This is a genomic window from Psychrobacter nivimaris, from assembly GCF_043419765.1.
Classification (GTDB): domain Bacteria; phylum Pseudomonadota; class Gammaproteobacteria; order Pseudomonadales; family Moraxellaceae; genus Psychrobacter.
Map to the genome: position 1 here is coordinate 1 of NZ_JBHOFX010000001.1, position 115,343 is coordinate 115,343.

74 protein-coding genes, 1 tRNA gene and 2 pseudogenes (1 of these 77 running past the window's edge) are annotated in these 115,343 nt (G+C 43.3%); 32 read left to right on the forward strand and 45 right to left on the reverse strand.

Translation table 11 applies throughout. The features are described 5' to 3' along the window. Positions 1 to 9 precede the first annotated feature (9 nt). The 7 genes from ACHEVO_RS00005 to ACHEVO_RS00035 all read left to right on the forward strand — a co-directional run bounded on the left by ACHEVO_RS00005 (position 10) and on the right by ACHEVO_RS00035 (position 10,979). Entirely contained in the window at positions 10 to 177 is a 168-nt protein-coding gene (locus ACHEVO_RS00005; protein WP_394123897.1) for a TRAP transporter large permease subunit, read from the forward strand. A 164-nt stretch (positions 178 to 341) separates the two neighbouring features. Next, on the forward strand, positions 342 to 1,796 hold the full coding sequence (locus ACHEVO_RS00010; protein WP_394123431.1) for an aldehyde dehydrogenase family protein: 1,455 nt from the start codon (positions 342 to 344) through the stop codon (positions 1,794 to 1,796). 163 nt (positions 1,797 to 1,959) lie between these two features. Beyond that, the gene (locus ACHEVO_RS00015) at positions 1,960 to 3,006 is read left to right on the forward strand and encodes a TRAP transporter substrate-binding protein (RefSeq protein WP_394123898.1); all 1,047 of its coding nucleotides are present in this window, start codon (positions 1,960 to 1,962) and stop codon (positions 3,004 to 3,006) included. A gap of 123 nt (positions 3,007 to 3,129) precedes the next feature. Next, positions 3,130 to 4,737, forward strand: coding sequence for a benzoylformate decarboxylase (gene mdlC, locus ACHEVO_RS00020; protein ID WP_394123432.1), 1,608 nt, complete (start codon positions 3,130 to 3,132; stop codon positions 4,735 to 4,737). 429 nt (positions 4,738 to 5,166) lie between these two features. Beyond that, entirely contained in the window at positions 5,167 to 7,509 is a 2,343-nt protein-coding gene (tynA, locus tag ACHEVO_RS00025) for a primary-amine oxidase (protein ID WP_394123433.1), read from the forward strand. 164 nt (positions 7,510 to 7,673) lie between these two features. Next, complete coding sequence (locus tag ACHEVO_RS00030) at positions 7,674 to 9,098, forward strand: aldehyde dehydrogenase family protein (protein ID WP_394123434.1); 1,425 nt, start codon at positions 7,674 to 7,676, stop codon at positions 9,096 to 9,098. Positions 9,099 to 9,320: 222 nt separating this feature from the next. Continuing rightward, a complete protein-coding gene (locus ACHEVO_RS00035; protein ID WP_394123435.1) occupies positions 9,321 to 10,979 on the forward strand; it encodes a GMC family oxidoreductase in 1,659 nt (552 codons plus the stop codon). Positions 10,980 to 11,468: 489 nt separating this feature from the next. Here ACHEVO_RS00035 and ACHEVO_RS00040 read toward each other — a convergent pair whose 3' ends face one another. From ACHEVO_RS00040 to ACHEVO_RS00055, 4 genes are all read right to left on the reverse strand, one after another. Beyond that, positions 11,469 to 12,290, reverse strand: coding sequence for an alpha/beta fold hydrolase (locus ACHEVO_RS00040; protein WP_298810055.1), 822 nt, complete (start codon positions 12,288 to 12,290; stop codon positions 11,469 to 11,471). A 508-nt stretch (positions 12,291 to 12,798) separates the two neighbouring features. Further along, positions 12,799 to 12,874 (reverse strand) — tRNA-Arg (locus ACHEVO_RS00045). A 73-nt stretch (positions 12,875 to 12,947) separates the two neighbouring features. Beyond that, a complete protein-coding gene (locus tag ACHEVO_RS00050) occupies positions 12,948 to 13,757 on the reverse strand; it encodes a hypothetical protein (protein ID WP_394123436.1) in 810 nt (269 codons plus the stop codon). Positions 13,758 to 13,823: 66 nt separating this feature from the next. After that, entirely contained in the window at positions 13,824 to 14,351 is a 528-nt protein-coding gene (locus ACHEVO_RS00055; protein ID WP_394123437.1) for a hypothetical protein, read from the reverse strand. Between the two features lie 440 nt (positions 14,352 to 14,791). Between ACHEVO_RS00055 and ACHEVO_RS00060 the strand changes: the two genes are divergently transcribed. The 3 genes from ACHEVO_RS00060 (at position 14,792) to recD (ending at position 26,207) form a co-directional block, all read left to right on the forward strand. After that, positions 14,792 to 19,312, forward strand: a complete 4,521-nt coding sequence (locus ACHEVO_RS00060) for an exodeoxyribonuclease V subunit gamma (protein ID WP_394123438.1) — start codon at positions 14,792 to 14,794, stop codon at positions 19,310 to 19,312. Positions 19,313 to 19,377: 65 nt separating this feature from the next. Continuing rightward, positions 19,378 to 23,922: a UvrD-helicase domain-containing protein gene (locus ACHEVO_RS00065; RefSeq protein ID WP_394123439.1), complete on the forward strand. Its 4,545-nt coding sequence runs from the start codon at positions 19,378 to 19,380 to the stop codon at positions 23,920 to 23,922. Positions 23,923 to 23,996: 74 nt separating this feature from the next. Further along, complete coding sequence (gene recD, locus ACHEVO_RS00070) at positions 23,997 to 26,207, forward strand: exodeoxyribonuclease V subunit alpha (RefSeq protein WP_394123440.1); 2,211 nt, start codon at positions 23,997 to 23,999, stop codon at positions 26,205 to 26,207. A gap of 105 nt (positions 26,208 to 26,312) precedes the next feature. Here the strand turns inward: recD and ACHEVO_RS00075 are convergent, their stop codons facing one another. Together ACHEVO_RS00075 and ACHEVO_RS00080 are read right to left on the reverse strand one after the other, a co-directional pair. Then, a complete protein-coding gene (locus ACHEVO_RS00075) occupies positions 26,313 to 26,876 on the reverse strand; it encodes a hypoxanthine-guanine phosphoribosyltransferase (protein WP_057760160.1) in 564 nt (187 codons plus the stop codon). 102 nt (positions 26,877 to 26,978) lie between these two features. Then, positions 26,979 to 27,647 carry a hypothetical protein gene (locus ACHEVO_RS00080; RefSeq protein ID WP_238069025.1) on the reverse strand — a complete coding sequence of 223 codons (669 nt, stop codon included), beginning with the start codon at positions 27,645 to 27,647 and terminating at the stop codon, positions 26,979 to 26,981. 302 nt (positions 27,648 to 27,949) lie between these two features. Here ACHEVO_RS00080 and ACHEVO_RS00085 point away from each other — a divergent pair, with 302 nt between their 5' ends. The 4 genes and pseudogenes from ACHEVO_RS00085 (at position 27,950) to ACHEVO_RS00100 (ending at position 32,121) form a co-directional block, all read left to right on the forward strand. Continuing rightward, complete coding sequence (locus tag ACHEVO_RS00085) at positions 27,950 to 29,632, forward strand: carbon starvation CstA family protein (protein ID WP_191113583.1); 1,683 nt, start codon at positions 27,950 to 27,952, stop codon at positions 29,630 to 29,632. Between the two features lie 115 nt (positions 29,633 to 29,747). Next, entirely contained in the window at positions 29,748 to 30,059 is a 312-nt protein-coding gene (locus tag ACHEVO_RS00090; protein ID WP_201568976.1) for a cory-CC-star protein, read from the forward strand. 73 nt (positions 30,060 to 30,132) lie between these two features. Beyond that, entirely contained in the window at positions 30,133 to 31,152 is a 1,020-nt protein-coding gene (locus ACHEVO_RS00095; protein ID WP_394123441.1) for an ArsA family ATPase, read from the forward strand. Between the two features lie 19 nt (positions 31,153 to 31,171). Then, a pseudogene (locus ACHEVO_RS00100) lies at positions 31,172 to 32,121 on the forward strand (DUF4917 family protein). Between the two features lie 66 nt (positions 32,122 to 32,187). On the opposite strand, the gene ACHEVO_RS00105 reads toward ACHEVO_RS00100, so the two are convergent. The 3 genes from ACHEVO_RS00105 to ACHEVO_RS00115 all read right to left on the reverse strand — a co-directional run bounded on the left by ACHEVO_RS00105 (position 32,188) and on the right by ACHEVO_RS00115 (position 36,700). Next, positions 32,188 to 33,660, reverse strand: coding sequence for a DUF3482 domain-containing protein (locus tag ACHEVO_RS00105; RefSeq protein ID WP_394123899.1), 1,473 nt, complete (start codon positions 33,658 to 33,660; stop codon positions 32,188 to 32,190). A 441-nt stretch (positions 33,661 to 34,101) separates the two neighbouring features. Beyond that, a complete protein-coding gene (locus tag ACHEVO_RS00110) occupies positions 34,102 to 35,085 on the reverse strand; it encodes a sterol desaturase family protein (RefSeq protein ID WP_394123442.1) in 984 nt (327 codons plus the stop codon). A gap of 214 nt (positions 35,086 to 35,299) precedes the next feature. Next, the gene (locus ACHEVO_RS00115; protein WP_394123443.1) at positions 35,300 to 36,700 is read right to left on the reverse strand and encodes a DUF2868 domain-containing protein; all 1,401 of its coding nucleotides are present in this window, start codon (positions 36,698 to 36,700) and stop codon (positions 35,300 to 35,302) included. Between the two features lie 220 nt (positions 36,701 to 36,920). Here ACHEVO_RS00115 and ACHEVO_RS00120 point away from each other — a divergent pair, with 220 nt between their 5' ends. Next, entirely contained in the window at positions 36,921 to 37,712 is a 792-nt protein-coding gene (locus tag ACHEVO_RS00120; RefSeq protein ID WP_394123444.1) for an SDR family oxidoreductase, read from the forward strand. A gap of 38 nt (positions 37,713 to 37,750) precedes the next feature. On the opposite strand, the gene ACHEVO_RS00125 is transcribed toward ACHEVO_RS00120, so the two are convergent. From ACHEVO_RS00125 to ACHEVO_RS00180, 12 genes and pseudogenes are all read right to left on the reverse strand, one after another. After that, on the reverse strand, positions 37,751 to 39,277 hold the full coding sequence (locus ACHEVO_RS00125) for a bifunctional 2-methylcitrate dehydratase/aconitate hydratase (RefSeq protein ID WP_394123445.1): 1,527 nt from the start codon (positions 39,275 to 39,277) through the stop codon (positions 37,751 to 37,753). Between the two features lie 154 nt (positions 39,278 to 39,431). Next, the gene (locus tag ACHEVO_RS00130; protein WP_394123446.1) at positions 39,432 to 40,058 is read right to left on the reverse strand and encodes a GNAT family N-acetyltransferase; all 627 of its coding nucleotides are present in this window, start codon (positions 40,056 to 40,058) and stop codon (positions 39,432 to 39,434) included. Positions 40,059 to 40,129: 71 nt separating this feature from the next. Further along, positions 40,130 to 41,983: an ABC transporter ATP-binding protein gene (locus ACHEVO_RS00135; protein WP_394123447.1), complete on the reverse strand. Its 1,854-nt coding sequence runs from the start codon at positions 41,981 to 41,983 to the stop codon at positions 40,130 to 40,132. A 38-nt stretch (positions 41,984 to 42,021) separates the two neighbouring features. Next, complete coding sequence (gene prpF, locus ACHEVO_RS00140) at positions 42,022 to 43,275, reverse strand: 2-methylaconitate cis-trans isomerase PrpF (RefSeq protein WP_394123448.1); 1,254 nt, start codon at positions 43,273 to 43,275, stop codon at positions 42,022 to 42,024. An 80-nt stretch (positions 43,276 to 43,355) separates the two neighbouring features. Beyond that, positions 43,356 to 43,616 carry a Txe/YoeB family addiction module toxin gene (locus ACHEVO_RS00145; protein WP_037025847.1) on the reverse strand — a complete coding sequence of 87 codons (261 nt, stop codon included), beginning with the start codon at positions 43,614 to 43,616 and terminating at the stop codon, positions 43,356 to 43,358. Between the two features lie 107 nt (positions 43,617 to 43,723). Beyond that, positions 43,724 to 43,984 (reverse strand): annotated as a pseudogene (locus ACHEVO_RS00150) (type II toxin-antitoxin system Phd/YefM family antitoxin); the annotation flags it as partial. A gap of 228 nt (positions 43,985 to 44,212) precedes the next feature. Further along, on the reverse strand, positions 44,213 to 46,846 hold the full coding sequence (acnD, locus tag ACHEVO_RS00155) for a Fe/S-dependent 2-methylisocitrate dehydratase AcnD (protein ID WP_394123900.1): 2,634 nt from the start codon (positions 46,844 to 46,846) through the stop codon (positions 44,213 to 44,215). 293 nt (positions 46,847 to 47,139) lie between these two features. Then, the gene (gene prpC / locus ACHEVO_RS00160; protein ID WP_102090708.1) at positions 47,140 to 48,267 is read right to left on the reverse strand and encodes a bifunctional 2-methylcitrate synthase/citrate synthase; all 1,128 of its coding nucleotides are present in this window, start codon (positions 48,265 to 48,267) and stop codon (positions 47,140 to 47,142) included. A gap of 92 nt (positions 48,268 to 48,359) precedes the next feature. Further along, positions 48,360 to 49,016: a DUF2059 domain-containing protein gene (locus tag ACHEVO_RS00165; RefSeq protein WP_394123449.1), complete on the reverse strand. Its 657-nt coding sequence runs from the start codon at positions 49,014 to 49,016 to the stop codon at positions 48,360 to 48,362. Positions 49,017 to 49,116: 100 nt separating this feature from the next. Continuing rightward, positions 49,117 to 50,010, reverse strand: a complete 894-nt coding sequence (prpB, locus tag ACHEVO_RS00170) for a methylisocitrate lyase (protein ID WP_114700000.1) — start codon at positions 50,008 to 50,010, stop codon at positions 49,117 to 49,119. Between the two features lie 373 nt (positions 50,011 to 50,383). Then, a complete protein-coding gene (locus tag ACHEVO_RS00175; RefSeq protein ID WP_394123450.1) occupies positions 50,384 to 51,670 on the reverse strand; it encodes an NRAMP family divalent metal transporter in 1,287 nt (428 codons plus the stop codon). Positions 51,671 to 51,954: 284 nt separating this feature from the next. Then, entirely contained in the window at positions 51,955 to 52,986 is a 1,032-nt protein-coding gene (locus tag ACHEVO_RS00180; protein ID WP_296206942.1) for a LysR family transcriptional regulator, read from the reverse strand. 241 nt (positions 52,987 to 53,227) lie between these two features. Between ACHEVO_RS00180 and ACHEVO_RS00185 the strand changes: the two genes are divergently transcribed. Next, positions 53,228 to 54,178: a hypothetical protein gene (locus ACHEVO_RS00185; RefSeq protein WP_394123451.1), complete on the forward strand. Its 951-nt coding sequence runs from the start codon at positions 53,228 to 53,230 to the stop codon at positions 54,176 to 54,178. Between the two features lie 94 nt (positions 54,179 to 54,272). Further along, positions 54,273 to 54,716: a hypothetical protein gene (locus ACHEVO_RS00190; protein WP_394123452.1), complete on the forward strand. Its 444-nt coding sequence runs from the start codon at positions 54,273 to 54,275 to the stop codon at positions 54,714 to 54,716. A 107-nt stretch (positions 54,717 to 54,823) separates the two neighbouring features. Here ACHEVO_RS00190 and ACHEVO_RS00195 read toward each other — a convergent pair whose 3' ends face one another. After that, entirely contained in the window at positions 54,824 to 55,735 is a 912-nt protein-coding gene (locus ACHEVO_RS00195; protein WP_394123453.1) for a LysR family transcriptional regulator, read from the reverse strand. Positions 55,736 to 55,892: 157 nt separating this feature from the next. Between ACHEVO_RS00195 and ACHEVO_RS00200 the strand changes: the two genes are divergently transcribed. Next, a complete protein-coding gene (locus ACHEVO_RS00200) occupies positions 55,893 to 57,083 on the forward strand; it encodes an MFS transporter (protein WP_394123454.1) in 1,191 nt (396 codons plus the stop codon). Positions 57,084 to 57,137: 54 nt separating this feature from the next. After that, positions 57,138 to 58,277 (forward strand): MFS transporter, encoded by a 1,140-nt coding sequence (locus tag ACHEVO_RS00205; protein ID WP_394123455.1) that lies wholly within the window; start codon positions 57,138 to 57,140, stop codon positions 58,275 to 58,277. Positions 58,278 to 58,407: 130 nt separating this feature from the next. On the opposite strand, the gene ACHEVO_RS00210 is transcribed toward ACHEVO_RS00205, so the two are convergent. From ACHEVO_RS00210 to ACHEVO_RS00240, 7 genes are all read right to left on the reverse strand, one after another. Then, entirely contained in the window at positions 58,408 to 59,574 is a 1,167-nt protein-coding gene (locus ACHEVO_RS00210; RefSeq protein ID WP_394123456.1) for a TauD/TfdA family dioxygenase, read from the reverse strand. A 257-nt stretch (positions 59,575 to 59,831) separates the two neighbouring features. Next, positions 59,832 to 62,612 (reverse strand): phosphoenolpyruvate carboxylase, encoded by a 2,781-nt coding sequence (gene ppc, locus ACHEVO_RS00215; RefSeq protein WP_394123457.1) that lies wholly within the window; start codon positions 62,610 to 62,612, stop codon positions 59,832 to 59,834. 161 nt (positions 62,613 to 62,773) lie between these two features. Next, positions 62,774 to 64,231, reverse strand: coding sequence for an alanine/glycine:cation symporter family protein (locus tag ACHEVO_RS00220; protein WP_394123458.1), 1,458 nt, complete (start codon positions 64,229 to 64,231; stop codon positions 62,774 to 62,776). A 67-nt stretch (positions 64,232 to 64,298) separates the two neighbouring features. After that, positions 64,299 to 65,786, reverse strand: a complete 1,488-nt coding sequence (locus ACHEVO_RS00225; RefSeq protein WP_394123459.1) for an aldehyde dehydrogenase — start codon at positions 65,784 to 65,786, stop codon at positions 64,299 to 64,301. A gap of 52 nt (positions 65,787 to 65,838) precedes the next feature. Beyond that, positions 65,839 to 66,702 (reverse strand): 4-hydroxy-tetrahydrodipicolinate synthase, encoded by an 864-nt coding sequence (gene dapA, locus ACHEVO_RS00230; protein ID WP_394123460.1) that lies wholly within the window; start codon positions 66,700 to 66,702, stop codon positions 65,839 to 65,841. A gap of 100 nt (positions 66,703 to 66,802) precedes the next feature. Then, positions 66,803 to 68,065 carry an NAD(P)/FAD-dependent oxidoreductase gene (locus tag ACHEVO_RS00235; protein WP_394123461.1) on the reverse strand — a complete coding sequence of 421 codons (1,263 nt, stop codon included), beginning with the start codon at positions 68,063 to 68,065 and terminating at the stop codon, positions 66,803 to 66,805. Positions 68,066 to 68,134: 69 nt separating this feature from the next. Continuing rightward, positions 68,135 to 69,124, reverse strand: a complete 990-nt coding sequence (locus tag ACHEVO_RS00240; protein WP_394123462.1) for a proline racemase family protein — start codon at positions 69,122 to 69,124, stop codon at positions 68,135 to 68,137. Between the two features lie 234 nt (positions 69,125 to 69,358). Between ACHEVO_RS00240 and ACHEVO_RS00245 the strand changes: the two genes are divergently transcribed. Next, positions 69,359 to 70,156, forward strand: a complete 798-nt coding sequence (locus ACHEVO_RS00245; RefSeq protein WP_394123463.1) for a helix-turn-helix domain-containing protein — start codon at positions 69,359 to 69,361, stop codon at positions 70,154 to 70,156. A gap of 42 nt (positions 70,157 to 70,198) precedes the next feature. On the opposite strand, the gene ACHEVO_RS00250 is transcribed toward ACHEVO_RS00245, so the two are convergent. Then, positions 70,199 to 71,464 (reverse strand): tyrosine-type recombinase/integrase, encoded by a 1,266-nt coding sequence (locus ACHEVO_RS00250; protein ID WP_394123464.1) that lies wholly within the window; start codon positions 71,462 to 71,464, stop codon positions 70,199 to 70,201. A gap of 1,318 nt (positions 71,465 to 72,782) precedes the next feature. Further along, positions 72,783 to 73,274 carry a hypothetical protein gene (locus ACHEVO_RS00255; RefSeq protein ID WP_394123465.1) on the reverse strand — a complete coding sequence of 164 codons (492 nt, stop codon included), beginning with the start codon at positions 73,272 to 73,274 and terminating at the stop codon, positions 72,783 to 72,785. A gap of 202 nt (positions 73,275 to 73,476) precedes the next feature. Between ACHEVO_RS00255 and ACHEVO_RS00260 the strand changes: the two genes are divergently transcribed. Beyond that, positions 73,477 to 74,145: a hypothetical protein gene (locus ACHEVO_RS00260; RefSeq protein ID WP_394123466.1), complete on the forward strand. Its 669-nt coding sequence runs from the start codon at positions 73,477 to 73,479 to the stop codon at positions 74,143 to 74,145. A gap of 136 nt (positions 74,146 to 74,281) precedes the next feature. Here the strand turns inward: ACHEVO_RS00260 and rhuM are convergent, their stop codons facing one another. From rhuM to ACHEVO_RS00280, 4 genes are all read right to left on the reverse strand, one after another. After that, positions 74,282 to 74,641: a RhuM family protein gene (rhuM, locus tag ACHEVO_RS00265; RefSeq protein ID WP_394123467.1), complete on the reverse strand. Its 360-nt coding sequence runs from the start codon at positions 74,639 to 74,641 to the stop codon at positions 74,282 to 74,284. A 185-nt stretch (positions 74,642 to 74,826) separates the two neighbouring features. Then, positions 74,827 to 75,570 carry a M90 family metallopeptidase gene (locus tag ACHEVO_RS00270; protein ID WP_394123468.1) on the reverse strand — a complete coding sequence of 248 codons (744 nt, stop codon included), beginning with the start codon at positions 75,568 to 75,570 and terminating at the stop codon, positions 74,827 to 74,829. A gap of 174 nt (positions 75,571 to 75,744) precedes the next feature. Continuing rightward, positions 75,745 to 77,799 carry an autotransporter domain-containing protein gene (locus ACHEVO_RS00275; protein ID WP_394123469.1) on the reverse strand — a complete coding sequence of 685 codons (2,055 nt, stop codon included), beginning with the start codon at positions 77,797 to 77,799 and terminating at the stop codon, positions 75,745 to 75,747. 224 nt (positions 77,800 to 78,023) lie between these two features. After that, entirely contained in the window at positions 78,024 to 78,608 is a 585-nt protein-coding gene (locus ACHEVO_RS00280) for a TetR/AcrR family transcriptional regulator (RefSeq protein ID WP_394123470.1), read from the reverse strand. Between the two features lie 119 nt (positions 78,609 to 78,727). Between ACHEVO_RS00280 and ACHEVO_RS00285 the strand changes: the two genes are divergently transcribed. After that, positions 78,728 to 80,167, forward strand: coding sequence for an NAD(P)-binding protein (locus ACHEVO_RS00285; protein WP_394123471.1), 1,440 nt, complete (start codon positions 78,728 to 78,730; stop codon positions 80,165 to 80,167). Positions 80,168 to 80,205: 38 nt separating this feature from the next. Further along, positions 80,206 to 81,306, forward strand: coding sequence for a DUF2855 family protein (locus ACHEVO_RS00290; protein WP_394123472.1), 1,101 nt, complete (start codon positions 80,206 to 80,208; stop codon positions 81,304 to 81,306). Between the two features lie 172 nt (positions 81,307 to 81,478). Here ACHEVO_RS00290 and ACHEVO_RS00295 read toward each other — a convergent pair whose 3' ends face one another. Next, positions 81,479 to 82,117, reverse strand: coding sequence for a GDSL-type esterase/lipase family protein (locus tag ACHEVO_RS00295; protein ID WP_394123473.1), 639 nt, complete (start codon positions 82,115 to 82,117; stop codon positions 81,479 to 81,481). A 221-nt stretch (positions 82,118 to 82,338) separates the two neighbouring features. On the opposite strand from ACHEVO_RS00295, the gene ACHEVO_RS00300 reads away from it, so the two are divergent. The 7 genes from ACHEVO_RS00300 to ACHEVO_RS00330 all read left to right on the forward strand — a co-directional run bounded on the left by ACHEVO_RS00300 (position 82,339) and on the right by ACHEVO_RS00330 (position 101,826). Further along, positions 82,339 to 84,690 carry a circularly permuted type 2 ATP-grasp protein gene (locus ACHEVO_RS00300; protein ID WP_449301487.1) on the forward strand — a complete coding sequence of 784 codons (2,352 nt, stop codon included), beginning with the start codon at positions 82,339 to 82,341 and terminating at the stop codon, positions 84,688 to 84,690. A gap of 86 nt (positions 84,691 to 84,776) precedes the next feature. Then, positions 84,777 to 85,562: a transglutaminase family protein gene (locus ACHEVO_RS00305; protein WP_101205892.1), complete on the forward strand. Its 786-nt coding sequence runs from the start codon at positions 84,777 to 84,779 to the stop codon at positions 85,560 to 85,562. A 42-nt stretch (positions 85,563 to 85,604) separates the two neighbouring features. Continuing rightward, positions 85,605 to 86,345 carry a peptidase gene (locus tag ACHEVO_RS00310; protein ID WP_057760236.1) on the forward strand — a complete coding sequence of 247 codons (741 nt, stop codon included), beginning with the start codon at positions 85,605 to 85,607 and terminating at the stop codon, positions 86,343 to 86,345. A gap of 608 nt (positions 86,346 to 86,953) precedes the next feature. Beyond that, on the forward strand, positions 86,954 to 90,355 hold the full coding sequence (locus tag ACHEVO_RS00315; RefSeq protein WP_394123474.1) for a BRCT domain-containing protein: 3,402 nt from the start codon (positions 86,954 to 86,956) through the stop codon (positions 90,353 to 90,355). Between the two features lie 69 nt (positions 90,356 to 90,424). After that, on the forward strand, positions 90,425 to 98,122 hold the full coding sequence (locus ACHEVO_RS00320) for a HEAT repeat domain-containing protein (protein WP_394123475.1): 7,698 nt from the start codon (positions 90,425 to 90,427) through the stop codon (positions 98,120 to 98,122). After that, on the forward strand, positions 98,119 to 100,383 hold the full coding sequence (locus tag ACHEVO_RS00325) for a hypothetical protein (RefSeq protein ID WP_394123476.1): 2,265 nt from the start codon (positions 98,119 to 98,121) through the stop codon (positions 100,381 to 100,383). The genes ACHEVO_RS00320 and ACHEVO_RS00325 overlap by 4 nt, the downstream gene beginning before the upstream one ends. 3 nt (positions 100,384 to 100,386) lie before the next feature. Further along, complete coding sequence (locus ACHEVO_RS00330; RefSeq protein ID WP_394123477.1) at positions 100,387 to 101,826, forward strand: reverse transcriptase family protein; 1,440 nt, start codon at positions 100,387 to 100,389, stop codon at positions 101,824 to 101,826. A gap of 112 nt (positions 101,827 to 101,938) precedes the next feature. Here ACHEVO_RS00330 and uvrA read toward each other — a convergent pair whose 3' ends face one another. The 5 genes from uvrA to yghU form a co-directional block, all read right to left on the reverse strand. Beyond that, complete coding sequence (gene uvrA, locus ACHEVO_RS00335) at positions 101,939 to 104,506, reverse strand: excinuclease ABC subunit UvrA (RefSeq protein WP_394123478.1); 2,568 nt, start codon at positions 104,504 to 104,506, stop codon at positions 101,939 to 101,941. Between the two features lie 251 nt (positions 104,507 to 104,757). After that, positions 104,758 to 106,002 carry a DUF819 family protein gene (locus ACHEVO_RS00340; protein WP_394123479.1) on the reverse strand — a complete coding sequence of 415 codons (1,245 nt, stop codon included), beginning with the start codon at positions 106,000 to 106,002 and terminating at the stop codon, positions 104,758 to 104,760. A gap of 277 nt (positions 106,003 to 106,279) precedes the next feature. Further along, positions 106,280 to 107,950, reverse strand: a complete 1,671-nt coding sequence (locus ACHEVO_RS00345) for a DEAD/DEAH box helicase (RefSeq protein WP_394123480.1) — start codon at positions 107,948 to 107,950, stop codon at positions 106,280 to 106,282. A 582-nt stretch (positions 107,951 to 108,532) separates the two neighbouring features. Continuing rightward, positions 108,533 to 109,825 (reverse strand): DUF1176 domain-containing protein, encoded by a 1,293-nt coding sequence (locus tag ACHEVO_RS00350; RefSeq protein ID WP_394123481.1) that lies wholly within the window; start codon positions 109,823 to 109,825, stop codon positions 108,533 to 108,535. A gap of 263 nt (positions 109,826 to 110,088) precedes the next feature. Then, positions 110,089 to 110,910, reverse strand: a complete 822-nt coding sequence (gene yghU / locus ACHEVO_RS00355) for a glutathione-dependent disulfide-bond oxidoreductase (RefSeq protein ID WP_298809662.1) — start codon at positions 110,908 to 110,910, stop codon at positions 110,089 to 110,091. 342 nt (positions 110,911 to 111,252) lie between these two features. On the opposite strand from yghU, the gene ACHEVO_RS00360 reads away from it, so the two are divergent. Continuing rightward, positions 111,253 to 112,629, forward strand: a complete 1,377-nt coding sequence (locus ACHEVO_RS00360; protein ID WP_394123482.1) for a DHA2 family efflux MFS transporter permease subunit — start codon at positions 111,253 to 111,255, stop codon at positions 112,627 to 112,629. A 175-nt stretch (positions 112,630 to 112,804) separates the two neighbouring features. Here ACHEVO_RS00360 and bfr (ACHEVO_RS00365) read toward each other — a convergent pair whose 3' ends face one another. The 3 genes from bfr (ACHEVO_RS00365) to ACHEVO_RS00375 form a co-directional block, all read right to left on the reverse strand. Continuing rightward, a complete protein-coding gene (gene bfr / locus ACHEVO_RS00365; protein WP_057760255.1) occupies positions 112,805 to 113,284 on the reverse strand; it encodes a bacterioferritin in 480 nt (159 codons plus the stop codon). A gap of 68 nt (positions 113,285 to 113,352) precedes the next feature. Then, positions 113,353 to 113,841 (reverse strand): bacterioferritin, encoded by a 489-nt coding sequence (gene bfr / locus ACHEVO_RS00370; RefSeq protein ID WP_057760257.1) that lies wholly within the window; start codon positions 113,839 to 113,841, stop codon positions 113,353 to 113,355. A gap of 359 nt (positions 113,842 to 114,200) precedes the next feature. Further along, entirely contained in the window at positions 114,201 to 114,392 is a 192-nt protein-coding gene (locus ACHEVO_RS00375) for a (2Fe-2S)-binding protein (protein ID WP_101205900.1), read from the reverse strand. A gap of 388 nt (positions 114,393 to 114,780) precedes the next feature. Between ACHEVO_RS00375 and ACHEVO_RS00380 the strand changes: the two genes are divergently transcribed. Then, a complete protein-coding gene (locus ACHEVO_RS00380) occupies positions 114,781 to 115,110 on the forward strand; it encodes an ArsR/SmtB family transcription factor (protein WP_394123483.1) in 330 nt (109 codons plus the stop codon). Positions 115,111 to 115,269: 159 nt separating this feature from the next. Here the strand turns inward: ACHEVO_RS00380 and ACHEVO_RS00385 are convergent, their stop codons facing one another. After that, positions 115,270 to 115,343, reverse strand: partial view of a sulfate/molybdate ABC transporter ATP-binding protein gene (locus ACHEVO_RS00385; RefSeq protein WP_082624600.1) — the final stretch only. The gene runs 649 nt beyond the window's last position; only the last 74 of its 723 coding nucleotides appear in the window; its start codon lies off the right edge, out of view; the stop codon is at positions 115,270 to 115,272.

Consider the following 115,343-nt stretch of genomic DNA (forward strand, 5'->3'; position numbering starts at 1 on the left):
GAGCTTGGTTTGATTACGCCGCCGATGGGGATGAATATCTTTGTGATTAAGGCGATGGCACCGCACATTAAGCTGAGCGATATGTTCCGAGGGGTGGCACCATTCATTGTCTCTGATGTGATTCGCTTGGTTATCTTGGTGATGTTCCCTGCCATCTCGCTTGTGCTGCTCGGGTAGTGTTTGTCAGACAGTTAATAACACGCTCTATTACAAGTCTCATCGTTGAAGTGCACCGTATTATTCATGATGTCGCGTATTGATATACGCAACATCATGTAAAAGAATCTTCGTAAGAAAATAGTAGTACCCCTTAGATAAATAGTTTTTAACAAGGAATTGATATGTCTAACTACACAAATTTACATCATAATTACATAGCAGGCGAATGGCGTGATGGTACATCGAGTCATGAAATCGTAACAAGTAATCCGTTCACTGGTGAAGATATCGCCACGTTTAAAGCTGCCAGCCTAGATGATATTAACAAGTCTTATGAGGCACTAGAGCAAGCACAACAGGACTGGTGTCATACCAACCCTTATGCTGTAAGCCAGATTGTTGAGCAAGCGGCAAAAGTAATGAGTAACCGTCGAGACGAGTTGGTTGACTTGCTGGTGCGTGAGTCTGGTTCTACCGTGATGAAGGCCAATATTGAGATTGATGCCTGTATTGGGGTTATTAAAGTGGCCGCCGAGTACCCGTTTTTATTAGAAACTACGGTTGCACGCTCAGCCATTCCCAATAAGTTAAATCACATTATTCGTAAACCAGTAGGTGTGGTAACGGTTATTGGCCCCTTTAATTTTCCAATGTTTTTAGCCATGCGATCAGTAGTCACGGCCTTGGCAAGTGGCAACACCGTATTATTAAAGCCTGCCTCTACCACACCCATTACTGGCGGTATCTTGCTGGCCAAAATCTTCGAAGAGGCAGGTTTGCCCCCAGGTGTGTTGACAGTGGTTGTGCCAAAAACCTCTGAGATTGGCGATGCGCTATATACACATCCGATTCCTCGTGTGATTTCGTTCACTGGATCTACTGAGGTTGGTCAGCGCATAGGAGAGATGACGGGCCGCGAAATTAAGCGTTCTATTTTAGAGCTTGGTGGTAATAATGCCTTTGTAGTGCTTGACGATGCCGATATTGATTATGCAGCACGTTCTGCAGTCTTTGGTCGTTTCTTACACAGTGGTCAGATTTGTATGTCAGTGAACCGTATCATTGTTCATGAGTCTATCTTTGATGCGTTTGCCGAAAAGTTTGTCGAATATACAAAAGGACTGAACGTTGGTGACCCATCAAGACCTGATGTGTTGGTGGGGCCTTTGATTGATGAGCGCGAAGCTGTGCGGGTAGAGCAGGCCGTACAAAAAGCCGTGCAAGAAGGTGCTGAGATACTTCTTGAAGGTAAGCGTGACGGTGCGCTCGTTTATCCATATGTCCTAAAGGGCAGTAATGACGTTTATTCTGCACGTACAGAAATGTTTGGCCCTGTAGTGACCTTGATTTCACACAAAGGCGATGCTGATGCTTTACGCTTAGCAAACGATACCGATGCTGGATTGAGCGGTGCTGTGCATTCTGCAGATATCTCCCGAGCACAAAGGTTTGCGGCAGGATGGCGCACAGGCATGGTTCATATTAATGATCAAAGTGTCAATGATGAGCCGCGCGTTGCCTTTGGTGGTGAAAAAGCATCAGGGGTGGGCCGCTTCGGTCGTCACATTACCTTCGATGAGTTCACGACTTATCAATGGGTATCGGTACAAACTGAACAGCGTCCATATCCTGTTTAGTGATTTTTAATAATTGACTATCAATAAGTGATTTTGAACTTAAGAATGTAGGCATTAAGGTTCTTATTACCAATCATTCAGGCATATGAGAGCGGCATAGATTGGAAGCTATGCCTATTTATCTATCACAATAATTGTCTACCATCAAAAAAAGGAATTCATGATGAGTAAAACCTTTTCAATCAGCTTAGTGTTGGCGGCTCTAGTGGGTATGACGGCTTGTTCACAATCAGATGACAGCATCACTCAAAGTGCTCAAGAAGTCACCACTCTGCGCTTCTCACATTTTTGGCCAGCCACCTCGACCACAAACACAGAAATATTTGAATACTGGGCAAAAAAAGTAGAGGCAGAATCTAAAGGGAAAATTAAAATTGAGATATTTCCTTCTGCAACACTCAGTAAACCAAACGCAACCTATGATGCAGTTGCCAATGGTGTGGTTGATATGGGTTCTACGCTCCAAGGCTATACCAATGGCCGCTTTCCGTTGACTCAAATTACTGAGTTACCAGGGCTGTCAAACTCGGCAACACAACTAAACTGTATGCTCCATAATCTATATGACGATGGTGTGATTGCAAGTGAGTATGAAGACACTCATGTGTTGTTCATGATGGGTACCGGCCCTGGTGGTTTTCACACGGTTGACAAGCCGATTCGCACACCAGATGACTTAACCGGGATGCGTATTCGAGGTCCTTCAGCAATAACGGGCAATATCATTGACGCAGCAGGTGGTACGCCAGTGGGGTTGCCAGTGACTGATCTTTATACCTCTTTGCAGCGCGGTGTATTGGACGGTATAAGCTTGCCTTGGGATGCTATGGGTTCCTTTAAGTTGACAGAGATAACCAACACTCATACCAATATCCCTTTTTATAGCTCGCCGATTGTTGTGACCATGAATAAAGATAAATATGAAAGCTTGCCAGACGATCTTAAAAAAGTCATCGATAATAATTCGGGTGCAGCGATGGCTAAAATAGCGGGCAAGGTGTTCGATGAAGATGATGCAAGGTATATGGCTGAAGCCAAAGCTAAGGGTGATTCAATCATAGATATTCCCAATCCACTAGAAAACCCTGAATGGAAAAATCCTTTAGAAGCGGGCACACAAAAATATTTAACAGATCTTGCCAAGCTGGGTTTGGACGCTCAAACAGCTTATCAAAAAACTATAAAAGCCAGTGCCGCTTGTCAGTCTTAATAGCTAGGTCACTTGCTCCGATAGTAGGGACTGTAAAGCAGTCCAATATTACACAGACCTTAGTATTAACAATTTTGACAATCAACGCTTAGCAATAAGCAATTAGTGACAAGGATGTCCTTTATGTCTTCTATACAGCATACAGATACTGTACAACAAGTGACGTTTCGTTTGATGCGTGAACTTAATATGACGACAGTGTTTGGTAACCCCGGCTCTACTGAGCTTAATTTTTTGAATAACTTTCCTGAAGATTTTGAATATATATTGGCCTTACAAGAGTCATCTGTTGTGGCGATGGCCGACGGCTATGCTCAAGCATCTGGCAATGCCGCTTTTGTCAATCTGCACTCAGCAGTAGGGGTTGGCCATGCCTTAGGAAACATATTCACAGCATATCGAAATCACACACCGTTGGTCATAACGGCAGGCCAGCAATCTCGTAGCATCTTACCTTTTGCACCTTATCTTGGTGCAGATCACGCTGCCGACTTTCCAAAACCGTATGTTAAATGGAGCATCGAGCCTGCGCGTCCTGAGGATGTGCCATTGGCAATCGCTCAAGCGTATCATATTGCGATGCAGCATCCACGTGGTCCAACCTTTGTATCGATACCTTCTGATGATTGGGATAAAACGACCTGTATGCCTCACTACTCAAAAGTGATTGAGGGTACGATACCAACGCCCGCAGCCATTGATCAGCTGTTAGAAGTACTCAAAAATAGTCAAAATTTAGCCATAGTTGTTGGTGCAGATGTCGATAGGCAGGATGCATTTAATACTGCTGTTAAACTGGCTGAGCGGCTACAGGCACACGTTTGGGCAGCACCGTATTCGAGTCGAGCTAGTTTTCCAGAAGACCACACTCAGTTTGCAGGGTTTTTGCCTGCGCTTCCTGAGCAGCTGTCAAAAAAACTGTCTGGGTATGATGTAGTTCTGGTGATTGGCGCCCCTGTGTTTACGTTACACATTGCAGGAGATGTGACGATATTTGATTCAGCAGTCAAAATATATCAAATTACCGATGATCCAAAATATGCGGCATTTGCCTCTGCAACCACCACTTTATTTGGTTCAATCAACCACAGTATTAGTGCCATGTTGGATAAAATCCTTCCTCTATCTGACTCTCAGAGTGACAAATTTGTCACGCCGCTGCGTCCTGCTGCACCCAAGGTAACTGGAGCGACCCCTATTCCAGTGGAGTATGCCATTGATCTGCTGTCGCATGCACGACCATCTGACTCTATTATCGTCGAAGAAGCGCCTTCTCACCGGTCTGTCATTCAACGTTTTTTGCCCATTACACAAGCGCAGGGCTTTTTTACGATGTCTAGTGGTGGTCTTGGCTATGCGTTACCGGCATCAGTAGGAGTCGCGTTATCCACTAATAAACGGGTTGTGTGCTTAATTGGTGATGGATCTTCTATGTATTCTATTCAGGCTGTTTGGACGGCCGCGCAGTTGAATTTGCCTGTGACATTTATTGTGCTAAACAATTTTGGATATGGTGCCATGCATTCATTCGGTAAAATTATGAAGAGTCAGTCTGTACCAGGGCTTGACTTGCCCAATATTGACTTTGTGCAAGTGGCCAATAGTATGGGTTGTGAAGGTGCTCGTATTAAAGAGCACGAAAACCTACCCGAAGCAATTCATAAAGCGGTCAATGCATCGGGCTGTTATCTGTTAGAAGTCATTGTTGACCCAAATACAGGTGATATTTAGCGCCCCATTCTCAGATATGATCACCTATTGTTATATGTGGGCATATCTGAGTATCTATCAGTATTTTATGGGTATGGAAATTCTAATTTAGTTTGGCATTATCAAATATATTAGCGTTGCTATTATGGACAATAAAATCCCCCAAATCACTGATATACTACAACTTTATAGTGAACTATTGTTTAACTATGTAAATACTGTTACAGTATTATTTGAAAATTCTAATGAACTAAAGTTTTGTTTATAACGATTGTGTTCAGCATTATGAAGAGGGTTATTAACAGCCGTCTGTCAACGAGTAGAAAACCTACAATCATCGGTTAATAATACTGATGACAGAAACGTTAAATATAATATTAGCTATCAATATTTAGCGGCTATTACAAAAAATAAAGCCTATATCCATCCACAATAACAAGGAAGTTATCCATGAGACATTTTCGCTCACTCTCAAGCCACCAACAGAAAGTCAACGCTACAATCAGTAAAAACCCTCGCCAGCATACCTCATTGTCATCTACTCTAACAGCATTGGTCGCCAGCTTGGCTTTTATTTATAGTGGACAGGCACTGGCACATGGCGGAGAGGTACATATGGTGCCGATTGAGGCAGCTATGACCACAGCAGGGGCAGAGGTCAGCTACGACAGCTACGCTGATATGTATACCGTCACCAAAAACTCTACACGTGTACAAATCAAACCCAATAGCGCAACTGCCATGGTGAATGGAAAGCCTTTAAAGATCACTAACCCACTGGTCATGAAAGATGGACAAGCTTTGGTGCCTGACACCTTGGCCAATGAAATACTCCAATCCAATTTGGATCAAACATTCAAAATAGAGCAAAGCCCGCATCCCTTGAATGTATTGAGTAGTGACGAGATTAACGAAGTCACAGCCATTATTCGTAAAGCCAAACCTGAACAAAAAAACTCACGGTTTGCTGATATTCGTCTAAAGCAACCCGACAAAGATGCCGTGTGGCGTAACGTGATTGATAGAAAACCTTATACAAGCGACCGCGTGGCAACGTTTACCATCTTAAAAGGCAATACGGTCATTGAAGGGGAAGTCGATTTAAGCAAAAACACGCTGACAAGCTGGAAAGTTTTAGAGAACACTTTTGGCATGGTACTGGTCGATGACTTTATGGCCATACAAGACATCATTCAAACTAGCCCAGAGTATAAAGCCGCACTGAAAAAACATGGGGTAGACGATGTGACCAAAGTGGTGGGCACACCGTTGACCGTTGGGTATTTTGGGGGAGAAGATGGTCTGTTAGACAAGCAACAGAGGATTCTAAAAATTGTCTCTTACCTAGATGTCGGCGATGGTAACTATTGGGCACATCCGATCGAAAATTTAGTAGCCGTGGTCGATTTAGATAAGAGCAAGATTATTAAAATCGAAGAAGGTGGTGTTATTCCTGTACCGATGACCCCGCGCCCAATTGATGGTCGCGATAAAAAGGTTGTGACCAATAAACCATTGAACATTATTGAACCAGAAGGAAAAAACTATACCATCACTGGTCGAAACGTTGAGTGGAACAATTGGAAGTTCCATATCGGTCTAGACAGTCGTACAGGTTTACAGCTCAGTACCGTTACTTTTAAAGACAAAGGTGTAGACCGTAAAATCATGTATCAAGGCAATTTAGGTGGCATGGTAGTCCCTTATGGTGACCCTGATATGGGTTGGTATTTTAAATCTTATCTAGATTCTGGCGAATATGGTATGGGCACCTTAACTTCCCCACTAGAAAGAAATGTTGATGCACCAGAAAATGCGGTGCTCCTTGATGCGGTGCTTGCAGATTACGAAGGTAATCCTTATACCATTCCGAATGCTATTGCCGTGTTTGAACGTTATGCAGGCCCTGAGTTTAAACACCAAGAAATGGGACAAAAAAATGTCAGTACTGAGCGTCGTGAGCTAGTTGTACGCTGGATCAGCACCATCGGCAACTATGACTATATTTTTGACTGGGTACTTCAGCCAAACGGTACCATTGGTATCAATGCTGGCGCTACTGGTATCGAAGCGGTCAAAGGTGTTATTACCAAAACCATGCATGACCCAAGTGCTAAAGAAGACACACGTTATGGCACACTGATAGACCACAACATCGTTGGCACCACGCATCAGCATATCTATAATTTCCGCTTGGATATGGATGTTGATGGCGAGACCAACAACATCAAACGTATAGAGCCAGTAGTCGTACCCAATGTGCGCAGTGGCCCGCGTACCAGTGCAATGGAGACTCGTGAGACGACAGTATTAACAGAAACTAAAGCGAAAGAAAATTTTGACCCTACTACTGTGCGTTTAATCAGTAATGCCAGTAAAGAAAACCGTATGGGCAATCCAGTTTCTTATCAAATGATTCCATTTGCAGGCGCCACTCATCCCATTGCGAAAGGTGCTAATTTTGCAGATGATGAATGGTTATTTAAGCGTCTCAATTTTATGGATAAACAAATTTGGGTGACAAAATATAATACGAATGAGTTATATCCAGAGGGTACTTATCCTAATCGTTCTGATAAAGATACGGGGCTAGGATCCTTCGTTGCAGATGACGAAAACATTCATAATAAAGATTTGGTGGTTTGGCTAACCACGGGTACTACTCATATAGCTCGGGCTGAAGAATGGCCTATTATGCCGACAGAATGGGTGAATATTTTGCTTAAACCGTGGAACTTCTTTGATGAAACTCCTTCGTTAAATCTTAATCAAAGTAAAGATGAGAGCAAATAAATATTTTGGAACAGTAGTCCATTAGTGCAGCAATATCATTGCTGCACTAATGCTAATTACTTATAAGCACAGATACCCCAAGTAAATAATTTGACTCTATAGCCTAGTTTAAGTGTTTTCAGTCAATCCTATAAATAATATTTACGAGAATAAGAGTTAAAATAATGAGAGAATTTAATTTAATTATCGACGGTAAAAGTGTTGCTACTACCGATTATTTTGATGTCATCAATCCTGCTGATAAATCTGTTATTGCCTGCTGTCCAAAGGCCAGTGTGGCTCAATTAGATAAAGCAGTCGCAGCAGCCAAAGCAGCGTTCCCTAGTTGGTCAGTACTCACCTATGCAGAACGCCGTGACTACTTAATGCAGCTTGCTGATGCGGTTGAAGCTCGTGCTGATATGCTTATGACGATGCTGACCAAAGAGCAGGGTAAACCCACAAAAGGTTTTGCCGATTTGGGTGCAGGCTTTGAGTTGGGTGGTGCATTGGCTTGGATACGTGCGACTGCTAGCATGGCGTTAGAACCAGAAACTATCCAAGACAATGACTTGGCTAAGATAGAGTTACATCGTAAGCCACTGGGCGTTGTGGGCTCGATTACCCCATGGAATTATCCCTTACTTATCGGCATTTGGCACATCATTCCTGCTTTGCTCACTGGTAATACCGTCGTCATGAAACCGTCTGAGATGACCCCATTGACCGTACTATGCTTTGGTGAGATTGCTAAAGATATTTTGCCAGCAGGCGTATTGAATGTGGTAACTGGCAAAGGTGATATTGGTGCGGCGATGTCTGCACATGTGGATATTCAAAAGATTGTATTTACAGGCTCAACCCCAACGGGCAAAGCCATTATGAAAAGCGCTGCCGTGACTTTAAAACGTTTGACGCTTGAGTTAGGTGGCAATGACGCTGGTATTGTACTGGCGGATGCTGATATTGAAGCCATCGCGGGTAAGATTTTTGCAACCTCTTTTATCAATAATGGCCAAACGTGTGCCGCCCTAAAACGACTATATGTGCATGAATCCGTGCATGATGAGTTGTGTGCAGCCTTGACCACGATTGCCAAAAGTATGAAGACAGGTAATGGGCTTGATGAAGACACCGACTTTGGGCCTCTACAAAATGAGGCACAATTGAATATTGTCAAAGCCCTTGCTCAAGATGCCAAAGAGCGCGATGCAAACTTCTTATGTGGCGGTGAAGTAGTAGACGAGACCGGCTATTTTTATCCCATAACGTTGGTGAACAACATCAATGATGGCGCAAGATTGGTTGATGAAGAACAGTTTGGACCGATTCTACCGATTATTAAGTTTAGCGATATCGAAGAGGCGATTGCCAGTGCCAACCGCTTATCTGTTGGACTTGGTGGTTCAGTCTGGTCAACAGACATCGAAAAAGCACAGAGTATCGGCTCACGTTTAGACTGTGGAACTGTGTGGATCAATAATCATGCCATGGTTCAACCCGATGCACCATTCGGTGGTGTTAAAGACTCTGGGTTTGGTATTGAGTTTGGAGAAGCTGGTCTCAAAGAGTTTACCTCTATACAGACGATGCAAGTTTTTAAATCTTAATAGATATTTATTACATAATAAGTATCTAGTGACCGCTAGTAAATGCAAAAAATATGGCCGAAGTAGAACAGGTAGTGATTACTTATCTTTAGATATGCTAAAAGCCCCAGATTACATGGTTATTAGTAGGAAAGATCAGTTATCTGAAGATGGTTAGTGATTTTAATTGAAATAGGCTCATCTAAAATAAAGGAATATAGCTGACAATAAAAAGGAGTTTTAATGTCTACTAAAAATAAATCAAAAGGTATTTCACGTCGCAATTTTTTAGGATATACCGCAGTTGTCTCAGGTGTACTTATGTTGTCTAAGGGTGCTATAGGTGCAAGTATTAATCCTATAGATAGCCATAGTAAAGAATTCGATTATGTGATTATTGGCGCAGGTTCGGCAGGGTGTGTACTTGCGAATCGTTTAACTGAAGACGGTAGTCAGGTACTTATTATTGAAGCAGGAGGTCCCGATAACAGTGAAATGATATCAACACCTATGCGTTTAATTGAGCTATGGGGTACCGAATATGATTGGGACTATAAAACAATACCGCAAAAAAATGCACACTATCGTATCTTAAATTGGCCGCGTGGTAAAACGGTGGGTGGGTCGTCGTCGTTAAATGCTATGATTTATGTAAGAGGTAATGCGTCTGATTATGACCATTGGGCAAATGAATTAGGTTGTGATGGGTGGTCTTATAACGATGTACTACCATATTTCAAAAAGTCAGAAAATTACTCACGTGGTCCAAGTGTCTATCATGGCGGTGACGGGCTACTTCATGTTACTGCAGATTTTACTCCTCATCCAGTAACGAAAGCGATAGTTGATGCTGCTATAGAGTCTGGTATCTCTTTTAATGATGACAGCAATGGGGAGACACAAGAAGGGGTCAGTTATACTGATTTAAATACGAAAGATGGGAAGAGACACTCCACAGCAGTCGCTTTCTTACGGCCAGCTCTCAATCGTCCTAATTTATCATTAATAACTAACTCACGCGTCCATAAAGTAAATATAACAAAGGGTGTAGCAACAGGTGTTACATATCGTCAAGAAGGCACTATCAAAACAGTCAAAGCTAAAAAAGAAGTGATTGTATGTGGCGGTGCTATTGAATCTCCTCGTATTTTGATGCTATCAGGCATTGGGTCAAAATCAGAGTTAGAAAAGCTTGGTATTAATGTGGTTGTCGATAGCCCCGGTGTAGGTGAAAACCTCCACGATCATAACTTAAGCCCTGTAATATACGAAGGAAAGAAAGAGCTCCCGCCACCAAGTGACATGTCTATTCAAGTATTGCATGCTCATATGTTTGCAAAAACCCAGCCAGCTCGACCAGGAGCCGATATGCAGCCACTTTTTTTTCATGTTCCTTATTACGCATCTGGTCAAGATAGTTCCGTTCAAAATGCATTCTCTCTAGTAGCTGCAGGAGTTAGACCGACCTCACGCGGTAGGATTACACTAAACAGTTCTAATCCTGACGATAAGATGAATATCGATCCAAATGTACTTGATACACAATATGATGTTGATACATTAGTGACTTCGATTAAACAAATGCGCAATATCGCAAACCAACCAGCCTTAAAAGAATGGCGTGGTCGAGAAATATATCCAGGTGAAGATGTTAAAACAGATGAACAAATTGCAGAGTATGTGCGTTCGTCAGTTGTAAGTTACCATCACCAGAATGGCACCTGTAAAATGGGAAGTGATGGTTTGGCAGTGGTGACACCACGATTAAAGGTTCGAGGTGTGAAAAAACTGCGTGTGGTAGATGCCTCTATTTTCCCGTTCGTTATGGCTGGTAATACAAATGCACCCACAATTATGGTAGCAGAGAAGGCAGCTGACATGATTAAAGAGGACAATGCATAAACTATGTATGGAGTCAGATATCCAAATGGGACTCCATATTAATATTTTTCAGCCTTTAAAAATAAATCTAACCCCAATATTAAGCGCCTTACCTAGATAAAAGCATGTTATCGAAAAAGCCTTTCAAGTTATGAAGTATTAAGCTTGAAAGGCTTTATCAATTTTGGGCAATATGGCAATTAAGATAGTAAGCAATTAATGATTATAGTTGTTAAAAGGCAATAAAGAATCCTTGTGAGAGGTTGTCAAGGGTTTAAATGATTACTAATTATATCTTAACTGGTGTGCTTACTCAGAGTAAGCTGTGGGCTCAATAGTTTTTTACACCAAGCTATGCTTTGTGGAATTGTTGAAATTCCATTTCGTATACACGTCTACAGTTAGCTCTCTGTAATGGCGAACGGTACAATAAAAACGCTGCATCAAATAGTAATATAGTATTTCTGTTCGATGCAGCGCTATGCTATGTGTCTCTGTGTCACTCATGTTTTAGCTTAGAAACTGATTGATATGCTCACCAATTTCATCAGGTTTCTCATCAATCAACCAATGAGCAACATCTTTAATCCAGACAAGCTTTGCGTTTGGAATCGCTTCTGCCAGCTTTGGTGCATATTCCGGTTTTTGGAAAGGGTCTTTGTCGCCCCACATAATGAACGTCTGATGTGGAAGGTTGCTAAGTTCGTCAGTAATGGCCTGAGTATACTCTTTATTCAACCGTCTGAGATTGCGAAAGAAGGCATGCTTGCCATCTTCAGTTGACCAAGGCTCAAGATACATCTCAATAAGCTCATCAGTCATGACACTCTTATCATATACCCCTTTTGGTAGGAAGCCTCGCATCATGCTTAAAAAGTCCTCTAGACTCATCTCTGACTCAGCACCAGGTTCCTGTAGCGGCTCAAAATCTGGGATAGGCCATGAATCGAAGCAGATGCTATCTATCAAAATCAGCTTTCGAACTTTCTCTGGATAATTGACAGCTATCAACTGAGCAACGCCTCCACCAATATCATGTCCAACAATATCTGCTTGCCGCGCACCTAGGACATCCATGAGTTTTACAATCGTGTTGCTTTGTGCATTAATGGACACATCTGCGTTTTTTGGTTTTGCAGATTTCCCATAGTTGAGAAGGTCGGGGGCGATGACCCGATGTGTTTTTGCAAGTTGTGGAATAATATTTCGCCACATGAGGCTATTGGTTGGAATCCCGTGCAGCAGGATTATTGGACTACCTGAACCTTGTTCCAGAAATGCAATCTTATGCCCGTCAATGTATGTATAATTTTCTGTTATTTGAGTACTCATAGCATCCTCCTAAAGATGAATTTTAATAATCGTGAAATCGTTCTACGGAAAGGGGAGACAGATTTTTTCAGCTAAGATAAGGCAGTAACTAACCCAACGTTACAATAGTAATGTGAAGCAATTCTTCAGTAAGTATGCGGTCTTATTGATCAACGGCAACACGGCTATCAAAAATAGCACCAACTGTGTACGGAGCTTTATTTATAAGAAGCTTAGACTTATCCCGCTACTTCCTCTTCTCACTTATTCAAAAGCCTAATTAAATGGCTTTATTGAAATAACGCGACTGTATCAAAGACTGTTGTAATGAAGGTCGTACTGAAGTTAGATAAACCAACCTGATGAAAGTGTTATTAATAATACATTAATAACAAAAGCATTATGGCTTAAGCCGTTATGGGTTTGTAGCTCAACCGTTATTAATCGTTAACTACCGTGTATTAGAAGTAATAAAAAACCCCACAGCGTATAGGCTATAGGGTTTTTTATTACTTCTAATATTATTTGATGGTGCGCCCACCAAGACTCGAACTCGGATCGATCGCTTAGGAGGCAACTGCTCTATCCTGTTGAGCTATAGGCGCATTATGGAGTGACATTGTAGAAAAAAGCAGTCATAAAAGCAATCAACAAAAGATAAATAAAGACAATTTATCCTTACTCACCATTGCTAAGCGCGTCAGTGACATCTACAGCATGATCACCTGATGCATTTTTTGCCTGTGAGGTTGGTTTAAATAAGTCATTTACACTATTCTTATAACCACTGATATTCTCATAATCATATTTTTTTAGTATATCTTGACCTGTACTCGATAGTAAAAAATTACGGAAGCTAACAGCAGTTGTATCGTCTGTCAGGATGACACCCTCAAGCGCTTGTTCATCTTTTAGAGCATAGTTGAAGGGATTTAGAGTGTGTATCTCTTTATCTTTATTATGCGTAGTACTATTATTACTATTTTTATCAGAAGCGTCATTTATACTAGTACTATCAATGCTTTTTTGACTTTGACCATTTCTATCTTGTGCCTGTTGCAATTCTGACTGTAGGAGTGATACCCGTTCTGTAGATAGGCTATCGTCATTGGTAATAATCATATCTGTACCAAAGACAAAGTCAGAGAGTTTGTCTTTGGTAGAACCACTACTTGGTACTGTGAGAAGGTCATTAGAAGGGACATAGCTCGCTAGCACTTGCACGTGCGGATAACGAGATTCAAAGCTCACAATGATATCGTCCAAAGGTATCTGTAACTTCTCCTCTGCTCGAATGTATAAAACACTGGCAGCAATCTCTCTTGATTCATCCCCTTTCATACTAGGGTCTGCTTCACTTTCACTTGCCATGATTGGCAATGGGTCTGTGTTTTTTCGATTACTGGTCCACAACCAAATGAAGACCGCGATAAAGATTGTGAGCAGTAGCAAGATTAGCCCAGCCAGCAGTAGTTTGTAGTCTTTCATATATTACTGCTCTTTTATTATTAGTTGATTCATAGCAAAGTTTATATACAGGGTGGTATCTAGTTTTTAAAGCTTTTGTTCTAGTACTTCATCGGTTAATTCAGCCAACATGTCTGCAAAGATATCCGTATCTGCAGAAGGGGTAGGTACTTGTTCTTCATTAACTTCACCACTTTCATCAGTATGACTATTGGTTTGGCGATTTATTAGAGAATTAGATTGATTGTTTAATAGCTTGGCAGCAGGCGTAGTAGTTTGATGCGCTGCTAACGGCGATTCACCAGTTAACAATCTGTCTTTTAACCATCTAAACCCATGTGCCCCCCACCATGCTTCGAAACGTGGCAACGTGCTACCGCGTACCGCTACAGGTAGATCTAGCGTTCTCAGTTTCTGCGCAAGGATAGGGTCGCTGATAGCCTGATGGATGCTCAAATAAAGTGAGCTACTATCATCGGTATAGGGTCGTCTGTTTTGCCATGATCTGTCATCGATTTTCATGCGTGGCAGTTGCCACAACTCACCGCGATAATACACGACGTATAAGCGTTGTTTTGGATGGACAAAAATGGCATCAATGGGACGCAATGGCATAATATTAAGTAATCCCGTCAATAGAAAGTATTATTTAGATACAGGTTGTAAAGGCCAATTCAAAAACCACAATGAGATTATTTCATAGTAAATATGAATGATAGTATAAAACGACACTAAATGTCGCAAGATTATTATAATATCGGCATCTACACTAGTAAACGATAACCATCAATGGCACACTGATAGCAAATTTGGCAAGTCAACTTTATCAATGGATATGTAGAATTTGCTACTATGATTGTTTTTGTTTACGGCCCTCATGCTAGCAGAAATGCATCATAGTAACGACCATCAAACATGGTTTGATGAGTATCGATTTTTGTTTTGTCTGGATGTTTTATAGCGTTTTTGACATTGGATACAGACATCTCATTTATAAGTGAAGCCTTTTTTATTAATCCTAATATCTCACCTTTATTGCAATCAGATTATTGTCTATGTTCACTATTATTCAGTCGCACCGTACCGAAAACCTCGTTGATCAATTGCTTGTACAATACCAGTCCAAGGATCAGCCGGTTTTTGAACCCTTTATTGTCATTGTACCGTCAATGGTATTGGGTGATTGGTTGGATAAAACTATTGCTAGCCGTGCTGGTATTAGTACCTTGGTGCGTACTAAATTTTGGGGTCAGTATCAATGGACGCTGATGCAAGATGTATTGACCCGTCATAATGCATACTTACTGGCGCGAAACCCTGAAGCGACAACTCTAAATGTACCTGAAGTGGCGGTGTTATCACCGACAGTAATGCAGTGGCGATTGTTTGGGTATTTAACTTATTATCAGGAGTCGATTGTTGCAGATGAAAAGCATCCAGTTCATCCGTTGTTAGCGTCTTTGATTGATGACCCACAGGCCATTGCTCAACAAGACAGCTTACAACAGGATAAGGCGCAACAAGATGCTCGTATTTGGCAACTGGCAAGCGATTTGGCTAGGGTGTTTAATCGCTATTTGACTCACCGTGAGGATTGGTTGGCATTATGGTCGCAAAACAAGCCGTTAAGCGTAAGTGAGTTGATAGCAGATAAAGATGCACTGTCACTGCGCTTTGATAAATATGCGCGCGGCACGCCTGAGTGGTTGGTCGACCATTATGTTGAGTTAGAAATTGCCCAACGATTCTTGTGGTCGCATTTGTTTGCCGATGTCCATCTACACCGTGTAGCACTAGAGCGTGCGTTTTGGTCAGCTTTAAAAGGCAATAAGGCGAATGAGCGTGATCAGTTACCCAAAGTATTGCGTATATTTACCATCCAGCAACTGCCACAGACCGAGCTCGACTTTCTACAGCGCTTGTCGCAATACATGAATATCACGCTATTGCATTACAATCCATCAAAGCTGTTTTGGGCGGATATCGTTGATAAATCATGGTTACAGCGTCAGCAGATTATCAACCCTGAGAGTGTCTTTTTACGTGATTATGGTCATAGCTTGCTATCGCGTTTAGGTAAGCAGTCTCGCGATGCGTTTGCGATGCTTGCCAATTTATCAGGTAATGAGCAATACGACGATGCGCTGGTAGAGTGGCAAGATAACTTTGATAATGGTGTAGATGATGCGCTTGTTCAAGGTGTGTATGAAAGCATAGATGCTGATGATGACGCTGTCAGTACTCAAGATACGCAAGGTAACCCGAGCTTATTAAAACGTTTGCAAAATGATGTGTTGATGCTTGATGAGCAATCGACCCAGCAAGCAACGGCTGCTACAGTCTCGCAAGCAGTAAGTAAGCAACTAGAGTCAAGCTTTGATGAAGCTAAGCCAGTAACGGCTTGGTATGAAGATGAGGCGTTAGAGAATAAGCGCTTTGAAAAAGACCGTTTTTGGGCAATCTCTTCCCAAGATAATAGCCTAAGCATTCATTCGTGTCATAGTTTGCAGCGTCAGCTTGAAGTGCTGCGTATTATGATTGGTCGTTGGTTAAACGAACCTATCAAACTAGGTGAAAAGAAACGCCATATCTCTGACATTGTTGTACTGCTACCTGATGTTGAACGTCATCATGCATTGATTGGCTCTATCTTCGTCAATGGTAAAGGTCAAGACGGTTTGACCTTGCCTGCTAAAGTGACTGGTGTTGTTGACGCCGATATTCGCCAGTTATGGGAAGCGATTATCGGTTTTTACAAACTATTGGGTAGCCATAGTGCCCGTTTTGAAGCAGCTGAAGTCTTAGACTGGCTCATGTTACCGCCTTTATTTGAAAGCTTTGGACTGACTCATGAGCAAATGAGCCGTGGCTGTGATTTATTGGTAGAGGCGGGCTTTATTCGCGGCTTTGACGAGCTTCATCTTAAGCAAACTTTAGACAGCAATGATTACGACTATCGCTTTAGCTTTGCACAGGCATTAGACAGATTAACTTTAGGTCTGGTCATGCCAGAGGCTGAATTGAGCGACTGCTTATATGATCTAAATGACGATGAATGGCCAAGCACTGCGTTACCAGAAATGACCTTGCCGTTACCACAAGTGAGCCTGAATGATGCGCTGATTGTTGAAGCGCTTTGCCGCATTTATACTGGTTTGGTTGCACGACGTGATGATCATATACAAAAAATGAAAGCGGAAGATTGGCTCGACCAGATTGAGACACAAGTTATCCATCGCTACTTTGGCGACGTGGATCAAACGCGTACCATGCGCGCCATTTACAACGCGATGAATGGTTTTAAGTCAAGTCTACGAGCCAATCGTCACTATAGACAGTACGCTAGTGGTGATATCGACAACAGAGAAGTGGAGCAGAGGCTGGCAGGTGTGGAACAATTGCCGCTCAAGCTGAGCTTTATGCTAGACAGTATCGAAAACGAGCTTGAAAGTCAGCAGGTCAGTGCGGAGCCGACGGGGGTGATTACCTTTGGTCGATTCGGTGCACTAAGAAACGTGCCGTTTGAGTTGGTGGTGATGCTCAATATGGATCTCTCTGAGTTTCCTGGGCGTGACCGAGATAACCGCTATGATTTGATGAAAGCGACCAATGCACGCCGCGGTGACAGAGTCAGCGAAGATGATGACAACGGTGCATTTTTAGATGCACTACTATGTGCGCGTAGTGCATGCTGGATGTTCTACAACGGCCAAAGCTTGACGGACACGCATGAGCATCTGCCAGCCAACCCAGTGAGCGAGCTATTGCAGTTCTTGCAAGGTGAGGTGCAGTGGCAGGTGAACTCGCTTGAAACGTTGCCTGAGAATATTGATCCCACTACCGAGAGTCTTAAGCGCTATTTGCCTAAATTGATTAAGCAGTGGTTGGTAACTGAGCATCCTGCACTGCCTTTTCATGAGAGTCTGTTTGAAACGGCAATCGAAGGCAATGATATTTTTGAGCAAGCGTCTCCTGATATTGATGGCAATGCTAATGCCAACGTTAATGCCAACATTACTATCAATGCTCAGGATTCCAGCCCTGTCGATATGATTGATGAGCTGGATACTTTATTAAATACAGCCATGCGCAAAACCAAACTGGCTCAGAAAAAGCAATTTCCGCCTGCGCCGCTTTGGCAAGCGGTGTTTGACACATTAAAAGGCCGAATATCTAGTGAGCATAAAGAGTTGGTAGGCTTACCCACGAAGGCGCAGTATGAGTCAATCGCTCAGGTGTTGGGTCAAGGCTTAGGTCAGCTAGGTCAAGTAGACAATCAAACCTTGTCTGCATTGGTTGAACTGTTGGCGCTAGATACGGTTGTCGATACTAGCAATGTCAATAACATGACAGAGGTGCTCATCCAAGTGTTATCTGATAGCGTATTTAACATCGGAGAGATTGATATTGAAGGGGCATTGGCTTACCAAGTGCGCCATCCTGCCAAAGCATTCTTACGGTCTCAAAAGGTACATGTGGTACAAGGTGAAGAAGCGCTGTCGCAGCAAGAGCCGCTATTCTTAAACAGTTTAACCACCTATGAAATCAAAGATCATTTGATTAAACAGTTGGTTACTGATGAGACTAGGGCTAACGACGTTAATACAGTGGCTGAGACCACCACTCCAATCCTAATGTATCAAAAAATTATGCCCGCTGGTGTCGCTCGCCAAACCACGTTACCCAATCAACAAAAGAAACTGCAACAGCAATGTCTAGAGTTCAAAGAGCAGTTAATTTCTAATGGCTTTGATGAGAGCAGCATGCTTAATGAAGGTGGAGAAGATGGCGCTACAGTCTTACACCTATTGACGCCGACTGCTGAGCATCCTGTTCAGATAGAGCTAAAAAATATACTGAGTAGCACTGACAACGAGTCAAGTAATCAGACGTATATAGAGGGTATAGAAACACTGTTTAAGCTGCTACCGAAAGTTATTAAGATAAAGGGCTCAGTACCAATATCAGCACCCATATCAGTTATTCAGGCAGGCGTGCCTTATGCTCAGCAATCGCCTAAGCAATGGTTAAATATACTGCCCAATTCTGCTAGCCCTAGACATTTGCTCAAGTTTTGGTTATCACATTTGTATTGGCAAGTGGCCAGACGTACCACTGCCGAGCAAGTGGCATTAAATGATGGCGTAAGTATTTGGCGCTTTAATAAGCCCAGCTCGCAAGTCAAAAAGTATGACAAAGTGATCGCATTTAAATTAAGCCCGATCGTGTATGAAGACGCAATAATTGAGCTGATAAAATGGGCTGTTTTTGGTAAGTTAACGGGTCAAGTGCCCATTACATTATTACCAGAATATGCACTTAATTACCTTGATAAGTATCTAAAGCCTGAAGAAGGTGACGGTGATAGCTATTGGCCAAAACGTGCCGACTTCTCAGACTGGTTAAGACCCAACTACAACTCAGACACGGTATATGATACTTGTTCGCAGCATGCCATTTGGCAATATGTACTGCGTGACCAAGATGCACTTAAGGCTTTGTCAGCAGCGTTGACTACATTAGCCCAGCCACTGTATGAGCCGATGTTTAATGCGTTAACTAACTTAGATGGCTAATCAATTAGAATAATTTCTTTTTGTTCTCTTGCTCTAATAAATAATAATTAAAAGTATGCGCCTATATGACAGACTTTACCGACCCAACCAGTACCATTGACTCGTCTACACAACCGAATTTATTTGATGAATATTCAGATGAGCTGACTTTATCTGCTGTGCCTGAACGTAAAGCCGATGTCATACCGGCAGTTGATGTTGATCTAACGGGTAAACACCTGATTGAAGCCTCAGCGGGCACGGGCAAAACTTGGACGTTGACCGGTATTGTACTGCGCCTACTGATCGAAGCGCGACGTGCGCCAGAGCAAATCATTGCCACGACTTTTACACGAGCGGCCGCTGCCGAAATGCGTCAGCGTATCCACGATCGTTTGGTAGATTTTTATCAGTTATTACAATGGGTCAATAGCCTAAGTGCTGATACTAGCAATAAAGAAAGTCTCTATTCCAACATACTACAAGTCATGCCTGAGAGTAATAAAGACGCACAAGTAGGCAGTAATCCAGATGTAGATGCAAACGTTGAGACAGGCATTGACGATTTAAATCAAGACCTTGCTGCTGATAAGCAAGCGGCGGCTGAGCAACGTAAACAAGCAAAAAAAGATCGTGAGGACTGGCTGGTGAATCAGGCCAAATATGTGCGTTTAGACGGCATTATGCAAGATCCTATTAACTTGCATCTCATCGGTTATTTGCTGGATCACGTGTACAGTTACCCCATGGCGGAAGCTATCAGGCGTACGGCACTGGTACTCACCACGTTGGATAAGCTATTTGTAGGCACGCTTGATAGCTTGGCGCAAAAATGGCTGACGGAGTACAGCAGCGAAACTGGTCACCAGCAGGGCATGGGGATTATTGAAGACAGCAGTATTGAACAGGTGACTGACAGTATTATCCATGATGAGCTGCGTCAGTTTCAAAGCCGTTTGTATTATGAGCAGCCTAAACTTTACGCGCTAATGGATCAGCAAGGTAAGCTGTCTGCAGTAGGCGATCATAAGAAATATGTGACTCGCTCGCTTAATTTTATCTCTGCGCCGATTGATGAGATAAGGATTGAGAAAGGTTTTGATTTTGATGCATACGAAAAGCTAATCAATGAGTTTTCTCAGTTAGATTTAGCTGATATCCAGCCTTATTTAAATCCTGATTATAGAAAGTCTCAAGGCTTCAATGGACGTTCTAACTTATTTAAACAGTTTGATGCCATTATCGAGGTGCATCAAAAGATATCAGAGTATCAGCTAGCATTTAATAGCTATTTGAATGAGAGCGAGAATAAGATTCTGACATCATTGCAAGATGCCAGATATCCAGATGAAAATGGCAAAATTAAGAACTTTAATAAGAATAAAGAAAAAGAGCATCAGACACTTTTTGAGCTAGAGACCATTAGCAAGTTAATGGCTATCTTAGACATGCTTGACAGTTTAAATCAGCATATTTTGTTGGTATTGGCCAATCTTAACCGTCATATTGTGCTAGCTGTGCGTAATAGACTACCAGTAATTTTAGAAGAGCGCGGCGAGACGACCTTTAGTTTGCAGATGGTACGCTTAAACCAAGCATTAACTGGTCGCCAAGGAGATAAGCTGGCGCGTTATATTCGTCATCACTATCCTGTGGCATTGATTGACGAGTCGCAAGATATCAATGGCGAGCAAGCCATTATGATTGAAAGTATTTATTTGCCAAAGAATAAGCGTAAACAGTCGGACAGTGACAAGCAATCAACCACTAACAAAACCAATCATGAGTTTCTGCTATTGGTTGGCGATCCCAAACAGGCTATTTATGGGTTTCGTGGTGGCGATGTGGCCAACTATAATTATATGAAAGCCCAGTTTGACAAGAGTACGCTTTGGACACTTGATATCAATCGCCGTTCTAATGCGGGTGTGATTAACGCATTGAACTGCTGGTTTGGTATGGCTGATGCAACAACTGCTGAGAATAGGCTGTCGCAGTTGGGTACTGGTATTCACTACCAACATATCAAAGCAGCAAAACCGGAATATGAGCTGTCTTGGTTTAATGCGTCAGATAGTCTGGATGATGTACTGGTGACAGAGGTGCTTTCTGCTCAGCCAGTGAGCTTATTGCACATGCCTTATGACAAGGACAAAGAGTTTGATTATGATGAACATGAAATCACAGCTCGCCATATAGCCACTTTGCTTAATAGTGGTCAGACACTTAAAGGTAAACCGATTCAGCCCAGTGATATTGGGGTGCTGGCACGTGCTAAAAAAGATCTGAAACGCGTTGAAGATGAGCTGGTAAAACTTAATGTGCCGACCTTGACCACCAGTGACGTCAGTATCTTTGATACTATTATGGCAGAAGATGTGGCGGCATTGCTAAGTGCCATGTTATACCCGTATCGTCATGATATGATTAATCGGGTGTTGACCAGTCACCTATATGGACTGAGTATCAAAAATATCAAAGCCATGATGACGGACCATGAGTCAGGCATTACCGAAGGTAGCAGTACGCCAAGCGCCCATTCACAAAACTCTAATTCGAAAGACCTCCTAGCCAATGAAGCTACTGATAATAAAAAGAGCTATCAAGACTTTATTACTTATTTAAAAGAAGGGGCACAGCGTTGGCAGCACTTTGGCATATTATCAGCGCTACATTATTTATTAGATAAAAGCCCTGTACAGCCGCAAGGCGTTTGGCAAGCACTAGCTGCTCATCCAGAAGGTGACCGTCATATCATGGATCTGCGTCATGTAATGGACATCTTGGCGCAGTATGGTCTAGGCATGGGTGAGTATGAGCTACTGGCCTGGTTCAGGCAGCAGATAGATACAGCACCTAATAGTGATTGGGCTAAGCAATATCCGCTACCGACAGAGTCTGGCGTGCAACTGATGACCATTCATAAGTCAAAAGGGCTTGAATTCCCTATTGTCTATGTATTGGGAATGGGTGATGCCAGTAGGAAGTCTGGCAATAAAGAAGACTATGGGCTGTATCTATATAACGCACAACAAGCGCCTTCAGCGCTAGTGCGGCAGTCGATAGAAGTACAGCAGTCGACAGATAATCAATCGGGTAATCAGCGCCGCTTCTCACCATTGCAAGGCTCTGCCACGGATGAGGGTTACTATACGGATATCGAGACACAAGAAGGTTTTGATGAGATAAGACGGCTTGGTTATGTGGCGTTTACTCGGGCCAGTGAGCAGCTTTATGTGGTGCTGCGAGATCCGAGTAACAAGACAGGGTTTGAGCTAAAGCCAGTGTTTTATTGGTTTGAATCGCCAGAAGCAAAGTTCGAGCTACCAGATAGACTCAAAGGCATTGTAGGTATGCTTAGAGGTCATAAAGTTAATGAGTTTTATGACAATAATTACGCAAACAACAATGCTAACTCAGCAGGCGTAAATGACAGTGCTCAGCTAGCCTCAACCAAAACCAAATCAAGTGCTCATAAGTCTACAACAGAGGCTATTGAGTACGCACCTTTCGCAGAGGTGATGAAAACCAATTATTTCTATGGTTGGGCTAAGACCAGCTTTACCGCTTTGGCGCGTCAGCTAGATGAATCTACACAAGCAATGGCGATAGTGGATGAGCGTATTGATGATGCGATAGACATTGATATGACAGAGTCTTCTGTTTCAGACCTCTCTTTACTTAATAACGACGAGTCTCTCGAACAAGACAGTGAACTAAGCCTCAAGGTAGAAGATGATATCCGCTTTACCTTTGTAAAGGGTGCCAATGCTGGTACATTTTTGCATGAGATATTTGAACAAATTGATTTCACTAATAAAGCCCAGTGGCCTCAGGTTATTGATAGAGCGATTAGTAGCTATCAATTGCCGCTGATATATAGCAGTGCGGAACAGCAGAGCCGCAGATCACAAGGTAAGAAACAAAGAAATAGCGATGGGTTTGATCTTGAGTCAATAGATACAACGAAGCACGAGGCATTAGTTAATTGGATTGAAGAAGTCTTGCATGCGCCACTGCTGGCTTCCAATCAACCCTTGATTGCTCTTAATAAAGGTAAGCGATTTGCTGAGTTAGAGTTCAATATGGGGCTGTCAGAGAATTTTAAAGCACAGGATATTAGTAAGCTTTTTCAACGGTATTTACCTGACGAGACAGATAAACACGTTACTCTAGTGCCACAAAATAAAGCACATCTATATCGTTATTTGCGTGGTGAGATTGACTTGGTGTATGAGCATGCTGGCAAGTATTATGTGGTCGATTATAAGAGTAACTTTCTAGGAAATAGCCTAAGCGATTACAATGAAGATACGCTCAAGAAAGCAATGTCCAAGGCAGGGTACTGGCTACAAGCAGCAATCTATCAAGTAGCATTACATCGATTCCTTGCCATGAGAATCAGTGATTATATAGGTAACGAAGATAAATACTTAGGTGCTGTAGAGTACGTGTTTTTACGCGGTGTGTATGACCCGAATGCTCAGGCAGCTACTATGCCTACATCGCAAGATGTGGTTCAGTCTAATCACGATAACTTGAGCAATAAAAGTTGTTATGGACTGGTTACTTGGGATATTCCCATTGCATTCATTAAAGGTCTAGATGCCTTGTTTGGCCTGCCGGATTAATAAACCTTATATAGCAATTAGATAGATAAAAATTGTTATAGCAGTTAATCAGATTAATAAGAGATAAATATACGATGAGTAATAATAACAATAAGAGCAAGTCAGCCATTAGCTTACAAGAGAGCTGGGCCAGTAACATCAGCGATTATATTCTGCTGCGCCGTCAGCAAACGCAGGTAGCGTATGACGCAACAGATGCAAAGACAAACGATGAAAACAGAAGAATCGGTAAGTCAGAAGATAGCGATTTATTTACGGCTCTATTCGTTATTTTAGCGGCTCATTTGGAAGAAGGGCATACTGTATTAACTGTCGATACAGCCGATCATGAAGCTCCCATGCAAGGTCAAATTAATGGGGAAGTAGTCACGTTATATGCATGGCAGCAGCAATTATTGGGGGTACTGGCAACACCAATTTTTGCGCTGATTGATACTCAGATAAAAACGCAAATAGACACGCAATCAAACGATGATACTACAACGGAGACATCGCTATTTGTATTACTAGATACTTTGTTTGGTCAGCGAGATTACCTGTGGTCGCAGCTAGCACTGAGTAATCATGAAAAAGAGACGTTGATCAAACGTTTTGATGCGATAACCAGGTTATACCATCGCTTGAAAAATAGCGACTTAAATACTTTCGTTCATTCAATCCATGAGCATGCTTTATTTGCTAATGTTAATGCGAACACTAATTGTAATAACTATCAAAATAGCCTAAGCAAAGATAATCAACCAATTATTTATAACATAACCAAGAATAAAGAGACCCGAGGTTCGAAAATCACATTTTGGCTACACCGCACATGGCAAGCAGAATTTAACTTAGCACAGCATATCAATCATATTTTGAATCAGCAGATAGTGCCTTTAGACATTACCATGCCTGAGAACTTAAATAACCAACAAATAGCCGCTATCAATGTGGCGAACAATAATGCATTTAGTATCATTACTGGTGGCCCAGGGACAGGTAAAACCTACACCGTTGCTCAGTTAGTTATCGCGTTACAACAGGCGACAGAGAGTAGGGGAGATGAGTCTAAACATATTAGATTTAGTACAGACAGTGCTAGTCTAGCATTAGCAGCGCCAACAGGTAAGGCAGCCCAACGTATGCAAGAGTCTCTGCAGGCGGCTTTAGACGACGCAAATGTAGAGCTGCAGTTGCAAGAGGCGAAAACCATCCATCGTCTACTAGGTATCGGTCGAACGGGTAGACCGCGCTACGATGTCAACAACCCACTGGGTGAAGATATTATCATCGTTGATGAAGCATCTATGCTCGGAGTTGAGTTGGCCAATTATCTTGTAAGCGCGGTAAAGCCAGGTGCTAGGCTGATATTATTAGGCGATGCTAATCAGTTAGCAGCCGTCGATGCAGGAGCAGTATTGGCTGATCTCTGTCGCATTCCGCTATTGCAACCTATACATGCAGAGCTAACAGAGAGCCGCCGATTTAGCGCCGAGTCAGGTATCGGTAAACTGGCCACTCAAATCAATAAAGCAGAGACAGATCTTCAAGCTATTTGGCAATTATTAAGGCAAGACGCTGCTTTGAGTTTCCAATATGTTAATACGTTACAAGCAGAGTCCCTATCAAATAACAAGATAGAAAATAGCCTAAGCAAAGAAAAAATTATTTCAAGAATATCCGGTAATTACCAATCATACGTAAGTAGGGTTAAGAATTTACTAAAAGATCCGATAGAAAAATCCGTGCCAGAATCAGTTAAAAATACTACCACTTCGTTAATGGAAGTATTTAATCAATTTAGAATCCTCACTGCTGGCCACAATGGTGAATGGGGCGATCACTACATCAATAACTACCTTACTCAATGGCATCTTGCTGAGTTAAGGTTACCATTGGGTCAAAATACATGGTTCCATGGACGTCCTGTTATGGTGCTACAAAATAACTATGAGCTTGGGCTATTTAATGGGGATATTGGTTTCTGCTTACAAACATCAGATGAAAGGAGTCAGTTAGAGGTATTCTTTGAAAATAAGACACAAGGGATAGCTGTTAATTTGCTAAATGAAGAGGTGATAGCCACGGCATATGCAATGACCATTCACAAGTCACAAGGATCTGAATTTAATCATGTTGCTATTACTTTTGATAATAGTCATGCACGGTTACTGAGCAAAGAGCTTATCTATACGGCAGTGACTCGTGCTAAGAAGCAGGTAACGATATATAGTACCAAGCACGCCTTAGAAAAAGCAGTTCAAACACCAACTGAGCGGCATACTGGTTTGGCATTACAGTTTTAACGATTCATTCAAGTTGTTGTCGGCGCAATAAGTCAGCGCAATAAAAAAGCATCCAATTTGGATGCTTTTTTATGACTTAACTATTTCAATCAATTAAGTCTAGAATTAAACTTTGTCTTCTTTGATTGCATAGATACCTGGTAGGTGACGCAAGTAACCATGGAAATCCATACCACAACCGTAAACATAGCGATCTGCAACATCAATACCCACAAAATCTACGTCAAAATCTGCAACTTTGCGATCATGTTGCTTATTAAGCAAGACACAAGACTCAAGCGATAGAGGCTTTTCTTTGCTTAATTCTTCAACAACTGCTTTTAGGGTAATACCTTCGTCAAAGATGTCGTCAATTAACAATACGTGCTCACCTTCGATACTAACATCAGGCTTGAATTTCCAATCAAGCTCATTAGTACCTTCGTTATCACGATAACGGGTCGCATGGATATAATGCATACGATGGTAGAACGTAAGGTGTGTCAGTAGTTGACCAGCTGGAATCAATCCGCCGTTCATCACGACCATAACAATTGGGTTTAGACCAGCATAATGTAGATTGAGCTGAGCGGCCAAACGCTCATAAGCAGCAGCTACTTCGATACTGCTGATAAGGCACTCTGAGTTGCGTAAGGTTTTTTCAATTTCTTGGTTACTGATTTGGGTCATCGGGTGCGCCTTTGGTAAAAAGTGCCGCTTATTTTAGCAAATTTTAGTGAATTTGCCCAACGTCATATGACTTTTGGGACAAAATTAATCCAACTTTTGGGGTTATTCTGGCTTTTCTATAATAAATGGGCGGTAATAATTGGCCAATCTATTCAATGAGTCATTTGGTAGGTCAGGTAATAGCTTATTAAGTGCCATACTCATGCCTTTATCAATTGCCGATTTGGCAACTGGAACTGACTTACGCTTGATCATGCCTAGCTTTAATGTCTCGGCATAACGACTGATGAAGTGGGTCAATGTTTCTTCGTTCATGGTTTCAAGTGCGGTTTTAAATTTGGCTCTATCTACATGTTCAGGCGTGATAGCAGCAAAACCTTCAGTGATGGTATTGGCATCTTTTTCTGATAGTTTAAAGCCGACACGTTTAACACCTTCATTATCAATAAAGGTTGCGTGATCTCTTAGAAAATGAAAACTTGGTAACACGTCTTTGTTGTTTTCTTTACCCAGTAAGATATTGAGCAAAGTATCTGTCGCGCGTTCAATCGTTCCAACAATTTTGCGCATAGAGGCTTGGCGCTCAGGGTTAGGAATAATATCTACCAAACCAACCAATAAATTATCAGTAAGATCGCGCGCTGTCTGATGCGTAAGAGCATCGCGATAAGGGTAGTACTCTACATTCTCATTTGAAGCAACGACTTGTTCGGCCTCACTGATTAAAGCTTTTAGTTTATCTGAGGGTACGAATCCAAAATAATGTGCCATTGCACTTCCTTTATTTGTTGTTTTTTATGTCTTACTTGCGTTATATTTATCACCAAATCGGTTATTATTCAAACAAAGTTTTAGTCTCAGGCTCATCAAACCAAATGCTGATTAGTGACATGCCCTAGTTATAAGATAAATGACTTTGTTGATTGGTAATAATTTTGCAAATCGCTAGAATTTACCTAAACGATAGATGAGCTGAGTCACTCATCGCACACTAATTTAGCATATTTTTCATATTTTAATTCAAAAAGCTTGAACTTATAAGGCTATTGACTACTTGTCTAGGGAGAGATGAGATGAATAGTGCTATCGTACTACTATTCGCCGTTGCCGCTATGCTCTGCGGCTACGTGTTTTATTCAAAATTTATCGCCACCAAAATTTTAGCATTGGACAACAGCCGTCCTACACCCGCACATACGATGAAAGATGGGATTGATTATGTTCCCACCAATAAGTATGTATTGTGGGGGCATCACTTTACGTCAGTAGCAGGGGCTGCACCAATTATCGGTCCTGCCATTGCGGTTATTTGGGGCTGGGTGCCTGCCATTATTTGGGTAGTGGTAGGTACTATCTTTATGGCTGGCGTACATGATATGTCTGCTATTTGGGCAAGTATGCGTAATAGAGGTCAGTCGATTGGCTCTATCGCTGGTACTGTCATGGGCACACGTGTCCGCAGCTTGATGATGGTTGTCATTTTCTTATTACTACTGATGGTTAATGCTGTATTTGGCGTAGCTATTGCCAATATGATGATCAAGACGCCATCTGCGGTATTGCCAGTGTGGGGTGCCTTAGTGGTTGCCTTTATCATCGGGCAGTGTATCTATCGCTACAATATGAATCTGGTCTGGGTTTCCATTATCGGGGTAACGGCCCTGTACGGGCTTATTTATCTTGGCCCTATGTTCCCGATTGTGTTACCTGAGACCGTTATGGGTTTGCCTGATAACGCAGTATGGATCTTGATTCTGTTCGCCTATGCGGCGATTGCATCGTTGTTGCCTGTATGGATGCTACTTCAACCTCGCGATTATATTAATGGCTTACAATTATTTGTCGGTTTGATTCTACTATATGCTGCTATTTTCATTGGCACGCCTAATATTGTCGCGCCAGCGGTTAACACTGCATTACCAGCCGATACACCGTCACTTCTGCCATTATTGTTTGTGACAATTGCTTGTGGTGCCATATCAGGTTTCCATGGTTTGGTCGCAACAGGGACCACTTCTAAGCAGATTGATAAAGAAGAAGACGTTCGTTTCGTTGGTTACTTCGGTGCATTGGGCGAGGGTATGCTAGCACTTGGGGCAATCCTTGCAGCAACCGCAGGTTTTGCGACTCTTGGTGATTGGCAAGCGGTCTATCAAAAGTTTGGTGATGGCTCTATCGGTGCGTTCATCGATGGCGGTGCGACCATATTGAATGCCGGCGTTGGTATCGATATGGTGCTATCACAGACGATGCTTACGGTAATGGCCGCATTGTTTGCTGGTACGACGATGGATACTGGCGTACGTTTACAACGTTATATTTTCCAAGAATTTGGTGAATTTTATAATTTACCCGTACTGAATAAGAGTGTCGTTGCAACGTTACTTGCTGTCGGAAGCTGTTTGTTATTAGCGTTCGGTGCTGGTGGTATCGATGGCGCGGGTGGTATGATTATTTGGCCGCTATTTGGTACAACCAACCAGTTAATGGCTGCCTTAACCTTGATGATCGTTACCATTATCTTGTTACGTAAGGGCAAGCCAGTTTGGTACACCTTAGCACCATTGTCGTTCTTGTTGGTTATGACTGTCTTTGCACTATTGATTCAGCTCAAAACCTTCTTTACTGATGGTAATTGGCTACTTATTATTATGGATATTATTATCTTAATCGCGACCATTTTGGTGACGTTTGAGAGTTTGTCTGTACTACGCAAAGAGTGGTCACTACATAAAGGTAAAAACGGCGAGGTTTAAACGTTAAACCATATTGAGTGTCTGTTTAATAAAAAACGCTAGCAGCAATTGTTGGCGTTTTTTGTATCATATAGGCATGATAGGTCATAAGAATTAAGTAAAATACGAGCACATTATGGAAAATAAAAACACATCGAATGATATAGAAAATGTTCAACCACTAGAGAACACTCAACCATGGTGGCAACGGTTTAAGAGTGGATTAAATGAGTTTTATCATGCGCCTTATCGTCAGACGATGGCACGCGCCGCACGTGATGAAGAAGATTTTTTTATGTTGCTCATGTTTGCTGAGAGTTTGGGGATTGATAATCCCGCCAGCTTTTATACATTAGAGCTACAGCCATTATTTTTAGAAAACTTTCATGAGTGGCATACACGTATGGGAATGGATAGATGTCCATTTGACCACGTTGGGTGCTGCTAACCGTAGTGGATTGACTATATAAAAAAGTAGCTAAGCATTTATTAGATAATGAGACAAAATACGAGATAACAATATGGCATTACACCCTTTACATGGATTGGTAGAGCAGTTGGAGACACAGCCGATTATATTTATCGGTGGCAAAGGCGGTGTAGGGAAGACCACAACTGCTGCAGCCCTAGCCAGCTACTATGCAAGCCAGCAGCAAAAAACCTTAATTGTCTCAACCGATCCGGCACATAGTTTGGGCGATGTATTGAATGTACGACTCAATAATGAGAAAACGGTGATATCACCTTATCTAGATGCGATTGAGTTAAATCCTGACGTGATTGTCGATGAACATTTTGCTCAAGTTGAACGTACAATTAAAGCTTATGCCAACCCAGATATGATGCCAAAAATTCGTGAGCATCTGAGGCTATCTAAGTCGGCACCTGGCGCCCAAGAAGCCGCGATGCTCGAATCTATGTGTCACCATTTAGTCGAAGCGGCAGATGCTGGGTATGAGCACATCATCTTTGATACCGCACCGACAGGTCATACTTTGCGATTATTGGTATTACCAGAAATGATGGGAGCATGGACGGATGGGCTGCTTGCACAGCAGCGACGACAGGCCAAATTACGTTCGGTGGCGACACACTTGGACAGTCACAATCAAAAAAATGATAAAAACGATGTGGCCAATCCGTTTGCAGCCAAAAAATCAGATCGCTGGGAACAAGCTGTATCCGTATTAGAAAGACGTAAGCAATTGTTCCGCCAAGCAGGGTTGCTACTACATGACCGTACACAAACAGCGATTGTATTGGTGATGACCGCTGATGTTTTACCATTGGCTGAGACCAAGCGCGCTATCGAGCAATTAGAAGACAGTAAACTCATGCCAGCAGCAATCGTCATCAATCAATTGATATCAACTAACCAGTCGGATGAGTTTTGGCGACGCCGTGCTGAGCGTCAGCAGCATCTGCTGCAGGATATCGAACAAAGCTTTACCAAGTACCCGCTGTATCCAATCTATCTGCAACAGACAGATGTACGTGGTACAGAGTCATTGAGTGCTTTACTGAAACCAGTACTTAAATAATAAAGATGAAGGTTTCAAAATGATTATTAAGGTTCATGATTGGCAGGATATTTCTAAGGAATTTTCCGATAGTATTTTACTTGGAAATGGGGCTTCCATAAGCATTGATAAAAGTTTTATATATGATTCATTAAGGAGATATGCTACTGACAACAGCTTACTAAGCGACAGCATTACAGCCTTATTTGATTTCTTCAAGACAAGTGATTTTGAGTTAATACTACGTTTGGTTTGGCATGCAATTAAAGTAAATGAAGCTTTAGGAGTAATAGACAGTAAAACTAAAAATGCATATCAACATGTACGTGATTGCCTAATCAACACTGTTCAATGCATTCATCCTGAACATAGTAAGGTTAAGGATCAGTTTCTAGCCATTACTGACTTTCTCAGTTCGTTCAAAACAGTTCTTTCTCTCAACTATGATTTAACTTTATATTGGGTCATGATGTATGCAAAAGGTCTTGATAATAATCATATGTTTAAAGATTGCATGATTAATGGTGAATTCAAATCAGATTGGCAAGAGTTGCGAAAATCGGTAAACCATCGATTTAAAAACACTTCGTTAGTATTTTATCCGCACGGAAGTCTTGTTTTAGCTCGTAATATCACCGAACAAGAGGTGAAACTAGTATCCCATAAAGATAATGATTTATTAGAATCTATTTTAAAGCTATTAAAAATAGCCATTACCTGAGTATTGTCTATAGAGAGGTTATTCCTTCACTTGGTGATAACCTAACGATATTTGGTTGGGGATTTGGAGAAGAGGATACTCATATTTTGAAGAAATTAAAAGATTCAGGTGTTAAAAGAATAGCCGTATCTGTGTATCAAAATGATCAACTCTACTGTCGTAGAGTTTCTGAAATGATTCATACTCATATTAGAAATAATATTGAAGTTATTTTTTTTGATAGCGAAAGTAATGACTGTTGGAACAAAAAAAACAGCTATGACACTTAAAAAAGTCTTCGAAAACAGATTATGACTTTTCTTAAAACTAATATCTAAAATGTATTATAGTCATGGCTATTCACGCTTATACGACTGTAGTTTACCTGATAGTGACCATGCCATGTCTGTGCGTAATAACTGAGCTTGTTCGGACTTACCGCTGCTAAGCGACGACCATTGTGGTTTACCACGCGCTTTTTTGAGCTCACTTGGTAATTTATGAGTTGGCCATACAGTAATTGGATTATTGTCTTCATCTGCATGGTCACTGTCGTCAGTTAGCGACGTTCCAAGACTGCTGTTTTCGCTCTTATATAATAACTGAGTGGCATCTGTAGCAGCATGACCACGATGGCGTAGGGCAGTTAGCAAGTCTAATGCTCGCGTGGCTAGCAATGTTAACGTTGCAGGATCAATATATAAGCGTTTTACCCCAGTAATCCTATCGGCAATACTGCTGGTATTAGAGAGTAACCCACCGGCGATACCACCTATTGCGGCGCCCAATCCCAGTGTTGTACCTAGGGCTGCTGCATCGATACCTAGTCCTAGAAGCGCACCAGCTGCTGCACCAGAAGTGGTACGAATGCCGTAGCTTTTGAGAAGTTCAGGGTCGAATGGGTCTTGTTGATAGGCTTGTAGTTCAAGCGGCGTTGCTGCAACCGCATTGTCATAAAACTTATAAAGGTTAAGTAAGTTATGCTGCATCGCACGCTCACTTTGCCTAACCGCTTCTTGCATTTGCTGTAGTACAGGAAGTGGGTCGTCATCTTCATTAATCTCGCGCACAAAGGAAGCAACATTTAATAAAAAATCAGCGATGATGATATTGGCCTCATCATAGAGCTGAGCCCAGTCTTCCGTTCGACGTTGCATCAGCTGCTCAAGCATCTCAGAGTGGGTGAGCATAGTGGCTAGGTTTTTCCATAGACGCATCTCATCTTCAAACTCAAACGCGACCGAATCGAAACGCGTTGAAATATGCAGATTGCGTCTTGCCAGCATCGTCTGCCAGTCGTCGATATTGGCATTCTGGCTGTCTGTAAAATTAAAAATAGGCATCACGGGAATCGCAGCCCAAGACAAAATCGCTAGCTCATCTTTGTATTTACCCAATACAGGCTCACGAGCATCTACTACGTAGATGGCCATATCACTTGTCAGCAGCTGACGAATTACTTTGGCTTCTTGACTATAATCATAGGGCAAGTCATAGCTGTCTGAACCTTGAGCGACATCCGCCGCCAAAAACTGCTGGAGGCGTTCAATACCATCACGGCGACTGGCAGTATTATCCTCTAGCCAGTCCATAAGCCCTGAAGCATCTTCCAGACCAGGCGTATCGTATAGTGCTACCAGCACCTCACCAGTTCGACTGTCTGTCAGCTGTGCTTGCTCGACGTGACGCGTGGTTGCCGCTTCGTTTTTGACTTCGCCAAAATATACGTCTCGCAATAACGTGCGCAATATAGAGGTTTTGCCCGTATTAGTATGACCGACGACCGCCAATTTGAGCGGTTCGCCACTGGCGATGGTTTTCTTTGTCATTCTTGGTGCTGGTGTTGATGGCTCAGTTGATACAGGTTGATTATCCTGAGTAGCTATTGACTGAGCTACTGTGGATTTTGAGGTGTTGTCTGAAGGATGATTTGAGACATCAGGGGTCGGCTCATAAGCCTTGTCCGCAAAGAGACCCGCAGGCTTGTCATTCTGGTGATTATTTTTATTGTCATTATTCATAGTAACGTCTTATATTTATTAATGGCCAAAAAATACAGTAGCCATTTATTGTAAAACAAATCTGATTGAGTATCGGTTATCAATGCGTATTGTCCCTATCATAAATCGTAGTCCACGCATTTTTGATCATGCTATAGTCGGTTCGATATACTTTGGATAACTTGGATACAAGGCAGCCGAGTGAAAGTACGACAAGTAGTAGGCTAAGCAAGACTGACACCGTATCCAATTTATAGAGGATTGACTATATTAGACTGCGCTAGGTGGTCTGAACAATACTTTTAACTTCTGCTTAAATCCTTTGGCACGAAAAAACCGCTGCCACATACGGTAAAAGACGCCAAATATCAGGCTGATGATATTGTCATGGCTGGTTTCACCAACGGCACCATATTTGACAGGGTTGTTGACCGTATCTTCTTCTACATAAGTGCCAAACCAGCGATCAAAAATAATGAGTACGCCGCCGTAATTTTGGTCAATATATTCGTTATTGGTGCCATGATGGGCACGGTGATTGGATGGGGTATCAAAGACATACTCAACCCATTTTGGAAATTTTCCTACGGTTTCGGTATGAATAAAGAATTGATAAATCAAATCTAAAGCATAAAAGAAAAATACCCAAACTGGATGAACCCCTAGCATCATAAGCGGCACAAAGAACAACCACCAACCCGTCACTGAGTACAGTAGGCTTTGGCGCATGGCGGTGGACAGATTCATATGGTCATCTGAATGATGCACGACATGCGCTGACCAAAACCAATTCATACGGTGTGACGCACGATGGAACCAATAATAGCTAAACTCAACCGCGACGAATATAGGGATGGCGGTAAGCCATGTCACCTCAATAGTAAATAGGCGATATTGATATAACCATAAGCAGATAGGTATGACGATAAGCGCTTGGACAATCAATTCAAACCCTAGATAAGAGCCGCCCAAGCTAAAATTGGTCATCGCACGGCGCCAACTAAAGCTTCTACTATTGCCACGCTTGGACTGATACAGCCATTCTGCCAAAAATAACAAGAAAAATGGACCGCCAGCCAGCGGTAGCAGCCACTCTTGCCAATACGCAGGCAGAATGCTCGCCAGCATTGGCTGCCACGCCTCTGGCGCAGCTGCTAAGATACTTTGGTTTAACGCCTCTCGGTAACCATCCAATAGTTGACCATACTGACCTAGGGTCATAAGGGGGCTGTTTAAAGAAATATCTACTGCCATCTTGGGCTCCTAGCCACTATAAAACATCCTTGTCGTCTTGATATGACGTTACAGCTATCAAAATATATTCTAACAACTGTTATATCAATAAGTCTTTAAGACTGCCTGAGGTGATAGACCTATAATATTTATTTATTGCATATCATGCTAGTCATAATGATAAGTTCAGATATGAACAACAGATTGAAAGTAATAGATTAAAAATTAGAATGTATCAAGTATCTATATCAACCAAGCCAATTTTTCGTGCAGAGAGCGCTGTTTGCCACTGTTGATAGCGAACGGATTGTTTGTCTAATGGCTCATCATCGGTACGTGCGTCAGTCAATCCTGTAGAAACGCTGTTATCACCCAGCAGTTGTACAATAAGGCCATCTTTTGCGTGAGCAGCGATTTGATCGAGTTTGCGTAGCGTACCGCGGTCGGGCAGTGCACTGCTATGAATGCCAATTAAAACTTGCACCGGATGCGCATCTAAGTAGTTTTTAAGCCGTGTCATATCATCACGGTCATCAACGATACCAAAATCCTCAACCTCACTTAATTTTTCAAGACTATGGTTGCTGCCATCAAGCCCTGACTGCCACCATTTGTCCTGATTTGCAGGGTATTCAAGCAGCGCAACTAACTTCTTGCCCGCACTGACCGTCGCTTTTGGGGCGATAGGGGCTGGCGCCTCAGTAAAGTCATCAGCATCCACCACGTGCCGCTGCCAAAAGTTTAGGATTTTTTGATAATAGGGTTGTTTGATATCCAAACGCATTTTTTTGCGGCGGAACATCAATGCACAGAACGCCCATGCTATCGCTCGCGGTACAATGCCGTACATCAGCAAGCTACCAACTAGTAACCCTGCCCATTGCCTTGCAACAGACAGCGGCATTGCTTCGGTGACAAGCCTGCTCTGTGCGATCGCTGTACTGTCTGGCACACCAAATCCCACCATACTCGGTAACCAACCTAATACCTGAGTCAAGCTCACAAGCGCTTGATCAGAGAGTAATGTTGACTCCCAGCTAAAGCTATACTGACGTACAATCAGCAAAAATATAATTGCAAGTAGCATACCGGTCAATGTTGCGAGCCACAACTGATGACTAAATCTGCCCAAATACCAGCGCATACCGCTGTGCTGCAACTGGCGTTCATACAGATCGACGGCCGCTTTGGTCACATCGTCCTTACCGCGTATGAGATAACTTGGACTGACAAAGCTCGCAAACCAACTGGGCGCTTGCTGATCTCGATTGATAAGGGTCATGGCAAGCCAGCCACCAAGCATAATGGTATGAAAACCAAGCAGACAGACCAACACATAAAAGAAGTTCACAACATTAGACTGCAACAGGGTAAACAATCCCAAAAATCCGGAGATACACCACACCACGCTCATAACGATCATAATGCCTTTTATACGACCATCTATTTTGCCCAGTACACGTGCAAGCGCCCCGTTACTATCTATACGTGACGCCCGTCGATGCAGCTTTTGGATAGGCGTACCGTCCTCACCCTGTAGCTTTTCCGTGATTAATAACGGGTCAGTGGCAAAAACGTGCTGATCGGTCTCTAAGGCTCGTACCAGCTCGGTCAGTTGATCTTGGGGTGATAGCATAATGCGATAATATCCGTATGAAGGCGTCAATATAATAAATAGCAATCTAAAAACAGTCGCTTTAATCGTTATAGATTATTGTAGCGTATATAGAATGAGGATGACTTGTATTATTTTTATCATAGTAAACGCTTATAAAGTCAGCCAAAATGAATAAATGAGACCAAATCGTGTCAAAAAGCGTATCAAAGAGACATATCAAGAAAAAGGAAGGTGCCATATGAATAATGAAATGAATAATAAAACCTATCTTATCATCGGTGGAACAGGCGGCATTGGTCAGGCCATGGTGCAGCAGCTAATACAAAAAACGACTGTGAATCAGACGGACAGTCAATCTAATCAAAGCCATCATATACAAGTATTTGCTACTTATCATCGCAATGATCCGAATATTGAAGCAGAAAACCTGCACTGGTTACCGATGAACGTCAGTGATGAGGATAGTATTAAAAAAGCTGCCGATACCATTAAGCAGATGGTCGGTCATGTGGATTGGGTAATCAACTGTGTAGGGTTATTGCATACAGAGACCGCACAGCCAGAAAAGGCCTTGCGACAGATGGAATCAGAGTTCTTTTTGCAAAACATGCAAATCAATGCGCTAGCCAGTTTGCTGATAGCCAAACACATCAAACCGTTGCTCGCCAAGGCTAATCGCAGCGCTAGTCATCCTGCTGTTTTTGCGACCGTATCAGCCCGCGTCGGTAGTATCACTGATAACCAGCTAGGCGGCTGGTATAGCTATAGAATGAGTAAGGCCGCTCTCAATATGGGGATGAAAAACCTGAGTATTGAATGGGGCAGATCACTTAAAGATGTATGCGTGGTCGTTATGCAACCAGGCACCGTGAATACTCAGTTGTCTGCACCGTTCCAAGGCAACGTCGCTGAAGAGCATTTATTCTCGCCAGCGTATAGTGCGGAGTGCTTATTGGAAGTGCTCTCAGGTATGACTGCTACCCAGTCAGGCAGTTTTGTCGATTGGGCAGGAGAGTCAATACCTTGGTAGCCATCAAACTGACGCTAGCGTACTAGTAAGCCATCAATCTAATACGCTTCAAACAGCGCCATAAACTCATTAACAGGTGTTTCTTCCAGTCTTTCTTGATCGTCGCATAGCTCAACGATCTGCTGACAGCGACTTTCGATAAATCGAGTGGCCAGACTGGCGCGGAACTTTGCTTCCAGTACAGGGATGCCCTCAGCTCGCCGGCGTTTGTGGCCAATAGGATACTCTATAGCCACTTTTTCTATACTGCTACCATCTATAAAAAATACTTGAATGGCGTTGGCAATAGAGCGTTTACTGGGGTCATGATAGTCTTTTGAATACTGCGCGTTTTCTTCTACGACCATCTTGCTACGTAGCTCATCGATTGATAAATGCTGTTCGTGATAGTCATCCTCGTAGTTCTCTGCCATCAGATCACCTGTCAACAACGGCACAGCGACCATATACTGTAAGCAATGATCTCTATCTGCTGGATTGGCAAGCGCACCTTCTTTTGAGATAATTCGAATCGCTGAGTCATGGGTGGTCAGGACGATTTTGTCGATATCGTCAATTCTGTCTTTGATATGCGGGTGCAGAATAACCGCCGCTTCACAAGCAGTTTGCGCATGAAACTCAGCAGGAAAACTTATTTTAAATAAGATATTTTCCATCACGTAACTACCAAAATCTCGCTGGAATTTAAAGCGACGATCGTCTTCAGGCTTTGTCGCTAGATCCTTATTGGTATGGCTAAATAGCACATCATAGAATCCCCACTGCGGTGCGGTTAATGCGCCAGGAATACCCATTTCACCACGTGCCGTTATATCTACCAGACGTACCGCACGACTGGTCGCATCACCTGCTGCCCATGATTTTCGGCTGCCAGCATTTGGTGCATGACGATAGGTGCGCAGTGCCTGACCATCGACGATGGATTGTGAGATAGCTGCCATGATGCGCTCACGTGGTAGCTGATAAAGTTTGGCGACGACGGCTGTAGATGCCAACTTGACCAAAAATACATGATCAAGACCCACACGGTTGAATGAGTTTTCTAGTGCCAGTACGCCTTGAATTTCATGCGCCATGATCATGGCTTCAAGCACTGCTCTTATGGTCAGTGGTGCTTGTCCTTGGCTGATATTTTTCTGACTGATATAGTCCGCGACCGCCAAGATACCACCCAAATTATCAGAAGGATGGCCCCATTCAGCAGCAAGCCACGTATCGTTATAGTCAAGCCAGCGCACCATACAGCCAATGTCAAAAGCAGCTTTGATGGGGTCTAGCCTATAGGAGGTGCCAGGGACACGAGCGCCATGCGGCGTTATTTGATCGGGGCAGTTAGGCCCCAAGTGCTTGGTACACTCAGGGAAGCGCAGCGCCAATAGACCACAGCCAAGCGTGTCCATTAGACAGTGGCGCGCGGTATTCCACGCATCAGTGGGGTTTGGGGACTGCTCGTCTATTGAATAGTTGAGAACGTAATCGGCGATTTTTTGAATTTCATCGTCATATTCTGGACGGATGTTGCTCTCTACCGTCGCATTATTTTTATTTGAATTGGTATTTGACATGGTTGGTTCCTCATCCTGAGTGTGCTACTTCCTTGACTGAGACTGAGCTGATTGGCTCAGCCATCCTTTTAAAGGAATCATCATTTAAAAGTAGCATACTCAATATGGAACAACCAATTTGAATTATGTTAAGAATTAAGACCTCACAAGCGGTCTAAATCATTAAGTACAACAGACCTAAAACAAACAAAGCGGCCATGATAAACAGCAGGAAACTTAACACTTTGGTTGTGGTTGACGCAGTGTCTGTGCTCTCTTTTTTGATTTTGTTTTTCTTAGCAACGTATAGCACCATTTTTACATGCTCGATATTGTCCTCGAGGTAGTGCTCGCCTTCAGGCACAAAACCTAACGACTCATAAAAACTAAGTAAGTAAACCTGTGCTGAAATAATAATCGGGCGCTTTTTACCGTACTTTTTGCGGCACTGTGCAATAGCCTGATTCATCATCTGCCGTGCTAGGCCATCACCTCTGTGCTCTGATAGCACAAGCACTCTACCGATGGCAGGCATCGCGGTGTGGTTGGTTTTAATCGTAGGATCAGCTACTGATAGATTGGATTTTAGCGTATTAAACTCAGGTGGGATGATACGACAATAGCCCACCAATGCTGCATTTTGATGCGCGATTAGGTGCAAGCAATCAAAATCCACTTCATCCATATCTTGATAGGCGCAGTTTTGTTCGACGACAAACACTTGCGAGCGCGCCTTTAGGATATGGTACAAATCAACTGAGGTCAGCTCGTCAAAGGTTTTTAAAGAAAATTCACAAGTCATAGTGGGCTAGCTTCTGGCAATAGGCAGTAAAAGATTGGCATTATAACGATTTAGGCAGGCATTAACCATTCCTAACCGTTCAGGGTCTGGCTGATTTTGTCTAGGTTTAGGCTATCAGACATAGCGCTAAAGATTTCAAAGTATTTGCCGCGTTGGGCATAAAGTACCTCATGTGTACCTGTCTCAACCACTTCGCCATTTTCTATCACCACGAGATCGTCGGCATCGATAATTTGGGCGATATTGTGCGAGACCATAATGACGGTACGGTCTTTTTTGATCAGATCTAGGCTTTTTTTGACCTGCTGACTGGCGATAGCATCTAGACTGGCTGTCGGCTCGTCCAAAAACACAATAGGTGGGTCTTTTAAAAACATCCTTGCCAGCGCGATACGCTGCTGTTGACCACCTGATAGGGATTTGGCAGTACTCTCATAGCCATCAGCTAACCCTATAATCTGCTCGTGGATAGAGGCTTTTTTTGCCGCAATGATGATGTCCTCAATGCTGGCATTCATATCGCCATAGCGGATGTTTTCACTGATCGTACCCGAAAAAATATGATTGCTCTGTAGTACTAGGCCGATGCGCTGACGCAACTCATGGGTATCACAGTCAGCCAAATCATGTCCATCTAGGCAAATCGTGCCAGCGTCTGGCGCGTAAAACTTGACCAATAGATTGATAATCGTGCTCTTTCCTGCGCCAGAAAGGCCAACCAACGCGGTGATACGATTGGGCTTGATAGTAAAGCTGACGTTTTTTAGCGCTTGCGTGCCATTAGGATAGGTAAAATCAACGTTTTTAAGCTCGATATGACCTTTGAGGTTTTCGCTACTGATACCGTCGATGTTTTCGACTTGTTTATCGTCTTCTAAAATATCAAAAAAACCTTCGGCATAGGTCAATGCATTATTTATCTGGTCATAGATGCGGTGTAATTGACGGATAGGGGCGGCGACATTCTGAAACAGCATGACATGAAATAAAATCATGCCAATGGTCATCTCGCCTTTTAGCACAAAATAAGCGGTGAGAAGGATGATAACCACCACACCAATCTGCTCGATAAAGGTTTTGATGGCATCATAAATAAAGCCAATACTGCGAATACGCAGTTGATTGTCCGTCATTTCCTTTTGAATGGCTAAGTGCTTCTCAGCCTCAATGGACTCACGGACAAAGGATTTCACCACGCTGATCGAATTAATCAAAGAGATCACCAAACCGCTTTTTGCTTCTCGAAACCCACGCATCTGCCGACGAAAACCTTGCAGACGGCGTGCTTGCTTTTGGCTGATAAAGAAGTAAATGGGTATGATAATAAGACCGACCATGCCAACCCAAAAATTGGTCGAAAACATAATGATAAGTGCCACAATTGCATTGGCAAATAGCGGTAGCATGTCGATAAAGAAGTTTTGCACTAGGCTGGTTAAGCTGCTGACACCATAGTCAATACGGGTTTGCAATTTACCACTGTCATTTTCACTACTGGTATAAAACGCCATGCGATAGGTAAGGATGCGCTCAATGATTTTTTGAGACAGGTCACGCGACAAGTTGATACGAATCTTTTCACCAAAAAAACGCTGACCAAAAGAGATGAATATCGACAGGATCTCTTTGGTCAGGAGGACCGCGCTAATAATACCTAACATACGCAGACCTGCTTGCCATGGCTCGGCAAGCGTAGCAATTTCGGTTAACGTATCAACGGTATAACGTAGTACAAACGCATTGACCTGCGCGGTAAAGGAGCCTAGGGCGGTCAGCACTAAGGTAGCAATAATAAGCAGGCGATAAGGTTTAACAAATACCGCCAGTTTTTTTAATATATCCCACAGCAGTGCCCGCCGTTCTTTTTTCTCGATGGGAGGCTTCTTGTCTAACTGTACGCGGCGGGGTTGGGGAGATGTTGGCATAAAACTCTATCGCAAATTGAAATAAGCCATGGCTACGCTTAAAATGCATCCGCTGGCACAAAAACTTCACCAACCATAATACGCCTTGCTGAGCGGCTCATTGACACTTTTTTGGCTTGCCAGCGCCCATCGACCAGTTCGGTTTTTCCGCCGACGAGCAATGTGCCTGATGGGTGGCCAAAACGCACCTCTGTCAGCTCGCCAGCGCCTGCTGCTTGATTGACGAGCGTGCCTTGTGTGGTTGCTGCAGCGGCAATAGCGACGGCTGCTGTACCCATCATGGCGTGATGCAGTTGACCCATACTCATGGCACGTACCACTAAATCAATCTCATTTGCATCGACCGACTTACCACTAGAGGCGGTATAGCTCTGTGCTGCGCCAACCCAAGCGACTTTAGGAATGTGTTGGCTGGTCTGTGCCTCGCTCACGTCTTTAAATAATCCCATCGCAACACCGCCTGTGGCACGGATTTTCTCAAGTTTGGCAAGTAGCTCACCGTCGCTATTGATGTCGCCTTGTAATTCAGTACCGGTAAAACCTAAATCTTCTGCTTTCATAAAGATGGTTGGGATGCCTGCGCTAATAAAGGTCGCTTTGACGCTATCGGTATTTAAACCGCAGCCAGTTACATCGAAGTCATCGACCAAGTTGCCAGTAGGGAACATGTCGCTGGTGGCATCTACAGGATCGATAAACTCAATTTTGACTTCAGCCGCTGGGAAGGTTACACCGTCTAATTCAAAATCGCCCGTCTCTTGAACCTGTACTTTATCATCTGCATCTTTATAGACTGGGACATAGGCAATAATCGTTTTACCGATATTTTCTTGCCAAATGCGTACTTCACAAATACCGCTATCTGCATTGTCATCGATGCTATGAGCAATCTTGTCAGCATCGACCAAACCCATATTAATGGCACAGGCACCGACGGCCGCGGTTAAGTTGCCACAGTTACCCGCCCAGTCAATCATAGGTTTGGCGATATTAACTTGTCCAAACAGATAATTCACATCGTGGTCTGGTCTGTCAGAGGCCGATAAAATTACTGTCTTTGAGGTACTAGAGCTACCATTACCTAAGCCATCGATTTGCTTGCCGTAAGGATCTGGGCTACCGATGACCCGTAATAGGAAGTTATCACGTGACTCGCCAGCGACTTGGCAACGCTCAGGTAATTCAGATAATTTAAAGAAAGTGCCTTTTGAAGTACCACCGCGCATATAGGTAGCAGATACGGATAGTTGCGGGGCGAAAGAGAGTTTTGATTTAGTATTGGTTTGGGCCACTGTATTAAGTCCTTTTTATATTGTTATAAGAATAGGTATGGTGCCATCAGCAAGTAAATATGCATGATTAAGAGCGCTCGTTAATAATGATAGCGGCAAGAGATAATCGTCAGATAGTTATCATCGACGGCATATACCAAACGATTGGCGTCGTCGATACGTCTTGACCAAAATCCGGATAGGTTTTCTTTTAGGGGTTCAGGTTTGCCAATGCCTTCAAACGGATTACGCTTACATTCGGTGATGAGTTTGTTAATACGTTTGAGTGTTTTTTTGTCTTGCGTTTGCCAGTACAGGTAGTCTTTCCACGCAGCATCTGTCCATGCTAGTTGTTCACTCATTGTTAGACCCTTTTCCTTTGGATGGATTACAGTCTTTGAGTTCAAGCACTTTCAATATCGCCATCCGTATGCTCATTATTATCGTTGCTACCATCACCTTTGTCACTATCTTCTACCGTATCTATTAGCTCACGCGTAACCGTCTTGCCAGCTTTATATTGGGCAATAGAGTCCGCTAAGTGCGCTGCATTGGCAGGAGATTTTAGCAGATAGACGGTTTCCATCAGGCTATTGTAATAATCAAGTGACATAACGACTGCATCATCAGCGTCACGGCGGGTCACGATAGTGGCATTGGCATCATCGTTTACCGTGTCTAGGACAGATTTTAGGTGCTTTCTGGCTTCTGAAAAACTCACGACTCTCATGGATTACTCCTTTCATGATATTCTGCATGACTTGTACAATATATAGTACATATTACGCCATTGGTTAAGTAAACTCAATATTTAGCTACTATCTAGTACTTAGGAGTAAGTGACAAAACTCAGTGTATAGAACGTAAAAGCAAATAAAAGCCGATGTCATATAAGGTTATACAACATCGGCAACTTTTATACTTTATTGCTTATCACGCTAAAACCTACAGGATAGCCTTAGACGATATCTAAAGTCCCTTCGATAAACTCTTTAGCAAAGCGTTGTAGCATACCACCTGCGTTGTACATTTTTACTTCGTCAGCCGTATCTAAACGGCAGATAATTGGCGTCTCAGTGGTACTACCATCAGCACGGTGGATTACCAACGTCATTAACCCGCCAGCAGAGACTTCGCCCGTTACATCAAAGGTTTCTGTACCATCGATATTTAGCGTATGGCGAGTCGTGCCTTCTTCGAACTGTAAAGGCAGCGCGCCCATGCCAACTAAGTTTTGACGATGAATACGCTCAAAGTCTTCAGCGACGACTGCTTCTACGCCAGCGAGACGCACGCCTTTGGCAGCCCAGTCACGGCTTGAGCCTTGACCATAGCCATCACCTGCGATGATGATAAGCGGCTGCTCACGATTCATGTAGGTTTCAATTGCTTCCCACATGCGCATGACTTGACCTTCTGGTTCGACGCGCGCCAGTGAACCTTGGACAACTTCGCCATCTTCATCGCGTACCATTTCGTTCAATAGCTTAGGGTTGGCAAAGGTGGCACGTTGCGCGGTTAAATGGTCGCCGCGATGGGTTGCGTATGAGTTATAGTCCTCAGCAGGCAAGCCCATAGTATCGAGATACTCGCCAGCTGCTGATGAGCCAAGAATGGCGTTCGATGGTGACATATGGTCGGTTGTGATGTTATCACCAAGGACTGCAAGCGGACGTAGGCCTGTCAGTTTATTTTTCTTAGCCATTTTGCCTTCCCAATACGGCGGACGGCGGATATAAGTGGTCATTTCACGCCAGTCATATAACGGGCTTAGTGCCTTACCTGTGTCTTTTTTGGCTTCATCAAACATTGGGATATAAACCGCATTGAACTGCTCAGGCTTAACAGCCGCCGCAACAATGGCATCCACTTCTTCATCATCAAACCAGATGTCTTTTAGATAGACGTCATTGCCATCTTGGTCTTTACCCAATGAGTCTTTTTCGATATCAAAGCGGATGTTACCAGCGATGGCATAAGCAATAACCAGTGGTGGCGATGCCAAAAATGCTTGCTTGGCATACGGATGGATACGACCATCAAAGTTACGGTTACCAGATAGCACTGCCGTGGTAAATAAATCATTGTCGATGATTTCTTTTTCGATATCAGGGTCTAGCGCACCGCTCATACCATTACAAGTGGTACAGGCAAAACCAACCACATCAAACCCGATTTCTTGCAATTCTGGCATCAGGCCTGCTTCTTCTAGGTACATTTTGACCGTTTTTGAGCCAGGTGCTAAGGATGACTTCACCCAAGGTTTACGTAATAGGCCTTTGGCATTCGCATTACGAGCGACAAGGCCTGCGGCTACCATGTTGCGTGGGTTTGAAGTATTGGTACAGCTGGTGATAGCAGCGATAATAACTGCGCCATCTGGCATCAGGCCATCTTTTGGTTCTGGCAGCTTTTCGTCAGCGCCATGAGCGATACCTTTGGCAACCAAGTCAGTAGTCGATACACGGGCATGTGGACGCGATGGGCCTGCCATATTACGTACGACTGATGACAAATCAAACTCAAGGACGCGTGCGTATTCGGCTTTTTCCATGCCGTCAGCCCATAGGCCCGTTTGCTTGGCGTATTGCTCAACCAATTTAATCTGTTCCTCAGAGCGACCAGTCAAACGCAGATAATCAGTGGTTTGCTCATCAATATAGAACATCGCGGCAGTGGCGCCATATTCAGGCGTCATATTGGAGATAGAAGCACGATCACCGACACTTAACTGACGTGCACCATCACCGAAGAATTCGATATAGGTAGAGACCACACCTGCGTCGCGTAAGAACTCAGTCATCGCCAGTACTAGATCCGTACCCGTAATGCCTTTTTGCAGTTTACCCGTTAGTTTGACGCCAACGTAATCTGGCAGACGCATATAGGATGGATTGCCCAGCATGACGCTTTCAGCTTCTAATCCGCCCACACCGATCGAGATTACACCTAGTGCATCGACCATCGGCGTGTGGCTATCAGTACCAACTAGCGTATCGGCAAAAGCGACTTCTTCACCAGCTTTATTGTGCACGACCTGTACGACAGGTGACATTTTTTCTAGGTTAATCTGATGCATAATGCCATTACCAGGCGGTACGACATTCACATTGTCAAAGGCATATTGGCACCAGTTGATAAAGTGAAAGCGGTCATCATTGCGGCGCTCTTCAATCGCACGGTTTTTCTCAAATGCGTCATCTTCGAAGCCTGCGTGCTCAACGGCCAATGAATGGTCAACGATAAGCTGAGTTGGCACGATAGGGTTTACCTTAGACGGATCACCGCCTTGCTCAGCGATAGCATCACGCAAACCTGCCAAATCAACAAAGGCTGTCTGACCCAAGATATCATGACAAACGACGCGGGCAGGGTACCAAGGAAAGTCTAGATCTTGCTTGCCTTCGATATGCTGCTTCAGCGCATCGGTTAACTCTTCTGGTGGGCAACGGCGTACTAGGTTTTCACACAATACTTTTGAGCAAAATGGTAGTTTGTCATAAGCGCCAGCTTCGATACTCTCGACAGCCTCGCGGGTGTCAAAGTAATAAAGGTCAGTACCGGGAAGTGGCTTTTTGAATTGTTCGTTCATTGGTTGTACTAGGGCGTTGTCCATAAGTCACCTTTGGCTGTTGGCTAATTATAATAAGTAGTTAAGCGTGGATATTAGGTAAAAATTCATTCCTTTAGCAAAATCATCGTTTGCTTTTGTAGGCTTTGCTAAAGAAGCGATATTAAAAAGGTATGGTTTATATAAAGGGTAATAAGCGTATGACGATTAAACCTGAAAAACTCATAGCAAGACTCAATCGTCATACCTGTATCAGCTAGCACTGCCGCTAGCTGATAGTAAGTACGTAACAATAGCTACTTAAAAAAATCAACTTAACGCGCACTCATATCTGGTACTGGACGTAATTCTTCACCAGTGTATTCCGCACTTGGGCGAATGATACGGTTATTAGCACGTTGCTCAAACACGTGTGCTGCCCAACCAGTCAGACGTGAGCAGACAAAGATAGGGGTGAATAGCTTGGTCGGGATACCCATAAAGTGATAGGCAGAAGCATGGAAAAAGTCAGCATTACAGAACAGCTTTTTCTCACGCCACATGACTTCTTCACAGCGTACCGATACTGGGTATAGCACTTCATCACCCACGTCAGCCGCTAGCTTCTCAGCCCAACCTTTAATCACGACGTTACGTGGATCTGACTCGCTATAGATCGCATGACCAAAGCCCATGATTTTATCTTTACGAGCCAGCATACCCATCATTTCTTCTTCGGCTTCATCAGGTGAGCTAAAGCCTTCAATCATATCCATCGCCGCTTCATTTGCTCCGCCATGCAATGGACCGCGTAGTGAACCGATTGCGCCAGTGATACAAGAATGGATATCAGACAAGGTAGATGCACACACACGAGCGGTAAAGGTCGACGCGTTAAACTCATGCTCTGCATACAGGATAAGCGAGACGTTCATTACTTTTTCGTGCAGCTCGTTTGGTTTTTCGCCTTTGAGCAAATGTAAGAAATGACCGCCAATGGTGGCATCATCTGTATCGGTCTCGATACGTACATTGTCATGGGTGAAGCGATACCAATAGTTGATAATCGACGGGAAGGCCGCTAGCATACGATCAGTTTGATCGTTTTGCTGAGCAAAATCAGTTTCGGTTTCAAGGTTGCCAAGCATAGAGCAGCCAGTACGTAGCACATCCATTGGATGTGCGTCGGCTGGAATACGTTCAAGCACGTCTTTTAACGCTTGTGGTAGGCCGCGTAAGCTTTTTAGTTTGGCTTGATAGGCGTCAAGCTCGCTTTGAGTAGGCAAGTTGCCGTATAACAGCAAATAAGCCACTTCTTCAAAAATACATTTATCTGCCAGCTCTGATACATCGTAACCGCGATAGGTCAGACCAGAGCCTGATTTGCCAACGGTAGATAGAGAGGTTTTACCAGCGACTTGTCCACGTAGACCTGCGCCTGAAAGTTCTTTCTGTGCTGCCATGTTTACATTCCTTTTGTTGGTAGCTTTTTTGAGTGAAAACGGTGTTTTTGACAATAAATTTATTGGTTAATGACTACAGCGCCAGTTTAGCGTTATGCAGGCTGTTCAGGCTGTGGACCGTCTAAATCGACGTTACAACGCTCAAACTCAGCTTCGATAGGGCCATTTAAGACTTCCATCGCGCTGCCTTCGCCTTCTGCATTGTTGATCTTCATATACTTGGCACCCAGTGGTGACTCCATAAATGTCTGAATCTCATTCATTTCTTCTGGAGTAGGGTCAGCCATTGGCGTTGCCACCTCTTCGCCATTCATAACACGTAATTGCTCATTGCCAAAAGCAAGCAGTTTTTTCCCTACATCCGACGTATAAAAGTCATCTAACTCTTTTAACTCTGCATCGGTAAACTGACTCTTATAAAAACGATCGACTTCGGCTTTGCCCAAATCTTTGTCGCGTGACTCGAGGCAGCTGACTTGCTCTTCACTGAGCGCGCCGCTATTAATGATTGGTGAAAACAATAGGCTGTTGACGGTATCTAGCGTAATCGTCGTCATGATCAAGTCGTTTTGAGCATCAGTCTCTGATGATGCAGTTTCGCTTTCGCTAACCACAGTTTCGTTCGTATCACTGGCAGTATCGTCAACGGTTTCTGGTGTTTTATCACAGCCCGTCATGAACAACAGCGCCGCAAGCGTGCTACTAAGTAGTGAGGATTTGACAACCGTATGAGCAGTAAAAAATGGCATAAATAACCTAAAGGTAAATAAAGACGGGTTTTGAAACGATAAAGCACACAGAGGTGGTTTACCGTTTCGGCGTTGCTACTTGGCAATTATGAGTTATTAACTACTTATTATCAGCAAATAGTTTGTCTAGTGTCTGCTCAAATTCATGATAGTTCAAGAAATCATAGAGCTCCATACGGGTCTGCATGGTATCGACGACTTTGTCTTGCGTGCCATCATCTAATAAGTGCTGATAAACGTTCAATGCCGCTTTGTTCATAGCACGGAAAGCGGATAGTGGATATAGCACCATCTCGACACCCACACTATACAACTGGTCAGTGGTATATAGATCTGTCTGACCAAACTCTGTCATGTTTGCCAGTACTGGAATATCGAGTACATCAGTGAACTTACGGTACATCTCGATATCGGTCAGCGCTTCTGCAAAGATCATATCTGCGCCAGCTTCTTGGAAGGCAACGGCGCGCTCGACAGCAGCGTCCAAGCCTTCTACAGACAATGCATCTGTACGTGCCATCACCACAAAGTCAGGGTCAGTTTTGGCATCTAGTGCTGCTTTTAGACGATCAACCATCTCTGAGATACTAACGATTTCTTTGTTAGGGCGATGACCACAACGTTTTTGCGCCACTTGGTCTTCGATATGTACTGCCGCGACACCTGCTTTTTCCATTTTTCTGATGGTCTGGGCGATGTTAAACGCACCACCAAAGCCAGTATCGATATCAACCAATAATGGTGTATCAACGGCATCGGTGATACGGCGAGCATCTTCTAGTACATTATCAAGGCTGGTCATACCTAGATCAGGTAAACCAAATGAGGCATTGGCCACGCCAGCACCGGAGAGGTACAACGCTTGATGACCAACTTGGGTCGCCATCATCGCTGTATAGGCATTGATAGCGCCTGCAATCTGTAATGGTTGGTTGTTATCATTTTTTTGAGTGAGAGCACTGCGAAAGCGCGCGCCTGCTGAAGATGAAGTCATATGATTGTCCTTACATGGAGGGGAAATATTCTAATTGTTGTAGCTGATTATACTCAATTATTCATGCCTGAAAAGTTTGAGTTCTCAATTAATATTTAATTTAAGTAAAAACTGAATGTAATATTTTTAATAGTATTCGTAATTCAAATAGCATTATGCATTTATTGGTAATTTCTTATGATAAGTATTCATATTGCTTAAAATCACAGCTTTTAGAATCTTCTATTTTTTTACATTTAGTTACAATTACTAAAAGTGTATTGTCTTATTAGTATAATTACACCCATTAAAAAGCCCTAATAGCTGAGCTATTAGGGCTTATGTTTTGCTTAAATAAGATTGTTAAGCGACGAGTTTTAAATTAAGCAAAAGCTTAAGAAAATAGACCTGCAAGATTGGCCAAGAACAATAATGCAAAGCCTGCCAAGAATATCAAGCCTGCGATAGACAGAGCATTCATACCTGCTGACAGTTTCTTATGCTTTTTAACCAATGAGTAGTTTAACCAACCAAAAATAGGCGCAGAGACGAACGCCGATATCATGGCAAACTTAAGCATAGCGCCTAGTTGTCCTGTGAAGAAAGTGATAATTACTAGACCACCACCGATGGCATAGGTCGTCCAAAAAGCGATCTGCTTTTTATTGATTTCGCTTTCACCTTTTAGCAGACGCCAGCATTCAGCATTAGCACGTCCATAGCCATCAGCACAGGTGATGGTCGTGCCAAACATACACATAAAGGCGACGAAAGCGACCAGCAATCTCGACCATTCACCAATGGTCGCGGTATACATGTTGATCAACTGGTTGATATAAGCACCGCCAACCAACTCAATCTCTTGTCCTGATCCGTACTGGACAAACACACCTAACGATAAGAAGAATAATGCCAATATCGCTGATACTGCATAGCCAACGTTAAAATCTAACAAGCCTTGGCTATGTGTAGTGTGATCTGCTTTGACTTTGGCAGAGGTCCACATAGAGGTAATTGCAGCAAACTCTAGCGGTGCTGGCATCCAACCCATGAGTGCTACGATGAAGCCCAACGTGGCCAGGTTCCAAGGAGAGGCCGCCACAAAATCTACTGCCATAACGGTTGGTTTGCCAGCAGCAATGATAACTGCAGCAACGGTAGCTGCGGTAAGCGCAATCATAATCCACTTAGTCACACCATCGAGCAACTTATAATGCCCTGCAATCAAAAAGAACCAAGAGACCGCGACGATAATGAGAGATAACGCCATTGTTGACAGACCAAGTGAGGCTGGCAACATAAAGCCCAAAATTACGGCCGCAATAAGTGAGACCGCACCCGTACTAATAACCGCTGACAAGATAGAAAGAATAAAATATACCCAAAGATATACCTTTGAGCGTTTGGCATAGCCTGCAATCAAACTCTCGCCAGTATCGTAGACGTAGTCAGTTGCGAAGCGAAAAAAAGGATACTTAAACACGTTAGCCAATACAATCATAATGGCCAATTGCCAGCCATAGATAGCACCGGCCTGTGTTGATGAAATCAAATGCGAACCACCAATGGCAGCAGTTGCCATCAAAATGCCTGGGCCAAAGATGCGCCAGCTAAAGCCCTCTTGTTGCGAGGCAACGCTATCGTCAGGGGCACTTGGGTTGTTGAGTTGTTGTGTGGACATGAATACCTCGAAATGGTTAAAACAGCAAATTATCACTTACCTGTGTCAGCTTGCCAATGATCAGAAAAGAACGTCCTATAAATCGTCTAAATATAAAACGATTTACATCGTATCGACTTTATCACACCAACACTGTCTAGGAGAATGATTATTCTAGTTATTATTACTATTTGTTTGCATTGCTATTCTTGTTAGTTAGCATACTTATAAAATAATATCAATATTTAAAATGAATTATTTTTGGCGGTTCTTTATAACACAATATTCATCGGATATCTGCCCATTTAGGCCTGTGACACAAAATTTTGCTGCCGATAAGTGATGCCGCGCTGTTCGTAGACGTGATAAATAGCTGTGAGCAAGTCAGGTATTTTGGGATGTACAAAGTCTTTGAGTGTGTGTAAATAAATAGGGGAGGTGACATTTTCATGAACCAAACGTTGGTAGCTGATCTGTTCCGTACGTACGGTTTGCAAGCTGGCAGGCACCAATGTAATGCCTTCGCCTGCCGCGACCAGTCCCAATGCTACCTGCAAATCACTGACTGTCGTGGTCATAAAAGGTGAGATGCCATACTGGGCAAAAAGATGTAGTAAAGGCTCAGTAATAGGCTCGCTAGCGCTAGATGATGCTTCATGAGTAGCAGCACGGTTGACTCTATTTGTAGATAACTTGTCGCTCGATTGGGTTCCTGTCTCTGTCGTCACCGTGGACGATACTGGCAAATGTGTTTGATGATATAAAATTAAGCGATTGTTCGCTAGGTCTATCAAGCGCTGCTTACGTACATTGGCAAGCGGATGTGATTTTGGCAATGCCACCACGTAGCGTTCATGACGTAGCAGAATCTGCTGAATCCATGGGTCTTGATGGGCAAATCGGCCAAAACCAATATCAATCTCACCAGACTTGAGTGCATCTATTTGTTGATATGAGCTAATGTCTTTTAAATTAACGTCGATATCAGGGCTGAACTGTTTAAGCGTGGCAATGATTTCAGGCAACAGGCCATATAGTACTGAGGGCACAAAACCTATATTTAAAACGCTGCTGGGTGCTGATAGGCGCTGAGTCATACTGGTTACAGTATCAATCTCGGTCAGTATCGTGCTTATTTTATCGTAGAAAAAACTGCCCGCTTCAGTCAGATGTAGTGGTCTGTGGTAGCGATCAATAAGCACCACGCCCATGTCAGTCTCTAACTGTTTTAGCAAGCGACTCAGGCTCGGCTGTGACAGTCCTGTCTTGGTGGCGGCAGCGCTAAAGCTGCGCAAATCTGCAACCGCGATAAACGCATTAAGCTGTTTTAAATCCATACTATTGAGCCTGTCATAGTCTATGTTGTCTTCATGATATTTGTTTTTACTTCTTATTTATCCTGTAGTTGAAGACAATTTGCACAAATATTCATGACATTAAAAAAATTGTGCTTGAAGATAATGGTATGAGCAACTATATTGAGTGCTGATAACACTGTTACACTCTAGCAAGAAAAATCAAAACTTCATCTTAGCAGTCATTTAATGCCAGTAGAACAAACTGGTTTGGTATTATTCTATGAGCGACGAAAAAGAAGACATCGGTACTGATTTTGACGAAAAATTGGCTAAAATCGTTCACCAGAAGTCGCGTAAGCGTAACAACAATGATATCTATGAACGTTTTATTAGTCGTGTTCATAGCTCTGAAGATAGTAACAGAAAAAATTCGAAACCATTGGAAGGCGCACAAAAACTTCCTGCTTTTGAACCATTAAGTACAGAAGAGTTACAGCTGTTTGAAGATCAAAATATCGACGAAGGATCAAAAGTAAATGCAACTTTTGATTTTTCAAATAAAAATGTATCACAAACTCATATACCGAGCATAGAGGATGACGACTATAGTAGTGTTAGTGATGTCGGCTCACATACTGCAGATTCAGAATACACAGAAAATAGTAACGATACGGACTTGCCTGCTGCTACCGTCCATTACAGTGAACCTACGACAGGTATCATGTCTAACAATGACTCTATAAATATTGAAGACTTAGTAGAATCAACCTCTGTTAAGGAAGTAGTAACCAAAAGCAAGGTAAAGAGTAGCAAAAAACCTATCGTTATTGGTATAGTTGTTGGCTCAATAGTATTGGCTACTATTATAGTGATGCTTATATTTTCAGGAATATTATCAACTTCTGCTGTTGACGATAAAGGTAACAGTGCTGATACTCATGTAGAGAAAGACAGTACACCAGTTATTGACACTGAGACAATAACACCTGTCGAAAGCCAAACAGTTACTGATGACGTTGACCTTATAAGTGAGCAACCAGCATCCATCCAGCAGAATGCTTCAGGTAATAGCAGACCAGACATGCCAGCTGCTAATGAACTAGAGTTGAATCCTGAAAACTCTACAACAGGAGACGATGTTGCTGTTTCGGAAACTGAGGAAGCTGCTATTACCTATGATGATTTTAGGCAAGAGTCACAAACCACATTGTATAGAGAAACTAACGATTAGAATGGTGATGTTTCGTTTAGTTTAACCCATTAGACAACACATAGGATACACGGTCATGTACCGTTGATAACGTGAGTTGAACTGGTACGTAGCTATGAGTAATTTAAATAACATTAGTAGCGGTAGTGCTACTAAATCAAAAAACATTAGACCACGCAGGCGTTTTTTCTTTATCGCCAGCATGGTCTTTATTGTTCTACTAGCTATGTATCTATTTGACCGTACTGCTTCTACGCTATCTCAAGCATCGTTCACCAATAACGGTTTAACGGCAAGCAATATTGCGACAAAAAGCAGTTTTAATAACATTCCATCACAATCGTATAGCCAAAGCGACTATGTAATCTCTGATATTTATCAAGAGAATGATGTCATTAGTTATGATGACTTCAAACAAGAAGCACAAAATGTACTATTTCGTGATGAAGGACAGCTTAAACAAGCTACCTATAGCACACATGGTATTACGCCTACCATTAGCATTGAAGACTTTAGAGTAGAAGCGCATAAAACCTTATATCGTGAATCCAGTTATTAGGGCTGCTATTAGCGCTATAGTATTATATTGATAGCTATAAATCAGTAAGTGAATAATATTGAGCCCCATTTTTCTATAAACCAGACGAATGGGGCTTTTTTGTGGGCTCAGTGCTCCATGCTTTGCTGTATGTCATCTGTCGCGCTCAACGCAACCGCTACGAAAGCGGCAGCCGTTGCACTGTGATTGGTCTGCTTGTATTGGATATGCACGGGTATGTGTGTGCTAACGTTGTTTAGCATCATAAAGTGACAGCCCTTGCTATATAGCTTGCGTACGCAGTAAGGCGCAATCGCCACGCCCAATCCTGCTGCCACTTCGGTCACCAAGGTCTGCATGTGCTTGGGTTGACTGATAATATTGGGTGAAAACCCAGCTTGTCTGCATAGCATGATGGTTTCATCAAATAAACCAACTGCTTCATCACGGTTAAAAATAATAAACTTATCGGCTTTTAGCTGCGCCAAATCAATGGTTGTCTGATTGGCTAATGCATGGCTCTGGTTCACAATCGCCACCAATTTGTCGATATAAATACTGTGGCTAATAAAGTCATTAGCAATAGCGCTAGGCAATGGTCTTGAGAAAGCAATATCGATGCGATCATTATTAAACGCTTCTATTTGTTCGGTCACCGTCATCTCAAACAATGAGACATGTACGTTCGGGAACTGCGCTTTATAACTGCGTGCCAACGTGGCCATAAAGGTTAAACATGCTGAGCTTAGATGCGCAATATTGAGCGTGCCTACTTGTCCGTCATGTGCCCGTTTAACTTGTGTCTTTGCTTGCTCTGCTAAGCTCAAAATAACAGCAGCGTCTTTCAATAGTTGCTCGCCAGCGGGTGTAATAGTCACCTCACGAGAAGTACGGTTAAACAGCACAACGCCTAACTCTGTCTCTAACGATGAGATATGGCGACTGATGGCAGGTTGTACGGTATACAGCTCACGCGCCGCTTCCGAAAAACTCTGGTGCTTGGCCACGGCCATAAAGCTTTTGAGTGTTTTTATATCCATACCATCAATCCCTTTTATTAACATCTTTCATCAAAATCTTGCTCAGTCTTATTTTTTATCTATACAGTATTTGTATGAATTAAATCATATACTATCATTTTTGTTATGGTTTGATAGGCTCTATACTTGCGGCATGATTTATTGAGCCGAGATAGCAATGGATAAGCCTGTACCCGTACTGAACCAACCGTCAAGCCAGTCGTTAAGCAGATTTATTTTACTGTTAATGACTGCCGCGATTGCCGCAACCGCCGCCAACCTTTATTACAACCAGCCAATTTTACCGCTCATCGGTCATGAGTTTGATTTAAACAACGCGCAACTGGGTAGTATTCCGGCATTGACGCAGTTTGGTTATGCGTTTGCTTTACTGTTCCTCTCACCGTTGGGCGATTCGATTGCGCGTAGACGCCTGATTGGTATTCTGTCGTACTTATTAGTAGCGGCTTGTGTTTTTGCAGCAATATCACCCAGTTTACCCGTACTGCTGCTATCGGTGTTTTTGATTGGTGTCAGCGCCAATATTACCCAGCAGCTCATTCCGTTTGCCGCTTCCATGGTGTCTCCTGAAAACAAGGGCGCAACCCTTGGTACTCTGATGATGGGATTGACCATTGGTATTCTATTGTCCCGAACTTTAAGTGGATTTGTAGGGGAGCAATTCGGTTGGCGCAGCGTGTTTGTGATGTCTGCAGCACTTGCCGCTGTCTTTGGGGTATTACTGCGGATATTTTTGCCAACCAATACGCCGCATACCACACTGCGTTACTTTCCGCTTATCAAAAGTAGCTTGTCACTATTTATAAAACACAAATCCCTGCAAAAATTCACCCTTGTAGGTGCATTTTGGTTTGCCTCATTCAACGTACTATGGGCAACGCTCGCGATTTATGTCAGCGATGCGCCTTTTAATTACAATGCACAGCAAGCAGGACTATTTGGTGTGATTGCGATGGCAGGAGTGATAGGGGCTAAATCCTCTGGTAAATGGGTCAATAAATTGGGTTCTAAAACCTTAGTGATGATGGCATTGGCACTGGCTGCCATAGGCTTTGCTATTACAGGATTGTTCGCAGGTAATTTGGTGTCGCTGATTGTCGGTATTATCTTAATCGATTTTGCTGTATTCAGTGCGCAAGTGGCCAATCAGGTTCGCGTCTTTAGTATCGATCCCGCCGCCCAAAGCCGCATCAACGGTATTTATATGTTGGGTTACTATACAGGCGGGGCACTGGGGTCTATGGCGGGTGTCAAAGCTTTTGCCCTATACCAGTGGCCAGGAGTGGTGGTGGTCAGCATCGTCTTTATCATCATCAGCGCAATATTCAATTCATTCGCCAAAAAATAAGTGATATCAGTACAGTTATACCAGTAATAGATATCGAAACGACTAGGGAAACATATGAACCAATTAAAAACCGCAGGCAGTCTTACCTTACTGTGTATTGCCAGTTTGACCATTATGGTCGGCACATTACTGGCACCCGGCTTGGTTAGCATTTCGGCAGGCTTGGGTATTACCGGCAACAGCGTGCTATTAATCACTTTTCCGTCATTGGGTGCGGTGGTATTTGCGCCACTGGCTGGCAAGTTAATCGATAAATATGGCGCGTACAAACTCTTGATGATTGGTTTGTTTTTATACGGACTTGCAGGTGCCAGTGCTTATCTTCTACATGGACCAGCACAGGTGTTTAGCAATCGGTTTCTATTGGGTGGTATAACGGCAGTCGTCATGGCGAGCTGTACGGTACTAATCTCTACATGGTATCAGGGGGAGGCTCGCTTAAAGATGATTGCCAAGCAAGGCATGTCCATTGAGCTGGGCGGGGTCATATTCTTATTTTTAGGTGGCTTGCTGGCCTCACAGTTTTGGGCATTACCGCTATCGATTTATTTGATTGCGTGGGTATTCTTAGCCATGCTACTACTGTTTGTACCACGGCATCATGCAACTGCTGTAAGCCATGAGCAGATTAATGAGGACGATAGTAAAACTATTATTAGTGGTCTATCTCTAAAAAATGTGTATCTTATCTCAACTTTAGCGATGACCATATTTTTCACCTCAACCGTGTTATTACCAATTACCATGCATGAGTTGAGCTATAACGAATCACAAATCGGTCAACTATTGGCATTTATCTCTTTGGTTGCTGTCGTTACCGCAGGCTTTATGCCAAAAATCATCAAATGGTTAAATGAACCCAAAGTATTAGCACTGGCATTTTTAGCGTTTGCGTTGTCGTATATTTGCTTTACGCAAACCAGTGCCTTGCTATTAGCATTAGGCGCGCTATTGATCGGCATTGGCTTTGGTTTTAGTATTCCGCTGCTGAACCATATGACCGTCGAGCTAAGTGCTGCTAAAGTACGTGGCCGTAACTTATCTTACTTTACGATGGCAGTGTTTTCGGGTCAGTTCTTCACATCATTTATGGAGTACATGCCGGGCGGCGCGCACAACGTGTTTACTATGTGTAGCGTGTTCAGCGTCATTATTAGCATAGTTTTATTTGTGAAAGGTCGTAAAGCTGCTTGATAGAACGTTTATACTTTCCATGAGGGAACATGAAGGAAGCAGATTAGAGTCATCAACAGACACTGAGCCAAGCACTGATGCTGTTGCTATTTATATTACAATCACAACATCAGTTAGCTTGCGGATAGCTTTAAGCCAGTTGCTTTTTGAGCGTTCGTAAACGGCTTTTAAATTCTGAGCGGTCAACATAACAGCCTTTGAGACGACGCTCACCGACGTTTTCATCAAATGCGTTACGCCCATGCAGGACTCGGCGGTTATCAAAAACCACCATTTGACCAGCCGCTAGTTTTAACTCAATCTTATAGCGACTGTCTTTTAATCGAGCCATCAGCTCTCGATAAGCAAGGTAGTAGTCGTACATAACGTCGCTTGGCAAATCAAAAACATCTGCAAGATGGGCGTTGTATTTGATTTCCACAATATTACCAAAGTTGTCTAGATTGATGACGGGGTGGTGCTCACGGATATCATGGGCAGTGTCATGAAAACGAAAGGGGATGGCATATTCGGCAAGCAAGCGAAAATACTCCGGCTGCTCTTCTCGTAACCCTTCTAACACCTTTAACCCATCCACAAAAGTAGATTCACCACCTATGCTTTCATTACTCAAAAAATGCAAAAATTGATAACCTGGAGGTAATTCCTGATTTGGCAAGTCGGTATGCAAAGGTAATGAAAGTGACGTATAAGCCAAATTAATCGGCGACTTCTCTGATATCACATCAAAGGTCATGCCAAAATTAGTTTGCCGCAGATAATCGACTCGCATGGCGGTCTGTACGCCAGCATCAGAGTCATCTGGCATATTATCGATAATGGTAAGCCCATGTTTATCCAGCGCACTCATCCACTCATATAAAGCGCTGTCACTGGTCATGATGCTCTGTTGGTCATACATCGGAATGTGGTCAATAAATGTGCCATCCCAACTTTCATAAGGACTGCTATGATCCTTGGCCAATGCACTAGAATACCCAAAATCACGTAACCAACTTTGATCGAAGTGGCTGATATGCGCCTGTTCTGACCATTCAATCGTCAGCGTTGTCTGATCAAAAGAGACAGAGAGTGGATGGATATCTTTTGAGACACTCAGTAAATCAAAGCTACGCTCGCCAGTGTGCGGGTGAAAAGCAGATGGGCAATTATCACGCAGCCAGATATAGTGGTACGTACTGTCGATACCATCATTCCAGCGTATTTGAATGGCGCGATCAATGAGCGCAAAGGATTCTATTTGGTAGTCAGTTGCTACGGCGATGTCTAGAGATGGTGTTGATTGAGGCGTTTCCATTGGAGCAGACCCTACGTATACATGAAGTAAAAATATATTTTACGGTATCTTGTTCGGATCGGTTATTCAAACAATGAATTACGAATCACCTAATAGGCAATATCAATCAACGCAGTACTAAACTGCGATTGATATCTGGCGAGATATTTTTTGAAGGGTTTTGAATAATATTAAGGCTTCGCGAACGAAGCCTTAATATTTGCGACAATTGGTATAAGCTTTTTATTTATCCGAAAGCTAATTATCGAAAAGCTACCTTAACCAGTATTTCGTAACCCTGCAGCTAGCGCATTGATACTACGGATTAATGGATCTTCTACATTAAGGTCGCCATGTGCCGAATCGTTCAGGGTGTCCTGTTGCCTGGCACGCTTTAACAGCTCAATCTGGATATAGTTAATAGGATCTAGATAAGCGTCTCGCCATTGCAGGGATGAAGCAAGGTTTTGCTGATTGGATAATAAAGAATCTTGCTCAAGCAGAGAGTTGAGACCTGAATTGGTCAGCGTGTGTTCATCGGTGACCGCTGTCATGATTTTTTCGCGTAACGGCTCATCATCACATAGTTGGCTATAAGCCTCGGCAATATTCATATTGGCTTTGGTAAAAGCCATCTCGATATTACTGATAAACACGCTAAAGAAAGGCCAATGCTTATTCATCTCTTTCATCAATGCTTCGTCTTTTTTGACGCTATCTAGCGCACTACCAACGCCATACCAAGCAGGTAGGGTAAAGCGTGCCAATGACCAGCCAAATACCCAAGGAATCGCTCGCAAGGTGGTCTTACTTGGTAGGCCTTTTTTGCGATGAGCAGGACGTGAGCCAATGTTTAACAGAGATATTTCTTGTACTGGGGTGACCTCGGAATAGAATTTATAAAACCCTTCGGTACGATCGGTCAGCTCGCGATAACGCTGTTCGCCAGCATCTGCCAGCTGTGCAAACAAGGATTCATACTCTGGCAACTCAGTCGGTTGCACCACAAACCTTGAAGAGCAGGCTTTGAGTGTACCCGTGATTGCCATGGTCAGCTCAAACACAGCAGTATCTGTATTGGCATACTTGGCATAGAGCACTTCGCCTTGCTCAGTTACTTTAATCTGACCATGTAGCGTGCCAGCTGGCTGTGCAGCAATGGCTTTGTGTGTTGATCCACCACCACGGCTCACAGAACCGCCACGACCATGGAACAAGCGTGTTTTTATACCATATTGCTCAGCAATGTTATTAATGGTTTGCTGTGCACTATAAAGCTGCCATGCAGAGGTGATAATACCGCCGTCTTTTGATGAGTCTGAATAACCCAGCATAATCTCTTGCGTGTTATCCGTGTTCCGTAGCAGTCCACGATATAGTGGATTATCTAATACGGCAGGCAAGATTTTATCGATATTTTTGAGATCTTCGATGGTTTCGAACAACGGCGCAACTGGCAAATCAGCAGACAATTGACCTTCGTCATCAATTCTGCATAAGCCTGCAAACCGCATGAGCAGCAACACTTCTAGTAGCTGGCTAGCATTATTGGTCATCGAGATCACATAGCTACCAAAAGTAGCCTGTCCCACCAGTTTGCGTAGAGTGGCGACCGAATTCATCAGTGACAATTGCTCACGCGTTTTGTCTGTCAGGTTATCAGTATAGATAAGCGGCGTGCCTGGTTTTTCTAGCAAGCGCGTCAACCACTCTTGACGTTCGGTTTCGCTTAGCGTTTGATAATCAGGCAGGTTGGAGGCACTAGCAAAGATATCGGCAATCACTTCGCCATGATATGACGACTCTTGACGGATATCGAGCGCCGCCAAATGAAAGCCGCAAGTTTTGACCAAACGAATGACATCTAGTAGTAATCCTTCTGCGTGTGCCGTATCGTGTGTATTGACACTTTGGCGGATAATGCGCAGATCTTCTAGTAACTCTTCTGGATTGGCATAGGCATCCTTTTCGGCCTCGATATCCGTACCTTTACTTTGGATGCGGCGATTGGTGGCTTTAACTTTAGTCAGAATGATAGAGAGCAGGCGACGATATGGCTCATTGCCATAGTCATCGAGGTTATAGTCAAACACCCGCTGATCGAGCTCATCATAACTTTTGATCTTGGCATATACGTCAGGTGAAACGGTGACAATGGTGTCACTATGAATCAGCTGGCGGCGCAGCTTTTTGAGTAGCACCTGATAGTGACGCAGCACGGTATCAGCATGCATCAATACGGCAAGTTCTGTGGTCTCAAAAGTCACAAAAGGATTGCCATCTCTATCGCCACCAATCCATGAACCAAAGCTCATAAACGCAGGCAGTGGATAGTCTGTGAGCTCTGGATAGATATCGACAATGGCTTTTTTGATATTACGATACACTTTAGGAATGGCATTGAACAAACTGGCATTAAAGTAATGCAAGCCATTGTTAATCTCATCATATACCAATGGCTTACGGGTGCGCACTTCGTCAGAAGACCATAATAGATCAATCGTTTGCGCAGTTTGCTCTTTGGCTTGCTCGTAGGCGAAGCTGTTTTCAGACACGTTGTTTAAAGCGTCGCTATGCGTGAATAGACTTTGTAAGATATTCATCGTGGTACGGCGACGCGCTTCGGTAGGATGCGCCGTGAAAACAGGTGTAAATTTTAGCTGATCAATCAGCTCTTGCATTTGAGCGGGCTCGATATTGCGCTCACGACACTCAAGTAAGGTACGACGAAATGATCCTTCCCAGCTTTGCTCAGACTGCATACGCTGCGCATGACGCTGCTCACGCAAGTAATTCTCTTCGCTTAGATTGGCTAGGAAAAAATAGATAGAAAAGCCGCGTATGACGTTTTTTAAGGTTTGATTGTCCAAAGAAGCAATAAAATCGATAAGCTGCTGTTTATGTGCCTCATTCGGCTCACGACGCTGTTGAATAAAGCCCTTGCGCAGCGTCTCAATCGTATCTAGCGTCTGCTCACCAGATTGGCGAGAAATAGCATTACCTAATAATGAACCCAACAAGCTGGTGCGTTTACGTAGTACGTTGTTATCTAGTGTCATCTTCAACCTTCCTATCAAATGAGTGGATACAATACTATGGTTATCTTATACGTAATATCCTTATGGTTTTTTGCAATTTAACATAAATAGGTGAGGCCTGCTTGATGTTGATAGCAACTTTTTTTGCTAGCAGATATTAGCAGACCTCTAATGCACTATTATTAGAGCGATTTTTTGTGACCATGCTCATTGCTATATTCTATCCAAAAGTCCGCATTATCCACTCCAGCCTTTCTAGGGTCAAAGACAGGGTTTATACCTAATTTCATCTGCTCGTCGTAGTCTTTTAGAACTTTTAGAGCAACTTTACTTAGAAGTAAAATAGCAATGAAATTCAAGTAGCACATACTGCCAAACCCTATATCACCTAACGCCCACATCATACCGATTGACTGAACACTACCAGTGAAACAAACGATTAAAAAGACCAGTTTGAGTACATGCTTAAGAATGGGGTAGCGCAGTTTATTGTCCAAATAGACCAACGTAGTTTCGGCGATATAGTAATAAGCAACCAAGCAGGTGAAAGCGAATAAAAAGATAGCAATCGCAACAAAACCACTTCCATACTGGTTAAAGACAGTAGATACGGCGGCTTGGGTAAATGCCGTACCAGCTTCAATACCCGGCATATTATCAACTAGGGTTATACCTTCAGGGGTCACCACGTTATACATGCCAGTTGATAGAATCATCAACGCTGTTGCAGTACAGACAAGCACCGTATCGATGTAGATAGAGAAGCTTTGCACTAAGCCTTGTTTGGCAGGATGTGATACCTCTGCTGCCGCTGAGCTAAAGGTCGCCTCGCCAGCACCCGCAACGTTTGAGAAAACAGCACGGCGTACGCCCCAAGAGATTGCGGTCCCAACCATACCACCAAACACTGCATCCATACCAAAAGCGCTTTTAAAGATAAGTGCAAACATTGCAGGGATATTTTGAGCGTTAAATGCCAATACAATCACCATCATAAGAATATAACCGATTGCCATGACAGGTACGACTTTTCCTGCAAAATTAGCAATACGCTTCACACCGCCAAATATAATGATACCTAGTAGTACGACAAGGATAATTCCTGTTACAACGGGTGGTATATTAAATGCTGTATTAAAAGAGTCCGCAATGGTATTGGCCTGAACACCAGGCACTAACACGCCGTAAGATAGACAGGTCACGATAGCGACGATGATAGCAAAAGGTTTTAGCTTTAATCCTCTTTCAATATAAAAAGGGGAGCCGCCACGATATTGATCGCCGACCTTATGTTTGTATACCTGCGCTAAGGTAGACTCAATAAAAGCACTAGCACCACCTAACACACCCATGAAAATCATCCAAAATACCGCGCCAGGGCCACCTGCTGCAATGGCTGTTGCAACCCCAGCGATATTACCCACACCAATACGTCCTGATAGCGCCATACAGAAAGCTTGGAAGGAGCTAATCCCAGCTGATGAGCTTTGTTTGTCGAACAACAGCCTAATCATTTCTTTGAAATAACGGATTTGTACGGCACGAGTCATAATCGTAAAATATATGCCGACACCTAACGCAAGATAAACTAGGGCGTCACTCCAAATATACCCGACGATAGTATTGATGATATTTTCCATAACTTTACTTCCTTGTAGTGTTTTCGGTTATGCTGACTTGGGCGTGGATAGCGGACAATGTCAGTTTTTAGTTCACCAACCAGATAGTTTTGGTTTGGGTATACTGGGACAACGCCTCTAAGCCATTGTCACGACCGCCGAAGCCAGATTGTTTATAACCACCAAAAGGTGTCGTAATATCACCCTCAGAAAAACCATTAATCGAGACGGTACCAGCTTTAATAGCGGATGCCACGCGGAATGCGCGATGGATGTTTTGTGTATAGAAGGATGCAGCAAGCCCATAATTACTCTGATTGGCGAGCTGAATAGCTTCCTCTTCGGTTTCAAAACTTGTGACAGCTAAAAGTGGGCCAAAAACTTCTTCTTTAAACAGCGTCATATCCGGGCTGACATTATCAAAGATGGTAGGCTCGATATACCAGCCACTACCGAGTTCATCGTGGATACGTCCACCTGCGATCAAACGAGCACCCTCCGTTTTTGCAGTATTGAGATGCGATATTACCTTTTCAAAATGCGCCTTTTCGATCATTGGGCCAATAGCGACCTCGGGATCGTAAGGATGACCAACCTTCCAAGACTGAAGACCTTTTTTTAATAGCGTTAACAATGCTTCTTTTTGGCTAGAATGGACAAGTAGACGCGAACCACAGCTACAGTTTTCGCTCATATTCCAAAAAGCAGCGGATAAAATATGCTCGATGGTTTGTTCATTGATAATGGCATCCGCAAAAACGATTTGAGGGCTTTTGCCACCACACTCTAAGACCACTTCCTTGAGATTGCTTTGTGCAGAGTACTGTAGAAACAGTCGACCGACTTCGGTTGATCCTGTAAAAGAAACCATATCAACATCCATATGCTGACCGAGTGCCGCACCTACTTCTTCACCAAGCCCACAGACTAACTGCAACGCCGCTTTTGGCACGCCAGCCTCGTACGCCAATTGTGTTAATCGATATGCTGAGAGCGAGGTCAATTCAGCAGGTTTAACAATGACTGAGTTGCCGGTTATTAATGCGGGTGCAACTTTCCATGCATACATTTGTGCTGGGAAATTCCATGGTAGTACCGCACCCACTACACCGATAGGCTCTTGTACCACAAGGCCTAGTGCATCAGCACCAGTAGGAGCAACCTTGCCAAAAACTTTATCAGCCGTTTCGGCGTACCATTCAAAGGTTTCAATCGTAGCGGGCAGGTCAGTGTTGAGACATTCCGTAATAGGCTTGCCTGCATCGACGCAATCTAAGGCAGCTAACTCATCCATATGCTCATGCATCAATTGACACCAGCGCTGCATGATAGCTTTGCGCTCTGCAGGAGACATCCGTCGCCACTCACCATGTTCAAAAGCGTCTCGGGCTGCCACGACCGCCGTATTAACATCTTGCTGACTTCCATTAGCAATACTACCTATGCAGGTATTATCAATAGGGCTGTAGTTAGGGAGTGTTGTCTCGGATACTGGTGCTGTGGTATCTATTAAATGGCCTGCCCAAAGCTGTTGGTTGCTGGCGAGTTCGAAGACTTGCGCTGTGGTCATACTCATTAGATTGTCCTTTTCTATACAATGGTAGGAACGATAAGAATGGTGCGATATATCAAGATAGGAGTGCTAAAAATAACTGAGTCTCTTCTTTTGACATATCAGTCAAAGGTAGTCGTACTGACCCAACATTGATGCTCCCGTTAATGCAGCCTACTTTGGCTTTTTGGTTATAGTTTCCAGACTCCATAGAGTGGATAGCAGGATACATGGCTGTCATCAGCTCCTTAGCATGGTTCCAATCGCCTTTTTGTGTGGCTTCAAACAATGCGACTTGTTCTGCTGGAAATACGTTAGCCGCACCAGCGATCCAGCTCTTAGCACCCCAAAAGAAGAAATCTACTGGTTGGTCGTCACAACCACAAACCACTTCAAAGTTTTCAAAATCAGCCTGTAGCATACGTAATGCATGGCTAAAATCGCCGCTGCTTTCTTTGACACCTACAATATTGGGATGTTTGGATAAATGCGCGACGGTTTCAAACTCAATGCTTACACCGACGCGTGCTGGAAAATTGTACATAATGATAGGTAGGTCAGTGGCATCAGCGACGGTTTCAAAATGCGCAATAATACCGTCTTGGTCTGGTAGGCTATACGGATTGGCTGATAACATTAGGCCGTCGTAGCCCAAATTGTTGGCTTGATGAGCAAGTTCGATAGAATGATTGGTCGATAAACTGTTGATACCTGCAATCAGAGTGACTTTGCCTTTGGCAGCAGCAGCGATAGTGGTCAAAACCAGTTCACGCTCTGCAGGCGAGAACGTGTAGTATTCACCAGTTGTACCGCAAGCTACGATTCCGGTAACGCCTTTTTCTATGAATACATTGACCAGTTCGGTCAATTTTTGAGTATCAATATCTCCATTAACATCGAAAGGAGTAACGATAGGGACTAAAACGCCATGAATGTTCATATAAATATCCTTATTTGGAAGTAAAGGCCGTTAGTAAGCCATGAGCTGTTAGCGACATTGTTGGTTCTATGAGTTGTCATAGAGATAAAATGTTCGATTATTATTTAAAATACTTACGTTTGAAGCGGTTTAGACGATAGGCAGTAGGATCTACCATGGCAGTATCGCCAAAATACAAAGCCGCGATCATCTGTGCGCTTACGACAGCTTGGGTCAGACCTAGATGCTGATGACCAAAGTTTAAAAAGACTGAATTACGTCTATCTATGATTGGTAGTGAGTCTGCTGTAGAAGGTCTAAACCCCATCCATTGCGCATTTCTCTCACTATCTAGTGGGGTGTTTAGCATTGCTTGAGCTTGTTTTAACAGCATATTCGCACGGTTCATGTTTGCTGGCGCCTCAAGTCCTGCATACTCAACAGTGCCAGCCAAGCGCAGCCCTTTTTCCATTGGTGTCATAATAAAGCGGCGATCCATGCTAGAAATAGGGATGTTGAGACGCTGACTTTCGTTAGGAAGCATCAGGTGATAGCCTCGCTCTGTATCCATTGGTACTGAGACGCCTGTTAGCTGTTTGGCTAAGGCTTTAGAATGCGCCCCTGCTGCAAGCATAATTTTGCTGGCATGAAGCTGCTTTTGTGTCGTCGTCAAACGAATACCATCAGTTATTACTTCCGCGCTCAGAACACGGCAATTTTCATAAATTTGACCACCAAGCGATCTAAAAATAGTGCTTAATTTATGGGTAATGGCTTCTATATTGGTGATATGACCTGTCTCTGGAAAAAACAAAGCACCCAGTTGATTGTCTTTTAATGCAGGCTCAAGATCTGTCAGTGCTGACTGTGAGAGTAGGTTGTTAGAAACCCCTAAACTATTTAAGCGTTGACCGTGTTCAGTCAGCACTTTTAGGCTGTTGGGCGTCTCTGCGGTTAATACAGATCCTTGTATTTGTACCCAAGAATGTAACTGCCACTCTTTGGCAAAATCTTGCCAAGCTTGAAGGCTCTGTGCATTTAATGCCAAAAGCGCTTGGTGACTGCGTGCAAATGGTTCGGTACGCATATTAAGTAATAACTTGAATGCCCATGGTGCTAAGCGTGGAAGGTAGCGCCAATCTATACGCAGAGGTCCTTCAGGGTTGAGTAGCATGGCAGGAACATGTCGTAAGATACTGGCATCAGCGATAGGGAAAACCTGTTCAGTGGCAATGTGACCTGCGTTGCCATAAGTTGCACCGCGACCGATTTTATCCGCTTCCAAAATCGCAACTTTTACCCCACGAGACTGTAGGGTAACCGCAGCACATAGCCCGATAATGCCACCACCGATGATATGTATATCAAACACTTGTGTGTCCATGAGAGTCTCGCTTTTCTGACCTTGCTGAGCAGTGATTGGTTACTTCCTAGAAGCCATATAAACTGGTATCTATAAAGAAATACCCCATTTGAACGGATCGCTGTCTTGAACGATGAGAGAGGTCTCTGCACATACGTAGGCGTACCCTCGGATCGTGGGGATAATAGTATTGATAGGGTGGTTATGAAGAGGGCTATGATTACTAAGTACATCAATAGGCTGATAGCTGGCACTAAAGACACTGCCAATGATGCTTTGCTGATACCAAGTCTCACCAGGTGCGAGTACATTGTCTGCGGCTAAGCAAGCCAATTTGGCACTGGTTCCAGTACCACAAGGAGAGCGATCGTAGGCAGATCCAGGGCATAATACGAAGTTTTTGCTGTTAGTGCCGGCGAGATCGCTCTTGCCAAACAGTTCTATATGATCAATTTCGCCATTGTTAGCACCCATGATTCCAGACTTATGAAGAGCTTTTTTGATCTGTATGCTAAATTGAGTAAGCGCCTCAACATTATTGGCTTCAATAGCTTGCTTATGATCGTTGACTAAGAAAAACCAATTACCACCCCAAGCGATATCTCCATAGATAGGACCGATATTGGGTACTTGAACTTCTACTTGTTTTTGGTAGCGATAAGAGGGGACATTCTGGACGCTACAACTACCATCATCATGCAAGGTTGCTTTAACTAGACCTACGCTTGTTTCTAGATAGTGATCACCAGCGGTTATTTTTTGTTGATAAGCTAGAGATGCAATAACGCCGATAGTGCCATGGCCACACATACCTAAATAGCCATGATTATTAAAGAAGATCACGCCAGCCGTGGCACGAGGATCGGAAGGCGGGCATAAAAGCGCTCCGACAAGCACATCATTACCACGAGGTTCTAGGATAATACTTTGACGTAAATGATCGAAATTCTGTTTGAAGTCCTGAAGTTTTTCTTGAATAGATTGCCCACTAAGCTCAGGAAATCCTTCATACACCATACGAGTAGGTTCACCGCCAGTATGCGAATCAATAATCTTAAGAGTGAAAAGCGTATCAAACATGACTGCCTACCTGATTCATCCGTGAGTTAATATACTGTTAGCGTTATTCATAAATGAACAAGGCGTAAATATAGAATGACGTTTTTCAGAAAAGCAGTCTTGATGTTTTTATATGAATAAATGCGCATTTCTGCACAGGTTATAAAGATATTTAGGAGTATAAATATTGTGTAGCACCCTAAAATACCTGAAAAGCTCAACGACAAGCTTGAGATGCTATATGGGAATATACCGATGCGGCCGTTAGTATTAGAAACACCTACAAAACAACTGTCAAAACACCTACAGGCTTATCAACCAGCCAATTTCGATGAGTTTGTTGGTAATATATCATTATTGATGCCTTTGTTTGATACTATGAAAAATGTGGTGTTCTTTGTTAAAGATGACCAAGCATGCTATCGATTAGTCAGTAAAACGCTCATTAAACGTAGCGGGCTCAAAAACAAAAAAGCACTAATAGGACTGACTACAGAGCAAGTGTTTTTGAAGTCTCAAGGCAAGGATTATCTCAATCAGGATCTGAGAGTATTAAAGGAAGGCAGGGAGATTATTGATAAACTAGAACTTCATAGTTATGCATCAGGACAGCTGGGATGGTGTATCACGCAAAAAATCCCCGTCTATGATATAAAAAATCATATTGTAGCAATGGTAGGTATATCAGTAGATATTGATGAAGATAACGAGCGGATATTACGCAAACACGCTCGATTGGCAAGCGTAGATCAATACGTACGAGACAATCTTGATCAAAAAATTAATATTGGTCAATTGGCGAAATTGGCAAATCTTAGTCAATCGCAATTGGAGCGTACCTTCAAAGCAGTGCTCAATATGTCACCCATTCAGTTTGTACAAAAAATGCGCTTAGAGCATGCCATTCGACTATTAGCGAATCATAAGCTAACAGTAACTCAAGTCTCCTTAAACTGTGGATACGGTGATCATAGTGCCTTTAGTCGACAGTTTAAGCAGTTTACTGGCATGTCTCCTGTGAACTTCCGTAAAATACATTTCAAAGAGCCATAAATAAAAGCAAAAAAATATGGTTCTTGATTCTAAAATAACTCTCTAACGACTCCGAAGCTCATCTATATAATCTGCCCAATCTTGCATCATCTGTACCCTAGTATCGATTTCATCGAGTCTGTTGTAAGCCCCGCCATGTGTGTCTTTTATCCTGTGACCTAGCTGTAATTCTGTGACGATGTCAGAATAGCGTAGCTCAGGCTGTTCCATGAGCAAAGTTTTAGCGGATGCTCGAAATCCATGCGCACACTGCACATCTTTGTATCCAAGCCGGTGGAATATCTGTACCAACGTCGCTTTACTAATATAAGCATTGCTTGAACCGCGCATCGACGCAAATACATGCTCTTTATGCCCTGTAATTGACTGAATGTTTCGTAATCGAGAAATCACTTGCGTGGCCAAAGGAACAACTAAGTGCGAGACCATATCGTCACGACCTTCGCCTTTGGTCGGGGAGAATGCCCATGTATTAGTATCCCAATCGATGTCATCCCAACGCATCGAGCGCAGATCGATACTACGTACAAACACATAAGGTAATAAGTTCATTGCCTCTAATGTAATCTTACTTGCACCTTTAAAAGTGGACATATCCTTTAGAAGCGTCGCAAATTGATCTGGTTTGGTGATGGCTGGCAAGTGATTGCCTGAATTGGCAGGTGCAAGCTCACCACGGGTATCAATTGCCACATTTCTATCGCACAACCCTCGAGCAACAGCGAATGAAAATACCTTTTCAGTATACAAACGAGTGCTAGCACCAACGAAAGTCGCTTGATTTTCATTGTTTTGGATAGACTCACACACACTCAGTATCATCTCACTGGTGATATCGTCCATTCTTAAATCACCAATCTCTTGGCACATATATCCTAGACATAAATCCCAGAACTTGAGGGTTGACTCACTGTATGACGGTTTTTTAGATTGACTTTGATTGCGACCTGCTGTTTTGTGTTCTCGCCATGCTTTTGCAATCTCAGAAAATGGTGCGTTTTTTAGGTGAGTATATTTATTGGTTTGTTCTTTTTGCTGGATAGCTTTAGGGTCAGAGCCTTTGGCAACCATATCAAGAATGGTGTCTGCTTTATACTTAACCTCATGGAGACTGACATCCTCAATCTTACCCAACATCATCCTAGGGCGTTTGCCCTCGATATGCGGATGGGAATAACGTAAGTAGTATTCCTTTTTGCCATTTGGATAAATACGAAGACTTAAGCCAGCCACACCCGAGACGCTGACAGAATAATCTTTGTCGCGGCATTCTAGCTTGTTGATATCGTTTGCAGTGTCGATAGCCATAATATATATCCATAATATGATAATTAAAGTTAATGATAGGTTTATGATTAATGACTTACAAAAAGTCTCTTCTGCAGAAAAATATAGAAGTATTGGACACTGTCATGGACACTGATATTCGCTAGTATTTTTAGTAAAACCTTTTAAGTAAAGGTTTTTAAGACATAATTATCCCCAAGGTTCACTTGGGGATAATTATAGCATAGTGGCCAAATAGTGAGTAGGCCATACGCTGAATAGGTTACACGGCATTTCTACCAGTTATTTCGATACATAGTTAAATGCGATTATGGTATCCATGATTGATTCGGCAAGGAGTTGAGCATATTCTCTACAAAACACATGCTCCTGTACTCGCACAGAATATAAAAATCAGGGTCATAGTACTGTTCTGTGCAAATTTAGAATGCACCAATTTTGAGGGGTATATAGAAAATATATAACGACGGGCTAAATATATTAAAAAATATCAATAGATAGCTTATTCATCTTAAAAATAGCTTGGTAACAATAAATAGAAGGCTACTGTTTATGGGTAGATAAAATTTATCACTTTGCAAGAATAAATAGCGTCAGCTTTAATACATAGACAATTTGACTATCAATCTAAATTTACAGGGTTATACGTGATGACTTGGGTATAGCGTTTGAAGATTAGATAAGATTAGAAATATTCGAAGGAGTTATAACGTCTGGCTGAGTTTTTGCAATTAAATCTGGGTTGAGGATATTAGAAGATATCCAACCATACAAATGATGGTTATCAAAAATAGGCTATTAGCATATTTATATTAAAAACTTCACTAGCGAACATAAATAATAAATAAGCTATCGCAGACGAATGGCTATGATTATATCGAATAAAAAGCTAATAATACATTTGGACGTAGCCATTCGTATTTTCGCAAATCATAAAATATTAATAGCCAGTCATACAGAGCATTCAAATCTTAACGTCTAATAAAACGTTAAATGATTGACGTAATAATATGCCTGTCAGAGATGCTTAGAAGTAAAACTGATCAAGCGTAAAATATCACCCAAAAGATTCGGTTTAATTAACAGGAAAGAGTTAGTCGGTGAGAGCTAAACAGTTTGGTAGGATGTTTATATCCAGTAGCATTAGAAGTATCTGATAATCCTGATTCTATAGTTAGTAAGGCTTAAGCCTATAACCTAATGAACCATATAGACTTAATTTAACATAATATACATTATGCGAAAACAAACCAACGGTTTTAGTAGCTAAGCGAAAAACCATTTATACCATGTCATTCTTATACCTTAACTCGGATTTCATATTCGTTATAGACTTTTACTAACGACAAGTTTCAAGTAAATGCTGACGCAAAGTTTTGCCATCCCGATCTAAAACCACGTCTGCGACTTGGCAAGTTTTATCATTGTCATCACATGACAGCTCATAATAAACATCGCTACCTTGTGCCAAGCTAACCTGAACCAATCCTTGACCAGTTATTGAAAACTTTTTGTCTTGCGTATAGTCAGGATCTTGCGAGTTCCAAAGTACATCGTAATCTATATTACAGGATGTCTGAGTTTTATCAAAATATTCTTGCTCAAGTTGCATGGCTGCTTGCAAGTCAGCATTAGCGTATTGCTGCAGCACTACAGGATGACTCATGCCTTGATCATCAATATCTTGTTGGTACATTTTCGTGATAGTCGCAATCTTTATATTAGCCATGGCATTTTGTTTTTGAGCTGCTTTTGATACATCCGCTATAGCGTGACCGACAGACATCAGTCCTATGGTCAATAGTAATGTCAGCGATTTATATGTTGGCATGGTGTTCTCTGCGAGCTTCTGTCCTATAAGTGTTACCGACTATTACATCATACCTATATTCGGACTCTGCTGTATTATCGTATCATTCAGGTTTACTTACCAAAATATCGATTACATAGCGCTTTTATGGTATTTTTTACCGGTTCCCATGACAATTTATAGCGATGTTTCTTTCGCTAATAACTGTGCTAAGGATGATTTTATGATGACATTACCTGCTTTTTTTAAGGAAAAATCTGCGACATTAGTCTCTAGCAGCCTTCTGTTATTCACGCTAGCTGCGACGGGTTGTCAGTCTGCTTCTGAGTCCAGTGAAGCCATTGTATCTCAGTCAACCAGTAGCTCATCAACACCTAGTAATGCTGATATCAGTCAGCAAACTCTTAGACAGCAAGCGTTACGTATACAGCGCGCACTAGCAAATAAGGACTTTTCTAGAATCACTAATGACATCCATCCAACACGTGGCGTTCGTTTTTCGATGTACGCTTATGTACGGCCTGAATCAGATAAAATCTTTAGCCGCGGGCAATTTGCACAGTATTTACAGCAGTCTAACATTCAATTTATTTGGGGCGAAAAAGACGGCACTGGCGATCTGTTGGTTACACCGTTGCCTACTTATTTGGATACTTGGGTAGATGGCAAAAAATTCAATAGTGCTAGTATCAATGTCAATGAATTCAAAAATAATGGTAATTCTATCAACAACTTAAAACAGATATACCAAACATCAGATGTTGTAGAACTTTATTATAAAGGCACGGATGAGTATGATGGTATGGACTGGCGGGTACTGCGCTTGGTATTTGATGAGTATCAAGGCAAGCGATATCTGGTGGCTATCATTAATGACCAATGGACGGTTTAAGGTGTAGAGAAAGATTGCCCGACAACTTCTATAAGACTTGTTTAAATTGGTAGCCTACTCTATCTGGTCATAAATGCTATATGTATTCAATTAAATATATATAGCATCTTATGTTACATAGTTCTTGGTATAGTTTTTAATGACAAGCTTCGTCAGTTTTAAGCTCGGGACTTTGTGCGGTTTTTTTGATTAAGTTTAGCGCTTGTTGCAATTTAATAGAGTTCTTATCGAAGCGCTGTTGATTGAGCGTATGGCCTTGTACCAAGTATTCACGTAGGCGCTGCGTTGCCCAATCTCTAAATTGCACGCCTTGAGGAGATTTGATACGATAACCGACTGATATAACCACATCTAAATCATAAAAAGTCACCGGACGATCTGAGTTTGCAATATGCATTTTTTGCATATTGCTTTTTTCAGCGATTTCTTCATCTTTTATGGCATTGGCGATATGACGAGAAATTACTGATTGATTACGACCAAACAACTCGGTCATTTGTGCTTGTGACAGTCAGACCGTTTCTTGCTCGAAACTCACATCTACTTGCACCTTTCCATCAGCACTTTTATAGATTTCTACTTTTGCCACATTATCACTTATAGTGTTAATCACCTCAGTTCCCCCAATTCCAATATGCTGTCTTGAATACAGCTTACTATCATCATCTCTATAAATATCATTTATAACGGCGTCTGACGAAAGAATTTCACCATAATCTGATAAATATCCGGATAAGCATCAACTAGCTTTTGTGGCGTTTCAAAAAATACTTCACTGAGAACGGCAAAAAACTCCGCAGGATTGGTCGCTCCATACCGATCAAGCCCTGACTTGCGATGTGTTTGAAAATCTTCAAAATCGCGGCTCATAATCTGTGTCCAGTTTGCAGGATCCATATCAGGTTGCATCGGCGGAAAGCCATTGGCGCGGCCATTCATCATATCGAGTTTATGCACAAACTCATGAATGACAACGTTGTGTCCATCACGTTCTCCTGAGTGCTTGGCATCTTTCCATGAAAGAATGACAGGCCCTCGCAGCCATGCTTCTCCGCTACGGTGTTGACTGCCTTTGTGAACGATACCAAACTCATCTACTGTAGTGCTATCACTCTTGTACGAGCCAGGATAAATGATGATGCATGACCAACCAGCATACCAGTCAAGACCTAAGTTCAAGATAGGCAAACAGGCTTGTAGTGCAATCGATTGTCTCACAGCATTGGTAATCTCAAAACCTTGTGCACCAGTGATGGATTTATCAGCCAAAAATAACGTTGCGAGCTCAAACAGATGTAATAGCTCATCGGTACTTAATCGATCCAATATAACAATACGTTCGGCTGCCTTTTTCCAGTCAGCCTGAGTAAATTCGCTATTGTCTAGTATACGCTGTTCGCGCCAGTCTTTTATGATGCCAAACATATACGCCACCCCTATCCTTTTAATATTTCGCACACATTGGTATTACTGAATCTGAAAATTATATCGGCAATCAGCAATATGCCCTTATAATTTATATATGGAAATATATAAGCAAAAAACGCTGCTCATAAATGAATTATTGAGCAGCGCAGGCTTACATCTACACATTAAGATTTAAAATTGATATTGCAAGCCTAGTTGTACTGAGCTGTCTTTATCATCACGTGCAAAGGTGGTATCACCATTCAGATAGGCATAAACGTTTTTATGAACCTTGTTACTCACACTCAGCTCAAAACGTCCATAGTCGTCATCTTTATCTGTTTGGGTAATACTAACATTTCTCGTTTGACCGTCAGCTAAAGACGTTGTCGATAAACTGTCTGTTAAACCATCGTCGATCACATGCACGTAAGCGATTTTACTTTGAAGTTTGGCAGGCGTACCCATCAAATTAAAACCATACTGCAACTGATAACCAAGCTCTGAATCCCATGCCTCACTAGAGGTGCTATCAACCTTTAGTGCAGTACGAGAATCAGCATTGCCACTGGTATAACCATCTATGTCTGTATCACTGTAATTCAGACCCAAAAAGGCACCATGCGCGACGTTTTTCTTGATAATAAAATTATAGCCAAGCTCATTGTATGCGCTAAACACATCAGCATCAGAACTACCGCGTTCGCTATTGTTGATAATGTTGATGCCGTCATTACCATCCAGTGTTACCGTTCTATTAACATCCAAGTCATGTTTAGATAAGCTCAGAGATGTGGTGTTCCACCAAGCTGTGTCTTTTCCGCCCAATAAAGAATAGGCTTGAATGCCATAGCTTGTATCTTTTTTAATACCATTTTCTATGCCTTTATTGTTTTGATTGGCCGCTTGCACACCTGCGCCAACACGCCATCTCGGCTGTATAGTATATTCGCCATATAGACCAATATTGGCGCGAGTGCCCTCTTGCACCTCATCAGCATCCACGTAGCTTTGAGATCCATCTACCCAAACCTGAGTACGCGACTCGGAATCAAAAGGCTTCGCATCATCGAGAGTATGTAATGCCAAAGCATTGGCACGCTCAAGCACCGCTGAATGTGAGTCGGTAGCATTAATTTTTAACGCAGCACCCATCGTGTTTTGCAAATTGATGGCGCTCTTGGTTGATGCGATGATATCAGCATTGGTTTGCTCCACAATCAATCTGCTAATGATACGTGAGTAGTCTCGCATTCTTTGCGCTATGCGTTCTTCACCAAAAGCCGCAGTAAGTACTTCTTCGTTATCTAATGCAGGGTTATGCCACGTATAGCCGCCTGGAATATCTGGGTTTTCAGTTTGCGTATAACCATCATAATCAGGCCCAAGGCCCCAGTTAGTCGCTTCAAACCCGACGACCTGCATGACGCTATCAAAAGACTCCTGATCGCTACAGCAGCCAACGCCATAAGGCTCGTATGGCTCTGTCTCACCTGGTGCAATAATGGCTGGATTGACTTCTAGTGTAATACCAAGCTCTTTAGCAATGCGCAGTGCATTTTCACGCAAACTTACATTGGCAGCCACTTCGTTGCCATCATTGTCATAAGCATTTCGCCCTGCATTGGCATACATTTTGTCGCCTGTAATCAGACTGTCTAGGTTAATCATACCCAACGCTGTTGATTTTTCCGCGTCCGTTAGTTGATCAACAAACGCCCTTGAACCATTGAGACCGCCCTCCTCTGCACCAAATGCCACAAATTGGATGTCATGCTCTGTCTCAATACCTGTCAGGTTTTTGGTCAACTCAGTTAAGACGCCAGACCCAGAAGCATTATCGTCCAGTGCCTCTAGATTTGCATAGTTTGGATAGGCGACGGCAGAATCATAATGTGCGCCGACAAATAGCGTTCTGTTGGTGTCAGCCCTGCCTTTTTGGGTCACGACAACGTTATTACTCGTTAACGTCTGACCTCTGAACAAACCACGAGGCGCTACGAAATCAAACGTTTGACGATTGACTTGGTTGTTACTGCCATCGATGGTCATGCGCTGCTGCATATAATCAGCGGCTTGGACTTCTTTATCGGAACCTGTATAACGACCAGCATAATCACGGGCGAGCGTCAGCGCCGTTTCTGTACCATAATCACCGTAGTTGGCCTCTGCAAATACTTGCGAGCCTGTAAGCAGTGTCAGCGCCGCAACCACTGAAATCTTAAGCGGTGATAAATTAGTATCCAAACTGCTTCTCCTTGGTTAAAGAACTATAAACGATACTGAAAAATAACCTAAAATAATGCAGTTTACAAGATAAAAGACATATGTTTGCTTATTTGATTTTTAAGTAAAGCGATGGATTATTTAAACGCTATGTACCTACCTGCGAGCAATATTTACGAATCGCTGTTTAATATTTATTGTCACCTTCATACTGCTGATTTACCGGGTTATTCGGGAAGGCTTTATTAATACTTAGCTTTGGTTAGGTCAAAGGCATCCAACTGTACTTCAACCACACGAAGTGCCATCGTCTTCCAGTCTAGCTCCAGTCCATCGGCGAACACCACATGGTGACTGATACTGACGTACCCATGTACGATTGCCCAGATATCTAACGCTATCTGCCGACGTTGCGTCACGCTAGCATCTTCTGATAAATAAGAGCCTGCCACCCGAACCAACTTTGAAAACGCACTATCTCTGGCTGCAGTGGCCTCGATTGAGGGCTGATATCCTGCATCAGATTCCCCAAAAATCAGCCGATAATGCGCTTCATATTTCTCGCCTACATTGAGATACCCTAGGCACGCCTCTAGCACTTGCTCTTTGTTTGCTCTACCCTCTGGAATGACATCCATAGCTTCACGGACGAGATTAAATCCTTCTATGTACAGCGCATCTAGTATGCCTTGCTTACCTTTGAAATGGCTGTATATACCGATGGTGGACAGTCCTGCCCGCTTGGATATAGCGCGTACACTCAAGGCGTCCCCACCCCCTTCTAGAAAAAGCTCAGATGCGGCGTTTAGTATTTTGGTTCTGGCATCCATTAGATTCTCACTATGTCTTGACAATTATAACAGTGTTATTCTAGTATATAACACTGTTATATACAAACAATTATGAATTGATTGTATTGATAGAAACTCAACTTAAGAGTAAGGACGCTATGAGTATTCAACAGCTAGAAACGGATTATCTAATCATTGGTAGTGGCGCGGTGGGTATGGCTTTTGCCGATGTGCTGCTCACAGAAACTGATGCTAATATTATTATCGTCGATAAACATCATAAGCCAGGTGGTCATTGGAACGATGCCTATTCGTTTGTCACCTTACATCAGCCGTCGTCTTTTTATGGCGTTAGCTCACGTGAGCTTTGCGGCGGTATGATTGATAAAATTGGTTTAAATAAAGGCTTGTCCGAGCTGGCATCAGGCGCAGAAGTCATGGCGTACTTCGATAAAGTCATGAAGCACACGTTTTTACCAAGTGGCCGCGTAAAGTACTTCCCGATGTGTGAGTACCAAGGCGACGGCAAGTTTTCATCGTTGCTGTCTGATGCCAGCTATGAAGTTAAGGTCAATAAGAAAATCATTGATGGTACTTATTTTAAAACTTCAGTACCAGCAACCCATACCCCAAACTTTGAGATTGCTAAAGGTGTTAAGTTTGGCCCGCTAAATGATTTGCCGAGTCTAACCAAACCCCGTGATGGCTACGTCATCATTGGTGGCGGAAAAACAGGTATAGATGCGGTTTTATGGCTATTAGAGAATCAAATTGATCCAGACTATATTACATGGATTATGCCAAGAGATGCTTGGCTGATCGATCGTAAAAACACCCAACCCTCTCGTGATTTTTTCACCCATACTATTGGAGCACAGGCTACTCAAGCAGAAGCGATTGCTGAAGCTAAAAACATCGAAGACCTTTTTAATCGATTAGAAAAAGGCGGCGTATTAATGCGTATTGATCCAAATGTACGCCCGCAAATGTTCCATGGCGCTACCATTAGTAGTGAAGAGCTTAAGCAATTACGCCGTGTTAAAAACATTGTACGTAAAGGGCGCGTGACCCGCTTAGATACTGACAAGATTTATTTTGGTGAGGACAGCATTTCAACCACCCCCAACACCATGCATATCGACTGCTCTGCACGGGCAGTACCAGTGACAGAGACATACGATGTGTTCAAAGGTGATACTGTGGTGGTACAAACCGTACGTACCTATCAGCCTGTGTTCAGTGCCGCATTTATCGCCCACATTGAAGCCAATTACGATGACGAAACTGTCAAAAACGAGTTATGCCAAGTGGTGCCAATCCCAAATCATGATACGGACTTTTTAGTTGGGCTTGTTAAACAAATGCAGAATCAAATGCGTTGGTCAAAAGAGCCTGCGCTACGTGAATGGATGATTAATAATCGCTTAGATGGCTTCACCAAATTGGTACGAGCCAGCGAAGACACCCCGCCTGAAGAGCTGGCTATTCTTAAGCGCTTAAAAGAAGCAGGACCAAAAGCCGCTGCAAACATGCCTAAGCTCATGGGCGAAGTCATGCAAATTACGGCAGCGCGTCAAGCCAAAACTGCTAATGCTTAACCTGATGACCATAAAGTAAAATAAAAAAGGAAATAACCATGCAAGAATTTCAGACCAATAAAGAAAACCTAACCCAAGCTCGCCTGCAAGAGACGCCTGTACACACTCTAGATGATGGCGAAGTACGTGTAAAAGTCGATCGCTTTGCTTTTACTGCAAATAATATTACTTATGCAGTCATGGGCGATCAGTTACGCTATTGGCAGTTTTTTCCGCCAAACGGCAACGAGCCTGAGAAATGGGGTATTATTCCAGTATGGGGTTTTGGCGATGTCATCGAATCAAATAGCGATGCGCTACCTATCGGTGAGCGCTTATTTGGTTACTTCCCGCCCGCCAATGAATTGATCATAACACCCAAGCGAGTCACGCAGAGCAGCCTGCTGGATGGTAGTGTCCATCGTGCCGAGCTGCCGCCTGGCTACAATATGTATCAGCGCGTTAACCATGAACCAAACTATGACCGCGCCTATGACGATCAGCGCATGCTGTTGTTTGTCTTGCACCTTACCTCATTCTGCTTACATGATCTGTTGAAGAGTAATGACTGGTTTGGTGCAGAGCAAGTAGTGATTATCAGTGCATCGAGTAAGACCAGTATTGGCCTAGCCTATGGACTCACTGATGATAAAAACGCACCGCACGGTATCGGCCTCACCTCAAACCGTCATATAGATTTTGTTAAGTCAATTGACGCTTATGACAGTGTGCTTAGCTATGACACGCTAGAGCAGATTGATGCGACTAAGCCGACAGTTATTGTCGATATGTCGGCCAATACTGACGTGCTCAGTCGTCTACATAGACACTTAGGCGATAACATGCGCTATACCAGTAATGTCGGTATCACGCATTGGGACGAACCGCGCCATGTAGAAGGTATCATTCAAGAACGTAGCCAGCAGTTTTTTGCGCCCAGTCATGTACAGCAATGTATGAAAGAATGGGGCCCTGAAGAGTTCAATAAACGCTCTATGCACTACATCATGAATAGCACCGCAAAAACTAGTGCGTGGTTAAAGATTCAAGAGCTTGATGGAGTCAATGGCTTACTAGAGGTTTATAAAGATATCTGCGAAGGTAAGATAGCTGCTGATGAAGGTTTGGTAGTCGTCATAGGTGACAATGAAAAAGACTAGGCTATTAAATTTATCGACTATTTGTCATTAGCAAAATGAAAATTAAAAAGCAGAGAACCTAGTCAATAAACTCTCTGCTTTTTTGTGCTTCATACACTGACTACAGACATACGCTCTACTCATAATCTTTAAGCTTAAAAGCTGTGGTTTACACTGTAGTTTACATTGTGGTTTAACGTACCCACCCTTCGTCTTTTAGATAATCATGCAACCCTTCAGCGAACTGTCTATAGCCTGCAGCATTGGCATGAATTTTATCAGATTTCAATGCATCATCTGACAGTACAGTGGACCAGCCATCAGAATATAGAGGTATGCCTTCAGCTTCCGCAATATCTTCATACAGTGGATTATCACTGGCCTTACCAAACAAAGCACTGGTACTGAGATGCGGCTCAGCGATTAGGACAACATCAATATTATTGGATTGTAAGGTATCGATAGTCGCGATGATATTGGCACGAGTGGTATCAGGCGCAATGCGCTGCAACACATCATTACCACCCACACCCAGTAAGACCAAATCTGGGTTTTGCTCAGTGATCTCATTCACTCGAGTAAGCACATCTTCAGACGTATCACCATTGACCCCTGCATTAATGACGTTCCATTTGCTTAGCTCTGCTAGCACCGTAGGATACGCTGTTTCATCATTTGCACCGTAACCATAGGTCAATGAGTCCCCAAGTGCAACCACAGTACTACCAGCGGGCAAGGCCGTCTGTGTCGGTTCGCTACCACAGCCAGTCACACTGATAGTCGCTGCCAACCCTATACTTGCCAGCATTAAGAACCCACCACGTAGCTTCACGTCTTCTCTCCTACTGTTTCTATTGAGTTAAACTTATTGGAATCAGGTTCAAGTTTTTAAAAATCTATTATTTAACTCTTGTTGTATGTTGCTCATTAACCGTTGTATAGTCCATACAGGAGATAGACTACCTGTTGGGCGCAGTACAAGTGCTACTCTACTTAGCATAGACAGTGTATTCATCATAAAGTATAACTTTACCAAGGATACGTGAGGTATTTATGAATAAAATAGCATCTCAAAGTCAGTCTAAGGATGGAAACCCAGACAAAGAAAAATCTGCAAATCAAAGCCAGAGTCAATCCATCAAAGTGCCCAATGATAATACTAAAAGTTCCGCGTCAACACCGACCGAAGATACCTTAAGAAAAGACACTTCAGAAAAACCTGAGCAAAAACCAAAAAGTTTCGATGAATTGCAGATAAGTAAGGGTAAGTATCGCCCAGTGGCACAAGCTGTTGGCCATTGGCTTGATAACATCAACATGGATGCCCTCAATTATCTAAACGAACAAGCAGAAAATATCTTTTACCGTAAAGGGGTCACCTTTACCGTCTATAGTGATGCCAAAAACATCGAGCGTATGATTCCGTTTGATATCATTCCACGCATTATTGCCGCGAGCGAATGGAAACATATAGAAGCAGGCTGTAAACAGCGTATCACTGCTCTCAATGCATTCTTACATGATATCTACCATGACCAAGCCATCATGAAGGCCGATATTGTCCCTGCCAGCTACGTCTATGCCAGTGGCTGCTATGAGCCATGGATGATGGGCATTGAGCTCGACAAGCCTATCTATTCGCACATCAGCGGTATTGATTTGATTCGAGACGAGACAGGTAAGTTTTGTGTGTTAGAGGATAACTTGCGTACCCCCTCAGGCGTCTCATATATGCTTGAGAGTCGCAATATATCAGAGACACTATTAGCTGATATATTTTCTGACACGCCTATTATGGGTATTAGTGATTATCCTAGCCGTCTCAAAGCCTGTCTTGCCAGCTCAACATCCAAGTATGATCCACAGGTCGTCATTCTAACGCCAGGTCGCTTTAATAGTGCCTATTATGAGCATGCCTTCTTAGCGCATGAGATGAATGTGCCACTCGTCCATGGTTATGATTTGGTCGTTGAGGATAGCAAAGTCTATATGCAAGGCATTCGCGGTAAGGTACAAGTCGATGTGATCTATCGCCGCATTGATGATCCATATATTGACCCGTTAGCCTTTAAATCTGACTCCATATTGGGTGTATCAGGGCTAATGAGTGCTTATCGCGCTGGTAACGTGGTGATCGTTAACGCCCCAGGTACGGGCGTGGCCGATGATAAGAGTTTATATCCTTTTGTACCAGATATGATTAAATTCTATTTAAATGAAGAGCCTATCCTACCTAATATTGAGACATACCAGTGCCGTAAGCCTGACGATCTCAAATATGTGCTCGACAATCTAGACAAGCTGGTAGTAAAAGAAACGCAGGGCTCAGGCGGCTACGGGATGCTTATTGGTCCGACGTCGACCAAAAAAGAAATCGAAGAATATCGCCTGCGTCTGCTTGAAAACCCAGCCGGCTTTATTGCCCAACCGACTATTTCATTATCTACCAATCCTACTGCCGTAAGCGATGGTATCGCACCGCGTCATATTGACTTGCGTCCCTTTATCCTTAGTCATGGTGATGGCACAGTAGATATTGTACCCGGTGGTCTGACACGAGTGGCCATGGTTGAAGGCTCTTTGGTCGTCAATTCGTCACAAGGCGGCGGTATCAAAGACACTTGGATTATTGATGACAGTGATTTAGACAGCCAGCAAACCGACAAGTGCTCGCCTTTATCATCAATAGGGGTCAATGCTTCAGGGCACGCGAACTACTATGATCGCGTCCAACCCTTAGAAACAGGTTACGAGAGTTTAGATGATGCGCCCATGATACTGCTACTCTCTACCGCCAGTCACTTAATATGGCTAGGCCGATATAGTGAGCGTCTGTATTACTACGACGATGTGATGAAACAACTTATCAAAGGCGATCTCAAAAAATCACAGATCAGACATCTAATTAGTCACTTAGGGTTTGCCGTTGATGGTGAAGTGTCACTGACCACCATGAAAGCACAAATGATGGCTGATTTGGAACAAAACATCATACCCAATATCGTGCAATCGATTGAGGACAATGTCCAAGAAGCCAAAGGTGTCATTGGCAAAGATACTGCTGAGTTATATAACTTGATTAAGCGTTTATCAAGTGCTGGCACGTATCGAGCGGCGACCTTGCAGCTCCACGCGTGTAACGCTGCGATGAAACAAGAAAATCCGACAGTGACTTGCTTCTGGCAATTAGGGCGTCACTTTGAGCAGCTTGAGCGTGCCGTCTTGTTGGGAGAGGATTCAACAGAGGTCAGTTTTGAATTCAGACACTGGATTAATGAATTGCCGGAGAATACGCGCTGGCGTGAGCTTATCCGCTTGACCAACCAGATGATCAGGTCAAAGAAATTTAGTGATTTTGCGCTGATTAGCAAGGAGTTCAATCTCATATTGCGTCAAGGTGTATAGAAGGTGTCTAGCCAAAAACCAATAACAACGGCTCATGAGACATATGGAATAAACAGAAAATAGAAAGATGCTATAAGGAAAATGCCATGAAACTTCAAATCAGTCACCAAACCAACTATTATTACGATGAGCTGGCACAGCGCAGTGTACAGTATATACGCATGACCCCCATGCAAATGCCGCATCAGACCATTCATAAATGGGATGTGATGCTCCCTAAAGTGGCGACCAACCAAAAGGACGGCTTTGGTAATGCATGGCTCACGCTCAGTCGTAATGAAGCACATAACAACTTACAAATGCAGGCGTCGGGTATCGTTGAAATCAACACCGAAACCGAACGTTTAGAGGATATGGATCATGTTCCCTACCTGCTATTTACCGTACAAACCCCGTTGACCAAATGCTCACAAGAGATGCGAGAATTTGCAGCGCCATATCTAAAAACGCCTACTCATGACAGCTTAAAGGCAATGGCAAATGCCCTTATTATGAAAATGCCTTTTGTCAAAGACGTCACGCATGTGGGCACGACCGCTGCTGAGGCGTTTGCGACAAGTGCAGGTGTGTGCCAAGACCATACGCATGTATTTTTAGGTATCTTGCGCGATCAACAGATTCCAGCGCGTTATGTGTCCGGTTATCTGTATGACGATACCGAAAATCACATGGCCAGTCACGCATGGGCTGAGGTTTGGCTGGATGGTTACTGGTATACTTTTGATATCTCAAATCAGGCATTTACCCCAAACTCACATGTGTATGTGGCTATTGGGCGAGACTATCTAGATACGGCGCCTGTTCGCGGCGTGCGTATGGGCGGCGGTTACGAAAATCTTTACAGTTTGGTATTAGTCAAAAAGCTATCATAGCGTTTGCTATTTTTTATTACGTTTATTCATCAAGGGTATTTTATGACTTATTGTGCTGCCATTCGTCTAAAAGACGGTATGGTCTTTGCCAGTGACACGCGCACGAATGCCGGTGTTGATCACATATCGACATTCAGAAAGTTGTATCAATATGGCGTTGAGGGCGAGCGCTTTATGGTGCTACAGACAGCTGGCAGCTTAGCCACATCGCAGGCAGTGTTCAATAAACTACAAAGCGACATTGACCAACGTGCTGAGAGTAACCTCAATACAGTAGCGACGCTGTTCGATGCGGCGCAAATGGTTGGCGAATGTATGCGTGAAAAGATGAATCATGCAAAAGCAGTCGCTAATTCTAGTCGCGATGGCGCCTTTACCAGCTCGTTTATGCTTGGTGGTCAAATCAAAGGACAACCACCTGAGCTATACCTGATTTATCCTGAAGGCAATTGCATCAAAGCCACTGAAGATACGCCCTTCTTTCAGTTAGGTGAAAGCAAATACGGAAAACCTATTTTGGATCGTTCTGTCAGCTATAACACGGATGTAAGACACGCGGCACGTGCGCTGATGCTGTCATTTGATTCCACGATTCACTCAAATCTATCAGTCGGTATGCCGATAGATTTTGTACTTTATGACAATGACAGCCTAGCTCTGCCCAACGGCCGACGTATTGATGAGCGTGACGAGTACTTTAATACGATTCGTCATCAATGGTCAGATGCGTTACGTCGCACGTTAGTTGAATTACCTAAATGTCCTGATGGTTATTGGGGATAAATAGTTCCGTATAAAATCATATTTTCTGCACTAAAAAGCCCTTTGTGATAGACAAAGGGCTTTTTTATTATTAACTAATAATCAGGCAATAAAAAACCGGAGTAGCGCTGAATAAACAGCCCTACTCCGGTTTTGCTTTAAAGACCTTGAATGCCATCATAATGATGTAGCACTCAATTGTTGTGTAATCTACCTCATGACCTGGTACATGGAAGACTCACTGGACTGCACCTAGATAAAGGCCCTAGTGCATTAGCTCAATCACGATTGCGTGATTGCGCCAGCGAGCTAATGACACTAGGGCCTTTATCTAGGTATTAGCAGGACTGAAACAGTCTTCCTTGGGTAAAATGTAATGGCTTGACTCGTGGACGACGCAACGTCGCCCCTCACCATAAACGGTGAAACGCTAAATCTCACAACTGGTTAAGTTTGCCTCATAACAGTTATTATTGTCAATATATAATTGCAAATAAAATTATGCGCGACGCTATATGTCGCAGCCCATATATTTCCTTACAAAAGTCCTTGATATTTTCTGTGAAACGCGCTTTTATGGTGCTACAAAATTACGCGCACTGACAAAATAAAAATTAAGGCAAATTTCTATGAGTCTGTCATTTTCACAAATTCAGCAAGCTTGGCAAGCCCAAGATCCAAGTTTAGTCGATAAATTATGTACATTGGCAACTCAAGCTGATGCGATTCCCGAGACGCCCATTCCTGAGCATGAGCTTACTTTTGATCGGTTTTTAGATAAGATATTTAGTCATCAGTTTCGGGAGCAACACCACGAAGTACAGTTTACAGAGCGCGTGGCAATGATTGCCAAACTGGAAGCAGACGAAGGCGTTTACCCCCTCCCAGATCGCTACAAAATCCACATAATACTGACCGCACTGTGGGAAGATGGCAGCGCGTATTCTAGAACTATTTTAAAACAAGCCATTACAGCTTTGCCAGTCAGCTACGGTGTGTGGAAAGGTTTAAAGCGTATTTATAAGCAAGCAGAATTTTCTCAAGATTATGAGATTTTTGGACAAATAGCTGCCAAGATTGATTTACAGCGTTTCAATCAAACCGCCAACTCTGCGGTCAGCCTAGCGACCAAAACCTATATAAGCCTTAGAGCATGGCGTTATTTGCGCCAGCTAGGACAGCAAATGCCAATTGGCTACATTGATGCCGCCGTTTCTGTACTCGCCAGCTATGACGAAACCATGACGGCAGGCAGCCTTGAACAAACGAACAGCTGGGTGCTCAATCATATTTGCTTCCACAACAGTCTTGATTATGGTGTCAATCGATTCAGCAGTCGCTCACCTCGCAAGCTCTTTGATGCCAAAGGTCGCGCGTTCTCTGAGTCATGGCAACGAGACCCTGAACCACTTATCCAGCTATTGGCTATCGCCAAAAATGAGGCTGTCAGACAGTTCGCAACCGATAGCCTAAAACACGACTTTAAGACCCAATTACGTGATGTGAGTGGTGCGACGCTACAATATTTATCTGCCGGACAAGCGCATAGCAAAGCACGTGATGAGATGATTGTTTGGCTATTAGAAAATTCACCGCATTTTGAAAAGTCTAAATTTCAAACATTGGGCTTGCATCAAGTGGTGCTACAACTACTCCATTCACACTATCCTGCCGCCTATCAGTATGCGATTGGCTATGCCAAAAGCTACGCTCAGGACTTATCACTCACTGAGCTAATGCTACTGGCCATGTCAGATTATGAGCCTGTTAGAGCATTTGCCATCAACAATATCTTGAGTCGTGATCCTGTTTCTGATATCGGTGTCAACGGTTGGGGGCAGCTATTAGACACAGAGCATCACTATCAAACCGCGAGCAAACAACTTAGCAAACACTTTACAAGGCGCGATTTGACCCCTGAGTGGTTTTTTGAAAGATTGACTAGCGGTAGAACACACAGCGTTAAATTTGCGATAAAAAAACTACCTGAGCTTTATAGCGCCAAAGAGCTAGGGACTGAATACTTTATTCGCATTGCCCAGCAGTTAGATATACCAGAAGTACACGACTTCTCTGCTAATAACGATAGCTACTGTATGGACTTTGCGTTGGATCAGCTCAGGCGTTTGGATTTGAGCCAAGTAAACGCTGCCGTGTGGCAAATACTGCTATTACATCCACTGTCGCAATCTACTATTACCGATTGGTTTGATGAAGATGTACTGTCAGCCGCGACGCTTGATATGAACTATTGGCATGCGCTTGCCTATGAGCCTGATTGGCAAGTGAGTGAATATGTTGAACAACTAAAATCTGCTGACACTCCTATTAAAAACTGGCAAAAGCACTTGGCCTTTGATGAGTACTTAGCAGAAAACGTGAGGAGTTGGCTATCTGATGTGCGTCGGTTTGCACCGATAGATTTAGGTTTCGACTGGCTTATGAATCTTGCGCATAGCGAACAAGCACTCTATCGTGAATTTGCGATTGATCGCATTAACAAAGGGTTTTTGCCTGCTGACTTTATCGCATATCTTGACAGTAATGAAGGCGACTCTACTGACAACGCTTCCAGTAATGGCACTGACGATAAAGACTCGAATAGCGATGCTACTACTGAAGTAGATTTAACTGGCCAACGCTATTTATTCACGGGCAAGATGCAAAGCATGACTCGTGGCGAGGCCGAAAAAGTTGTGAAAGCGGCTAATGGTGCCATCAGTGGTGCTGTTAATGGCAAGTTAGATTACTTAGTCATCGGTGATGATGGTTCACCGTTATACGGTAATGGCCGTAAAGGTAGCAAGCAAGTTAAAGCCGAGAGCTTAATCGCCGATGGTGCTGCCCTAAAGATTATTTCCGAAACTGCCTTTTTGCAGATGCTGAGTGGTCAATCGAGAGAGGTGTCTGAAGACGATACTTTTGCAGGTGCCAATGCACTGTGGCATATGGCAACAGATGACGCTACTGCACCTATCAGCGAGCTTGCGATCAGCTACCTCAGTCATCATCATGAACAGATCTGTATGGCACTGACAGACAGACCAGTCGATCCCGATGCGATTATCCCTTCTTCATTCTTTGATGCGGAGCGCGTCATTCCTTTACTGCAACACCGTAACAGCCAGCTGCGAGAATTTGGCTTATTACTGAGTGAGTATGAAATGGCGACGTGGCAACCAACGCCAGCCCTATGGCTGATGATGGCGGAATCTCCCTATACTGAGGTCACGCAACTGCTGAAGCGTGCGCTATTGGATATTCCATCCGTTACCAATCGACGTTACCACGTTCAGTCAGCACAATTGAATGCTGGCATGTTGAATGCTTTGATTGAAAGCAAAGCGCGAGTCGCTCGCCAAATCGGCATCACTCTACTACAGCGTCACGCCAACTTCCAAGATGTGCAGTCTTTATATCGATTGACCCAAAGCACAGACCGAGAAGTACGTTATGCTGCCGTGACCATGCTATGGAAACACTACAAGGCGCGTCACGTCTCTCCAAACTGGCAGCCAACCAGTAGCGATAGTAAAGATAAAGATGCTGCACGAGATAAAGGCAGCAGTACTCAACCACTCATAACAGAGCAGTCAGATAAACGTTTGGCAAGCTTGCCTGCAGAGGTCGATCAGCTACTAATGCTACTACGTCGTGGTCTATTCGAGTTACCACCTGGACGTCTAGGCGGTTCGCAAGAGCCCAATGCTGGTGACAGTAATAAGCATAAGCAACAACGTTATTCAGATAAAAACTCAGCATCATCACAGTCATATGAGGCAGCTGAGTCAGATAGCAATATCACGCTAAAACCCATATCTGCGAGTCGTGCCAAACTGGCATTGATTGAGACTTTTCGTGATGTGGCATTGGCCGATAGCACCTTTGCAGCGCTCATCATGCCCACACTGTTCACCTTTACACATTCGGCAGGCAAGATGGAGCGTCATGCGTGTTTGGTTGCCGTCACACGACTATTGCATCGCTATCCTGAACTATCTAAAAACCTGCAACCAGTGGCATCGGCTTAACGGCTTTGGCAGACATGGATAAATAAATACTTTAAAAAAATATGACGTCACCTCAACTGAGATAACACCATGAAAACAGTAACACTCCCCTATTGGGGTCAAATCATTGGCCTAGTCAGTAAGGCCAACAGCACCCAAGCGGCAACTCAAAAGACAACCAAGCAAGATGGGCGCAGTCTTTTTATTACTCGCCAGCAGCAAGCATCTGCTACGGTCTTATACGTCCTTGATCAACAAGGTGAGCAATTTAGCTTATCGACAACTGCGCTGCCTTGTGCGATGCAAGCCATCACCAAAATAGATGACAGCACTATTGTGATGATTGGTGATGATGGTCATCTTTACCAAACGGATTGGCAAGCAAAGAAAGTTAAGAAGACTAGTGCTACATCCTTGCTTGATGCACCTGAAGATAACAACAGTGCTATAGGCCGTGCCGTAGCAATGGCACCACTACAAGATGCATTGGCTATCTTATATCCGAAACACATCGTGGTATGGCCTTATCAGGACAGTCAAGCCAGCAGTACTGTCATCATTAAGCCTTATTCGTCTTCTATAGCAACATCAAGTAAAGAATCCGCATTAACAGCGCTAGCAACGTCAAGTGATGGCTCGTGGCTCGTGTTGGCAGATAAAACAGGAGATGTTAGTAGCTATCAATGGACCTCAGAGGAAGCCCAGCTTAATCTAAGTAGCCGCAAAAAGCTCCATCAAGGTAAAGTAAACGCGCTTTGTTTTGAGCCAGTCGGTCAGTACTTTTTCTCTGCAGGCGCAGATAAGTGCTTATACCGTACTCATGTCCAAGGCGATCTGCATCCTGTTGATAGAGCCAAGTCTAGCCAACACAGTGAAATGATCACGGCACTTTGTGTCTCAGACACTCGATTGTTCACTGCCGCCGATGATAAGAGCGTCAAATCATGGGCTTTTGATAAAGGTCAACCAAACAGCTGTAAAGAGGATCTAACCAAGTCTCGACAGATCGTCTTATCTTCTTACGCTGAACAACCAACGCTCATCGTAGTCAGTGCCGATCAAAGCTTACGTTTTATACCTATTGACCATACTCAAAGTACGTCACAGAATAGCACCTCACAAAATAGTACGGCAAAAAATAGCAAACTGCTGCCAGTCACTTATATCATCAAAGACGGCTATCAAAGAATCGGCCAATTACTGACAGATACGTCAAACAATAACGATGTGTCGTTTAAAGAAGGCTTGGCGCTGCTACAGGCACAAGCAGATAACCAAACGTTAGAACTGGTTAAAAAAATACTTGCTGATAGCGACACGCTCACGGCCAACCAAGCATTGCAATTGGTACAGTGGGTTGCTACTACTAATCTTGATAAAACTGCACAGGTTTTAGAGCAGCAACTAAGCTCGGCGCACAGTGCAAAAGTACGTCTTGCGGCTTTTCATGCCTTGGCCGATCGCGCAAGTACGGCGAAGCGCCCGCTACATTATCTAGAAGAAGCTTTTAAAAACCGTTACTACGAAGAAGTGGTGGCTTCTGCGTTACAAGGTTACCTAAAGGTTGCGATGAGGGATGCCACAAGCCAGCGCCGCATCTTACCTATTTTAAGAGAAGCGTTGTCACACAGTTTTGCGAATATTCGCAAGCAAGCATTGGCGTCCCTTGAGACACTATTGCCAGAAAACAGTCCTCAAGCAGATTTGATGGCATTAGACTGTAATCAGTCGGACATTGTCCAGTCAGGACTGATTCGTCTGTATCAGCGCGGCATGCTAAATCACCTTGAAGTCTCGCGTCAGTTGATGCTGCTACAGAATCATCGTAATACAGAGATTAGGCAAACGGCGTTTTACGTCTCATTGCTGTCTCAACCCAAGTTGATAGAGGCGTTAAAACAGCAAGGCGACATGCAAACATTGCGTACCCTGACTGATTTTGATGACTTTCGCTTACTACGCGGCACGCTACTAGATAACGCTAGTAGTACAGCGGCGAATAATAAGGTTAAACAATCCGATGAGGCGATCCGTTTAACCTTATCCACGCAAGATTTTATCTCGCAAGCAGATAGTACCCAAGCATCTAAGAGTAAGGCTAAAACGGCCAAATCCAAAAAGCCTGATACTGAATCTATAAATCTAAGCAATGACACGTTAGAGCCCTTATTACAGAGCTTAAGCAATAGTCACGAAGATATCAGTTTCCGCGCGGCTTATGCGCTGGCCTGTCTACAAGACAAACGAGCGTTTGGCACCCTGATTAGCCTAATGAGCCATGAAGACAGTGCCATCATCCGTGCTGGTGTGGCCACTGCGCTTGGTCATTTAAATATAGAAGACGCCAAAGCAGTCCTACCGACATTACTAGATGACAAGGACGCTGGCGTGCGCCAAGTGGCTATGCAAGCCTATGGCAAATTGGCAGACAATGCATTGTCGTGGGCAGCGACGGGTTTTGCTTCTAAGCATCAAGATATTCATGAGCAGTCTTTAGCACTGTTTTTAAAGCATGTTGCACCAGATAGCTCAAATAGTGGTGACAAAAGCACTCAGATGTCGTCAGAGATGACAGACATACTGCTACAGGCATTGAATAATCCTTTTACCAGTATTCGATTAGAAGTGGTTAAAGTTCTATTAAACCGCCAATTTAAGCAGTCATCTGACACTATTTCTAAAAACGTTTCTGACAGTGCCATCGTCGACATCATTGAGCTGTTGCAGCAAAGCCTCTTTGAAGACGTGCACCAAGTTGCGATAGAAGAATGGCAACGACTATTGCTGTCGATGAACTCGAAACATAAAACGAATAAAGCCAATAACACTGAAGAAACGAATCACCAAAAGACCAATCAAGCTGTCTTAACCTTGTTTTTTGCAGATACGTTTGCCGCTATCCGTCAGCAAGCCTTTGACATCGCACTCAAACAAAACAGGCATTTAGGGTTTGCTGACGTAATGCTGAACGCGCTTGCCAGCCCTTATGCGGATACTAAGCAACTGGCCCTTACGACAGTGCAAGCCAGAGCCAATACGACTCAGCTGACACAACTGATGCCAGCTCTAGTGGCTATGTTCGCTGATGACAGTATTGAGCTGCGTAAGCAAGCCTTGGCGGTGGCTTTGGCACTAACAGACTTACAGCCTACTGTTTTAGCGGATCACAGTAGCCTAGATGATAGTAGCACCGATGATCAACCGAATTATCACGAAGCATTGATTACCGCAGCCTTAAACAGCCCTTATCCTGATATCCAGCTGACAGTCGCTCAACTACTGGCCAGTCAATCTCGCTTATATGCTGACGAAGAACAGGCACAGCGAAGTGATGAACAAGCGTATCAAGTCTTTAAACACTATTTAGAACTGCCTATGCCCTCTCAAGGTAAGAAAAGTGATAGCTATACTCAGTGGCACAATCATGTAAGCCAAGCACTGTCTGGTTTGTCTAAGCTGGCATACCCATCAAAGCATAATGCGCTAGGTTGGTATGCTAAATATCTACACCACCCTGATGCTGATTTTAAACCTCTTGCACCAAAGATTACGCAGATAGTTTCTTTTGAGGATATTGATCTACTGGTGAAATGGCAGAAAGATGAGCGCGCCCTTATCAGTCAATCAGCCAGTTTGTGTTTGGCTATTTTGGGTGATGCTCGCGGGCAGTACTTCCTTACTCATGATATGGGAGACGAAACAGACAATCTGAGTACGCTTGTTGCACCGATGACGCCTACTCATTGGCTTCAAGCGCAGCATGGTTTAGGTATTACACATGCCCGTCAACTACAGCCTTTGTTTGAGTCAGAGTCTTATACAGTAGCAGCCAGACTGTTATTGATATTTAATGATTTACAGAATGGCTTGCAAAATAGCCTGCAAGCTCCTGAAACGACCGCTACTAGCACTGGTCGACCTAACCGACTGATAGAAGCATTAAGCTTTGCTGATAATGACACGGCAGTAGTCTACGCCAACATACTCGCTCGTTACCCGAATGACGTACAACAACGCAATAACCAGCAAGCACTATCGTCAACGTGGCAGTACCTAAGTGATTACTTGTCACGTCAATTAGGCAGTATTTTATCTTCTCACTCTGAAGTCATTACGATGACGATAGATGCCATGCCAAACACGGCAGATAAAGGTGGTGTTAAAGGACAATCGCATAATACGGCCTCTATCCGAGCAAGTACTCTGACAACCGTCAGTACCGAAAACTTACAACAGCTCGCCAACCTCAGTCGCCATCAGCAGCCATTGGTACGCGCCCAAACTATCGATGTTGTCTGCAACTTATCTGAATTACTCGCCCATGACTACTATGACGATGAGGACGATGTGTTTGAGACATTACAAAAATGGCAACGCAGTTTGCAGGCATTGTTAAGTGCTCACCCTGTATCAGCCTCTATTCAGGATGTTTCAAACGACGATGCGCAAACAGTAGGTAGCTCTTCTACTGATAAGCAAGACAGTTCCGAGTTGCATTATCCATACCAATCTCTTGCTTTTGGCGCTTGGATTGGCGTCATACGCGCAGGCGATGATTATTATGCTAATAGCAGCACTACAGACCAAGCCATTCGAGGGCTAATGTGGCTTGCTACTCAATCATCGCAGCTTAACACCAATAACAACACTAATAACAATGAGGACTGGCGAGATAGTACCAGTCGCGTGTTGTTGCCACTACTGAATCACAGTAGTTTTGACACTCGTGAGTTGGCTTGGTCATGCTTGTATAAGCTAAACATGCCTGCCAAAAAGCTGGCTGACTATGCCATGAGCACGCCCTACCGTGATATGGTCAAACGCGGCTTGGATCTATTGCTAGATACCGCAAATAACGATGCCGTACAGCAGCAAAGCAAACCATCGGATACAGCGACTGTCAGTAGTAGCGCTGATCAACAACTCATTGATTTGTTAAAAACCAATAATCACACCTTAGCAGAAGAGACCTATCAGCTGTTAAAAGGCCGACTAGGCCATCTGCCTGCTAGCTTACTTGGGCTACAGACCTATTGTCAGTCGCTACTGCCTCAGATCGTTGCTGAATGGAAACAAGTCATTGTCACGCCCTTTGCAAACAGTCAATCGCCGTCAGTGCAGCGCCAAGACAAACTGACGTTTTTGATGCACGCTGTGAAGAGTGATGATTGGAATGCAAAATATCAAGCACTGAGTCAATTGGTTGAGTTTCATGACGTACTCTTTGCGGACAGCACGCTATTTGATGACTTGTTTGATTTTGCTGAAGACGCTCAGTCCAGTAATGAGAGATATCGTAGCTGGCAGTTGCTTGTCGATGCACTCACGTCGTACCAATTCATTAATAAGAACACTTTAAGTGTTCGTTTAGAGAGCAGCTTTGATATTGCGAATGTTGAACAGGTCGCCAATGAAGCGCACTTACGATTATTAGCCTTACTTGATGATCCACATATCAACAAACCCAAACAAGTTATCTACTCAGATATCGCTGACCTGCGTAACACGCATCTGGTCGCACCATTACTACAGCGTTTAGAGAACCTGTTTGAGCACACGCCGCAAAAGCATAAAGAGGAGCGTAAATATTTATTTGATACCTTAGTAAAAATCAGCGGCTACGATCAAAACATTGATGACTACCTAGATGAGCGTGAAGACACGCGTTGGTTACAACGTCAGCACCCTAGAGACTCGCAAGTCTTGCTATCACTGTTTACTACGCTTATGAGTCATAGTGATTATGCACTTGCCGCGCTGCTATTGCCGTCACTTGCATGGGTGCAATCGGATGACAGTGATTTATCCTCGCGCATTGATACTGCTTTAGCGCTAGCCTACGAGCAGATGCCAGCTAAACATACTTTTAAATTAGTCGAGACACTGGCATATCGGGCCAAAAGGCGGCAAGGCAGCATTGCTTCATTACAAAATGCTCTACGCAATAAAGACGCCGATGTGCAATTTGCCGCGGCTGAAGGACTCGCTAAATGCGGTCATGCTGATGGGGTCAATATCTTGATGGCCACTATCGATTATAACCCTGATGCTGAGTTCCGCAGCTGCAGTGTGTTAGCCATTGGCGAGCTACTAGGCAGCAATAACAATCAAAATGCTGACTCGCCTAATGCTAGCTCGCCTGCGGACAACGCTGATAAAAACTTACAGGTTCATACCTTATACAAAGCCTATGATAAGTTAATCAAACTGGCCGAGGACGACGAGCACTACTTACAAGACGTGGCCAGTGAAGCCTTAGGTCGCCTTGCACAAGGTGGTGACTTTGAGCATAGTCCGCATATTTTTGAGCTATTAAAATCGCACTTGTCAGACCCCGCAGTCCATTTCACCAATCCCGCCATTGTCCATTGGTTAAATGGACTGCGCTGGCTCAACACAACGCCTGCTTGGGAACAAATCCGCAGCTATATCCGCACTCATATCGATAAAGCCATATTTTTCCGTCCACAAAGGCATGCGGTATGGCTACTACAGATGAATGATAGCGATGCCAATCAAGCATTAATGTTAGATATCTTAAAGGCGAGCAACTTAGACTGTGCTGTGCTTATGGCGGCTTACACGGCGGCACAGAAAACTTGGGGCAGTCTCGCATCGCAGGTTTACCCTTATGATTGGGCAGCCATTCAAAGCCATAACAATGACTTTGTAGAAGAGACGGAGCGCTTGAGTCTAAAGCGTATCATTGATAATAGCAGCATCGATGAGCTGGCAGCATTTATCACCCAGCATGGCGCGCACTTGCCAGCTGACACCTTGATGGCACTGCAAAATGCCATTATGGCCAAGCAAGAAATGCCAACATCACAGCTTACCGCGTTGATTACCAGTAACAACACACTGACACAGCATATTGGACTGTGCTATCTGACCCAATATCCGACCAACTATATTGATAAAGAGATGGTTGCGACGTTGCAGCAGCATTTTGACACTGCAAGCGAGCAATGGCATACACTTATCGACACCATCAGCCGCAGTCCAACTACTATCAGCAATAGTCAGTGGATTAGCATGGTTGAGCAAGTGGGTGGTACCATCAGACAACTGGTTTGGCTAATCATGCGTCATATAGCCATTACAACTGCCAAAGGAACTGTCGATAAAGCAGCTACTAAGCAAATCGCGGCAATGCTTGATTGGCTCAATGATGCTCGTCAACCATTGACCATCACCTCTATTCCACTGCTCTCTACGACTGTTAGCGGTTGGTGTCAGCAAGCGCTGTTAGGACTACTGGCCAGACCAGTCGCTGACGATAAGGTGCTATCAAGTATCTTGCCAACGTTGAGCGTTGTCTCGACAGCAACTCAATCGCAGCTCACTTATGACAACCAAGCCTTGCTAGGAACTGTGATTGCTCGTATTGAACAAAGCGGTACATCTACCCAAAAATCCATAATAACGGTAGTAAAGAATGCGCTAAAACATAAGAGCTCGTCTACCGAGATACCAATCAATCAACAGCTGCTACAGTGGATCAGAGCAAAAGACGCTGATGCACTCTATCATTGTGCGAGTAATGACAACGTAGAGATAACGGTTCGTATCCGTGCTATCGAAGCGCTTGGACAGCTACATGATCCAAATATCGAACAATGGCTGACGACGCTCATGGCACATGAAAACTCAGACATTCAGAAGCTTGCTTATAAAGTACTACGCCGCTGGCAACGTGCCATGATACGAGCACAGCAAAAGCGTCTGTTGGCATATAGTCAGGACAGCAGTCAAAAAAGCAATCAGGGTGAAGGAGACAGTCAATGACTATAGACAATCAATTAGACCAAGCATCAGAAACAGAGTCAGAAGTAGTAGCAAACACTGATGGCCTGATGATGCAGTTGGACTACGCCGCACCTAGCCAGATTAGTCAAGTTAACGAATCGTCAGATTCATTGTCGGAGGCGCAAACGACCGAACACACTCAGCATGTGGCTCTATTTGCTCAGCTGAATCGATCGGAGGTTAACTTCCACGGTAAGGTCAAATCTCCCCTTGTCTTTCGTGACAGTTTGCTAGCCTTATTTGATGTGGTGAGTAGTGATTATCGCTATGTGCCAAAAGACCGCTCAGCGTACACGGTATTTATGCAGATGCGCCGTGCCAGCAGCAATAAAAACCTATTTACTGCGCAGCGTGATTATTTCACGTGGTTGTTCGACAATGACCCACTGGCTTTTTGTATTTTGGACCCGATTATTCAGGTGCATGAGCAAGGTGTTAGCTTTGAGGTATTTAGCCGTGATGAAGGCTGCTATGCTCAATTGACATTAACCAATGAGATTTTTGAGCAAAGTGCCGAAGCTACCCTTGGTACCACAAGTATTGATTATAGTGCGGCGTTGTTTAACGGTATTGAGAAAATTCGCGACCATCAGCAAACAATGTTAGACATTGGTCATGAAGCGGTCGGCTTACAATTACTCGAAACCATGCCAGAGGCCGCTGAAGCAGATACTGATAGTACAGTGGCCACGCCCACCGTAAAAAAACAGATCATAGAAAAGCGCATTAATGTGCCTCAAAGCTGGATCAGAGCACTGTTACAAGTACAGTCTGCAGGTCAATTACCACAAGACACCATTCATCTTGATCCAATTGCACTGTATAACGTATTGTTTGAGCTGCGCATGCATGCTGATATCAAAGGCAAACGCCGAGGATTGTTGATTGAGCTTAGACCTCAGCAGCTACCAGTGATTATATTAGAGCCTTTTGACATCACTGTTACTAGCCAAGTCAGCCAACAGCAAAAGCCCTATCAAGGTCAACAAGCGAAGCTGATTCGCTTATGGGGTCGCCGTCGTCTCAGCCTATTAAAACGTCTGTTGCCACATACTGACAGCGTTTCAGTATCGCTACTGGGTCAAGGCATGCCAAGCTACTGGACACTAAAAGGCAAAGGCTTTCATTTCACCTTTGCTATGACAGGCTTTAGCCAAGCTAATTGGTCACAGTCATTAAACTTTGACTTACTGTTACCCAGGCGCCCATTGCGTAATACATTAGCTGCCAGTGAAGGCTTATCAGACAGTAGTAAAGCAACTTTAAATGACAGCAATAATGATAGTAACGCTGAGCATAATGGTTTGTCTGTATTAATTAAAACACTGGAAAATACCCCCAGCAATCTAGAAGACTTGGTAAAGTCGCTATCAGCAGATGCTTCATTAACGTCTGTGCCTGTTTCTCACTCACAAGTACAGCAGTGGTTACTGTCAGGTACTCAGCAAGGCTTAATTCGCTATGAGATGGCGACGCAGCTGTATCACTACAGACCTTTGAGCCAAGTGCCGCTTGATATGGCACAGTTCGCTTATCACAATGAGGCAGAAAAGCAGGCTTTTGATTTGATGAGCCGTACGGATGCCGTGCAGAAATTCTCTGTTGAGACTGTTGCCGTCAAAGGTATTACCATTCGTGCAGATATTCATGTCGAAGAAGACAGACGTACTTATCACAGCCAGCTGCAATTAGGCGATGAAGGGCTAGTCACTAAGGCGGAATGTAGCTGTCCGCAGTACTTGCAGCACCGACTCACACAAGGCGTGTGCGCGCATCTTATTGCGCTACGACTTAGATATAATCAATACGACCCAAATAACACGGGCAATGACAGTTGGCATGACACTCGTGTCTTGAGTAAACGCGTACCGAGTAAGCGCTTTAATCAGCCTAAGAATAAACAAGAAAGCGTACAAGTAGCAGCCTATAGCTCGTTAATGACATTACCTTCTGCAACGACACTTGATTTGACGGCCTTAGCTCAACCAGTTGCCCAGTCACATGCAACTGCAACTGCAAGTGCAAGTGATAAGACACAAGCGTTAACCACACAAGAGACCGCTATTGCTTATGTTTACATCACCATTGCCCATAAGAAGATCACTATTGAACAAACAATAGGTGACAAGGATACGCGCCAGCAGCTGGTGTTCAATCAGCCTGCTCAAGCCAAAGCCGCATTTTTACAACATATTGCCAGATTTGAAGCCAAAGGCTTTATCGAAAACCAAGGGATGTAATGTATGACCACACACACAGCCAACAATAACGATTACATCAGCCCTGATCCAGCACCCACTCCTTTTGAGCGACAGTGGCAGCAACTATGGCAAGATATTGAGCTGGCGGGCGGACGTTACCAATACGTACAGCAGCAGCTAGTCAGTCAAGGCTTTATGGTCGATCGTCAACCTGTCGATAACATGAGCCCAAAAGAACGGGATCGCTATAAGAAAGCCTTAAAAAAGGAAGCATCTGAAGAAAAAAATCTCAAAAAGGCTGCTTGGCAAGCATACAAAGTGCACCACATAGTTTATCTTGGTCGTCATGTATATTGGACGGACGATACCAGTACTGATAAGTGGGATGTAAAAGACGCGGCCAATCGGCTAATTGAAAACAAACTGCCGCTGCTGCGTAAACATAATGAGCTAGCAGAAGCAGTTAACCTTACCATTCCGCAGTTAAAAGGATTGTGCTATCAAAGAGAGGTCTCCACCAATCTGTCTTATTCGCATTTTACTATTGCCAAACGCAATGGCACAGCGCGTCAAATATGGTCACCTATACCACGTTTGAAGTTTGTACAACGTTGGATTTTGCACAATATTTTGAATAACTTAACGACGCATGGTGCCGCGCATGGCTTTGTACGCGGCAAATCTATCGTGACCAATGCAGCCGTACATAGCAATAGTGAGCTCCTTATTAAGCTAGATGTCAAAGATTTCTTTCCTAGCGTGAGCTGGCGCCGTGTCAAAGGGGTCTTTCGTCATGCTGGCTACCCAGAGCAAATTGCCACATTATTGGCATTATTGTGTACGGAGTCGCCCCGACAAGTGGTGCAGCAAGATGGCGTTACCTACTATGTGGCATTAGGCGATAGAGCCTTGCCACAAGGTGCGCCTACCAGTCCTGCATTAACGAACATCGTTTGCTTAAATCTGGATCGACGCTTGACAGGATTGGCAGAACAATTGGGCCTACGTTATAGCCGTTATGCCGATGACCTGACCTTTAGTGTGCCTGCTATTGGGGACGAAAAACCCAAATCGAAGGCTAAAACAACGATTAAATCCACAACCAGCACCGCAAAAAAACAAGCCGATACGCAGCACAACAAGCTGATCGGGCAACTGCTCGGCTCAGTCCATAAGATATTACGTGAAGAAGGTTTTGCATTAAATAATGATAAAACGCGCGTGATTCGTAAAGGCAATCAGCAACAAGTGACAGGCATGGTGGTCAATGGACAAGGCGTACCTAGGGTATCTCGTCAAATCAAAAAAATGTTACGAGCAGCTGTCCATAACCTAGAGTCAGGCGGTACATTACGCGCCGATGAGACTTTAAATACGTTGTCAGGATATGCCGCTTGGATAGCCTCGGCAGAGCCAGAGCTAGGACACAGTTATCTAGCTAGAATCGAGCGTTTACAAGTGCAGCAAGAGACACCTGCATAGATATTTATTTATATTTACAAAAAATGAGTATTAGAAATGGAATTTTTCTAATACTCATACTTATCTCAGTAACATGTACGGATGTAAAGACACTGATATAAATATAGTACCATTACACCAATAAAAACGGTGCAGTACGGCTGTCTTTTGACTGAGCAACGTCATATGGCGTACCTTGAGCAACAATCATTCCGCCCGCATCTCCAGCCTCTGGCCCGATATCTATAATCCAGTCGCTGTTGCTAGCCACTTGCATATCGTGTTCAACCATGATGACGGTATTGCCCGCATCGACGAGACCATTTAACTGTGTCATTAGCATGGACACATCAGCAGGGTGTAGACCTGTGGTTGGCTCATCTAAGATGTATAGCGTGTCGCCTCGTTGCACACGCTGCAGCTCAGTGGCAAGCTTAATCCGCTGCGCTTCGCCGCCTGATAACTCGGTAGCAGGCTGACCCAGACGTAAGTAGCCAAGTCCAACTTGTAGTAACGCCTCTAATGCACGTAAAATGGGTGCCTCATCAGCAAAAAACTCATGAGCCGCTTCAACTGTTAAGTTCAAGACTTCGGCGATGTTTTTATCTCGATAAGTGATTGCCAGCGTATCCTCATCATAACGTTGACCATGACAAACCTGACAAGGCGCATAGACGCTTGGTAGGAATAACAGCTCAACACTGACAAACCCTAAACCTTCGCAATTTGGGCAGCGGCCTTTTGTGGTGTTAAAGGAGAACCTGCCAGCATCATAGCCTTGCGCTTTTGCTTGCTTGGTCGCTGCAAACAGCTTGCGTACATCGTCAAACAAACCAGTATAGGTTGCCAAGTTAGAGCGCGGTGTACGACCAATTGCTTTTTGATTTATATTAATGAGACGACGGACGTGCTCCATGCCAGCGACGATTTCACCGCCGGTTACTGATTCAAGCTCTTGCTCAAGTAAGTCCGCCTCACCGACAGGCGCTTCTGTAACTGTCTTCTGCCCCAACGCTTCATTGATAAGCTCTACCAACGCTTGGCTGACAAGGCTTGATTTGCCTGAGCCCGAGACCCCTGTGACACTGGTCATCACCCCAAGCGGAAAATCAACGTCTAATCCTGTGATGTTATTTCGCTCAATGTTGGCAAGCTTGAGCCAGGCTGCTGGCTGCCTTGTGCTAGATTTTGACTGTGCGTTAGACGTAGCATTGGCAAATAGATATTGACCAGTATGCGACTGCGTAACTTCACGAAGTCCATCTACAGGGCCACTATAGACAATCTCGCCACCATGCGTGCCTGCCTTTGGCCCGACATCGACTATCCAATCAGCATGTCTGATGACACTAACATCATGCTCAACAACAAACACTGTATTCCCAGCTGCGATTAGCTCATCCAATGCCCCTAGCAATGCTTGAGTATCAGCAGGATGCAGACCAGCCGATGGCTCATCAAGGACATACACCACGCCAAATAGCTGCGAGCGAATTTGAGTGGCTAATCGCAACCGCTGTAGCTCACCAGGAGAGAGTGTCGGTGTGGTACGCTCAAGTGAGAGATATCCTAACCCTAACCTTGTCAGCGCTTCAACACGAGAGAGAATATCACTGGCGATACGCTGGGCAACGATGGCTTTTTCGCGGTTTGGTGTGTTATCGGCTACCTTGGTACGAGCGGTTTTTTCCAGTTTTTGTGCCATTTCCGTCAGTGTTAGCTGTGATATTTCACCGATATCGAGTCCTGCAAACTTAACCGATAGCGATTCTTTTTTTAGTTTTTTGCCATGACATTCTGGGCACTCAGATATCTGCATAAACTGTGAAACGCGTTTTTTGGTACGCGGGCTCTGAGTGGTAGCAAAAGAGTGCAAAATGAAGTTTTTGGCACTGGTAAAAGTACCCATATAGTTTGGCTTTTCGCCTTTTTCGATCGCATCACGCGTTTGCTCAATGTTGTATTCAGGATAGACAGGTACTGTTGGTGTATCATCTGTAAACAAAATCCAATCACGCGTCTTTTTTGGCAATGTATGCCATGGTTTATCGATATCATAGCCTAATGTAGTCAATATACGACTGAGGTTTTGACCTTGCCACGCTGGTGGCCACGCTGCAATCGCACGCTCACGGATGGTCTTGGTATTGTCTGGCACCAGCAACTCTTCAGTGACCTCAAATACGCGGCCGATACCTGAACAAGTCGGGCAAGCACCATCTGGCGTATTGGGAGAGAATGCATCGGCGTATAGAATCTCTAGATCGGCAGGATATTCTCCTGCTCGTGAGTACAGCATGCGCAGGCCATTGGATATCGTCGTCACGCTACCCACAGACGAGCGCACTGAAGGCGTACCTCGCTTCTGCTGTAAGGCGACGGCTGGTGGCAGACCCTCTATGGAATCAACGTCTGGCTCATCGACCTGATCAATGAGTCGTCTAGCATAAGGCGATACAGAATCAAGATAACGGCGTTGTGACTCGGCAAACAACGTACCAAATGCTAATGACGACTTCCCTGAGCCGGAGATACCGGTGAAGACCACTAGTGCATTGCGAGGCAAATCAACATCAACGTTCTTTAAGTTATGTACACGCGCGCCTCTGACCTGAATATTGTCTTGATCAGGGTTATAAAGGGCATTTCTCACTGTGCTTGTTTTACTTGTTTTTTCTTCTAATTTTTTTGAGTTCGCCATAACGTTATTGTTCCTATCGAATCGTTGTTTATTCCTAACGGGCCTATTTTTCTTTACTTAATTAGTTGTCTTTATTTAATTAGCAGAAAGGTTAACACGTACTCATGCGTGGCCATGGCTAGGCTTACGTATCAATAGCATAGATAGACAAAACGATAACTCAAGTAACCCATTCATTAATAATAAAAAACCCGCATCAACGCGGGTTGTGTTTAGCAAAAGATGCTATTAGAAGAGTGATAACTTAGACATTAAGTCACAACCAAGCGCATCAATTGGGTGCTAATATAACCACCAAATGTCCCTACTGCGTAACCTAAAATACCTAAAAACACTCCTACTGGTGCTAGCGATGGATGAAATGCCGTAGCGACAATCGGTGCTGACGATGCACCGCCAGTATTGGCATTAGAACCAACTGCCAAAAAGAAAAATGGCGCACGAATGAGTCTGGCGACAGCAAAAATAATCACGACGTGAATACTCATCCATAACAGACCGATTAGCAATAGTCGCCACTGTGAGACGATACCTGCCAGATTGATTTGCATACCGATCGCGGCGATTAATACAAAGATAAATACCGTGCCGATTTTTGATGCGCCAACATGATCTAACCTACGTATCTTAGTAAACGAAAATATAACGCCTATTACCGTAATAATTACCACCATCCAAAAGAACGAGCTGGCAAAGCTATACTGAACAGCCCAACTATAAGGGGCAAAGAACTCTGCAATCTGGCCACCGACAAAGTGCGCCACTCCGACCATTGCAAAGCATAAGCCAAACATCACCATCAAATCATTGATGGTTGCTGGGCGAGCATGATCACGCTCATAGCTCTCGACTGCTTTGACCACTTTATCAATACTACTAGTATCAGCGCGCAAAAAGCGGTCTATCTTATCGCTATGTTTTGCCATGACCAAAATAGCTAGCAGCCACAGTGAGGCATTGGTGGTATCGACCAAAATCATCATACCAAATAGATCATCACTGACTCCAAACAGCTCCTTCATCGCTGCTTGGTTGGCCGCGCCGCCTATCCAACTACCTGCTACAGCAGAAAACCCACGCCATAAAGTATCATCGGTAAACATCGCAGGCGATATCCACTTAGCGACTCCCAAACTGATCGGGCCACTGATGACGATAGCGATACTGGCAGCAAAAAACATCGCAATCGCTTTCCAGCCTAAGCCCAATATTTTGGGCACATCCATGGACAAGGTCATTAATAGCAAACTTGCTGGCAGTAAGTAAGTGGCAGTAAAACCATAAATCTGCGAACCAATACCATCGGCAAACACGCCTAAGCTATTTAGAGTGGCTGGTATAAAGCAGCAAAGCACAATACCAGGCAATACGGCATAAAATCGACGCCAAAATTTACCCGGTAAGCCTTGGGTATAAAAAACCAGACCAATAATGGCCATGATGATGCCAAAGGCTAATGGCAAATTATCAATTGCTAAGTTTGAGGTGGCAGGCATCAAGGCGCTCCAAGAGTTACAACGGGCAAAAGTAAATCAGTATAGACAAGGCAAAAAACTCCTGCAAGCAGCCATCGACTATTAGCTAGGATTTGCCGAGTAGTATTTGACGGAATAAATAGCAAGGTAACGGTTAGGCAAGTAAGGGCATAAAGTAATCATGGCGCAATATAAAACAGGTAAACACAAAAAAGCCAGATAACAAGTATCTGGCTTCTTCAATGCTATCTTTAGACGATTAATGAATCAATGATTTTAATCGTCAAATATAGCTGTATTACGAGTTGTTACCACGGTTGCCGCCGTTTGGACGACCTTGGCCACGGCTGTCAGAACGACCAGCTGGACGACCTTGGCTGCCGCTTGGACGACCGCGACCAGTTGCAGCGCGCTCACCACGTGGAACACCATTACTATCACCGCGGCTTGGGCCACCAGTGCGCTTGCCTTGATAAGGCTTACCACCTGAACGCTCGTTTGGTTTGCCTGACGTGTCACGTGGCTTACCTTGATAACCGCTGTCGTTGCTAGCGCGTTGACCAGTTGGAGCGCTGTCGCTTGAACGACCACGACCTTGACCACCACCGCTAGATTTACCAGCATAGCCACCGCCTGAACGACCACGGCCTTGACCGCCACCGCCGTTAGAACGACCACGACCACGGCCACGACCATTACCTTTGTTTTCGCTAGGTACGTAAGTTTTCTTAGGCTCCATACCTTCGATAACACATACTTCCATTTTGCGATCTAAATAACGGTTGATAGCGTTAAGCTGTGGACGATCATCCATGCTACATAGGCTGATAGCAACACCAGTACGACCAGCACGACCACAACGACCGATACGATGGACGTAATCTTCAGTCTGACGCGGCAAGTCATAGTTGATAACGTGCGAGATAGCTGGAATATCTAGACCACGAGCAGCAACGTCAGTCGCTACTAGGATTTTTACTTTACCATTACGCAAGTCTTGAACGATACGGTTACGCTTGCTCTGTGGCAAGTCACCATGTAGGAAGCTTGCTTTATGGCCCGCTTCTTGTAACTGTTTAGCCAGTTTTTCAGTGCTACGTTTGGTAGCAGCAAAGATAATGATTTGTTCCATATCTTGTTGGCAAACGATTTTGTCAAGTAAACGGTTTTTGTGATCAAAATCATCACAGTAGTACACTTTTTCTTCGATGTGTGCAGATTCTACTTTGATTGATACGCGCTCAGGGTTCTTAGTGAAGCTGGCAGCGATTTTACCTACTGGGCCATCCCAAGTTGCTGAACACATGATCGTTTGACGATCGATTGGTGCTGCACGAAGGATGTCACTGATGTCATCAGCAAAACCCATGTCTAGCATACGGTCAGCTTCGTCAAGTACCAATACTTCTAGGTTTGACAAATCAACACGACCTGCATTGATATGGTCAAGTAGACGACCAGGAGTTGCAACGATTACTTGAACGCCCTTTTTCAAAGCAGTGATCTGACCGTTGTATGGTGCGCCGCCAACTAGTGGTACACAAAATAGACCGCGCATGTCTTTAGAATAAGTGCGAACGCTGTCATGTACTTGCTGAGCAAGTTCACGCGTTGGCGTTAGGATAAGTGCTTTGGTTAGTTTGTCAAAGCTAGTAGCACGGCTCAAACGGTCAAGTACAGGGATAACGAAAGCCGCTGTTTTACCACTACCCGTTTGCGCTGACAATAAAAGGTCACGACCAGCTAGAGCAAAAGGAATGGCTTGTTCTTGAATAGGGGTTGGATTGGTATAGCCACTGCGATCAAGCGCAGTAAGAATTGGCTTAGCAATGCCAAGATCTGTAAAGGTGATTTTGTTTTCTTCAGCAGCGTCAGTAGCAGCCGCTTGAGTATTATTATCAGTATTTGGAGTGTCAGTGTTTTCGATGATGCCGTTTTCAGCGGCGATTGCAGATAAGATGTCAGTCATAAGAATCCTTGGTAAGTATAAGTTGCTGTAAATTCAGCAAACTTGATGCATACCACTGATAACCGTTCACCACGCTGCTCTTATTAGCATTACCGAGCAACATAAAATTGTCGATAATTAGAAACCAAGCCAATAGAGCTTAGCGTCTTTATAATAAATGCGTTCGTGCTGTCTGACGTATTTTGGTGGTAGTGCCGAGTGTCTTATCCTTGCTTGATATACGCTCATTATCAATGCTTTGTCCAAAGCAGATAAAGGCAAACAGCAACCAATCTAGACCCTAGTTATAGGCCAGTAGATAAGATATGAGTCAAAAATAACGGATATTTTTAAAAGGTTATTTAAGTACACAAAATCATCGGCAACAATTACTTATGGTCATCCTAGACCCAAAATCGCAGGCGATGTTATCAATCTCATAATTCACGAAAGCCTAAGCTAACGTGGCGACGCAGTATAGCACAATAAAAAAATATATGTACCTATTTCTTCAATTACTGAGTAAATAAGCACTAATAGTGTTGATAATAAACAAATTTAGGTAGTTTATTTAAGAACTTAAATGAACTACTCGCTATTTATCTATCGTACTACTTTGACTTCTGTTACATAAGTAGGTAGCTGCCATGCCCCGCCCGCCTCGATTAAGCGGCAAAGTCCAGTGGTGCTTTCATGGCTTTTTTCAAAGGCACGACCCGTCCATAGCCAATCAGTTTTGCTCATGCAATCACCGATGCCGCGCCCTTTTTGTACAGAGGTAAGCTTGCCTTTATCGTAGCCAGTAGCATTGGTCGTCACCAACGTTGGCTTATAAGGTTTACTATCATTGATCACCCAAACCCCTGCTCCAGCGTTATAAGCGCCCGTCCAGCACTCATGCTGTGCCAACAGTTGCGAGCCATTTAGACGACTGATACGCCAAGGTGATTTGTCTGAAAGATTGGGACAAACGCTGTCTGCATCTTTCATTGTGCCTTTTACCAACGCTGCCAACTGAGAGGACCTCATCACAAACTTTTTGTCATTACCATCGTCTGCTTTGGCACTTGGCACAACAAACCGCAGTACTGGCGCGGCTTTAGGAGGCAATATACCGCCACTAGATTTAACAGCATCGTCATTTTTAATAAAGGCACTGGATGTACCAACGCGACCTTGGAACTCATCGGCTTTTAGCATGGCAGCACTGGCACCTTTGTCAGAGAGCTGCCAACGTGAATTGCGCAAGGCCAACGTAATCTTGCTAGATTTGGTCAACGCCTCTAACAGTGCAGTTACTTGCGCTTGAGTAAGCTCAGCGTTACCTGCAGCGGCTGAATACGGCTTAGTCTCGCCATAATCCTTGTCATTAATAAACAACGAGATACGATGACGATTACCGAGCTGCATTAGGGCTTTAGATGAGCTGTCCTTTGCCCCGCCAAGTTTTACTTTACCATCCACGCCAGCATTCGCACCTGCGCGGCGTACGAGCAATATAGAAACCGGAAACTCGCTGTTATTCTCTGCTTGATAGCCTGCCAGCCGGCACGTACGCGTATTATCACAAGCGACTTGCCAATCTTGACTGGTAAACTCAGTCGATGTACTGGCCATACTGGTGGTACTAAATAAAGCTGTGCTAAGCGCTGCAAGTACAGGCAGTAATATTTTATTTTTTATCATATAGGTGGGTTGTTCTTTTATTTTTTTAGGTATGTTTTCCGAATAATGCTCTACAGTGATGTTTTTGAGATTTTTATTAGACTGGGTACTACTGTCGTGACTGTTGTTATCAGACTTATTATCGTTATAGGTAATGTCTGACCTACTAACACCAGTTAAATCAGCGCCTCTTGATAGCGACATATTGTTTTTATAATTATTGTCTTTCATAATCATCACCTTTCAGTAGAAGAAGTATAAACACCTGTCTATTGTAATGGTGCTCGGCTATCTTAACGCACTAGTGTTTCTATCTGTTGTACTAATGTATCATTGTGTAAAGACAAAGGGAAGACCTAACATGGTTTATATTCATTTTTATGAATATAAATAAAAAGGCTGATAAGCCATTGCTTATCAGCCTTGCTGCTGTGTTTAAGGTTTATTTATGCTTAAACTGTACTGTTAGATCTAAACTGTATTGAGTACTTAGTTTAGTCGATTGGTTTTAGCTCTAGCGCTACTGCACGTTTAACCGCAGGACGTTCAGCTATTTTCTTAGCCCAACGCTGCAAGTGCTTATAGTCTTCTACTTGTAAAAACTCTGCTGCGTCATAGAGCTTACCTAGTGCCAACTGGCCATACCAAGACCAGACAATCATATCCGCAATATTGTAATCAGATTCATCATTGCCGCATAGGTACTCATTATCTTTTAGATGCGTATCTAATACATCAAGCTGACGCTTGGTTTCCATCGTATAGCGGTTGATTGGATACTCTAAAGGTTCAGGCGCATACGCATAAAAGTGCCCAAAGCCGCCACCTAAGAAAGGTGCGCTACCCATTTGCCACATAATCCAAGACAGACAATCTGCTCGCGCTTTGCCAGTAGCCAGTGGCAGGAACTTATCAAACTTTTCTGCTAGATACATTAAGATAGCGCCCGACTCAAACAGTGCTATCGGCTCGCCTGCTGTATCAGTAGAATGATCGACCAAAGCTGGAATCTTTGAATTGGGGTTTATCTTTACAAACCCTGAGCCAAACTGCTCACCTTTAGAGATGTCGATTTTGTATGCATCATATGCTGCCCCATCAATACCAAGTTCGGCTAGCTCTTCTAATAGTATGTTTACCTTGACACCATTTGGTGTATTTAACGAATACAGCTGTAACGGAGCATCACCAACAGGCAGCTCTTTATCATAGCGAGCTCCAGACGTTGGACTATTAATACTAGCAAATTTGCCGCCATTATCTTTATCTTGCGTCCAAACTTTTGGTGGTACGTATTTATTATTATCTTGACTCATAATTTATCCTCGGTTTGTATTTATGACTGCCGCGAAGGTTTACTATAACGAGAACTCGTAACGATATTAAAGTCCTCTCTTGTAATCAATGTTGTGTTTCTACTGCCAAAGTAAATAGAGACGAGCTATTAGCACGCATCGAATTTTTTGTCTTATTTCACCTCTTTGCCTTTTTATTAGCTACCTTTCGCATCGTTGCTCTTATATAAGTTATCTTATATCAGTTACTTTGAGTCACTTTTATTATGAGCTAGGCTTTCTTATACTACTCAGCTTGCATAGTGATCTGCTCGCAAATCCGCTATTTTCTTATTCCATAACGAGACGTTCAATGGGACTCACATGGTAACGCTCACCCCAACTCAAGAGAAATACCTACCTTACGTACTAGCGGTAGCGCTATTTATGCAAATTTTAGACGCTACTATTTTGAATACCTCGTTGCCACAAATGGCGCAGGCACTCGGTGAGTCACCACTAAAGATGCAGTGGGCCGTCATCAGCTACGCATTGACCCTAGCGATTTTTATCCCTATCAGTGGTTTTTTAGCGGATAAATATGGCACACGCCGCGTATTTTTATCAGCGGTCATCATTTTTTGTATTGGCTCATTACTGTGCGCGGCGTCACAAACGCTAGATTTTTTGGTTGCCTCACGTGTGGTACAGGGTATCGGCGGTGCCATGATGACGCCTGTCGCTCGTTTGATATTGGTTAAGTCTTATCCGCGCAATAAGCTACTCACTGTGATGAATTTTGCTGTAATACCTGCTTTGGTTGCACCGCTAGTCGGTCCAGTATTAGGCGGCTATATCGTGCAATATGCTAGCTGGCATTGGATATTTTTGATCAATATACCGATGGGTGTGGCAGGTTTTATTATGGGCAAAAAACTGGTTCCAGCACTATTTGAAGATACCAAGCGTCTTGATTGGACAGGGTTTGTATTGTTTGCTGCCGCTGCTTGCGGGTTCACACTGGCTGTAGAGTTTGGTTCACAAATAGGTCGCGGGGTTTATGGGTTGTTGCTTGGGTTGGCCGCAAGTCTATTGATCGGCGCGTATGTCTGGCATGCCAAACGACGAGCAGCTCCCCTGTTTCCACTCAGCTTGTTTGATATTCGCACTTTTCGAATTGGTATTACAGGCAACTTGTTTACGCGGCTTGGTATCAGTGCAGTACCATTTTTGCTGCCCTTATTACTGCAAGTGGTGTTTGAGTACTCACCTTCGCAGGCAGGTTGGTTGCTTGCCCCGATTGCGGTTGGTGCTATCGGTATCAAACCTTGGGTTAGCAAAATTATTCAGCGGTTTAGCTATCGCAAAGTACTGGTTTACAATACCTTGTTTATGGGTTCGCTTATCATTGTGCTGGCGCAGTTTAATGATGCCTCGCAGTGGCTATGGTTTATACCTATCCTGACTATCATGGGTGCCTGCAACTCTATGCAGTTCAGTGCGATGAACACGATTACGATTGGCGATTTACAGGGCACACAGACTAGTAGCGGTAACAGCTTAATGGCAGTCAATCAGCAGTTAGCGATTAGCTTTGGTATTGCGTTCGGTGCTGCTGTGTTGAATTTACTACGTGAGCGTCTACAAATGGATACGTTAGTAGCGTTCCAAACTACTTATTGGATATTGGGCATTTTGACCATTCTATCGGGGCTATATTTCTTACGTCTAAAACCTGAGGATGGCCGAGGTTTATACTAGGGTGTGTCTTCAATCGAGATAAGTTTTCTATTGAGTGAGACTTTACGTACGGCACGTCTCTATTCTGTATAGTCGAAATTTTAAAAATATCTTATCTATAAACAGAAAAAAGCCAGTATGCGATTGGATTATCAATCTTATACTGGCTTTTTATTACGACTTACATTAACAAATATTATGCGTCATCATCACTCATTTGCGATTGGATATAGCGCTCTACACCAATGCTCTCAATCAAGTCCTGCTGCGTCTCTAACCAGTCTTCATACTCTTCATTGCCATCTTTTAGCGTGACTAATAGCTGACGAGAGACATAGTCAGACTTTGTCTCACATAAGGTGACGGCGTCAGTAATAATATCGAACTTTTGTCTCTCAAGACGTAAGTTGCACTCGATGATTTCTGGTACATCTTCACCGACCAATACCTTGCCCAGTTCCTGCAAGTTTGGCAAACCGCCTAGCAATAAAATACGAGCGATTAGGTCGTCTGACCATTTCATCTCAGCAATAGATTGCTTATATAATGAGTCATTAAGCGCCTCTAGACCCCAATGACGTGCAATACGTGCATGTAAAAAATACTGGTTGATGGCAATCAATGACTGCCCAAGTACTTTATTTAACGCGCGAATAACTTCTTTATCCCCTGTCATTACCTTTCTCCCTTGATCTATGTTATTTATGCTAAATACTGTGAATGCTATTCATACGTAGGATGATATCAGACAATATTAGGAGTGACTTCAGCCATTTGGCTTTGTAGGTAATTCGGTAGACCAATCATGTCGATAAGACGGAGCTGCTGCTCAAGCCAATGCGCATGGTCTTCTTCAGTATCTTTCAACTGCTCAACCAGCATCTCACGCGTGACATAGTCATGCTCTGCTTCGCAAAGTGCGATACCTTCCTTTAGATGCTTTTGTACTTGATACTCTAAATCTAGATCAAACTGCAACATCTCAGGGACAGTCGCACCGATATGAATAGCATCGACAGACATCTTTGGTGTGCCACTCAACATCAAGATACGGCGAATGATGTTCTGTGCATGTAGCGTTTCGTCTTCCATTTCATGATGGATACGATCGTACAACTTGCCATAGTGCCACTCAGCATACATCTCTGAATGGATAAAATATTGGTCACGAGCGGCAAGCTCACCACCTAGTAAGAAATTCAAATAATCAATGACTTTCTGGCTACCTATCATAACGCGTACTCCCCTATTTATTTTTACCGATCACTGTACATCCACAATTTATTATATAAGGATAGCATAATTGGCAAACTGATCAGTAAAATCAAAATCAATAAAATGGCTTCTAATCTTAGGTAAATATAGTAGCATACAGGCGCAGTATAGGGTGTAACGTTATGAACTAAGAATAAGATGCTAATTGAGAATCATAATTAGCTACAACCAGTATTGATATGTGTTATGTAACATGCTGGCGTTTGAGTGAGATTATATGGACGCTTGCACCCGACCCTTTATGTATAATAAAGTTAGATGCAGAATATTGAATATATTTTATCGTATTATATTACAAGGTATATGATTGATAATATTTAAACAGCGTACGCTAGATTATCGAGTTTTGCATGGTGTTCGTCTAGGTAGTCATTGACCATCGGCTCACAACAGCCACAGCACGTTGCTACATCGAGCGTATCTTTTAGACCATCGAGCGTATCAACACCTGCAGCAATAGCTGCTTTGATTTGCTTTTCTTTTACGTTGTTACAGATACATACGTACATGGATTGGCTCCTCGGAATACCACTATTCGATAATTACGGCATATGACACTTATATAAAAACTTTTGTGATAAGTGTCATTGATAAACGGATAATTTACTGTTTTCTAGCAATGAAAAATTAGTCGTTGAAATCACGTTTATCGCTTGCAGTATAATAACGATAATTATTATCATTTTCAATCACATTCGATATATTTATTCGTCGAGACAGTATCCTTGTATTACAGGCAGTTCATTTATGTAAGTGGATATAAGTGTGCGTGTAACCGAATATTGTCAAAGGTAGTGAATTGACGATGAACTGTAAATTTGCTTATTTTTTAATCGATTTTGTAGATAACTGCTGTTATATTGAACCCCTATTAACGAAGCCCATTGGAATTCTCCTATGTCTGATAATAACTTTACGATACGACCTATCGATTTATTCAAAGTCCTATCTGATCCGACACGTCTAAAAATATTTCAAATTCTTTTTAAAAAAGAAGCACGTTGCGTGGGTGATTTGGTAGATATGCTGGACCAGCCACAACCAACGATATCACGCCACCTAAACCATTTGAAAAAACTGGGTATTTTGATCTGTGTACGTGACGGTACTTGGATGTGGTATGAGGTCGCTGATGATTTACCAGATTGGTGTCAAGATATCTTAGACATCACCTACGAGCAAATCACTCCTAGAGGAACTAGTAGAGATGTATCGGATCTTGCTTAGATACTATTGTCCGCTTAGATTTTTGGTTCTTTGACTGTGCTTTATAAAAAGCGTTTAAGACAATAAATCTGCGGCAATGCTCCAGACCAAAAAAGACCTACTTTCGTAGGTCTTTTTTTTGCTCAAATATTGATATTTAAACCTCTCTAGGTCAAATACTTATACAAGATCTAAGAAGTCACTAATAAAGGCATTGGCTGGCTGGTGTATCAGCTCCTCTGACGTGCCTACCT

What these genes read in the sequence shown, in the direction of transcription:
- ACHEVO_RS00010 (WP_394123431.1), top strand. Translation starts at nt 342, where the DNA reads ATGTCTAACTACACAAATTTACATCATAATTACATAGCAGGCGAATGG.
- ACHEVO_RS00015 (WP_394123898.1), top strand. Translation starts at nt 1,960, where the DNA reads ATGAGTAAAACCTTTTCAATCAGCTTAGTGTTGGCGGCTCTAGTGGGT.
- mdlC (WP_394123432.1), top strand. Translation starts at nt 3,130, where the DNA reads ATGTCTTCTATACAGCATACAGATACTGTACAACAAGTGACGTTTCGT.
- tynA (WP_394123433.1), top strand. Translation starts at nt 5,167, where the DNA reads ATGAGACATTTTCGCTCACTCTCAAGCCACCAACAGAAAGTCAACGCT.
- ACHEVO_RS00030 (WP_394123434.1), top strand. Translation starts at nt 7,674, where the DNA reads ATGAGAGAATTTAATTTAATTATCGACGGTAAAAGTGTTGCTACTACC.
- ACHEVO_RS00035 (WP_394123435.1), top strand. Translation starts at nt 9,321, where the DNA reads ATGTCTACTAAAAATAAATCAAAAGGTATTTCACGTCGCAATTTTTTA.
- ACHEVO_RS00040 (WP_298810055.1), bottom strand. Translation starts at nt 12,290, where the DNA reads ATGAGTACTCAAATAACAGAAAATTATACATACATTGACGGGCATAAG.
- ACHEVO_RS00050 (WP_394123436.1), bottom strand. Translation starts at nt 13,757, where the DNA reads ATGAAAGACTACAAACTACTGCTGGCTGGGCTAATCTTGCTACTGCTC.
- ACHEVO_RS00055 (WP_394123437.1), bottom strand. Translation starts at nt 14,351, where the DNA reads ATGCCATTGCGTCCCATTGATGCCATTTTTGTCCATCCAAAACAACGC.
- ACHEVO_RS00060 (WP_394123438.1), top strand. Translation starts at nt 14,792, where the DNA reads ATGTTCACTATTATTCAGTCGCACCGTACCGAAAACCTCGTTGATCAA.
- ACHEVO_RS00065 (WP_394123439.1), top strand. Translation starts at nt 19,378, where the DNA reads ATGACAGACTTTACCGACCCAACCAGTACCATTGACTCGTCTACACAA.
- recD (WP_394123440.1), top strand. Translation starts at nt 23,997, where the DNA reads ATGAGTAATAATAACAATAAGAGCAAGTCAGCCATTAGCTTACAAGAG.
- ACHEVO_RS00075 (WP_057760160.1), bottom strand. Translation starts at nt 26,876, where the DNA reads ATGACCCAAATCAGTAACCAAGAAATTGAAAAAACCTTACGCAACTCA.
- ACHEVO_RS00080 (WP_238069025.1), bottom strand. Translation starts at nt 27,647, where the DNA reads ATGGCACATTATTTTGGATTCGTACCCTCAGATAAACTAAAAGCTTTA.
- ACHEVO_RS00085 (WP_191113583.1), top strand. Translation starts at nt 27,950, where the DNA reads ATGAATAGTGCTATCGTACTACTATTCGCCGTTGCCGCTATGCTCTGC.
- ACHEVO_RS00090 (WP_201568976.1), top strand. Translation starts at nt 29,748, where the DNA reads ATGGAAAATAAAAACACATCGAATGATATAGAAAATGTTCAACCACTA.
- ACHEVO_RS00095 (WP_394123441.1), top strand. Translation starts at nt 30,133, where the DNA reads ATGGCATTACACCCTTTACATGGATTGGTAGAGCAGTTGGAGACACAG.
- ACHEVO_RS00105 (WP_394123899.1), bottom strand. Translation starts at nt 33,660, where the DNA reads ATGACAAAGAAAACCATCGCCAGTGGCGAACCGCTCAAATTGGCGGTC.
- ACHEVO_RS00110 (WP_394123442.1), bottom strand. Translation starts at nt 35,085, where the DNA reads ATGGCAGTAGATATTTCTTTAAACAGCCCCCTTATGACCCTAGGTCAG.
- ACHEVO_RS00115 (WP_394123443.1), bottom strand. Translation starts at nt 36,700, where the DNA reads ATGCTATCACCCCAAGATCAACTGACCGAGCTGGTACGAGCCTTAGAG.
- ACHEVO_RS00120 (WP_394123444.1), top strand. Translation starts at nt 36,921, where the DNA reads ATGAATAATGAAATGAATAATAAAACCTATCTTATCATCGGTGGAACA.
- ACHEVO_RS00125 (WP_394123445.1), bottom strand. Translation starts at nt 39,277, where the DNA reads ATGTCAAATACCAATTCAAATAAAAATAATGCGACGGTAGAGAGCAAC.
- ACHEVO_RS00130 (WP_394123446.1), bottom strand. Translation starts at nt 40,058, where the DNA reads ATGACTTGTGAATTTTCTTTAAAAACCTTTGACGAGCTGACCTCAGTT.
- ACHEVO_RS00135 (WP_394123447.1), bottom strand. Translation starts at nt 41,983, where the DNA reads ATGCCAACATCTCCCCAACCCCGCCGCGTACAGTTAGACAAGAAGCCT.
- ACHEVO_RS00145 (WP_037025847.1), bottom strand. Translation starts at nt 43,616, where the DNA reads ATGAGTGAACAACTAGCATGGACAGATGCTGCGTGGAAAGACTACCTG.
- acnD (WP_394123900.1), bottom strand. Translation starts at nt 46,846, where the DNA reads ATGAACGAACAATTCAAAAAGCCACTTCCCGGTACTGACCTTTATTAC.
- prpC (WP_102090708.1), bottom strand. Translation starts at nt 48,267, where the DNA reads ATGGCAGCACAGAAAGAACTTTCAGGCGCAGGTCTACGTGGACAAGTC.
- ACHEVO_RS00165 (WP_394123449.1), bottom strand. Translation starts at nt 49,016, where the DNA reads ATGCCATTTTTTACTGCTCATACGGTTGTCAAATCCTCACTACTTAGT.
- prpB (WP_114700000.1), bottom strand. Translation starts at nt 50,010, where the DNA reads ATGACTTCATCTTCAGCAGGCGCGCGCTTTCGCAGTGCTCTCACTCAA.
- ACHEVO_RS00175 (WP_394123450.1), bottom strand. Translation starts at nt 51,670, where the DNA reads ATGTCCACACAACAACTCAACAACCCAAGTGCCCCTGACGATAGCGTT.
- ACHEVO_RS00180 (WP_296206942.1), bottom strand. Translation starts at nt 52,986, where the DNA reads ATGGATTTAAAACAGCTTAATGCGTTTATCGCGGTTGCAGATTTGCGC.
- ACHEVO_RS00185 (WP_394123451.1), top strand. Translation starts at nt 53,228, where the DNA reads ATGAGCGACGAAAAAGAAGACATCGGTACTGATTTTGACGAAAAATTG.
- ACHEVO_RS00190 (WP_394123452.1), top strand. Translation starts at nt 54,273, where the DNA reads ATGAGTAATTTAAATAACATTAGTAGCGGTAGTGCTACTAAATCAAAA.
- ACHEVO_RS00195 (WP_394123453.1), bottom strand. Translation starts at nt 55,735, where the DNA reads ATGGATATAAAAACACTCAAAAGCTTTATGGCCGTGGCCAAGCACCAG.
- ACHEVO_RS00200 (WP_394123454.1), top strand. Translation starts at nt 55,893, where the DNA reads ATGGATAAGCCTGTACCCGTACTGAACCAACCGTCAAGCCAGTCGTTA.
- ACHEVO_RS00205 (WP_394123455.1), top strand. Translation starts at nt 57,138, where the DNA reads ATGAACCAATTAAAAACCGCAGGCAGTCTTACCTTACTGTGTATTGCC.
- ACHEVO_RS00210 (WP_394123456.1), bottom strand. Translation starts at nt 59,574, where the DNA reads ATGGAAACGCCTCAATCAACACCATCTCTAGACATCGCCGTAGCAACT.
- ppc (WP_394123457.1), bottom strand. Translation starts at nt 62,612, where the DNA reads ATGACACTAGATAACAACGTACTACGTAAACGCACCAGCTTGTTGGGT.
- ACHEVO_RS00220 (WP_394123458.1), bottom strand. Translation starts at nt 64,231, where the DNA reads ATGGAAAATATCATCAATACTATCGTCGGGTATATTTGGAGTGACGCC.
- ACHEVO_RS00225 (WP_394123459.1), bottom strand. Translation starts at nt 65,786, where the DNA reads ATGAGTATGACCACAGCGCAAGTCTTCGAACTCGCCAGCAACCAACAG.
- dapA (WP_394123460.1), bottom strand. Translation starts at nt 66,702, where the DNA reads ATGAACATTCATGGCGTTTTAGTCCCTATCGTTACTCCTTTCGATGTT.
- ACHEVO_RS00235 (WP_394123461.1), bottom strand. Translation starts at nt 68,065, where the DNA reads ATGGACACACAAGTGTTTGATATACATATCATCGGTGGTGGCATTATC.
- ACHEVO_RS00240 (WP_394123462.1), bottom strand. Translation starts at nt 69,124, where the DNA reads ATGTTTGATACGCTTTTCACTCTTAAGATTATTGATTCGCATACTGGC.
- ACHEVO_RS00245 (WP_394123463.1), top strand. Translation starts at nt 69,359, where the DNA reads ATGCGGCCGTTAGTATTAGAAACACCTACAAAACAACTGTCAAAACAC.
- ACHEVO_RS00250 (WP_394123464.1), bottom strand. Translation starts at nt 71,464, where the DNA reads ATGGCTATCGACACTGCAAACGATATCAACAAGCTAGAATGCCGCGAC.
- ACHEVO_RS00255 (WP_394123465.1), bottom strand. Translation starts at nt 73,274, where the DNA reads ATGCCAACATATAAATCGCTGACATTACTATTGACCATAGGACTGATG.
- ACHEVO_RS00260 (WP_394123466.1), top strand. Translation starts at nt 73,477, where the DNA reads ATGATGACATTACCTGCTTTTTTTAAGGAAAAATCTGCGACATTAGTC.
- rhuM (WP_394123467.1), bottom strand. Translation starts at nt 74,641, where the DNA reads ATGACCGAGTTGTTTGGTCGTAATCAATCAGTAATTTCTCGTCATATC.
- ACHEVO_RS00270 (WP_394123468.1), bottom strand. Translation starts at nt 75,570, where the DNA reads ATGTTTGGCATCATAAAAGACTGGCGCGAACAGCGTATACTAGACAAT.
- ACHEVO_RS00280 (WP_394123470.1), bottom strand. Translation starts at nt 78,608, where the DNA reads ATGGATGCCAGAACCAAAATACTAAACGCCGCATCTGAGCTTTTTCTA.
- ACHEVO_RS00285 (WP_394123471.1), top strand. Translation starts at nt 78,728, where the DNA reads ATGAGTATTCAACAGCTAGAAACGGATTATCTAATCATTGGTAGTGGC.
- ACHEVO_RS00290 (WP_394123472.1), top strand. Translation starts at nt 80,206, where the DNA reads ATGCAAGAATTTCAGACCAATAAAGAAAACCTAACCCAAGCTCGCCTG.
- ACHEVO_RS00300 (WP_449301487.1), top strand. Translation starts at nt 82,339, where the DNA reads ATGAATAAAATAGCATCTCAAAGTCAGTCTAAGGATGGAAACCCAGAC.
- ACHEVO_RS00305 (WP_101205892.1), top strand. Translation starts at nt 84,777, where the DNA reads ATGAAACTTCAAATCAGTCACCAAACCAACTATTATTACGATGAGCTG.
- ACHEVO_RS00310 (WP_057760236.1), top strand. Translation starts at nt 85,605, where the DNA reads ATGACTTATTGTGCTGCCATTCGTCTAAAAGACGGTATGGTCTTTGCC.
- ACHEVO_RS00315 (WP_394123474.1), top strand. Translation starts at nt 86,954, where the DNA reads ATGAGTCTGTCATTTTCACAAATTCAGCAAGCTTGGCAAGCCCAAGAT.
- ACHEVO_RS00320 (WP_394123475.1), top strand. Translation starts at nt 90,425, where the DNA reads ATGAAAACAGTAACACTCCCCTATTGGGGTCAAATCATTGGCCTAGTC.
- ACHEVO_RS00325 (WP_394123476.1), top strand. Translation starts at nt 98,119, where the DNA reads ATGACTATAGACAATCAATTAGACCAAGCATCAGAAACAGAGTCAGAA.
- ACHEVO_RS00330 (WP_394123477.1), top strand. Translation starts at nt 100,387, where the DNA reads ATGACCACACACACAGCCAACAATAACGATTACATCAGCCCTGATCCA.
- uvrA (WP_394123478.1), bottom strand. Translation starts at nt 104,506, where the DNA reads ATGGCGAACTCAAAAAAATTAGAAGAAAAAACAAGTAAAACAAGCACA.
- ACHEVO_RS00340 (WP_394123479.1), bottom strand. Translation starts at nt 106,002, where the DNA reads ATGCCTGCCACCTCAAACTTAGCAATTGATAATTTGCCATTAGCCTTT.
- ACHEVO_RS00345 (WP_394123480.1), bottom strand. Translation starts at nt 107,950, where the DNA reads ATGACTGACATCTTATCTGCAATCGCCGCTGAAAACGGCATCATCGAA.
- ACHEVO_RS00350 (WP_394123481.1), bottom strand. Translation starts at nt 109,825, where the DNA reads ATGAAAGACAATAATTATAAAAACAATATGTCGCTATCAAGAGGCGCT.
- yghU (WP_298809662.1), bottom strand. Translation starts at nt 110,910, where the DNA reads ATGAGTCAAGATAATAATAAATACGTACCACCAAAAGTTTGGACGCAA.
- ACHEVO_RS00360 (WP_394123482.1), top strand. Translation starts at nt 111,253, where the DNA reads ATGGTAACGCTCACCCCAACTCAAGAGAAATACCTACCTTACGTACTA.
- bfr (WP_057760255.1), bottom strand. Translation starts at nt 113,284, where the DNA reads ATGACAGGGGATAAAGAAGTTATTCGCGCGTTAAATAAAGTACTTGGG.
- bfr (WP_057760257.1), bottom strand. Translation starts at nt 113,841, where the DNA reads ATGATAGGTAGCCAGAAAGTCATTGATTATTTGAATTTCTTACTAGGT.
- ACHEVO_RS00375 (WP_101205900.1), bottom strand. Translation starts at nt 114,392, where the DNA reads ATGTACGTATGTATCTGTAACAACGTAAAAGAAAAGCAAATCAAAGCA.
- ACHEVO_RS00380 (WP_394123483.1), top strand. Translation starts at nt 114,781, where the DNA reads ATGTCTGATAATAACTTTACGATACGACCTATCGATTTATTCAAAGTC.